The organism is Enterobacter ludwigii, from assembly GCA_023023105.1.
GTDB lineage: Bacteria > Pseudomonadota > Gammaproteobacteria > Enterobacterales > Enterobacteriaceae > Enterobacter > Enterobacter adelaidei.
Genome location: CP083824.1, coordinates 1 through 115,343, shown reverse-complemented (window position 1 = coordinate 115,343; position 115,343 = coordinate 1). Strand labels below are relative to the sequence as shown.

Annotated in this window: 99 protein-coding genes, 1 tRNA gene, 4 pseudogenes and 1 other annotated feature (1 of these 105 running past the window's edge); of the genes and pseudogenes, 42 read left to right on the top strand and 62 right to left on the bottom strand. The window is 55.4% G+C overall.

From position 1 onward, the window contains the following. From LCD46_00520 to kbl, 4 genes are all read right to left on the bottom strand, one after another. Window positions 1-610: the beginning of an O-antigen ligase family protein gene (locus LCD46_00520; protein UOY70871.1), read on the bottom strand. 647 nt of this gene lie to the left of the window's left edge; 610 of the gene's 1,257 nt are visible here — the first part of the coding sequence; the start codon lies at window positions 608-610; its stop codon lies off the left edge, out of view. Between the two features lie 67 nt (window positions 611-677). Continuing rightward, window positions 678-2,258, bottom strand: coding sequence for a lipid A phosphoethanolamine transferase (locus LCD46_00515; protein ID UOY70870.1), 1,581 nt, complete (start codon window positions 2,256-2,258; stop codon window positions 678-680). Between the two features lie 176 nt (window positions 2,259-2,434). Then, window positions 2,435-3,460, bottom strand: a complete 1,026-nt coding sequence (gene tdh, locus LCD46_00510; GenBank protein ID UOY70869.1) for an L-threonine 3-dehydrogenase — start codon at window positions 3,458-3,460, stop codon at window positions 2,435-2,437. A 9-nt stretch (window positions 3,461-3,469) separates the two neighbouring features. Further along, window positions 3,470-4,666: a glycine C-acetyltransferase gene (kbl, locus tag LCD46_00505; GenBank protein ID UOY70868.1), complete on the bottom strand. Its 1,197-nt coding sequence runs from the start codon at window positions 4,664-4,666 to the stop codon at window positions 3,470-3,472. A gap of 214 nt (window positions 4,667-4,880) precedes the next feature. On the opposite strand from kbl, the gene rfaD reads away from it, so the two are divergent. The 5 genes from rfaD to LCD46_00480 are packed head-to-tail and all read left to right on the top strand — an operon-like array spanning window position 4,881 to window position 10,061. Further along, entirely contained in the window at window positions 4,881-5,813 is a 933-nt protein-coding gene (gene rfaD / locus LCD46_00500; protein UOY70867.1) for an ADP-glyceromanno-heptose 6-epimerase, read from the top strand. Between the two features lie 9 nt (window positions 5,814-5,822). Beyond that, window positions 5,823-6,869 carry an ADP-heptose--LPS heptosyltransferase RfaF gene (gene rfaF / locus LCD46_00495; protein UOY70866.1) on the top strand — a complete coding sequence of 349 codons (1,047 nt, stop codon included), beginning with the start codon at window positions 5,823-5,825 and terminating at the stop codon, window positions 6,867-6,869. Between the two features lie 3 nt (window positions 6,870-6,872). Continuing rightward, window positions 6,873-7,859, top strand: coding sequence for a lipopolysaccharide heptosyltransferase RfaC (gene rfaC, locus LCD46_00490; GenBank protein ID UOY70865.1), 987 nt, complete (start codon window positions 6,873-6,875; stop codon window positions 7,857-7,859). After that, window positions 7,852-8,955 carry a putative lipopolysaccharide heptosyltransferase III gene (gene rfaQ, locus LCD46_00485; protein UOY70864.1) on the top strand — a complete coding sequence of 368 codons (1,104 nt, stop codon included), beginning with the start codon at window positions 7,852-7,854 and terminating at the stop codon, window positions 8,953-8,955. Before rfaC ends, rfaQ begins: the two co-directional genes overlap by 8 nt. Continuing rightward, complete coding sequence (locus tag LCD46_00480; protein UOY70863.1) at window positions 8,952-10,061, top strand: glycosyltransferase family 4 protein; 1,110 nt, start codon at window positions 8,952-8,954, stop codon at window positions 10,059-10,061. The genes rfaQ and LCD46_00480 overlap by 4 nt, the downstream gene beginning before the upstream one ends. On the opposite strand, the gene LCD46_00475 is transcribed toward LCD46_00480, so the two are convergent. Further along, window positions 10,040-11,143, bottom strand: a complete 1,104-nt coding sequence (locus LCD46_00475) for a glycosyltransferase family 4 protein (GenBank protein ID UOY70862.1) — start codon at window positions 11,141-11,143, stop codon at window positions 10,040-10,042. The two genes, LCD46_00480 and LCD46_00475, sit on opposite strands and share 22 nt — an antisense overlap. A gap of 157 nt (window positions 11,144-11,300) precedes the next feature. Here LCD46_00475 and LCD46_00470 point away from each other — a divergent pair, with 157 nt between their 5' ends. The 4 genes from LCD46_00470 (at window position 11,301) to coaD (ending at window position 14,878) form a co-directional block, all read left to right on the top strand. Then, on the top strand, window positions 11,301-12,284 hold the full coding sequence (locus LCD46_00470; protein UOY70861.1) for a glycosyltransferase: 984 nt from the start codon (window positions 11,301-11,303) through the stop codon (window positions 12,282-12,284). A 66-nt stretch (window positions 12,285-12,350) separates the two neighbouring features. Continuing rightward, a complete protein-coding gene (gene waaA / locus LCD46_00465; protein UOY70860.1) occupies window positions 12,351-13,625 on the top strand; it encodes a lipid IV(A) 3-deoxy-D-manno-octulosonic acid transferase in 1,275 nt (424 codons plus the stop codon). Then, window positions 13,625-14,395, top strand: coding sequence for a glycosyltransferase family 2 protein (locus LCD46_00460; GenBank protein ID UOY70859.1), 771 nt, complete (start codon window positions 13,625-13,627; stop codon window positions 14,393-14,395). The genes waaA and LCD46_00460 overlap by 1 nt, the downstream gene beginning before the upstream one ends. A 3-nt stretch (window positions 14,396-14,398) precedes the next feature. Next, window positions 14,399-14,878 carry a pantetheine-phosphate adenylyltransferase gene (gene coaD, locus LCD46_00455; protein ID UOY70858.1) on the top strand — a complete coding sequence of 160 codons (480 nt, stop codon included), beginning with the start codon at window positions 14,399-14,401 and terminating at the stop codon, window positions 14,876-14,878. A gap of 2 nt (window positions 14,879-14,880) precedes the next feature. Here the strand turns inward: coaD and mutM are convergent, their stop codons facing one another. The 4 genes from mutM to radC all read right to left on the bottom strand — a co-directional run bounded on the left by mutM (window position 14,881) and on the right by radC (window position 17,076). Continuing rightward, window positions 14,881-15,690: a bifunctional DNA-formamidopyrimidine glycosylase/DNA-(apurinic or apyrimidinic site) lyase gene (mutM, locus tag LCD46_00450; GenBank protein UOY70857.1), complete on the bottom strand. Its 810-nt coding sequence runs from the start codon at window positions 15,688-15,690 to the stop codon at window positions 14,881-14,883. Between the two features lie 72 nt (window positions 15,691-15,762). Beyond that, window positions 15,763-15,930: a 50S ribosomal protein L33 gene (rpmG, locus tag LCD46_00445; GenBank protein ID UOY70856.1), complete on the bottom strand. Its 168-nt coding sequence runs from the start codon at window positions 15,928-15,930 to the stop codon at window positions 15,763-15,765. A gap of 22 nt (window positions 15,931-15,952) precedes the next feature. Next, window positions 15,953-16,189, bottom strand: coding sequence for a 50S ribosomal protein L28 (gene rpmB, locus LCD46_00440; protein ID UOY70855.1), 237 nt, complete (start codon window positions 16,187-16,189; stop codon window positions 15,953-15,955). Window positions 16,190-16,407: 218 nt separating this feature from the next. Next, window positions 16,408-17,076, bottom strand: coding sequence for a DNA repair protein RadC (gene radC, locus LCD46_00435; GenBank protein UOY70854.1), 669 nt, complete (start codon window positions 17,074-17,076; stop codon window positions 16,408-16,410). A 170-nt stretch (window positions 17,077-17,246) separates the two neighbouring features. Between radC and coaBC the strand changes: the two genes are divergently transcribed. The 3 genes from coaBC to slmA all read left to right on the top strand — a co-directional run bounded on the left by coaBC (window position 17,247) and on the right by slmA (window position 19,611). Continuing rightward, a complete protein-coding gene (gene coaBC, locus LCD46_00430; protein ID UOY73040.1) occupies window positions 17,247-18,458 on the top strand; it encodes a bifunctional phosphopantothenoylcysteine decarboxylase/phosphopantothenate--cysteine ligase CoaBC in 1,212 nt (403 codons plus the stop codon). Further along, complete coding sequence (dut, locus tag LCD46_00425; GenBank protein ID UOY70853.1) at window positions 18,436-18,894, top strand: dUTP diphosphatase; 459 nt, start codon at window positions 18,436-18,438, stop codon at window positions 18,892-18,894. Before coaBC ends, dut begins: the two co-directional genes overlap by 23 nt. Before the next feature lie 120 nt (window positions 18,895-19,014). After that, complete coding sequence (gene slmA, locus LCD46_00420) at window positions 19,015-19,611, top strand: nucleoid occlusion factor SlmA (protein UOY70852.1); 597 nt, start codon at window positions 19,015-19,017, stop codon at window positions 19,609-19,611. 41 nt (window positions 19,612-19,652) lie between these two features. Here slmA and pyrE read toward each other — a convergent pair whose 3' ends face one another. Together pyrE and rph are read right to left on the bottom strand one after the other, a co-directional pair. Continuing rightward, the gene (gene pyrE / locus LCD46_00415) at window positions 19,653-20,294 is read right to left on the bottom strand and encodes an orotate phosphoribosyltransferase (protein ID UOY70851.1); all 642 of its coding nucleotides are present in this window, start codon (window positions 20,292-20,294) and stop codon (window positions 19,653-19,655) included. 67 nt (window positions 20,295-20,361) lie between these two features. Next, complete coding sequence (gene rph, locus LCD46_00410; GenBank protein ID UOY70850.1) at window positions 20,362-21,078, bottom strand: ribonuclease PH; 717 nt, start codon at window positions 21,076-21,078, stop codon at window positions 20,362-20,364. 125 nt (window positions 21,079-21,203) lie between these two features. Here rph and LCD46_00405 point away from each other — a divergent pair, with 125 nt between their 5' ends. Both LCD46_00405 and LCD46_00400 read left to right on the top strand, forming a co-directional pair. Continuing rightward, entirely contained in the window at window positions 21,204-22,067 is an 864-nt protein-coding gene (locus LCD46_00405) for a YicC family protein (protein ID UOY70849.1), read from the top strand. A 205-nt stretch (window positions 22,068-22,272) separates the two neighbouring features. Next, window positions 22,273-22,890, top strand: a complete 618-nt coding sequence (locus tag LCD46_00400) for a trimeric intracellular cation channel family protein (GenBank protein UOY70848.1) — start codon at window positions 22,273-22,275, stop codon at window positions 22,888-22,890. A 2-nt stretch (window positions 22,891-22,892) separates the two neighbouring features. Here the strand turns inward: LCD46_00400 and ligB are convergent, their stop codons facing one another. Further along, window positions 22,893-24,563 carry an NAD-dependent DNA ligase LigB gene (ligB, locus tag LCD46_00395; GenBank protein ID UOY70847.1) on the bottom strand — a complete coding sequence of 557 codons (1,671 nt, stop codon included), beginning with the start codon at window positions 24,561-24,563 and terminating at the stop codon, window positions 22,893-22,895. Between the two features lie 250 nt (window positions 24,564-24,813). Between ligB and gmk the strand changes: the two genes are divergently transcribed. From gmk to recG, 5 genes are read left to right on the top strand one after another with little or no spacing between them, the layout of a single operon-like run. Continuing rightward, window positions 24,814-25,437 (top strand): guanylate kinase, encoded by a 624-nt coding sequence (gene gmk, locus LCD46_00390; GenBank protein UOY70846.1) that lies wholly within the window; start codon window positions 24,814-24,816, stop codon window positions 25,435-25,437. Window positions 25,438-25,491: 54 nt separating this feature from the next. Next, window positions 25,492-25,767, top strand: a complete 276-nt coding sequence (gene rpoZ / locus LCD46_00385; GenBank protein ID UOY70845.1) for a DNA-directed RNA polymerase subunit omega — start codon at window positions 25,492-25,494, stop codon at window positions 25,765-25,767. Between the two features lie 19 nt (window positions 25,768-25,786). After that, window positions 25,787-27,901 (top strand): bifunctional GTP diphosphokinase/guanosine-3',5'-bis pyrophosphate 3'-pyrophosphohydrolase, encoded by a 2,115-nt coding sequence (gene spoT / locus LCD46_00380; protein ID UOY70844.1) that lies wholly within the window; start codon window positions 25,787-25,789, stop codon window positions 27,899-27,901. 4 nt (window positions 27,902-27,905) lie between these two features. Continuing rightward, the gene (trmH, locus tag LCD46_00375; GenBank protein UOY70843.1) at window positions 27,906-28,595 is read left to right on the top strand and encodes a tRNA (guanosine(18)-2'-O)-methyltransferase TrmH; all 690 of its coding nucleotides are present in this window, start codon (window positions 27,906-27,908) and stop codon (window positions 28,593-28,595) included. Between the two features lie 3 nt (window positions 28,596-28,598). Continuing rightward, window positions 28,599-30,680 carry an ATP-dependent DNA helicase RecG gene (recG, locus tag LCD46_00370; protein UOY70842.1) on the top strand — a complete coding sequence of 694 codons (2,082 nt, stop codon included), beginning with the start codon at window positions 28,599-28,601 and terminating at the stop codon, window positions 30,678-30,680. A gap of 2 nt (window positions 30,681-30,682) precedes the next feature. Here the strand turns inward: recG and gltS are convergent, their stop codons facing one another. After that, window positions 30,683-31,885, bottom strand: a complete 1,203-nt coding sequence (gltS, locus tag LCD46_00365) for a sodium/glutamate symporter (GenBank protein UOY70841.1) — start codon at window positions 31,883-31,885, stop codon at window positions 30,683-30,685. Window positions 31,886-32,109: 224 nt separating this feature from the next. Here gltS and xanP point away from each other — a divergent pair, with 224 nt between their 5' ends. Next, the gene (gene xanP / locus LCD46_00360) at window positions 32,110-33,501 is read left to right on the top strand and encodes a xanthine/proton symporter XanP (GenBank protein UOY70840.1); all 1,392 of its coding nucleotides are present in this window, start codon (window positions 32,110-32,112) and stop codon (window positions 33,499-33,501) included. 119 nt (window positions 33,502-33,620) lie between these two features. Continuing rightward, complete coding sequence (locus tag LCD46_00355; GenBank protein ID UOY70839.1) at window positions 33,621-35,309, top strand: AsmA family protein; 1,689 nt, start codon at window positions 33,621-33,623, stop codon at window positions 35,307-35,309. Between the two features lie 90 nt (window positions 35,310-35,399). Here the strand turns inward: LCD46_00355 and yicI are convergent, their stop codons facing one another. Beyond that, window positions 35,400-37,718 carry an alpha-xylosidase gene (gene yicI / locus LCD46_00350; protein ID UOY70838.1) on the bottom strand — a complete coding sequence of 773 codons (2,319 nt, stop codon included), beginning with the start codon at window positions 37,716-37,718 and terminating at the stop codon, window positions 35,400-35,402. Window positions 37,719-37,730: 12 nt separating this feature from the next. After that, window positions 37,731-39,122, bottom strand: a complete 1,392-nt coding sequence (locus LCD46_00345) for a glycoside-pentoside-hexuronide family transporter (protein ID UOY70837.1) — start codon at window positions 39,120-39,122, stop codon at window positions 37,731-37,733. Between the two features lie 290 nt (window positions 39,123-39,412). Here LCD46_00345 and LCD46_00340 point away from each other — a divergent pair. Next, window positions 39,413-39,507 (top strand) — tRNA-Sec (locus LCD46_00340). A gap of 12 nt (window positions 39,508-39,519) precedes the next feature. On the opposite strand, the gene LCD46_00335 is transcribed toward LCD46_00340, so the two are convergent. From LCD46_00335 to LCD46_00315, 5 genes are all read right to left on the bottom strand, one after another. Next, the gene (locus LCD46_00335; GenBank protein UOY70836.1) at window positions 39,520-40,341 is read right to left on the bottom strand and encodes a hypothetical protein; all 822 of its coding nucleotides are present in this window, start codon (window positions 40,339-40,341) and stop codon (window positions 39,520-39,522) included. A gap of 9 nt (window positions 40,342-40,350) precedes the next feature. Beyond that, window positions 40,351-41,253, bottom strand: coding sequence for an AAA family ATPase (locus LCD46_00330; GenBank protein ID UOY70835.1), 903 nt, complete (start codon window positions 41,251-41,253; stop codon window positions 40,351-40,353). 113 nt (window positions 41,254-41,366) lie between these two features. After that, window positions 41,367-42,347 (bottom strand): IS5 family transposase, encoded by a 981-nt coding sequence (locus tag LCD46_00325; protein ID UOY70834.1) that lies wholly within the window; start codon window positions 42,345-42,347, stop codon window positions 41,367-41,369. A 209-nt stretch (window positions 42,348-42,556) separates the two neighbouring features. Beyond that, window positions 42,557-43,555, bottom strand: a complete 999-nt coding sequence (locus tag LCD46_00320; GenBank protein ID UOY70833.1) for a class I SAM-dependent methyltransferase — start codon at window positions 43,553-43,555, stop codon at window positions 42,557-42,559. A gap of 77 nt (window positions 43,556-43,632) precedes the next feature. Continuing rightward, window positions 43,633-44,157, bottom strand: coding sequence for a lipocalin family protein (locus LCD46_00315; GenBank protein UOY70832.1), 525 nt, complete (start codon window positions 44,155-44,157; stop codon window positions 43,633-43,635). A 117-nt stretch (window positions 44,158-44,274) separates the two neighbouring features. Between LCD46_00315 and LCD46_00310 the strand changes: the two genes are divergently transcribed. The 4 genes from LCD46_00310 to LCD46_00295 all read left to right on the top strand — a co-directional run bounded on the left by LCD46_00310 (window position 44,275) and on the right by LCD46_00295 (window position 47,805). Next, window positions 44,275-45,000 (top strand): MerR family transcriptional regulator, encoded by a 726-nt coding sequence (locus LCD46_00310; protein UOY70831.1) that lies wholly within the window; start codon window positions 44,275-44,277, stop codon window positions 44,998-45,000. 99 nt (window positions 45,001-45,099) lie between these two features. Further along, window positions 45,100-45,510 carry a hydroxyisourate hydrolase gene (gene uraH, locus LCD46_00305; protein UOY70830.1) on the top strand — a complete coding sequence of 137 codons (411 nt, stop codon included), beginning with the start codon at window positions 45,100-45,102 and terminating at the stop codon, window positions 45,508-45,510. A gap of 101 nt (window positions 45,511-45,611) precedes the next feature. Next, complete coding sequence (locus LCD46_00300) at window positions 45,612-46,571, top strand: DUF523 and DUF1722 domain-containing protein (protein ID UOY70829.1); 960 nt, start codon at window positions 45,612-45,614, stop codon at window positions 46,569-46,571. 145 nt (window positions 46,572-46,716) lie between these two features. Next, window positions 46,717-47,805, top strand: coding sequence for an AAA family ATPase (locus tag LCD46_00295; protein ID UOY70828.1), 1,089 nt, complete (start codon window positions 46,717-46,719; stop codon window positions 47,803-47,805). Between the two features lie 40 nt (window positions 47,806-47,845). Here the strand turns inward: LCD46_00295 and LCD46_00290 are convergent, their stop codons facing one another. From LCD46_00290 to LCD46_00280, 3 genes are all read right to left on the bottom strand, one after another. Beyond that, window positions 47,846-48,076 carry a hypothetical protein gene (locus LCD46_00290; GenBank protein UOY70827.1) on the bottom strand — a complete coding sequence of 77 codons (231 nt, stop codon included), beginning with the start codon at window positions 48,074-48,076 and terminating at the stop codon, window positions 47,846-47,848. A 499-nt stretch (window positions 48,077-48,575) separates the two neighbouring features. Next, the gene (locus LCD46_00285; GenBank protein UOY70826.1) at window positions 48,576-49,202 is read right to left on the bottom strand and encodes an SMI1/KNR4 family protein; all 627 of its coding nucleotides are present in this window, start codon (window positions 49,200-49,202) and stop codon (window positions 48,576-48,578) included. An 8-nt stretch (window positions 49,203-49,210) separates the two neighbouring features. Beyond that, the gene (locus LCD46_00280) at window positions 49,211-50,179 is read right to left on the bottom strand and encodes a VENN motif pre-toxin domain-containing protein (GenBank protein UOY70825.1); all 969 of its coding nucleotides are present in this window, start codon (window positions 50,177-50,179) and stop codon (window positions 49,211-49,213) included. A gap of 6 nt (window positions 50,180-50,185) precedes the next feature. On the opposite strand from LCD46_00280, the gene LCD46_00275 reads away from it, so the two are divergent. The 3 genes and pseudogenes from LCD46_00275 to LCD46_00265 all read left to right on the top strand — a co-directional run bounded on the left by LCD46_00275 (window position 50,186) and on the right by LCD46_00265 (window position 52,133). Then, the gene (locus tag LCD46_00275) at window positions 50,186-50,509 is read left to right on the top strand and encodes a hypothetical protein (GenBank protein ID UOY70824.1); all 324 of its coding nucleotides are present in this window, start codon (window positions 50,186-50,188) and stop codon (window positions 50,507-50,509) included. Window positions 50,510-50,540: 31 nt separating this feature from the next. Further along, window positions 50,541-50,760 (top strand): annotated as a pseudogene (locus LCD46_00270) (AAA family ATPase). A gap of 392 nt (window positions 50,761-51,152) precedes the next feature. Next, window positions 51,153-52,133, top strand: coding sequence for an IS5 family transposase (locus tag LCD46_00265; GenBank protein UOY70823.1), 981 nt, complete (start codon window positions 51,153-51,155; stop codon window positions 52,131-52,133). Between the two features lie 38 nt (window positions 52,134-52,171). Here the strand turns inward: LCD46_00265 and cdiA are convergent, their stop codons facing one another. The 6 genes from cdiA to LCD46_00235 all read right to left on the bottom strand — a co-directional run bounded on the left by cdiA (window position 52,172) and on the right by LCD46_00235 (window position 69,515). Next, window positions 52,172-64,378: a contact-dependent inhibition toxin CdiA gene (cdiA, locus tag LCD46_00260; protein ID UOY70822.1), complete on the bottom strand. Its 12,207-nt coding sequence runs from the start codon at window positions 64,376-64,378 to the stop codon at window positions 52,172-52,174. Window positions 64,379-64,392: 14 nt separating this feature from the next. Continuing rightward, window positions 64,393-66,090: a ShlB/FhaC/HecB family hemolysin secretion/activation protein gene (locus tag LCD46_00255; protein UOY70821.1), complete on the bottom strand. Its 1,698-nt coding sequence runs from the start codon at window positions 66,088-66,090 to the stop codon at window positions 64,393-64,395. 182 nt (window positions 66,091-66,272) lie between these two features. Next, entirely contained in the window at window positions 66,273-67,226 is a 954-nt protein-coding gene (locus LCD46_00250; protein UOY70820.1) for a helix-turn-helix domain-containing protein, read from the bottom strand. 26 nt (window positions 67,227-67,252) lie between these two features. Beyond that, window positions 67,253-68,032: an MBL fold metallo-hydrolase gene (locus LCD46_00245; GenBank protein UOY70819.1), complete on the bottom strand. Its 780-nt coding sequence runs from the start codon at window positions 68,030-68,032 to the stop codon at window positions 67,253-67,255. Window positions 68,033-68,156: 124 nt separating this feature from the next. Further along, complete coding sequence (gene nlpA / locus LCD46_00240; GenBank protein UOY70818.1) at window positions 68,157-68,957, bottom strand: lipoprotein NlpA; 801 nt, start codon at window positions 68,955-68,957, stop codon at window positions 68,157-68,159. A gap of 138 nt (window positions 68,958-69,095) precedes the next feature. Beyond that, entirely contained in the window at window positions 69,096-69,515 is a 420-nt protein-coding gene (locus tag LCD46_00235; GenBank protein UOY70817.1) for a GNAT family N-acetyltransferase, read from the bottom strand. 140 nt (window positions 69,516-69,655) lie between these two features. Between LCD46_00235 and LCD46_00230 the strand changes: the two genes are divergently transcribed. Together LCD46_00230 and LCD46_00225 are read left to right on the top strand one after the other, a co-directional pair. After that, the gene (locus LCD46_00230) at window positions 69,656-69,952 is read left to right on the top strand and encodes a hypothetical protein (protein UOY70816.1); all 297 of its coding nucleotides are present in this window, start codon (window positions 69,656-69,658) and stop codon (window positions 69,950-69,952) included. Window positions 69,953-70,061: 109 nt separating this feature from the next. Then, a complete protein-coding gene (locus LCD46_00225) occupies window positions 70,062-70,967 on the top strand; it encodes a DMT family transporter (protein ID UOY70815.1) in 906 nt (301 codons plus the stop codon). 36 nt (window positions 70,968-71,003) lie between these two features. On the opposite strand, the gene nepI is transcribed toward LCD46_00225, so the two are convergent. Together nepI and LCD46_00215 are read right to left on the bottom strand one after the other, a co-directional pair. Next, a complete protein-coding gene (gene nepI / locus LCD46_00220) occupies window positions 71,004-72,194 on the bottom strand; it encodes a purine ribonucleoside efflux pump NepI (GenBank protein ID UOY70814.1) in 1,191 nt (396 codons plus the stop codon). Window positions 72,195-72,296: 102 nt separating this feature from the next. After that, window positions 72,297-72,749, bottom strand: a complete 453-nt coding sequence (locus tag LCD46_00215; protein UOY70813.1) for a DUF1198 domain-containing protein — start codon at window positions 72,747-72,749, stop codon at window positions 72,297-72,299. 197 nt (window positions 72,750-72,946) lie between these two features. Between LCD46_00215 and LCD46_00210 the strand changes: the two genes are divergently transcribed. Beyond that, window positions 72,947-73,747 (top strand): MBL fold metallo-hydrolase, encoded by an 801-nt coding sequence (locus LCD46_00210; GenBank protein ID UOY70812.1) that lies wholly within the window; start codon window positions 72,947-72,949, stop codon window positions 73,745-73,747. A gap of 61 nt (window positions 73,748-73,808) precedes the next feature. Here the strand turns inward: LCD46_00210 and uhpT are convergent, their stop codons facing one another. The 8 genes and pseudogenes from uhpT to LCD46_00170 form a co-directional block, all read right to left on the bottom strand. Continuing rightward, window positions 73,809-75,206 (bottom strand): hexose-6-phosphate:phosphate antiporter, encoded by a 1,398-nt coding sequence (gene uhpT / locus LCD46_00205; GenBank protein UOY70811.1) that lies wholly within the window; start codon window positions 75,204-75,206, stop codon window positions 73,809-73,811. A gap of 142 nt (window positions 75,207-75,348) precedes the next feature. Next, window positions 75,349-76,659, bottom strand: coding sequence for an MFS transporter (locus LCD46_00200; protein UOY70810.1), 1,311 nt, complete (start codon window positions 76,657-76,659; stop codon window positions 75,349-75,351). After that, on the bottom strand, window positions 76,652-78,157 hold the full coding sequence (gene uhpB, locus LCD46_00195) for a signal transduction histidine-protein kinase/phosphatase UhpB (protein ID UOY70809.1): 1,506 nt from the start codon (window positions 78,155-78,157) through the stop codon (window positions 76,652-76,654). Before uhpB ends, LCD46_00200 begins: the two co-directional genes overlap by 8 nt. Next, window positions 78,154-78,747, bottom strand: coding sequence for a transcriptional regulator UhpA (gene uhpA / locus LCD46_00190; protein ID UOY70808.1), 594 nt, complete (start codon window positions 78,745-78,747; stop codon window positions 78,154-78,156). Before uhpA ends, uhpB begins: the two co-directional genes overlap by 4 nt. Window positions 78,748-78,824: 77 nt before the next feature. Further along, window positions 78,825-79,112 carry an acetolactate synthase small subunit gene (gene ilvN, locus LCD46_00185; GenBank protein ID UOY70807.1) on the bottom strand — a complete coding sequence of 96 codons (288 nt, stop codon included), beginning with the start codon at window positions 79,110-79,112 and terminating at the stop codon, window positions 78,825-78,827. 3 nt (window positions 79,113-79,115) lie between these two features. Then, window positions 79,116-80,804, bottom strand: coding sequence for an acetolactate synthase large subunit (gene ilvB, locus LCD46_00180; GenBank protein UOY70806.1), 1,689 nt, complete (start codon window positions 80,802-80,804; stop codon window positions 79,116-79,118). A gap of 106 nt (window positions 80,805-80,910) precedes the next feature. After that, window positions 80,911-81,009 (bottom strand): ilvB operon leader peptide IvbL, encoded by a 99-nt coding sequence (gene ivbL, locus LCD46_00175; protein ID UOY70805.1) that lies wholly within the window; start codon window positions 81,007-81,009, stop codon window positions 80,911-80,913. A gap of 107 nt (window positions 81,010-81,116) precedes the next feature. After that, window positions 81,117-81,287, bottom strand: a pseudogene (locus LCD46_00170) (type VI secretion system tube protein Hcp). 33 nt (window positions 81,288-81,320) lie between these two features. On the opposite strand from LCD46_00170, the gene LCD46_00165 reads away from it, so the two are divergent. Beyond that, entirely contained in the window at window positions 81,321-82,289 is a 969-nt protein-coding gene (locus LCD46_00165) for an IS5 family transposase (protein UOY70804.1), read from the top strand. Window positions 82,290-82,348: 59 nt separating this feature from the next. Here LCD46_00165 and hcp read toward each other — a convergent pair. Together hcp and LCD46_00155 are read right to left on the bottom strand one after the other, a co-directional pair. Beyond that, a pseudogene (gene hcp / locus LCD46_00160) lies at window positions 82,349-82,660 on the bottom strand (type VI secretion system tube protein Hcp). 196 nt (window positions 82,661-82,856) lie between these two features. After that, window positions 82,857-83,570, bottom strand: coding sequence for a hypothetical protein (locus LCD46_00155; protein UOY70803.1), 714 nt, complete (start codon window positions 83,568-83,570; stop codon window positions 82,857-82,859). 711 nt (window positions 83,571-84,281) lie between these two features. On the opposite strand from LCD46_00155, the gene tisB reads away from it, so the two are divergent. From tisB to emrD, 4 genes are all read left to right on the top strand, one after another. Then, a complete protein-coding gene (gene tisB / locus LCD46_00150; GenBank protein UOY70802.1) occupies window positions 84,282-84,371 on the top strand; it encodes a type I toxin-antitoxin system toxin TisB in 90 nt (29 codons plus the stop codon). Window positions 84,372-84,435: 64 nt separating this feature from the next. Next, window positions 84,436-84,882: a GNAT family N-acetyltransferase gene (locus tag LCD46_00145; protein UOY70801.1), complete on the top strand. Its 447-nt coding sequence runs from the start codon at window positions 84,436-84,438 to the stop codon at window positions 84,880-84,882. Between the two features lie 62 nt (window positions 84,883-84,944). Beyond that, complete coding sequence (locus LCD46_00140; protein ID UOY70800.1) at window positions 84,945-85,778, top strand: DMT family transporter; 834 nt, start codon at window positions 84,945-84,947, stop codon at window positions 85,776-85,778. Window positions 85,779-85,953: 175 nt separating this feature from the next. Beyond that, window positions 85,954-87,138, top strand: a complete 1,185-nt coding sequence (gene emrD / locus LCD46_00135; GenBank protein UOY70799.1) for a multidrug efflux MFS transporter EmrD — start codon at window positions 85,954-85,956, stop codon at window positions 87,136-87,138. Here the strand turns inward: emrD and LCD46_00130 are convergent. Continuing rightward, window positions 87,041-88,117, bottom strand: coding sequence for a glycoside hydrolase family 5 protein (locus LCD46_00130; protein ID UOY70798.1), 1,077 nt, complete (start codon window positions 88,115-88,117; stop codon window positions 87,041-87,043). The two genes, emrD and LCD46_00130, sit on opposite strands and share 98 nt — an antisense overlap. An 84-nt stretch (window positions 88,118-88,201) precedes the next feature. Then, window positions 88,202-89,128, bottom strand: a pseudogene (gene dsdC / locus LCD46_00125) (DNA-binding transcriptional regulator DsdC). 204 nt (window positions 89,129-89,332) lie between these two features. On the opposite strand from dsdC, the gene dsdX reads away from it, so the two are divergent. Then, window positions 89,333-90,670 carry a D-serine transporter DsdX gene (gene dsdX, locus LCD46_00120; GenBank protein ID UOY70797.1) on the top strand — a complete coding sequence of 446 codons (1,338 nt, stop codon included), beginning with the start codon at window positions 89,333-89,335 and terminating at the stop codon, window positions 90,668-90,670. 17 nt (window positions 90,671-90,687) lie between these two features. Next, complete coding sequence (dsdA, locus tag LCD46_00115) at window positions 90,688-91,977, top strand: D-serine ammonia-lyase (protein UOY70796.1); 1,290 nt, start codon at window positions 90,688-90,690, stop codon at window positions 91,975-91,977. On the opposite strand, the gene LCD46_00110 is transcribed toward dsdA, so the two are convergent. The 4 genes from LCD46_00110 to LCD46_00095 all read right to left on the bottom strand — a co-directional run bounded on the left by LCD46_00110 (window position 91,961) and on the right by LCD46_00095 (window position 95,679). Beyond that, window positions 91,961-92,308, bottom strand: a complete 348-nt coding sequence (locus tag LCD46_00110) for a DUF202 domain-containing protein (protein UOY70795.1) — start codon at window positions 92,306-92,308, stop codon at window positions 91,961-91,963. The genes dsdA and LCD46_00110 overlap by 17 nt on opposite strands. Then, window positions 92,298-92,645 (bottom strand): YidH family protein, encoded by a 348-nt coding sequence (locus LCD46_00105; protein ID UOY70794.1) that lies wholly within the window; start codon window positions 92,643-92,645, stop codon window positions 92,298-92,300. Before LCD46_00105 ends, LCD46_00110 begins: the two co-directional genes overlap by 11 nt. Window positions 92,646-92,737: 92 nt before the next feature. Then, on the bottom strand, window positions 92,738-94,060 hold the full coding sequence (locus LCD46_00100; protein UOY70793.1) for a 6-phospho-alpha-glucosidase: 1,323 nt from the start codon (window positions 94,058-94,060) through the stop codon (window positions 92,738-92,740). After that, window positions 94,057-95,679, bottom strand: coding sequence for an alpha-glucoside-specific PTS transporter subunit IIBC (locus LCD46_00095; protein ID UOY70792.1), 1,623 nt, complete (start codon window positions 95,677-95,679; stop codon window positions 94,057-94,059). Before LCD46_00095 ends, LCD46_00100 begins: the two co-directional genes overlap by 4 nt. A 222-nt stretch (window positions 95,680-95,901) precedes the next feature. Between LCD46_00095 and LCD46_00090 the strand changes: the two genes are divergently transcribed. Beyond that, window positions 95,902-96,648, top strand: a complete 747-nt coding sequence (locus LCD46_00090) for a GntR family transcriptional regulator (protein UOY70791.1) — start codon at window positions 95,902-95,904, stop codon at window positions 96,646-96,648. Here the strand turns inward: LCD46_00090 and LCD46_00085 are convergent. The 3 genes from LCD46_00085 to ibpA form a co-directional block, all read right to left on the bottom strand. Beyond that, complete coding sequence (locus tag LCD46_00085; GenBank protein UOY70790.1) at window positions 96,616-98,277, bottom strand: putative transporter; 1,662 nt, start codon at window positions 98,275-98,277, stop codon at window positions 96,616-96,618. The two genes, LCD46_00090 and LCD46_00085, sit on opposite strands and share 33 nt — an antisense overlap. Window positions 98,278-98,449: 172 nt before the next feature. After that, the gene (gene ibpB, locus LCD46_00080) at window positions 98,450-98,878 is read right to left on the bottom strand and encodes a heat shock chaperone IbpB (protein ID UOY70789.1); all 429 of its coding nucleotides are present in this window, start codon (window positions 98,876-98,878) and stop codon (window positions 98,450-98,452) included. 136 nt (window positions 98,879-99,014) lie between these two features. Continuing rightward, on the bottom strand, window positions 99,015-99,425 hold the full coding sequence (gene ibpA / locus LCD46_00075; protein ID UOY70788.1) for a heat shock chaperone IbpA: 411 nt from the start codon (window positions 99,423-99,425) through the stop codon (window positions 99,015-99,017). After that, window positions 99,419-99,491, bottom strand: a sequence feature (ROSE (Repression Of Heat Shock gene Expression) occurs in the 5'-region of heat shock genes and acts as an RNA thermometer to modulate expression.). Its footprint overlaps the gene before it by 7 nt. Window positions 99,492-99,738: 247 nt before the next feature. Between ibpA and LCD46_00070 the strand changes: the two genes are divergently transcribed. Then, window positions 99,739-100,071 carry a YceK/YidQ family lipoprotein gene (locus tag LCD46_00070; GenBank protein ID UOY70787.1) on the top strand — a complete coding sequence of 111 codons (333 nt, stop codon included), beginning with the start codon at window positions 99,739-99,741 and terminating at the stop codon, window positions 100,069-100,071. On the opposite strand, the gene LCD46_00065 is transcribed toward LCD46_00070, so the two are convergent. From LCD46_00065 to LCD46_00030, 8 genes are all read right to left on the bottom strand, one after another. After that, on the bottom strand, window positions 100,068-101,297 hold the full coding sequence (locus LCD46_00065) for a DUF3748 domain-containing protein (protein ID UOY70786.1): 1,230 nt from the start codon (window positions 101,295-101,297) through the stop codon (window positions 100,068-100,070). The genes LCD46_00070 and LCD46_00065 overlap by 4 nt on opposite strands. A gap of 51 nt (window positions 101,298-101,348) precedes the next feature. Further along, window positions 101,349-102,686 carry an MFS transporter gene (locus tag LCD46_00060; GenBank protein ID UOY70785.1) on the bottom strand — a complete coding sequence of 446 codons (1,338 nt, stop codon included), beginning with the start codon at window positions 102,684-102,686 and terminating at the stop codon, window positions 101,349-101,351. A 74-nt stretch (window positions 102,687-102,760) separates the two neighbouring features. Continuing rightward, window positions 102,761-103,909 (bottom strand): galactonate dehydratase, encoded by a 1,149-nt coding sequence (gene dgoD, locus LCD46_00055; protein ID UOY70784.1) that lies wholly within the window; start codon window positions 103,907-103,909, stop codon window positions 102,761-102,763. Continuing rightward, window positions 103,906-104,523 carry a 2-dehydro-3-deoxy-6-phosphogalactonate aldolase gene (locus tag LCD46_00050; protein ID UOY70783.1) on the bottom strand — a complete coding sequence of 206 codons (618 nt, stop codon included), beginning with the start codon at window positions 104,521-104,523 and terminating at the stop codon, window positions 103,906-103,908. Before LCD46_00050 ends, dgoD begins: the two co-directional genes overlap by 4 nt. Then, window positions 104,507-105,385, bottom strand: a complete 879-nt coding sequence (locus tag LCD46_00045; GenBank protein ID UOY70782.1) for a 2-dehydro-3-deoxygalactonokinase — start codon at window positions 105,383-105,385, stop codon at window positions 104,507-104,509. The genes LCD46_00050 and LCD46_00045 overlap by 17 nt, the downstream gene beginning before the upstream one ends. After that, window positions 105,382-106,071: a D-galactonate utilization transcriptional regulator DgoR gene (gene dgoR / locus LCD46_00040; GenBank protein UOY70781.1), complete on the bottom strand. Its 690-nt coding sequence runs from the start codon at window positions 106,069-106,071 to the stop codon at window positions 105,382-105,384. Before dgoR ends, LCD46_00045 begins: the two co-directional genes overlap by 4 nt. Before the next feature lie 225 nt (window positions 106,072-106,296). Continuing rightward, a complete protein-coding gene (gene yidA / locus LCD46_00035) occupies window positions 106,297-107,109 on the bottom strand; it encodes a sugar-phosphatase (protein ID UOY70780.1) in 813 nt (270 codons plus the stop codon). A 115-nt stretch (window positions 107,110-107,224) separates the two neighbouring features. Then, window positions 107,225-108,250 (bottom strand): NAD(P)-dependent alcohol dehydrogenase, encoded by a 1,026-nt coding sequence (locus LCD46_00030; GenBank protein UOY70779.1) that lies wholly within the window; start codon window positions 108,248-108,250, stop codon window positions 107,225-107,227. 110 nt (window positions 108,251-108,360) lie between these two features. Here LCD46_00030 and LCD46_00025 point away from each other — a divergent pair, with 110 nt between their 5' ends. Beyond that, on the top strand, window positions 108,361-109,296 hold the full coding sequence (locus LCD46_00025; GenBank protein ID UOY70778.1) for a LysR family transcriptional regulator: 936 nt from the start codon (window positions 108,361-108,363) through the stop codon (window positions 109,294-109,296). Window positions 109,297-109,330: 34 nt separating this feature from the next. On the opposite strand, the gene gyrB is transcribed toward LCD46_00025, so the two are convergent. Genes gyrB through dnaA form a run of 4 tightly spaced genes read right to left on the bottom strand, consistent with a single transcriptional unit; the run spans window position 109,331 to window position 115,343 of the window. Then, complete coding sequence (gene gyrB, locus LCD46_00020; GenBank protein ID UOY70777.1) at window positions 109,331-111,742, bottom strand: DNA topoisomerase (ATP-hydrolyzing) subunit B; 2,412 nt, start codon at window positions 111,740-111,742, stop codon at window positions 109,331-109,333. A gap of 28 nt (window positions 111,743-111,770) precedes the next feature. Then, window positions 111,771-112,844, bottom strand: a complete 1,074-nt coding sequence (recF, locus tag LCD46_00015) for a DNA replication/repair protein RecF (GenBank protein ID UOY70776.1) — start codon at window positions 112,842-112,844, stop codon at window positions 111,771-111,773. After that, a complete protein-coding gene (gene dnaN, locus LCD46_00010) occupies window positions 112,844-113,944 on the bottom strand; it encodes a DNA polymerase III subunit beta (protein UOY70775.1) in 1,101 nt (366 codons plus the stop codon). Before dnaN ends, recF begins: the two co-directional genes overlap by 1 nt. 4 nt (window positions 113,945-113,948) lie before the next feature. Further along, window positions 113,949-115,343, bottom strand: coding sequence for a chromosomal replication initiator protein DnaA (gene dnaA / locus LCD46_00005; GenBank protein UOY70774.1), 1,395 nt, complete (start codon window positions 115,341-115,343; stop codon window positions 113,949-113,951).

Genomic DNA, 115,343 nt, shown 5'->3' with positions numbered 1-115,343 from the left:
CCAGGAAGGTAATAAAAAAGTGCCCAAGGATAAACAGCTCTTTCCATCTGCTTGAACTGTGTTGTAGCACCAGAATCGTGTAGAACGAGATAAATGCAATGGTATAAGCAGCCCCTGTCGCATCCGCACCACCAGCAAGGGAGAGCGTTACCCTTTGGTTTTCAAGAAACAGATGTTGGTACCCGGCGTAGGCAACGATCATCAATTGCAATGCGATGACCAGTAACATATGGATCTTATTGCAGCCTACTTTGAGCTGATTACGGTTTACAAACACAAAAATGGAGAAAGCCCCAAACAGGCAGATTTTCCCGACTTCCAGGTAAGCGCGATACGAGTTGATCGCTTCGCTATCAACCTTATACATCCGGTACCAGATCAGATCGCAAACCCCGATGATCAGCAGAACCAGACAAAGCCAGAATGCATCATTCTTTCTGAAGTTTTTAATATCCAACAAGAAAATCACTAATGCGGTTATACCCGCCAGCCCCAAAATTTTCGCGGATAAATTAGGTGAAACCACGACGCAACCAAAAGCAAGCGCGCACAGTCCGAAGAGTAATTGCAACAATGCAAACTGGACCTTATCTCGTTCTACATTAATCATCATCATTCCATTTACTAAAAGTAAAGCAGGCTAGCACACCGCTAAAAACAAGTTTATCGCACCAGTGTTAACGAATATTACGCCAGTCATAGGACTTCCCGGTTGTGTCCAGCACGGTAACATCCTTATTGTAACCCGCAAGCCAGGACTGTACCGTCTGAACAGGCTCTCCCTGACGGTGGATCCCAAGCCACAGTTCAGCAAGCGTATTAACGTCATCAGCAGACCAAACGGTATTGTAATCTCCGGTATACTTTTTATCCGAATCAACCTGTTGTCCATACCAGATAAACGCCGGGATATGCAGAGCTTCTCGCGGAGGATTAACGTTGCCGTGAGAGTAAGCCACAGCGCGCTTCGGATCGCGAATCAGGCCATGATCGGAGAAATACATGACCGAAGAGCGCGAGTTTTCCAGCAAGCTAAACACCTTGCCCATCAACTTATCCGTATAGCGCACCGAGTTGTCATAACAATCATCGGCTTCATTATCACCGTGTAACACCGCCTCACTGGCCGGGAAACGTCGACAGGAAGGCTCATGGCTCCCATATAAATGCAGGACGACCAGTTTTTTGCCCGGTGTTTTAAGCGCATTCTGCAACAGAGGCAGGAGGTCTTCATCGTAGCCGCCGTCAATCCATTCATGCTGTCTGGTGTTCATGGCAATTCCGGTGATGACGTTGTTATGCGCCCCACCCTTGCCCTGACGACTAAACCAGTAAGTATCATATCCCGCCTTATTCGCGATATTGATGACATTATCGCCATATTTTTTCGGATCGCGCGCATTCACGGCATCAGCGGTCAACGCCAGTGGCACGGCCATAATTGTAACCGGTGCTGGCGTCACAGCATTACGGAACAGTAAAAGCTGCGATTTTTGCTTCTCCAGCTCCGGTGTAGTATCTCGTTGATAACCATAGATACCCATATTTGCCGTACGCTCGGACTCGCCAATGATCAGCACATAATTTTCGATGCCGGTTTCGGTTAGCGCGATCTTATAATCAGGGATGTTGTTACCGATGTTGGCGACTACTGCATTATCTTCAATCGCCTGCATGAAAACTTTTGCCGTGCTAACAGGCGTCGCCTGAACCACACGCTGCGCCAGACTTTCAACACTGCTTTTCCGGAGCTGGTGCTGTAACGCCTGACCATAAAAAGACAGCAGCGTGACGACAAGTACGATGGCTGGCCAGCGACGAAAACGCGGTGCGACAGGCCACATGCCGGTATTGGCGGTATAAATAAATAATGCAGACAGGGCAATAAAGGTCAGACAATCGCGCCAGTACAAGCCGAGCATCGAACTTGCTTCACCTGGTGTCGTGTTGAGTACGCTCAGGGCAAACCCATAGCTAAACGCTGAATTGAAATTATTCCATGCGTATAACTGTAAAGTAATATCTGCCGCAACCGGAATTAATAAAATAATCGCCAGTACATTTCTGATTAATTTATTGTTTAAACATTTCAGTGTCAGCAATATCAGTGTAAAAACCAGCGTACGGTTAATCACCGCATTATATTTGGCATGGATAATATTAACGCCAATGACTATTAGCAGAGAAATCACTACCGTTAAAAAAGCGGCAAGCCGTGGAGGGGTGTTAACCAACTTCTGCGAAAACAATGTGGACATAATAGCCTGATTAGCCTGGCAAAATCTTTCCTGACGTAATCATTATGACTGCAAGAATGAACGCGCGGAGAAGACCCTGTGGAGAAAAATTCGCCAGAAGTTAACAAGTAACCCCTGGAAAGTCAAACCGCTAAAAAGTGTAAGGGCACCCGTAAAAACGGGTGCCTGAGAGCAGGTTAATCCCAGCTCAGGATAACTTTCCCGGACTGGCCTGAACGCATTGCGTCAAAGCCCTGCTGGAATTCATCAATGGAGAAACGATGAGTGATAATTGGCGACAGATCCAGGCCAGACTGGATCAGTGCAGCCATCTTGTACCAGGTCTCAAACATCTCACGGCCATAGATGCCTTTGATGAACAGTCCTTTGAAGATAACCTTGTTCCAGTCGATAGACATGTCTGACGGTGGAATACCCAGCATGGCAATACGACCACCGTGGTTCATGGTATCCAGCATGGTGCGAAACGCCGGTGGCGCGCCGGACATCTCCAGGCCTACGTCGAAGCCTTCGGTCATGCCCAGCTCTTCCATTACGTCGCTCAGGCTCTCTTTAGAGACATCTACCGCGCGGGTCACGCCCATTTTGCGTGCCAGTGACAGACGGTATTCATTCACGTCGGTAATCACGACATTTCGCGCACCAACGTGCTTCGCCACCGCTGCCGCCATAATCCCGATTGGGCCTGCGCCGGAAACCAGCACATCTTCACCGACCAGGTCGAAGGAGAGCGCCGTGTGCACCGCGTTGCCGAACGGGTCGAAGATGGAGGCCAGATCGTCAGAGATATTATCCGGGATTTTGAACGCGTTAAACGCCGGGATCACCAGGTATTCCGCGAAGCAGCCCGGACGGTTTACGCCCACGCCAATGGTATTACGACACAGGTGCGTACGCCCACCGCGGCAGTTACGGCAGTGACCGCAGGTAATATGGCCTTCACCGGAGACGCGGTCGCCAATTTTGAAGCCTTTTACTTCCTGGCCGATACCCACCACTTCGCCGACATATTCGTGACCCACCACCATCGGTACCGGAATGGTTTTCTGCGACCACTGGTCCCAGTTGTAGATGTGAACGTCAGTACCGCAGATAGCCGTTTTACGAATTTTGATCAGCAGATCGTTATGACCGACTTCCGGCTCCGGCACGTCGGTCATCCAAATCCCTTCTTCCGCTTTCAGTTTGGATAACGCTTTCATCACACGTCCTCAGGCAATTACGCCCAGCTGTTTTCCGATGCGGGTAAAGGCTTCCACCGCACGTTCAATTTGTTCAGGCGTATGCGCCGCAGACATCTGGGTGCGGATACGCGCCTGACCTTTTGGCACCACCGGGAAGAAGAACCCGGTGACGTAAATCCCTTCTTTTTGCAGTTCGCGGGCAAAGTTTTGTGCGACTACCGCATCACCCAGCATGACCGGGATGATGGCGTGGTCAGCACCGGCCAGGGTAAAGCCTGCGGCACTCATTTTTTCACGGAACAGACGGGCGTTGGACCACAGACGGTCACGCAGCGCCGCCCCAGACTCCACCATCTCCAGCACTTTGATAGAGGCAGAAACAATGGCTGGTGCCAGGGAGTTAGAGAACAGGTACGGACGGGAGCGTTGACGCAGCCACTCAACCACCTCTTTACGCGCAGCGGTATAGCCACCAGACGCACCGCCCAGTGCTTTACCGAGCGTACCGGTGATGATGTCCACACGCCCCATCACGTCACAGTATTCGTGGGAACCACGACCATTCTCGCCGACAAAACCGACCGCGTGAGAGTCATCAACCATCACCAGCGCATCGTATTTATCCGCCAGATCGCACACGCCTTTCAGGTTGGCAATCACGCCGTCCATGGAGAACACGCCGTCGGTGGCGATCAGCACGTGGCGAGCGCCCGCTTCACGCGCTTCTTTCAGGCGCGCTTCCAGCTCAACCATGTCGTTGTTGGCGTAACGGAAACGCTTCGCTTTGCACAGACGAACGCCGTCAATAATGGAAGCATGGTTCAGTGCGTCGGAGATAATCGCATCTTCTGCGCCGAGCAGGGTCTCGAACAGACCGCCGTTGGCGTCGAAGCAGGAGGAGTACAGAATGGCGTCTTCCATTCCGAGGAAACTCGCCAGCTTTTTCTCAAGCTGCTTATGGCTGTCCTGGGTACCGCAGATAAAGCGGACGGAAGCCATGCCGAAACCGTGGGTGTCCATGCCGTTTTTCGCAGCGGCAATCAGCTCAGGGTGATTCGCAAGACCTAAGTAGTTGTTCGCACAAAAGTTGATCACATGGCTGCCATCGGCAACGGTGATGTCCGCCTGCTGAGCAGACGTGATAATACGCTCTTCCTTGAACAACCCTTCTGCACGTGCAGTTTCGAGGTCGCTATTTAACTGTTTGTAAAAATCACCACGCATTGCAATTCTCCAGACTCGGCAAATTTCGGGACATATTACCCAAACCTATAGTTCATGACGAGATGACACATTATCTCTTCTCGTTTTTGCAGCATAAATCACGTGTACCCTTGCGCTATGTCGGTGAATGGCTGAAGGGCAGCCATACTAATGATATGATAAGCACATTAGCGTCCGGGATTGTCCCCGGCCCCCACACTTCAAAGGTACAGTTATGATCATCGTTACCGGCGGCGCAGGCTTTATCGGCAGCAATATTGTTAAGGCTCTCAACGACAAAGGCATCACCGACATCCTGGTGGTTGACAACCTGAAAGATGGCACCAAGTTCGTCAACCTGGTGGATCTGAACATCGCTGACTATATGGATAAAGAAGACTTCCTTATCCAGATTATGGCAGGTGAAGAGTTCGGCGAAATCGAAGCTATCTTCCACGAGGGTGCGTGCTCTTCCACCACCGAGTGGGACGGCAAGTACATGATGGACAACAACTATCAGTACTCTAAAGAGATCCTTCACTACTGCCTGGAGCGTGAAATTCCGTTCCTGTATGCCTCTTCTGCAGCAACCTACGGCGGTCGCACGTCAGACTTCATCGAATCCCGCGAATATGAACAGCCGCTGAACGTCTACGGTTACTCTAAGTTCCTGTTCGACGAATACGTGCGTCAGGTTCTGCCTGAAGCGAACTCCCAGATTGTGGGCTTCCGCTACTTCAACGTCTACGGGCCGCGCGAAGGGCACAAAGGCAGCATGGCGAGCGTGGCTTTCCACCTGAACACCCAGTTGAATAACGGCGAAAGTCCGAAACTGTTTGAAGGCAGCGACGGCTTCAAGCGTGACTTCGTCTACGTAGGCGACGTTGCCGCAGTGAATCTGTGGTTCTGGGAAAACGGCGTGTCTGGCATCTTTAACCTGGGTACGGGCCGTGCGGAATCCTTCCAGGCTGTTGCAGACGCGACCCTGGCGTACCACAAAAAAGGCAGCATTGAGTACATTCCGTTCCCGGATAAACTGAAAGGCCGCTATCAGGCGTTCACTCAGGCTGATCTGACCAACCTGCGCGCAGCAGGTTATGACAAGCCGTTCAAGACCGTTGCGGAAGGCGTAACGGAATATATGGCCTGGCTGAACCGCGACGCGTAAGAAACAAGCATGAAGATACTGGTGATCGGCCCGTCATGGGTGGGCGACATGATGATGTCGCAAAGTCTCTATCGCACGCTCAAGGCGCGCTATCCCCAGGCGATAATCGACGTGATGGCACCTGCATGGTGCCGTCCGTTGTTATCGCGTATGCCGGAAGTTAACGAGGCGATCCCAATGCCGCTCGGCCACGGGGCGCTGGAAATCGGCGAACGCCGCAAGCTCGGCCACAGCCTGCGCGAGAAGCGTTACGATCGCGCTTACGTGCTGCCCAACTCCTTCAAATCTGCCCTGGTACCTTTCTTTGCAGGCGTGCCTCATCGTACAGGCTGGCGCGGTGAAATGCGTTACGGTCTGCTGAACGACGCCCGCGTGCTGGATAAAGAGGCCTGGCCGCTGATGGTAGAGCGCTATGTCGCGCTGGCCTACGACAAAGGCGTGATGCGCAGCGCGAAAGATCTGCCGCAGCCGCTGCTGTGGCCGCAGTTGCAGGTTAACGATGGCGAAAAATCTCAGACCTGTAACGCATTTGGCATTTCGGCCGAACGTACGATGATCGGCTTCTGCCCTGGCGCAGAGTTCGGCCCGGCAAAACGCTGGCCGCACTATCACTATGCGGAGCTGGCAAAACAGCTGATTGACGAAGGCTACCAGATTGTCCTGTTCGGTTCGGCAAAAGATCACGACGCCGGTAACGAAATCCTTGCCACGCTGAGCACAGAACAGCAGGCCTGGTGCCGCAACCTGGCCGGGGAAACCCAGCTGGAGCAAGCGGTTATTCTGATTGCCGCCTGTAAAGCCGTGGTCACTAATGATTCCGGTCTGATGCACGTCGCCGCGGCGCTAAATCGCCCATTGGTTGCGCTGTATGGCCCAAGCAGCCCGGACTTTACCCCGCCGCTGTCCCACAAAGCGCGTGTCATTCGCCTGATCACCGGCTACCACAAAGTGCGTAAAGGCGATGCGGCGGAAGGCTATCACCAGAGCCTGATCGACATTACGCCAGAGCGCGTGCTGGAAGAGCTTAACGAACTGCTGTTGAGCGAAGAAGGATAACGGATGCGGGTATTGATCGTTAAAACCTCTTCGATGGGCGATGTTCTGCATACGCTGCCGTCGCTGACGGATGCCATGCAGGCCATTCCCGGCATTCGTTTTGACTGGGTGGTGGAAGAAGGCTTCGCGCAGATCCCCACCTGGCATGAAGCGGTCGACCGTGTGATCCCGGTGGCTATCCGCCGCTGGCGTAAGGCGTGGTTCTCGGCACCGATTAAAGCCGAACGCAAAGCGTTTCGTGATGCGGTGCAGGCCCAGCAGTACGATGCCATTATCGACGCGCAAGGGCTGGTCAAAAGCGCTGCGCTGGTAACACGACTGGCACACGGCGTAAAGCACGGCATGGACTGGCACAGCGCCCGTGAACCGCTGGCGAGCCTGTTCTATAACCGTCGCCACGCTATCGCAAAGCAGCAGCACGCGGTGGAACGCACCCGTGAACTGTTTGCCAAAAGCCTGGGCTATACAAAACCTGAAGTGCAGGGTGATTACGCCATTTCACAGCATTTTCTTCACAATTCACGGCAAAATAGTTCCCCTTATCTCATTTTCCTCCATGCCACTACCCGGGATGACAAACACTGGCCGGAAACCCACTGGCGTGAGCTGATTGGTTTACTGGGCACAGCAGGTTTGCGCATCAAACTGCCGTGGGGGGCACCGCATGAAGAAGCGCGCGCCAGACGCCTGGCGGAAGGATTTGATTATGTGGACGTCTTGCCACGCATGAAGCTCGACGGCGTGGCACAAGAGCTGGCGGGTGCTACGGCAGTGGTATCGGTTGATACTGGCCTGAGCCACCTGACGGCCGCGCTGGATAGACCTAATATTACGCTTTACGGCCCAACGGACCCGGGTCTTATCGGCGGCTACGGAAAAAATCAACATATCTGCCGCCCGGAACATTCATCGCAGCTGAGCGACCTTAGTGCCGCTGCGGTATTTGCACAATTAGAGCCTTTGCTGGCAGCAGAGAGAGCCTATGTCTGATTTTTTCTCAGCGGAGCGCCCACCGAAGCGCGTGCTGATCATTAAGCTGCGTCACCACGGTGACGTGCTGCTTACCTCACCGGTCTTTACCGTACTGAAAAAGAACTGGCCAAACGTTGAAGTCGACGCGCTGGTCTACGACGACACGCAGGCGATGTTGACCAGCCATCCGCATATCGATCAGGTACATACCATTGGTCGCAACTGGCGCAAAAAGGGCTGGTTCGAGCAATTCCGTCTGTATCGCGCCCTGGTCAATACGCTGAAAGGGCGTCAGTACGATGTGCTGATTAACCTGACCGAACACTGGCACGGCGCGCGTCTGGCGCGTCGACTGAAGCCACGCGTCTCCGTCGGCTTTAAGCCGGATAAACGCGGTGGGCTGGCACGTCGTCGCTGGGTGAAATCCTTCACCACGCTCTACCCGGCGATTCAGGACAACAGCCGTCATATGGTGGAAGTGAACCTGGACGCCCTGCGCCGGATTGGGATCCACCCGCAGTCTGCTGAAGACAAACATACCCTGTTTGTACCGGGCGATGCGGCGGAAACCTCCGTCGCTGAGAAACTGGCCGGGTTTGGCCTGGAGAGCAAATCCTACATTCTGGTGCACCCAACGTCGCGCTGGATGTTTAAAGCCTGGGATATCAAAAAGCTGGCGGCAACCATCGATAACCTGGCGGCTCGCGGCCTGCCGATTATCCTCTCAGCCGCGCCGTCGAAAGAAGAAACCGCGTATATGGATGAGCTGCGCGCTGCGCTTACCCAGCCGGTGTTTGATTTGAGCGGACAGCTGAACCTGAAAGAGCTCGGCGCCCTGATGAAACACGCGCGTATCTACTTCGGCGTTGACTCTATGCCGATGCACCTCGCGAGTGCCGTGGGGACCCCAACCGTGGCTATCTTTGGCCCAACCGGGGCAATCAAGTGGGCACCGTGGGGGGTGAATTATCGTGTGATCACCGCCGGATTTACCTGCCAGCCTTGCGGCAAAGCGGGTTGCGGTGACGGTGGCGTTTCCGACTGCATCACCGCCATTACCCCGCAACAGGTGCTGAGCGCCATTGATACCCTGCTGCTGGAATATCCGGCATGAAACTGGCGATCGTCCGACAGACCTACAACCCCAACGGCGGTGCGGAGCGTTTCGTTTCCCGCGCCTTAAACGTGCTGGCCCAGGATACCACCCTGGATGTCACGTTGATTGCCCGCCAGTGGGAAGATGCGTCAGGCTGGAAAACGCTGACGGTAAATCCGCCGTTTCGTAACCGTATCGCCCGTGAATCTGGGTTTGCGGTGGAAGCGGCCTCGCATTTTGCTCAGTTCGATATTGTGCAAAGTCATGAGCGTATTCCCGGGGCAACTATTTTCCGCGCAGGCGACGGCGTACACGCCACCTGGCTTGAACAGTATGGCCGCATTCTGTCGCCGCTGGCGCGCTGGGCGCAGTCATTCAGCCGTTACCACCGCTATATTTTGCAGGCTGAAGCGCAGATGTTTACCCATCCGCAACTGCGCAAGGTGATCTGTAACTCAAAGATGGTACGCGATGACATCGCCCGCCGCTTCGCGCTGACGGATGACAGACTGACCGTTATCTACAATGGCGTGGATACGGCGCATTTCAGCCCGAATGTCCGCTCGTTATCGCAGCGTACTGCGCTCGGCATCCCGGAGGATGCGCCAGTGCTGGCGTATGTCGGGTCTGGCTTTAGCCGTAAAGGCGTGGCCACCGCGCTACGGGCCATCGTGCCTCATCCTGACGTTTGGCTACTGATTGCCGGACGAGATAAACACGCGCGCAAATTCGAAAAGCTGGCACAGACGCTGGGGGTTTCTTCGCGGGTGAAGTTCCTGGGGCCGGTTGCGGATGTGCGGGAAGTTTACGGCACGGCGGACGCGCTGATCCTGCCGACGCTCTACGATCCGTTCCCGAATGTCTGCGTGGAAGCGCTGGCCTGCGGTCTGCCGCTGCTCACCAGCCACGGCTGCGGCGCGGCAGAGTGGATAACTGAAGGACAGAACGGCTGGGTGCGTGATGCGCTGGACAGTGAAGGCTACCAGCAGGCTATCGCCCAGTGGCTGAAAGGCCGTGACCAGGGCGTTGATTATTCAGCGACGGCGCGCGCAACAGCTGAACCCTACACCCTGGACAGAATGGCAAAAGAGCTACAGGCGCTTTATCGCGATCTGCTGCGCTGAGCCGCTTCAGAGAAGACTTTCTCCATCGCGTCCAGCATACATTCGCGAGTAAAGTGGGTGCTCAGGTAATCATAACCCTGCTGCGCCAGCTTCTCGCGAAGGGATGCGTCGTCATACAGCTTAACGATGGCATCGTGCAGCGCATTTTCATCACGCTGTGCGACCAGAATCCCCGTCTGGCCATCAATCACCGCATCACCCGTCCCGCCGGCATCGGTCGCGATGGTGGCAATGCGAGAGGCCAGCGATTGCAGGACGCCCTGGGGTACACCTTCCATATCGTGCGAAGGGCTCAGCGCAATATCAAACGCCGGGAACCAGCTCTCCGGATCGCTTTGATGCCCCGCCATCACTACACGCTGCTGTAATCCCAACGCGACAATTTCCTGTTCCAGCGTCGCTTTATGCGGACCTTCACCGACGATCGCCAGCTTAATCTGCGGATTGTCGATTTTCGCCAGGGCGCGCAGCAGTACGCTATGGCCTTTGTTCGGACGCAGATGCGACACCACACCCAGCCAGAAATCCTCCTGCGACAAACCACAATGCGCACGGGCTTCGTGCTTATCTCCCGGGCGGAAACGCTGCGTATCCACACCGCTCGGCACCGACGTACTCTGGGACATCGGGACACCAATATTCGCCACCTGATGACGCAGCGCTTCGCCAGTCGTGACGATATGCGCACAGGCTTTACGGAACAGCCAGCGCGTCGTCCAGTTGTTACGCGGTACACCTGAAGCATGGCGGGTACGGACCAGTGGCACAGGATTAGAGAGCGTCAGATTCGCCAGTGCCACCAGCCAGGTATCCGCCGAGTTATGGCTATTGATGACATCAATAGACTGGCGGTTATCCTTCAGCCAGCGGCGCAGCAACTGCAGGTTTTTAAGGTTCTTACGTTTCAACGGCATCGTGACAACCGTCAACCCAGCATCACGCGCCAGCGTATGCAGCGGTGCAGTTTCCGGGCAAAGAAGGGTCACCTGATGGCCACGCTGAATCATCCCGAGCGATTCGTTAATAATGCGCAGAGGCTGTCCGCCTTTGCCGCCGTCTGCTTCAGTGTGAACAATATGCATACATTTCCTGTTAAGAATCTCGCCAGCATGACGCTAATTTGCCGCCTGAGGGGATCTTTGTCCCTCCAGGCATATGTTTTTAGTATCCACCGGATATAATACAGCACGAATGGTACCACCAACATGGGTGGCCTGCCCTGAACACAACGGAGAAAGCATGTCCGACACACCTTTATTGAGCCTTGTAGTCGCCGTCTATAACGGTGAAAAATTCCTGAGTGCATTTTTCGACAGCATCAAAGCTCAACATCTGGACAGTCTGGAACTGGTCGTTGTGGACGATGGGTCAAGTGATAACTCTGCGGCCATCATTGCGCAATATGCCAGTGAATTTCCGTATTACAAGGTTATCGAACAGGCCAATCAGGGCGTCTCTGCCGCCCGTAACACCGGTCTGGCAGAGGCAACTGGCGAATATGTCGCGTTTCCGGACATCGACGATGTGATCTACCCGGGCATGTACCCACGCCTGCTTGAGATGGCGAAGAAAAACGATCTCGACGTTGCCACCTGTAACGGCACCTATATTTATGATGACGGTAGACCGTCGAAAAAAATCTTCCCGTCCGACAAGCTGCAGTCCACCGACGTGCTGGACGGCCCAACCTGGCTTCAGCGCGCGCTGGCTTCACGTAAATTCCTGCATGTGACCTGGCTGAATATTTACCGCCACGCCTTTATTAAAGCTCAGGGGTTCACGTTTGAGCATGGACTGCGTCATCAGGATATCCCGTGGACGACCGAAGTGCTGCTTACCGCAAAACGCGTTCAGTACACCGACGAAACGTTCTACGACTATCTCATCCATTCCGCCTCGGTATCACACACGCCAGGCACGGATGACACGCGGATGCGTAACGCGCGTCACTATATGAAAATCCTTGAGATGCTGGACGTTATCAACCAGCGCTACCCGGATGCTGTACGCCGCGTGCCCGCCTGCCAGTGGCAAATCGCGAAAGAGGGTCTGGGTATTCTGCACGCGATTAACAACATTGGTGATGCCACCAAAAAGCGTGAAATTATTCAGGAACTGTTCGATCGCGGGATCTGGACGCTTATCTGGAAAAACGCCCGTGGGCTTCGCCAGCACTGGCGACTGGGTCGCCGTTATTTCCGTTTAAAGCGGTATCTGGCATAAGAGATAGCTTTACCTGGCTTAAATGCTTAGAATTTGCCCGCCGAAACTAAAAAAACGGATAATCGCTTGGAATTGTTGTATACCGCCCTGCTCTACATCATTCAGCCACTGGTGTGGCTGAGACTGTTGCTTCGTAGCCGTAAAGCACCTGCGTATCGTAAACGCTGGGCTGAGCGCTATGGCTTCTGCCGCAATAAAGTCGCGCCGGACGGTATTTTGCTGCATTCCGTTTCCGTTGGCGAAACGCTGGCGGCTATTCCGCTGGTCCGCGCCCTGCGCCATCGTTATCCCTCTTTGCCGATCACCGTCACCACCATGACCCCAACCGGCTCTGAGCGCGTGATGTCCGCATTTGGTAAAGACGTGCATCACGTCTATCTGCCCTACGACCTGCCCTGCGCCATGAACCGTTTCCTCGAAACTGTTCGCCCAAAGCTTGTGATCGTGATGGAAACCGAGCTGTGGCCAAACATGATTTCCGCCTTGCATGCCCGTAAAATTCCGCTGGTGATTGCCAACGCGCGCCTGTCAGAACGCTCGGCTAAAGGGTACGGCAAGCTGGGCAAATTTATGCGCCGCCTGCTGAGCCAGATCACGCTGATTGCCGCGCAAAACGAAGAAGATGCCGCACGCTTTGTCTCTCTTGGTCTTAAGCGCAATCAGCTCGCGGTAACCGGCAGTCTGAAATTCGATATTTCGGTCACACCTGAACTCGCTGCCCGAGCGGTGACACTGCGCCGCCAGTGGGCGCCGCGTCGTCAGGTCTGGATTGCGACCAGTACCCACGACGGCGAAGAAGCGATCATCCTGCAAGCACACCGTAAGCTGCTGGAAAAATTCCCGGATTTATTGCTCATTCTGGTGCCTCGTCACCCGGAACGTTTCAAAGACGCCCGCGAGATGGTGCAAAAAGGCGGTTTCAGTTTCACCCTGCGTAGCAGCGGCGAGATCCCGTCCAGCAGCACCCAGGTGGTGATTGGCGATACGATGGGCGAACTGATGCTGCTGTACGGCATTGCCGACCTCGCCTTTGTCGGCGGCAGCCTGGTCGAGCGCGGTGGTCATAACCCGCTGGAGCCAGCGGCGCATGCGATTCCGGTGCTGATGGGGCCGCATACATTTAATTTCAAAGATATCTGCGCTAAATTGCAGCAAGCCGATGGTTTAATTACCGTGACCGATGCGGACTCAGTGGTCAAAGAGGTTTCGACCTTACTGACCGACGAAGATTACCGTCTGTGGTACGGTCGCCATGCCGTCGAAGTGCTGCATCAGAACCAGGGCGCTCTGACCCGTCTGCTGCAGCTTCTGCAACCTTATCTGCCTCAGCGGAGCCACTAATGTCTCAGCGTCTGTCGGTCGTGATGATCGCCAAAAACGCCGCCGACCTGCTTCCCGATTGCCTGGCCTCTGTCGCCTGGGCCGACGAAATTGTCGTGCTTGATTCCGGCAGCACGGACAACACGGTGGATGTTGTCCGTGCTGCGGGCGCAAAGGTCTTTATCGACACAGACTGGCAAGGCTATGGCATCCAGCGCCAGCGCGCGCAGGGACACGCCACTGGTGATTATGTCCTGATGCTCGATACCGACGAGCGCATCACGCCAGAACTCCAGCAGGCGATTCAGAGTGTGCTCTCTGCGCCGCAGCCAGGTGCGGTGTACAGCATCGCGCGTCGTAACTACTTTCTCGGCCGGTTTATGCGCCACAGCGGCTGGTATCCTGACCGCGTGATGCGCCTGTATGAGCGCGAGCGTTATCAGTACAACGATAACCTGGTGCATGAGTCCCTGGCCTGCGATACCGCCCCGGTAGTCGCCTTAAACGGTGATTTACTGCACCTGACCTGCCGCGATTTCGCCAGCTTCCAGCGTAAACAGCTCAACTATGCCACCGCATGGGCGCAGGAACGTCATCAGCGCGGCAAGAAGGCCACGTTGACCGGTATCTTCACCCACACGCTGGGCGCGTTTCTGAAAACGCTGCTGCTACGTGGCGGCGTTCTGGATGGTAAACAGGGCTGGTTACTGGCGGTGGTGAATGCCCAGTATACTTTCAACAAATACACCGAGCTGTGGGCGCTTAGCCGCGGCTACTCAGAGAAAACGTGAGCCATGAGCACAAAAGCGATTTATCCGGGTACCTTCGATCCCATCACTAACGGTCATCTTGATATTATCACCCGTGCGGCGAGTATGTTTGACAAGGTGATTCTGGCGATAGCCGCCAGCCCCAGTAAGAAACCGATGTTCGATCTGCCCGAGCGCGTACAGCTCGCCAGCGATGCGATCTCACATCTGTCGAACGTTGAGGTGGTGGGCTTCAGTGACCTGATGGCTAATTTCGCCCGCACCCAGCAGGCTAATATCCTGATCCGCGGCTTACGCGCAGTGGCAGATTTTGAGTACGAGATGCAATTGGCGCACATGAACCGCCACCTGATGCCAGAGCTGGAGAGCGTGTTTCTGATGCCTTCCAAAGAGTGGTCATTTATCTCTTCCACGCTGGTGAAAGAAGTTGCACGGCATCACGGCGATGTGACCCATTTCCTGCCGGTTAACGTCCATCAGGCGTTGATGGAAAAGTTAAAGTAGCCCTATTTCTGGCACTGACGGCAATAAAACGTGGCGCGCTGGGCATGCTTCGTTGCGATAATCGGCGTTCCGCACACGCGGCATGGTTCACCTTTACGGCCATATACCTGTAGCTCCTGAGCAAAATAACCGGGCTTACCGTCACTCTGCAGGAAATCCTTCAGCGTTGTTCCGCCCTGCTCAATGGAACGCAGCAGCACCGCTTTAATCACCCTCACCAGCAGCTCGCACTCTTGCGCAGACAGCGAAGAGGCCAGCCGATCGGGATGGATCCCGGCAGCAAACAGTGATTCACTGGCATAGATATTCCCCACGCCGACCACCAGCTTGTTATCCATCAGCCATGGCTTAATCGGGCTTTTTTTCTTTGCACACTTCTCTTTCAGGTATTCCGCATTAAACGCGTCTGAGAGCGGCTCTGGCCCCAAATGCGCCAGCACGCTGTGACCTTCAAGTTCTTTAGTCCACAACCATGCGCCAAAGCGTCTTGGGTCGGTGTAACGCAGCACTTTGCCGTTACTCATGACCAGATCGACGTGGTCGTGCTTTTCCGCTGGCAGTTCTTCAGTGAGGATACGCAGGCTCCCGGACATCCCCAGATGGATAATAATCCAGCCGTCGGGCAGCTCCAGCAGCAGATACTTGGCGCGACGCTGAACGCTGAGGATCGGTTTGTCGCTTAACGCATGGATCTCATCGGAAACCGGCCAGCGAAGACGCCCATTACGGACAACCGCATGAAGAATAGTCGCACCGACCAGATGCGGCTCAATACCGCGGCGGCTAGTCTCTACCTCTGGTAATTCTGGCATGGTTCCTCCGTTGAGATACAGAATGCAAAAAACCCCGCAGTTGCGGGGTTTTTCAATACAAGGAGACTAAAATTATTTGATTTTAGCTTCTTTGTACAGTACGTGCTGGCGTACAACTGGATCGAATTTTTTCAGTTCCAGTTTTTCCGGCTTAGTACGTTTGTTCTTCGTGGTGGTGTAGAAGTGACCTGTACCAGCAGAAGAAACCAGCTTGATTTTCTCGCGAATACCTTTAGCCATGATTTATTTCCTCTTTAAGTACTTAGTACTTTTCGCCACGGGCACGCAGTTCAGACAGAACTGTATCGATGCCTTTCTTATCAATTACACGCATACCTTTAGCAGATACACGCAGGGTGACAAAACGCTTCTCGCTCTCAACCCAGAAACGGTGAGAGTGCAGGTTCGGCAGGAAACGGCGTTTAGTCGCGTTCAGTGCGTGGGAACGGTTGTTACCGGTCACCGGACGCTTGCCAGTAACTTGGCAGACTCGGGACATGTCTATTCTCCAAAAATCAAATTAGCTCGAGCTTCGTATGGGGTATCGGCGCCTCGTCAGGCTTTACAGCCCGGTCATCGCATAGTTCTAAGTGAACTCTCGATTGCCAGGCCCAAATGCCAAACCCGAGATTCTCAAAGGTGGCGTAGTATACGCTGACTCGGCGGTGTGCTCAAGTCCCGAACAGACAAAGATCCCGATGGATCGCGAGAAATAGCCTAAATCCAGCCATGTTCTGCAAAAGAAATGTACTCTCCGCGGCCAATTATCAGATGGTCCAGCACACGAATGTCCATGAATTGACAGCATTTGATAATGCGTTCGGTAATTTCTTTGTCAGCTCTGCTCGGTTGTGCACAGCCAGAGGGGTGATTATGCGCGAGGATCACGCCGGCTGCATTCACTTTTATCGCTTCGCGCACAATTTCACGCGGATGTACCTCAACGTGGCTCAATGTGCCCGAAAAGAGGTGGCTATGTTTCAGTATCCGGTTTCTGTTGTCGAGAAAGATCACCATAAAGATCTCGCGCTCCGCATCCGCCAGCTGGCTTTGCAGGAATTCACGCGCGCCTTCTGGGGTCAGAACTGGATCCTCTTCTTCCAGACGGACATTGTAAAAACGCCGTGCAAGCTCGGCAATGCCCCTCAATTGAGCATATTTCGCCACGCCGATCCCCTCGACGTGCTTAAACTGAGCCAGGTCGGCAGTCAACAAGCCATACAGTGAACCAAAATGCCCTATCAGCTCTTTTGCCAGCGTAAATACCGTTTTTCCGGGCGTGCCGGTACGTAAAAAGAGCGCCAGGAGCTCATCGTCTTTTAACAGGGTTACTCCATAACGCAGCAGTTTTTCGCGCGGCAGCAACTGCTCATCCTCTTCTTCCATGCTCTTTCTCCCTTTTCCTCTCATGCTGCCACAAGCCAGACAGGCGCTCGACGGCGACGTTGCAGTCTTGCGTAACGCCTCGCAAAGTGTCCGAAGGACAAAATCACCCCATATTAGGGATTGTGATAAAATGCCCGCTCTCTGGTGAACCCCAACAGGAAAGAATCATGATGAGCCTGGCCGGTAAAAAAATCGTTCTTGGCGTGAGCGGCGGTATTGCTGCTTATAAAGCGCCGGAACTGGTGCGTCGTCTGCGTGAGCGTGGAGCCGATGTGCGGGTCGCGATCACCGAAGGCGGTAAAGCCTTTATCACTCCATTGAGCCTGCAGGCCGTTTCAGGATACCCGGTATCTGACAGCCTGCTTGATCCGGCAGCCGAAGCTGCGATGGGCCATATTGAGCTTGGGAAATGGGCTGACCTGGTTATTCTTGCCCCTGCCACGGCAGATTTAATCGCTCGTGTGGCGGCCGGCATGGCAAATGACCTGGTCTCAACCATTTGCCTGGCCACGCCTGCCCCCGTCGCCGTCGTACCCGCGATGAACCAGCAGATGTATCGCAATGCCGCCACCCAGCATAATCTGGAGACGCTGGCCGCTCGTGGCCTGTTAATTTGGGGACCGGATAGCGGCAGTCAGGCCTGTGGTGATATCGGCCCAGGACGTATGCTCGACCCGCTGACTATCGTTGATATGGCTGCAGCCCATTTTTCCCCTGTCAACGATCTGCAACATCTCAATATCATGATTACCGCGGGCCCAACGCGTGAACCGCTGGATCCGGTGCGTTACATCACTAACCACAGCTCCGGTAAAATGGGCTTTGCGATTGCGGCAGCGGCAGCAAAGCGCGGTGCAAACGTTACGCTTGTGAGCGGCCCGGTCTCATTACCTACACCGCCGTTTGTTCAGCGCATTGATGTGACTACCGCGCTGGAAATGGAAGCCGCAGTACAAGCACATGCGCAAAACCAACAGATTTTTATCGGCTGTGCGGCCGTCGCAGATTATCGCGCCGAGACCATCGCCGAGGCTAAAATCAAAAAGCAAGGTGATGAATTAACAATAAAAATGGTGAAAAACCCGGATATCGTTGCCGGTGTCGCCGCACTAAAAAGCCATCGACCTTACGTTGTTGGGTTTGCCGCAGAAACAAATAATGTGGAAGAATATGCCCGGCAAAAACGTACCCGCAAAAACCTCGATTTGATTTGCGCGAACGACGTATCGCTGGCCACGCAAGGATTTAACAGCGACAGCAACGCACTGCACCTTTTCTGGCAGGATGGAGATAAAGTCTTACCGCTTGAGCGCAAGGAACTCCTGGGCCAACAATTACTGGACGAGATCGTTACCCGTTATGATGAAAAAAATCGACGTTAAGATTCTGGACCCGCGTGTTGGCGAGCAATTTCCGCTGCCAACCTATGCCACCTCCGGCTCTGCCGGACTTGACCTGCGAGCCTGTCTCGATGACGCCGTAGAACTGGCTCCGGGTGCCACTACTCTGATCCCGACGGGTCTGGCGATCCACATTGCTGACCCATCACTCGCCGCAGTGATCCTGCCACGTTCTGGCCTGGGCCATAAGCATGGCGTTGTGCTGGGTAACCTGGTTGGCCTGATCGACTCCGACTACCTGGGTCAGCTGATGGTCTCCGTCTGGAACCGTGGTCAGGACAGCTTCACCATTGAACCTGGCGAGCGTATTGCGCAGATGGTCTTCGTACCGGTGGTACAGGCAGAATTTAACCTGGTGGAAGACTTTGACGCCACCGACCGTGGCGAAGGCGGCTTCGGCCATTCCGGGCGTAAATAATCGCCCAATAAATACGCGTCCCACAGCGCCATAATGCAATAACAAACCGCAAGCCTCAGTTTGCGGTCGCTGTGTGGATGCCAGCCTGGCAAGTGCTTATTTTCAGGGGTATTTTGTAACATGGCAGAAAAACAAACCGCGAAAAGGAATCGTCGCGAAGAAATACTTCAATCTCTGGCTCTGATGCTTGAATCCAGCGATGGCAGTCAACGCATCACCACCGCGAAACTGGCCGCTTCTGTAGGCGTGTCTGAGGCGGCGCTGTATCGTCATTTTCCCAGCAAAACCCGGATGTTCGACAGCCTGATCGAGTTTATCGAAGACAGCCTGATCACGCGCATCAACCTGATTCTGAAAGACGAAAAAGACACCACCGCGCGTCTGCGTCTGATTGTGCTGTTAGTCCTTGGCTTTGGTGAACGCAATCCGGGCTTAACCCGTATCCTGACCGGTCATGCCCTGATGTTTGAGCAGGACAGACTGCAGGGCCGCATTAACCAGCTTTTCGAGCGCATTGAAGCGCAACTGCGCCAGGTTCTGCGTGAGAAGAAAATGCGTGAAGGGGAAGGTTACAACACTGATGAGACGCTGCTGGCAAGCCAGATTCTGGCGTTTTGCGAAGGGATGCTCTCCCGCTTTGTGCGTAGCGAATTCAAATACCGTCCAACGGACGATTTTGACGCCCGCTGGCCGTTAGTGGCTACCCAATTGCAGTAACGCCGTAGGCCCGGTAAGCGTAGCGCTTCCGGGCAATAACATTACACGCCAAACTCTTCTCGATATGCGCGTACCGCTGCAAGATGGTCCGCCATCTCAGGCTTCTCTTCCAGATACGCAATCAGATCTTTCAGGGTGATAATCGACGTCACTTTACAGTTGTAATCGCGCTCCACCTCCTGAATGGCAGAGATCTCTCCGCGACCACGTTCCTGACGATCCAGAGAAATCAGCACGCCTGCAAGCGTCGCGCCATTGGCCTGGATAATTTCCATAGATTCACGAATTGCTGTGCCTGCAGTGATTACATCGTCGACCAGCATGACGCGGCCCTGCAACGCGCTGCCGACCAGATTTCCACCTTCACCGTGGGTTTTGGCCTCTTTGCGGTTAAAGCAGTATGGCACGTCGCGGTCGTGATGTTCTGCCAGCGCCACCGCTGTGGTGGTCGCAATCGGAATGCCTTTATAGGCCGGGCCAAACAGCAGGTCAAAATCAATCCCGGAATCCACCAGCGCTTCGGCATAGAAACGGCCTAACAATGCCAGATCGCGCCCGGTATTAAACAGCCCGGCGTTGAAGAAATAGGGGCTCTTACGCCCGGATTTCAGCGTAAATTCGCCAAACTTAAGTACCTGCTTGTTAAGCGCAAACTCAATAAACTGGCGCTGATACGATTTCATGGATTTGCTCCTTTGGTTTTTCTGTCTTACAGGCAAAAAAAAGGCGACTCATTGGTCGCCTTTAAAATCAATTTTCTAACGCCGCTTTCTGCGTCGTTACAATAGATTCGATTCCCCCTCGGGCCAGAGCCAGCAAGGTAAGAAGTTCTTCATGGGTGAATGGCTCACCTTCTGCAGTGCCCTGCACCTCAATGATGCGACCGTCTTCGGTCATCACCACGTTCATGTCCGTCTCGGCAGCGGAATCTTCCACGTATTCCAGATCGCAAAGCGCTTCGCCGTTAACGATACCCACGGAAACGGCTGCAACCATCCCTTTCATTGGATTGGTTTTCAGCTTACCGGCTGCAACCAGTTTATTCAGGGCATCGGCCAGCGCTACGCAGGCACCAGTAATCGACGCCGTACGCGTACCGCCGTCTGCCTGAATCACATCACAGTCAAGGGTAATGGTGTATTCACCGAGCGTTTTCAGATCAACGGCGGCGCGCAGCGCACGCGCGATCAGACGCTGAATCTCCATGGTACGGCCACCCTGTTTACCCTTTGCCGCTTCGCGGGCATTACGGGTATGGGTCGCACGCGGCAGCATGCCGTATTCAGCCGTGATCCAGCCCTGGCCCTGACCTTTCAGAAAGCGCGGAACACCTTCTTCAATAGATGCAGTACACAGTACTTTGGTGTCACCAAACTCAACCAGCACGGAGCCTTCAGCGTGTTTTGTATAGTTACGGGTCAGGGTGACGGGACGCACCTGATTGGCGCTACGACCTGCTGGACGCATGATGAATTCTCCGGCTTGAAACGAATGTGGCTGCGCATTATACGGATAAAGGACGCTTATTCCTATCCTGAGAAGCCCCCGAAAGCTATAATCCCCCCATCTCTCCTTTAAAAACGGGAATATCTATGATCCGCAGTATGACCGCCTACGCCCGGCGTGAAATCAAGGGTAGCTGGGGTAGCGCTACCTGGGAAATGCGCTCGGTAAACCAGCGCTATCTGGAAACCTATTTCCGTATGCCGGAGCAGTTCCGCAGCCTTGAGCCCGTCGTACGTGAGCGAATCCGTACGCGTCTGACGCGCGGTAAAGTGGAATGTAACCTGCGTTTTGAGCCTGATGCCAGCGCGCAGGGCGAACTGATCCTCAACGAAAAACTGGCAAAACAGCTCGTTAATGCAGCGAACTGGGTCAAAATGCAGAGCGATGAAGGCGAAATCAACCCGGTTGATATTCTGCGCTGGCCAGGCGTCATGGCCGCCGGTGAGCAGGACCTGGATGCCATTGCCGCTGAAATTCTCAGTGCCCTTGACAGCACCCTGGATGACTTTATCGTTGCCCGCGAAACCGAAGGTCAGGCACTGAAGGCGATGATTGAGCAGCGTCTTGAAGGCGTTAGCACTGAAGTAGCGAAAGTGCGCACCCATATGCCTGAAGTGCTGCAATGGCAGCGCGAGCGCCTGGTCGCCAAACTGGAAGAAGCCGAAGTTCAGCTGGAAAATAACCGTCTGGAACAAGAGCTGGTGCTGATGGCGCAGCGCGTTGACGTAGCTGAAGAGCTGGATCGTCTGGAAGCGCACGTTAAAGAGACCTACAACATCCTGAAGAAGAAGGAAGCTGTGGGCCGCCGTCTGGACTTTATGATGCAGGAGTTCAACCGCGAGTCGAACACCCTGGCGTCTAAGTCGATCAATGCCGAAGTAACCAACTCAGCGATTGAACTTAAGGTTCTGATTGAGCAAATGCGCGAGCAGATCCAGAATATCGAGTAACACCTTCCGGATGGCGTCGGATGGCGTCATCCATTATTATTTCTAATCCGTTACATGCCGGGATTTCTCATCTCACCACCATTCATAAGCCATTTACGGTAAGGCTTGATAATATTTTATATGGCAAACTGAATCGCCTTAGAAAATCTCAATCGTGATCTTGCGCACAAATCGCTAACCTCCCCACGTTCACTCCGGAGGTTATATGTTGCTTCACATTCTCTATATTATTGGTATCACCGCAGAGGCCATGACTGGCGCACTCGCCGCCGGACGTCGCCGGATGGACACCTTCGGTGTGATCATTATCGCCACTGCTACCGCATTGGGCGGCGGTTCTGTACGCGATATCCTGCTTGGTCATTACCCACTCGGTTGGGTTAAACACCCCGAGTATGTGATTATCGTGGCGACAGCCGCAGTATTAACCACCATTGTTGCCCCCGTTATGCCTCATCTGCGCCGCTTGTTCCTGGTGCTTGATGCACTGGGGCTGATCGTCTTTTCGATCATCGGAGCACAAATCGCGCTCGATATGGGTGAAGGACCTGTTATTGCCACCATTGCCGCGGTGATCACGGGCGTATTCGGAGGTGTACTGCGCGATATGTTCTGCAAACGCATTCCTCTGGTCTTTCAAAAAGAGCTGTATGCCGGCATATCCTTCGCAGCAGCAGTGCTGTATATCGCCCTGCAACATTACGTGTCGAACCATGATGTGGTGGTCATCTCCACGCTGCTGTTCGGCTTTACAGCGCGCATGCTGGCGCTGCGGCTGAAGCTTGGACTGCCTGTTTTTCACTACAAACACAGCGCTCATTGATGTCAAAATCCCTTGATGTGCTGCTCCGCTAGCCACTTTGCCAGCACATCTACCTGAGGCGCGTGCATCCAGTTAACGATTTGCCGCGCTTTCTCCTCTCCCGTCCCCGGCAAGGACTGCCAGTCCTTTTCATTACGCGCGCTCATCTTCTGCCAGGACATGTCCCCCATCGCCTTCAGCGAGGCCTGTGTCAGCGGCACACCCAACGCCATAAGCCAGCGAATAAAAGGTTGCTCACGCACCAGATTAAAGCGATGCCAGAGCGCTAACCCACGCGCAGCGGAAAACCCCGGCGTAGACTGCAGCTGCGACTGAGTTAATAACAGCCATGAAAAGAGATGTTCAAAATGATGTGCTTGCCAGAGTGCCCGCCATCCTGATTCTCCTAAACCTTCAATGTTGAATACCTGCTTTGAGCTGAGCCACGTCAACCGCGCAAAGAATTGTTCCATACACTCCGGTGAAGCATAAAAACAGCTCATTGAATGATAACGCGAGGGCGGAGGGAGTGGTTTTTGTCGGTCCGTTCCTCGCCAGACCACCTTATCAAACCGGGGGATACCCTGACCGGCCAGGCTAACCTGTATCTGATCGCCCGGGGCAATATCCAGACTCTGCCAACGACCGACCGATCCCAGGCTCACTCGCTGCACCTGTTTATCATCCAGTAGCACCGGTTCCAGCGCTGCTACAACGGAAATTTTGCCCGTTCGCCCCACGGTAAAACGAATATCACTGACCTCTGTTACCTGTGTTGCAGGGGAATATTTCCACGCGACAACCCAGTTACCTTCCCCGGGCAACCAGTTTTCACCCTGGGGAGAATCTGCGGATCGCACTACAATGCCATCCGTAGCAAAGGGTAATGCCGTGTTTTGCCACGTTGAACGCTGTTTATCGACGCCTTCTACAGTCTCAACTGGCAAGGTATAGCGCGCCGTCAGAGGAAACCCTGCACTGGTAAGTTCAGACAACATGCTTTGCATATCTTTGGGTCCATCCGGCCAGGCCCAGATAAATATCCCTGTCTGTTTCAGAAGCGCGTTGTCCTTTTGCCGCATCATCGCACCCGCCACTTTTGCGCGTGCATTCAATCCCCCCATCTGTCGTTGAATGTGGTTTTCGCGCAACCAAAAAAGCTCCCCTTGCAGGACACTGTTTGCCAGCGCACCCGACACGTCTTGAGGGACTGACGGGATCAAACGCACTTGTGCAGTCCAGTCCTCACCTTTAAGGCCATTACCACGACTGATGGCCTGAATTAACTTTCCGTCACGATAGACCAGCGTCACCGCCACGCCATCGACTTTTGGCTGCATCCAGAGATTGTGCCGGGCATGCATCCACGTGCGAAGCGCCTCTTTACTGGCCACTTTATGGACCCCGGTATGGGCGACAGGATGTTTGATATTTCCCGTCAGGGCAGGAATGGCGGCATCCAGTGATTCACTGCCAAAACAGTGCTGCCACTGTTTTAACCGGCCGCTAAGCTGGTCGTATACCTCGTCATTGACCTCGCTAACGCCCTGTTTCCAGTAGGCATCATCCCAGCGTTTGATTTGCGCACTTAAGGACGCAATTTCTTTCTCTGCTTTTGCCTGTGACCACACCGGACACACAGCAACCCCATAACCACACCACAACAGCATTAACCCGCTTATCCATTGCCACATCTCAACCCTCCTTTGTGTTGCAGGAGGTATACCCGGATGCCTGACACAACGCTAACGTCAACGTTTCACAATGCGAGACGCTGTCCGGTATTTCTTTTGGTTGCAGAAAACCACAGATAAAACCTGAAAACGGCACGCAAAATTCAATATTCGAGGGGAAAAAGTGTGACAAAGACTACGTCACAGAGCGGTGACGTGTATAATAAGCCCGTATGTAGGACTTCTTCGCTAACACATACAAAAGACTCTCATGGCTCAAGGCACGCTTTATATTGTTTCTGCCCCAAGTGGCGCGGGTAAATCCAGCCTTATTCAGGCACTGTTAAAAACCCAACCGTTGTACGACACACAGGTTTCTGTTTCTCACACCACGCGAGCGCCGCGTCCGGGTGAAGTACACGGTGAACACTATTTCTTTGTGAATCACGACGAATTCAGAGCGATGATTGGCAGAGACGCGTTTCTTGAACACGCAGAAGTGTTCGGTAACTATTACGGCACCTCGCGTGAAACCATTGAGCAAGTTCTGGCAACTGGCGTAAATGTGTTCCTGGATATCGACTGGCAGGGCGCACAGCAGATTCGCAAGAAGATGCCTGACTCACGCAGCATCTTTATTTTACCGCCATCGAAAGATGAGTTGGATCGCCGCCTGCGCGGTCGTGGCCAGGACAGCGAAGAAGTGATCGCAAAGCGTATGGAACAGGCAGTTGCAGAAATGAGCCATTACGCGGAATATGATTACCTTATTGTGAATGATGATTTTGATGCCGCGCTGAGCGATCTCAAAACCATTCTTCGCGCAGAACGTCTGCGTATGAGCCGCCAGAAGCAGCGACATGACGCATTAATCACCAAACTGTTGGCAGACTGAACCCACTTTCAGTATCATGCCCAGTCATTTCTTCACCTGTGGAGCATTTTAAGTATGGCACGCGTAACTGTTCAGGACGCTGTAGAGAAAATTGGTAACCGTTTTGACCTGGTGCTGGTCGCCGCGCGTCGCGCTCGTCAGATGCAGGTAGGCGGTAAAGATCCGCTGGTACCGGAAGAAAACGATAAAACTACCGTTATTGCACTTCGCGAAATCGAAGAAGGTCTGATTAACAACCAGATCCTCGACGTGCGCGAGCGCCAGGAGCAGCAAGAGCAGGAAGCCGCAGAACTGCAGGCCGTAACCGCTATTGCTGAAGGTCGTCGTTAATTAAACCTGCGGGTCGCCCTTGTATCTGTTTGAAAGCCTGAATCAACTGATTCAAACCTACCTGCCTGAAGACCAGATTAAGCGTCTTCAGCAGGCGTATCTCGTTGCACGTGACGCTCACGAGGGCCAGACACGTTCAAGCGGTGAACCCTATATCACGCACCCGGTAGCGGTAGCCTGTATTCTGGCCGAGATGAAACTCGACTACGAAACACTGATGGCCGCTCTGCTGCACGACGTGATTGAAGATACCCCTGCCACTTACCAGGACATGGAACAGCTGTTTGGCAAAAGCGTTGCCGAACTGGTGGAAGGGGTCTCTAAGCTTGATAAGCTGAATTTCCGCGACAAGAAAGAGGCGCAAGCCGAAAACTTCCGCAAGATGATTATGGCGATGGTGCAGGACATCCGCGTCATTCTTATCAAACTCGCTGACCGTACCCACAACATGCGCACGCTGGGCTCACTTCGCCCGGATAAACGTCGCCGCATTGCCCGTGAAACCCTCGAAATCTACAGTCCACTGGCGCATCGTTTAGGTATCCATCACATTAAAACCGAGCTGGAAGAGCTGGGTTTTGAAGCGTTGTACCCGAACCGCTATCGTGTGATTAAAGAGGTGGTGAAAGCCGCACGCGGTAACCGTAAAGAGATGATTCAAAAGATCCTCTCGGAAATCGAAGGGCGTTTACAGGAAGCGGGAATTCCGTGCCGCGTCAGCGGTCGTGAAAAACATCTGTACTCCATTTACTGCAAAATGGTGCTCAAAGAGCAGCGTTTTCACTCGATCATGGATATCTACGCGTTCCGCGTGATCGTCCACGACGCCGACACGTGCTATCGCGTGCTGGGGCAGATGCACAGCCTGTATAAACCGCGTCCGGGTCGCATGAAAGATTACATCGCCATTCCAAAAGCGAACGGCTATCAATCTTTGCACACCTCGATGATCGGGCCACACGGCGTGCCGGTTGAAGTGCAAATTCGCACCGAAGATATGGACCAGATGGCAGAGATGGGTGTTGCCGCACACTGGGCGTATAAAGAGCACGGTGGCGAAAGCAGTACCACCGCACAAATCCGCGCACAACGCTGGATGCAGAGCCTGCTGGAACTTCAGCAGAGTGCGGGCAGCTCGTTTGAATTTATCGAGAGCGTTAAATCCGATCTCTTCCCGGATGAGATTTACGTTTTCACCCCAGAAGGCCGTATTGTCGAACTGCCTGCGGGCGCAACGCCGGTCGACTTCGCTTACGCCGTGCATACCGATATTGGTCATGCCTGCGTGGGTGCACGCGTCGACAGACAGCCTTACCCGCTGTCTCAGCCGCTCTCCAGTGGCCAGACGGTGGAAATTATTACCGCACCGGGCGCACGTCCGAACGCGGCCTGGCTGAACTTTGTCGTGAGTTCTAAAGCACGCGCCAAAATCCGTCAGTTACTGAAAAACCTCAAGCGCGATGATTCGGTCAGTCTGGGACGTCGTCTGCTCAACCACGCGTTGGGCGGCAGCCGTAAGCTGGCTGAAATCCCGCAAGAGAACATTCAGCGTGAGCTGGAGCGCATGAAACTCGCCTCGCTTGATGACCTGCTGGCAGAGATCGGCCTCGGTAACGCCATGAGTGTAGTGGTAGCGAAAAATCTGCAACAGGGGGATGCCTCCGTTGCGCAGCCCGCTACGCAAAGCCACGGTCATTTGCCTATCAAAGGCGCAGACGGCGTGCTTATCACTTTCGCAAAATGCTGCCGTCCAATCCCTGGCGACCCGATTATTGCGCACGTCAGCCCGGGCAAAGGGCTGGTTATCCACCACGAATCCTGTCGTAACATTCGCGGCTACCAGAAAGAAGCCGAGAAGTTTATGGCGGTCGAGTGGGATAAAGAGACCGCACAGGAATTTATCACCGAAATTAAGGTGGATATGTTCAACCACCAGGGTGCCCTGGCGAACCTGACGGCAGCGATCAACACGGCCTCTTCCAACATTCAGAGTCTGAATACGGAAGAAAAAGATGGCCGCGTATACAGCGCCTTTATTCGTCTGACCGCCCGCGACCGCGTGCACCTGGCGAACATTATGCGCAAGATCCGCGTCATGCCGGACGTGATTAAAGTCACCCGAAACAGAAACTAGTTTTATGAATGCACAACGTTATGCACGTATCTGCGAGATGCTCGCCAGGCGTCAGCCAGACCTGACGGTCTGCATGGAGCAGGTCCATAAGCCCCATAACGTTTCTGCCATTGTCCGTACTGCAGACGCCGTCGGCGTGCATGAAGTGCACGCTGTCTGGCCGGGCTCCCGCATGCGTACCATGGTATCTGCCGCTGCAGGCAGTAACAGCTGGGTTTCTGTCAAACACCACCAGACCATAGGCGAAGCCGTAACCCACCTGAAAGGGCGCGGTATGCAGGTACTTGCCACTAACCTGTCCGCTAAAGCCGTAGATTTCCGCGAGATCGACTACACCCGTCCGACCTGTATTTTGATGGGTCAGGAGAAAACCGGTATCACTCAGGAAGCACTGGATCTGGCGGATCGGGACATTATCATTCCGATGATCGGTATGGTTCAGTCCCTCAATGTTTCTGTGGCCTCCGCGCTTATTCTTTATGAAGCGCAGCGCCAGCGTCAGAATGCCGGAATGTACAAACGCAGCAACAGTATGCTGCCGGAAGATGAACAGCAGCGCCTGCTGTTTGAAGGGGGTTATCCGGTGCTGGCTCGCGTTGCGAAACAGAAAAAATTGCCTTACCCCCACGTCAACGCGCAGGGCGAAATTGAAGCCGATGGCGAGTGGTGGGCCACCATGCAGTACGCCGGGTAACCGATGAAAGGCCGCCTGCTGGATGCCATCCCGCTCAATAGCCTGACGGGCGTGGGCGCGGCGCAAAGCAATAAGCTGGCTAAAATCGGCCTGCACACCGTGCAGGATCTCCTGCTCCACCTCCCCCTGCGTTACGAAGACCGCACCCAGCTGTACAAAATTGGCGATTTGCTGCCTGCCATTTATGCCACCGTTGAAGGCGAAGTCCTGAACTGCAATATCACCTTCGGCGGACGTCGGATGATGACCTGTCAGATCAGCGACGGCACCGGCATTCTCACCATGCGCTTTTTCAACTTCAACGCGGCAATGAAAAACAGCCTGGCGACAGGTCGCAGAGTGCTGGCCTATGGCGAAGCCAAACGCGGAAAATACGGCGCAGAGATGATCCACCCGGAGTACCGCGTACAGGGCGATCTCAGCACACCGGAGCTGCAGGAAACACTTACCCCGGTTTATCCGACAACCGAAGGCATCAAGCAGGCGACGTTGCGAAAGCTCACCGATCAGGCGCTGGAGCTGCTAGATACCTGCGCCATTACCGAGCTGCTGCCGCCAGAGCTGGCGCAGGGCATGATGAGCCTGCCCGAAGCGCTGCGTACTCTTCACCGCCCGCCGCCAACGCTGCAGCTCAGCGATTTAGAAAGCGGCAAACACCCCGCCCAACGGCGTCTTATCCTTGAGGAATTACTGGCGCATAACCTGAGCATGCTGGCGCTCCGCGCCGGCGCGCAGCGTTTCCACGCCCAGCCCTTAAGCCCGCGTGATGAGCTCAAAGATAAACTGCTGGCCTCGCTGCCGTTTAAACCCACCGGTGCACAGGCGCGCGTCACCGCCGAGATCGAACGCGATATGGCGCTTGATGTGCCGATGATGCGCCTGGTGCAGGGTGATGTAGGCTCCGGTAAAACGCTGGTCGCCGCCCTGGCCGCCCTGCGCGCCATTGCTCACGGCAAACAGGTGGCACTGATGGCACCGACGGAACTGCTGGCCGAACAGCACGCCAACAATTTCCGCGCCTGGTTTGCGCCGCTGGGCATTGAAGTGGGCTGGCTTGCCGGGAAGCAAAAAGGCAAAGCCCGCCTTGCCCAACAGGACGCAATTGCCAGCGGCCAGGTACAAATGATTGTTGGCACACATGCCATCTTCCAGGAACAGGTTCAGTTTAACGGCCTGGCGCTGGTGATTATCGACGAGCAGCACCGCTTTGGTGTGCATCAGCGTCTGGCACTGTGGGAGAAAGGTTTGCAGCAGGGTTTCCACCCGCATCAGCTGATCATGACCGCGACGCCGATCCCCCGCACCCTGGCAATGACCGCCTACGCCGATCTGGATACCTCCACCATCGACGAGTTGCCGCCGGGTCGTACACCGGTTACAACGGTCGCCATTCCTGACACGCGTCGCAGCGATATCATCGACCGCGTGCGCAACGCCTGCACGCATGAAGGGCGTCAGGCCTACTGGGTGTGTACGCTAATTGAAGAGTCCGAGCTGCTGGAAGCGCAGGCTGCAGAAGCGACGTGGGAAGAACTGAAACTGGCACTGCCAGAGTTGAAGGTGGGTCTGGTTCACGGACGTATGAAGCCCGCCGAAAAGCAGGCGGTGATGCAGTCGTTTAAACAGGGCGATTTACACCTGCTGATCGCCACCACGGTGATCGAGGTCGGCGTGGACGTCCCGAATTCCAGCCTGATGATCATCGAAAACCCGGAGCGCCTGGGGCTTGCCCAACTCCACCAGCTGCGCGGACGTGTTGGCCGTGGTGCGGTAGCGTCCCACTGCGTACTGCTCTATAAAGCCCCGCTCTCGAAAACCGCCCAGATGCGTTTGCAGGTGCTGCGCGACAGCAACGACGGCTTTGTTATTGCGCAAAAAGACCTTGAGATACGTGGCCCGGGAGAACTTTTGGGCACGCGGCAGACGGGGAATGCTGAATTCAAAGTGGCGGATTTGTTGCGCGATCAGGCGATGATCCCCGAAGTTCAACGCCTGGCCCGCCATATTCATGAACGCTACCCCGAACAGGCGGCAGCGTTAATAGAGCGCTGGATGCCGGAAACCGAACGTTATTCCAACGCCTGATCTCAGGCAAACATCGGCAGCATCAGATACAGCTTAATCACCAACGCGTTGACGATATCTATAAAGAACGCACCGACCATCGGTACCACCAGAAACGCCATATGCGATGGGCCAAAGCGTTCAGTGATCGCCTGCATGTTGGCAATCGCCGTTGGGGTTGCCCCCAGACCAAACCCGCAATGACCCGCTGCCAGCACCGCCGCATCGTAGTTCTTGCCCATCATGCGCCAGGTAACAAACATCGCGTACAACGCCATAAACAGTGCCTGCACCGCCAGAATGGCCACCATCGGCAGCGCCAGCGAGGCCAGCTCCCACAGTTTGAGGCTCATCAGCGCCATTGCGAGGAACAGCGACAGACAGACGTTGCCCAGCACTGAAACCGCACGTTCGAACACACGATAAAAACCCATCAGCGCCAGACCGTTGCTCAGGATCACCCCGATAAACAGCACGCAGACAAACGTCGGCAGTTCGAACGGGGAACCTGCCAGCCATTGCGCAACCACTTTCCCCACCGTCAGGCAGATAGCAATCATCGCGATGGTCTCAATCAGCACCAGTGAAGTAATGCTGCGCCCAACATCCGGTTTTTCGAATGCAGTCGGCACCAGCTCATCGTCCGGCCTGCCGTCCGGCGTGGTGGAGTGCTTCACCAGATAACGCGCCACCGGGCCACCAATCAATCCACCCAGCACCAGGCCAAAGGTCGCACAGGCCATCGCCACTTCAGTTGCGTTTTCAAAGCCATAGCGCTCGATAAACAGCTTGCTCCACGCCGCGCCGGTACCGTGTCCACCAGACAATGTAATTGACCCGGCCAGCAACCCCATCAGCGGATCCAGCCCCAGCAACGTCGCCATTCCGATGCCGATAGCGTTTTGCATCAGCAGCAACCCAACCACCACAATCAGAAATACGCCGAGTACTTTACCCCCTGCCCGCAGGCTCGCGAGGTTGGCATTCAGGCCGATGGTGGCAAAAAAGGCCAGCATCAGCGGGTCTTTCAGGGACATATCAAAATCAATTTCCCAGCCCATGCTCTTTTTCAGCACCAGCAGGGCCAGCGCTACCAGCAGGCCACCGGCGACAGGTTCGGGAATGGTGTATTTCTTCAGAAGGGAAACGCTATGCACCAGCTTACGGCCAAGCAGTAAGACCAGCGTTGCGGCAACAAGGGTCGACAACGTATCGAGATGAATCATAGAAGGCTCCTGTATTGCGCGTGTTCCATACACACGCGGCGTTATCCTGGGCCGGTTTGCGCTCTTCATGAGCCACCGGCGCAAAAAGTGTAATTTTTTTCCCGATACGTTGTAGAAAACCTGCTCAAAGCGGCAGATTTTCTTCCTTTTTTTTGCTGGCAATCGTTTGCTTTTACCAGATGGTCAGATAAAATGCCCGCTTTTCCACCGTGGGATTGCCGCCGATGTCCGTTAACACCATAGAGTCGCCTGATGCGCAACCGATTGCGCAGAAGCAAAATAGCGAACTGATTTACCGCCTTGAAGACCGCCCGCCGCTGCCGCAAACGCTTTTCGCCGCCTGCCAGCATCTTCTGGCGATGTTTGTTGCGGTGATCACCCCGGCGCTGCTGATCTGCCAGGCGCTCGGTTTACCGGCTCAGGACACTCAGCACATCATCAGCATGTCTCTCTTTGCCTCTGGCGTGGCCTCGATTATTCAAATTAAAGCGTGGGGTCCGGTGGGGTCGGGTTTATTGTCGATTCAGGGCACCAGTTTTAACTTCGTGGCGCCACTGATCATGGGTGGTACAGCGCTGAAAACCGGCGGTGCGGATGTGCCGACGATGATGGCAGCGCTGTTCGGCACGCTGATGCTGGCAAGCTGCACTGAAATGGTCATCTCCCGCGTTCTGCATCTGGCTCGCCGCGTCATCACCCCGCTGGTGTCTGGCGTCGTCGTGATGATTATCGGCCTGTCGCTGATCCAGGTGGGCCTCACCTCCATCGGCGGCGGCTATGCCGCAATGAGCGACCACACCTTCGGCGCGCCGAAAAACCTGCTGCTGGCGGGTGTCGTGCTGGCGATCATTATTCTGCTTAACCGTCAGCGCAACCCGTATCTGCGCGTCGCCTCGCTGGTGATTGCCATGGCGGCGGGTTATCTGCTGGCGTGGGCGCTGGGCATGCTGCCAGAGAACACCGCGCCGACCAACAGCGCGCTGATCACCGTTCCAACACCACTCTACTACGGCCTGGGCATTGACTGGGGCCTGCTCCTGCCGCTGATGCTGGTCTTTATGATCACCTCTCTGGAGACCATCGGCGATATCACTGCCACGTCAGACGTCTCCGAGCAGCCGGTTTCCGGCCCGCTGTACATGAAGCGCCTGAAAGGCGGCGTGCTGGCGAACGGCCTGAACTCGTTTGTCTCTGCGGTATTCAATACCTTCCCGAACTCCTGCTTCGGCCAGAACAACGGCGTGATCCAGTTGACTGGCGTTGCCAGCCGCTACGTCGGTTTTGTGGTGGCGCTGATGCTGATTGTCCTCGGTCTGTTCCCGGCGGTAAGCGGCTTTGTGCAGCACATTCCTGAGCCGGTACTGGGCGGCGCAACGCTGGTGATGTTTGGCACAATTGCCGCTTCCGGCGTACGTATCGTTTCCCGCGAACCGCTGAACCGCCGTGCGATTATGATTATCGCGCTGTCGCTGGCCGTGGGTCTGGGTGTGTCTCAGCAGCCGCTGATCCTGCAGTTTGCCCCGGACTGGGTGAAAAACCTGCTCTCTTCCGGCATTGCCGCGGGCGGTATCACCGCTATCGTTCTGAACCTCGTATTCCCGCCTGAGAAAAATTGATCTCTCTCACGGCAGGCAGTCAATGCCTGCCGTGACATCTTATTACACCATTCCCGCCTTGAGGATTGCGCATAAATCGTGCATAACTCCTTTATGTGCGTTTTGCGGGATGGAAGACCATGAAATTTATTGGAAAGCTACTCGTCTATCTTCTGGTAGCCGTGCTGATTGTGGTTCTGGCGCTCTATATCCTGCTCCAGACCCGCTGGGGTGCGAGTCAGGTCAGCAACTGGGTGACGGTAAATACCGACTACGAGCTCAGTTTCGACAAGATGAATCACCGCTTTTCGTCGCCTTCCCACATCATTCTGGAAAACGTCACCTTTGGCCGGGATGGCAAACCCGCCACGCTGGTTGCCAAAAAAGTCGATATTGGCCTCAGTAGCCGACAGGTTACCGATCCGCTGCATATGGACACCATCTCCCTGTTCGATGGCACGCTGAACCTTTCTCCTCAGACTGCGCCGCTGCCCTTCCAGGCAGACCGTCTGCAACTGAACAACATGGCCTTTAACAGCCCCAATACGGAGTGGGATTTAAGTGCCCAGAAAGTCACGGGGGGCGTCAGCCCATGGCAACCAGAAGCAGGCAACGTGCTGGGTAAAAATGCGCAGATCCAGATGAGCGCAGGATCGCTCACCCTGAACGGCGTGCCGGCCACCAACGTGTTGATCGAGGGTCAGTTGAACGGCAAGGAAGTGGTGTTGAACACCATCGGTGCCGATATGGCCCGCGGTTCACTCACCGGCTCCGCCCTGCGTAACGCCGACGGAAGCTGGATCATCGACACCCTGCGTCTGAACGAGATCCGTCTGCAGAGCGATAAAACGCTGATGGATTTCTTCGCACCGCTGACCACCATCCCCTCTCTGCAGATTGGCCGCCTGGAAGTGACCGACGCCCGCCTGCAGGGCCCGGACTGGGCAGTTACTGATCTTGATTTAAGCCTGCGCAACCTGACGCTGAGTAAAGGCGACTGGCAGAGCCAGGAAGGGCGTTTATCCATGAACGCCAGCGAATTCATCTACGGTTCGCTGCATCTGTTTGACCCAATCCTGAATGCGGAATTCTCTCCGCAGGGCGTGGCGTTGCGCCAGCTAACCTCCCGCTGGGAAGGCGGCATGGTGCGCACCTCTGGCAACTGGCAGCGCGACGGCAAAGCGCTGATGCTGGACGATGTCGCCATCGCCGGGCTGGAGTATACCCTGCCGCAGAACTGGAAAACGCTGTGGATGGAGCCTCTGCCGGAATGGCTGAACAGCGTGACGCTGCAAAAATTCGGTCTGAGCCGCAACCTGGTGATCGACATCGATCCTGCCTTCCCGTGGCAGATCACCTCTCTGGATGGCTATGGCGCAAACCTGCAGCTGGTGAAAGATCGCCAGTGGGGCGTCTGGGGCGGCAGCGCAACCCTGAATGGCGCGGCGGCAACCTTTAACCGCGTGGATGTGCGTCGTCCGTCACTGGCACTGAATGCTAACGCTGCCACGGTGAATATTACTGACCTGAGCGCGTTTACTGAGAAAGGCATTCTGGAAGCCACGGCGACTGTTTCACAACTGCCCCAACGGCAAACCACTGTTAGCCTGAACGGGCGCGGTGTGCCGCTGAACGTGATCGAGCACTGGGGTTGGCCAGCGCTGCCGATTGCGGGTGACGGCAATATTCAGCTCACCGCCAGCGGCAGCGTGCAGGACAAAGCCCCGCTGAAGCCAACCGTTAACGGGAAACTGAATGCAGTGAATATGGATAAGCAGCAGGTCGAGCAGACAATGACGGGCGGTGTGGTTTCAACACCGGTGCAATAACCAAGCCGGGTGGCGGCTGCGAGGTTTTGTTCCCTCTCCCTGTGGGAGAGGGCCAGGGTGAGGGCATCAGACCGCACAATTCCTGATATATCAAAGATGAACCACCACCTCATCCCCCTCTGCTTTCACCACCACACCCCACTCGCTGCCCGCGTGTGAACCGCCCTTCACACCGCTCACCTTCTGCACGTTGCGCAAGCACACCGACCAGTTTTGCGCGTCTCCCGCGCCGGTAAGGGTCACGATTTCGCCCCGACGTGACGCCTTCAGCGTAAACGTCACGGAGCCGTCCGTCGCAGGCACTTCGCTCATCGCCGTTGCGCCGTCATCCAGGTTAAACAGCTGGAAGGCTGTGCCCTCATGCCACGCGTAATCCGGCTTCTGGTTATTATTGCCCAGCGCCAGCAGTGTGTTATCGCGCACATAAACTGGCAGGCTCATAAAATCGTGCTGCTGTTTATGCCAGCGGCTGCCCTGGATTTCATCGTTATGCCACAGATGCGTCCAGCGTCCTTCCGGCAGATAAAACTGCACGTCACCCACTTCGGAGAACACCGGCGCAACCATCATGGAATCCCCCAGCATGTACTGACGGTCAAGATAATCGCACGCCGGATCGTCCGGGAACTCGAGCATCATCGCCCGCAGCATCGGGGTACCGAACTCGCGCGCCAGCGCAGCCTGACGATACAAATACGGCATCATCTGGCATTTCAACTGAGTGAAATGGCGCACCCCGTCGCAGGACTCGTCATCGTACGCCCACGGCACGCGGTAGGATTTGCTGCCGTGCAGGCGACTGTGGCTGGAGAACAGCCCAAACGCGCACCAGCGCTTGTAGACGTGCGCCGGAGCCGTATTTTCGAACCCGCCGATATCGTGGCTCCAGAAGCCAAAGCCAGACAGGCCGATCGACAGCCCACCGCGCAGGCTTTCTGCCATTGATTCATAGTTGGCGTAACAGTCACCACCCCAGTGCACCGGGAACTTCTGCGCACCCACGGACGCTGAACGGGCGAACAGTACAGCCTCGTCTTCGCCGACGGTTTCTTTCAGTACGTTCCACACCAGTTCGTTATAGATGTAGGCGTAGTGGTTGTGCATCTTCTGCGGATCGGAACCGTCGAACCACTGCACGTCGGTCGGGATACGCTCGCCGAAGTCAGTCTTGAAACAATCCACGCCAATATCCCCCAGGCCTTTCAGCTTGTCGGCGTACCATTTGCAGGCTTCCGGGTTGGTGAAGTCATAGATCGCCAGACCCGGCTGCCATTTGTCCCACTGCCACAGGGAGCCATCCGGGCGCTTGAGCAGGTAACCCTTCTCTTTCAGTTCCTGGAAGATTGGGGATTTCTGGCCGATGTACGGGTTGATCCACACGCAAACCTTCAACCCTTTCTCTTTCAGGCGACGGATCATCCCTTCAGGATCCGGGAAGGTCACCGGGTCCCACTCGAAATCGCACCACTGGAAGGCCTTCATCCAGAAGCAGTCGAAGTGGAAGACGTGTAGCGGCAGGTCGCGCTCGACCATACCGTCGATAAAGCTGTTGACCGTGGCTTCGTCGTAGTTAGTAGTGAACGAAGTGGTCAGCCACAGGCCGAACGACCAGGCTGGCGGCAGCGCCGGACGCCCGGTGAACTGCGTATAGCGGTTCAGCACCTCTTTCGGCGTCGGGCCGTCGATCACGAAGTACTCGAGATATTCTCCTTCCACGCTGAACTGCACTTTGGAGACCTTCTCGGAGCCGACTTCAAACGAGACGTTTTCCGGGTGATTCACCAGCACGCCGTAGCCGCGGTTGGTCAGGTAGAACGGGATATTTTTGTAGGACTGCTCGGTGCTGGTGCCGCCGTCGCGGTTCCAGGTTTCGACCGTTTGCCCGTTGCGCACCAGCGCGGTAAAGCGCTCGCCCAGGCCGTAGACCGTTTCCCCCACGCCCAGATCCAGACGCTCAAAAACGTAGCTGCGGTCGGTATTGCTGTCCTGCACGTAGCCGTTGTTTTTCAGCTGGCTGCCGGTAATACGCTGGCCGTTGCGCAGGAAATCCAGCGTCCAGAACTCACCTTTGGTGACGCGTATGCTAACGCTGCCGCTTTTCAGCTCGGCAAATTCCGCATTGTTTTCAATCTCTACCTTCACGTCTTTCAGCATGTTCAGCGGATAGTGCGGGCCGTTATCCAGCGCGCCCTGGAAGTGCTCAATGCGCACCCCGACAATCCCTTCCTGCGGCGCGAACAGGCGAACCGTAAACATCAGGGTATCGAGTTGCCAGGTACGTTCGCGCACGTCGCGCGGCGCCACGTAGACCACCAGGTCGTTGCCCTGCTGCTCCACGTCGAATACCTGAACCGGATACGTCACGTTCAGCCCCGGTTGAATAAGCCAGTTTCCATCACTGATTTTCATCTTATCGTCCTCTTAGTTCTGCAATTCTTTGCTGACCGGCAGGTTCTCAAACGCCTGCTGGTTGCGGCGCGCGCCCTGCGCCAGTTCGCCCAGGATTTTGGTCAGGAAAGGGGTTTTCAGCGTGTAATAGCGTTTGGCGATAATGGCGCTCAGCACGTAGCAGATCGCCGGTGCCAGGGTAAACAGGCCGATAATGATGCTGATGGTCGCGCTGTTCTGGGTTTTGGCTGCCGCGTCGTAGCCGCCGCCTGCCAGCATCCAGCCAATCATCGCCCCGCCCAGCGCAAGGCCTAGCTTCAGCACGAACAGCGTGCCGGCAAAGCTGATGCCGGTGAGGCGTTTGCCGTTGGTCCATTCACCGTAGTCGACGGTATCGGACATCATCACCCACTGAATCGGCGTCACCAGCTGGTGCAGCACGCCGATGACAAAGATAAAGGCGAACATCAGCACGGTGGCATGCATCGGCACGAAGAACATCGCCACGCTGACCACCGCCAGCGCGGCGTTGGTCCACCAGAAGATGCTTACCTTGCACTTCCAGTCGGTGAGCGGTTTGGCAAGCGCGGAGCCAATCAGGTTGCCGACGCAGTAGGTGGTGAGGAACGCGACGAACACCTCAGGCGAACCCATGATCCAGGTGCAGTAGTACATCATCGCCCCGCCGCGCACGCAGACGGCGAGGATGTTGAGGATAGTGAGCACGCCGACGATTCGCCACTGGTCGTTTTGCCAGATGTCGCGCAGGTCTTCCCGCATGGAGGTGGTGCTCGGCGGCACCTGAATGCGCTCTTTGGTGGTGAAGAAGCAAAACGCCAGCATCAGGAACGCGACCACCGACAGCACGGCGATACCGCCCTGGAATCCAAAGGCTTTATCGTCGCCGCCAATCAGGTTTACCAGCGGCATCATCAGCACCGTGGAGAGCATGCCGCCCGCCGTCGCCAGCACAAAGCGCCAGGACTGGAGGGAGATACGCTGCGTCGGGTCGTTGGTGATCACGCCGCCCAGCGCGCAGTAGGGGATGTTGACGACGGTATAGAGCAGGGTCAGCAGGGTGTAAGTAACGGCGGCGTAAACCATTTTACCGTTGAGGCTGAGGTCCGGCGTGGTGTAGGCCAGCACGCAGACGATGCCGAACGGGATGGCACCAAACAAAATCCACGGACGGAACTTGCCCCAGCGGCTGCGGGTGCGGTCGGCAATCAGGCCCATGCACGGGTCGGAGATCGCATCCAGCGCGCGCGCCAGCAGGAACATGGTGCCGACAAACCCGGCGGGAATGCCGAAAATATCGGTGTAGAAAAACATCATGTACAACATGACGTTATCAAAAATGATGTGGCTGGCGGCGTCTCCCATGCCGTAGCCAATCTTCTCTTTTACTGACAATACTTCGCTCATCTTTTTTTATCCTTCACGCTGTAGGGGGCGCTGAGACCGGTTGCATTGGTTTTAAACCATTGTTTCAAAGGCGGGTATTGCGATTTCTGGTTAGCAGATTACGTTTCTTGTTTTTTGTGATCGCGGTAAATGTCCGGGAGAGCGGAGGGCTAACATGAGGATTTTCTTAGGAATTACCTGAAACAGGGGTGTACAGGTCAAAAGAGAGGTGAAAAAAGTGGTGTGGGGTATGTGGTAAATGCCTGAAAGTAGCTATAATGCGCCCCGCCTCCATGTAGCAATCGAGGCGCGGAAGATCGTCATCTCCGGTGAGGTGGCTGGACTTCAAATCCAGTTGGGGACGCCAGCGTTCCCGGGCAGGTTCGACTCCTGTGATCTTCCGCCAAAATTAAATTTGTTATAAGCCTAACTCAAATCGCATTTTGTTAATTATCTGAACAAGCTCAGCATAAGTAATATTAAGGGTGGGATATAAATTAGTCTTTGTGCTACTAGAAAATATTGATTTATCCGATAAGTAAATTTCCTCTGCATTTATCAATTTGTCACAAATATGTTGGTCACTTTCCAATTTTTCTGGTTCTAATGGAGCTGTATAATTACTTAAATTGAGCTTTATCTCTCTAATTCGATTTTTGTGATCAGATAATTCTTCCATACAAAATCTCAAAAAATTATTCTGCCTTGTACTTCTTCTAAATGGGAGGCGCTTACAATATTCTGAAGACACCTCACCATTGAGATATTCTATTGTTTTTCTAGCCTTTCCTATTACAACTAGATTATTACCAATATTAACTATTTCAGCGAGACCTATAACATTATAACGGATATATTCATTTATGTCATATTCATTGCTAGAGGGATCTAAAAGATTGATATCAACAACAGCTCCATTATTATAAATAAAAAACTCTTTTTTTTCCTTAGCCAAATTACATTTATCACAGACTTTGTGTAAATTACTCCATTCGTAAGCTAAATGTGGAAATAGTTTTTTAGGCTTATAATGTTCAACATCATATTTCTCATCACTAACATCACATTCACATATATAGCATTTATCAAAATATAAATCACCCAAACTTTGCTTAACATCATTATGTGCATAAATTGAATTTGATATCTGTTCGTAATTATTTAGATGAGCGAGATTCTCAGCAGTTAAATTCTGTAACCTTGCAGGAAAAATGACAGAATCTCTATTGACCTTTCTCATGCTAGCCTCTTATTTTATTTCTCTTATAACATCTATATTAGAATAAGATGCTAATAATAAGTCCATTTCTTCTTTTGCAGATTCTGAAGTTACCAAGGCATTATATATATTCTTCAACTCTTCGATATTTTTATTTTCATCAATCAAAAGAATTTTAAATGTATTTAGTTTTGATCTTACATCCTCAGAGAAACTGCCGGCATAACCAAAAATGATGTTAGTTATACTATCAATATCCATTGCCTTGAAATTTTCTTTATAAACTTCACCAGATGGAAGACTAACAACAACAGAGTTATCTGGAAGTCCCCTTATAACAAATGGACTATGTGTAGTTAGAATAAAAGTGATATTTGGAAATATCTCTATTAACACTTTAATATATTTTTCCTGAGCTCTTGGATGTAAATGAAGATCAACTTCATCAATCAACACAAAACCAGGGACCTTAAAGAAATCATCAAGTCCCAATAGTTTTTTGTCATCTTCAGTATATTTTCCATAAATAAATATCTGTCTTTTAACAATAGAGGAAATTGTTACTAGGATATCCATTTCACCTTGTGATAAAGATTCTAATCTACCAACACTCTCAAACACCATTACCCTATAAGGAGAGCTTGATACTGTTATTTTACCGAAATCCTTACCTGTGATTTTAGTTAATATACTCTGAATTCTTGCAAGGCCTAACTGGGCATCTTTGTATCCAATAACTGAATCAAAGGCCATGTCAAGAAATAAGCTTTGAATATTTTCACCAACATGAGAAATTTCGAATGCAAATGGGAAATGCCCCCAAAGACTGTCTTTGCTTTCTAAAGTAGAAATATCACAACCAAGATTATTGCAGTCTAATTCGTACGGTTCATGTCTAGGGAAGGTGCGAATAAGCAGGTCATTTCTTCCCAAGCTGACTCGCTGATTAAAATTTCGCGGATCTGGGCCGATTTTTTTCCCGCAAACACATCGAATCAGCCTATTTAGGCTATTTTTTCCACCATTTCTGGCGTTATTTCAGGTTTTTACTGAGATCTCTCCCTCTGACGTATCATTTGGTCCACTCGAAACAGGTTGGCCAGGGTGAATAACATCGCCAGTTGGTTATCGTTTTTCAGCAGCCCCTTGTATCTGGCTTTCACGAAGCCGAACTGCCGCTTGATGATGCGAAACGGGTGCTCCACCCTGGCACGGATGCTGGCTTTCATGTATTCGATGTTGATGGCCGTTTTGTTCTTGCGCGGATGCTGCTTCAAGGTTTTTACCCTGCCGGGACGCTCGGCGATCAGCCAGTCCACATCCACCTCGGCCAGCTCCTCGCGCTGTGGCGCTCCTTGGTAGCCGGCATCGGCTGAGACAAATTGCTCCTCTCCATGAAGCAGATTACCCAGCTGATTGAGGTCATGCTCGTTGGCCGCGGTGGTGACTAGGCTGTGGGTCAGGCCACTCTTGGCATCGACACCAATGTGGGCCTTCATGCCAAAGTGCCACTGATTGCCTTTCTTGGTCTGATGCATCTCCGGATCGCGTTGCTGCTCTTTGTTCTTGGTAGAGCTGGGTGCCTCAATGATGGTGGCATCCACCAAAGTGCCTTGGGTCATCATGACGCCTGCTTCGGCCAGCCAGCGATTGATGGTCTTGAACAATTGACGGGCCAGTTGATGCTGCTCGAGCAGGTGGCGGAAATTCATGATGGTGGTGCGATCCGGCAGGGCGCTATCCAGGGATAATCGGGCAAACAGGCGCATGGAGGCGATTTCGTACAGAGCATCTTCCATCGCGCCATCGCTCAGGTTGTACCAATGCTGCATGCAGTGAATGCGTAGCATGGTTTCCAGCGGATAAGGTCGCCGGCCATTACCAGCCTTGGGGTAAAACGGCTCGATGACTTCCACCATGTTTTGCCATGGCAGAATCTGCTCCATGCGGGACAAGAAAATCTCTTTTCTGGTCTGACGGCGCTTACTGCTGAATTCACTGTCGGCGAAGGTAAGTTGATGACTCATGATGAACCCTGTTCCATGGCTCCAGATGACAAACATGATCTCATATCAGGGACTTGTTCGCACCTTCCCTAATCCTTCATGGCAGTTGTTCGGGTAAACCGAACAACTGAGGAACAGTGAATATTGTAGCGGACTGTCCACCCTCACCCTAGCCCTCTCCCAAAGGGAGAGGGAACCGATTGTGCGGTTTGTCCACTCCACCGACCGTGTTAACTCCTAATCTCCATCACCGCATACACCCCGTCCTTCGGTACCACCACGGTGACGTTTTCCACCGGCACGCCCGCCGCGAGGTGAATATCCTGCAGCTGCTGTAACGACCTCGGGTGAATATCCTCCCAGCCGATACCCCGCAGCACAAAGTCAATTTGCGGGCTGCTGATCAACATGTTCGACACAATCACCGCTCCGCCAGGCTTTACCAGCCGCAGCGCGCGCTGGAGGAAAATCACCGCATCGGTATCGTTGAAGTATTCGAAAATCCCCAGTGCATCGACAAGCTCGGCCTGCTGCTCGCCCAGCTCCAGCAGCAGGTCCTCGTTACGTATCAGCGTATGGAGCAGATTGCGCCTGAGCAGCGTAAGCTGTTCGCCCACCACAATGCCTTCCTGCGCCGCCATGGTTTCGGCCCAGCTGAGCGCCACGGGGTCTTTGTCCACCAGCGTGAGAAAAACCTGCTGACCGTCGAGCTTTGCCTCGCGCAGCGCCTCAAGCACCGGAATAGCGGCCCCACTCGCCAGGCTGACCCAGTTGTTCTCACTTTCGTTATGAATGTACTTTTCCACCAGCGCGGCCAGTACTTTGGCACGGGAGCGCACGCCAACCGCATCGTTAGCGTGGATAAACCACTGGCGGCTGTCGCTGTCCATTTTTGTACCGTCAGGCAGACGGTCTTCCAGCGGGTTTTGCACCACAAACAACGCCAGCGCGGAGGGCACCAGTCGCGTTCGCCACGCGGTAAGCGCCGGCCGGTTACGAAAAGCCTGTTCGGAATAACGGTTCTGAGGGACAAGCACGGCCTGCCCGCCTTCTTCGTATTCAATCAGCGGGGGCCGGAGCGCTGGCTCGGCTTTCAGCGCCCGGTCAAGCGCAGCGATCTCACGGGCAGCATCGTCTTTCATCGGCCACTGGTCGCTGACATCGGGAAATGACGCACTGAAAATCGTCATATTTTCCGGCGCGTCGCCGCGAAAAGGCTGCCAGTTCATCTCGTTGTCTCCCGTTACGCTAATAACGAAAGTCTATCCAGGCAGACCAGTAATACCCTACGAAGAAAGCACGATCTTCACTGCTTCACCCACACCAGTTGATCAACACGAAAACCCAAACCGCGCGCGGTATTCAGGTAATCCTGTTTCACGGCATCCGGGATTGTCGGGGTACGCGACAAAATCCACAGGTAATCGCGGTTCGGGCCGCTCACCAGCGCGTACTGGTACTTATCGTCCAGCTTGATCACGTTATAGCCGCCGTAGAACGGGCCGAAGAACGACACCTTCAGCGCCGCCGTGGTCGGTTCACCGGTAAAATACGCTTTGCCTTCGCTCTCATTCCACGTCTTCTTCACCGGGTCATAACCCCGGTTTAGCACGCTAATGCCGTCGTCACTGCGTTTGCCGTAGGTGGCAGTCACCTGCTCCAGCCCGCGTTCAAAGCGGTTTTCCAGGCGAGCGATTTCGTACCATTTGCCGAGATAGCGGCTGGCATCAAAGCCTGAAATGGGCTGTACGCCTTTCGGCGGCGTAGGAGATTTACAGGCGACCAGTGTCAGAGCGATGGCGACACCGGTCACAACAGGCCATACCTTCATGAGAACTCCTTTCATTTGCATGGTTGGACGTTAATTGTAGTGCACCGTTTCGACGCTTCATCCCGTCCGGGAAAATTCGTAGTATATTGAGAATATTCCTCCACTCTGGACACGGGCATGGCTTACTCCATCGGCGAATTCGCCAGACTCAGCGGCATCACCGCCACCACGCTGCGGGCGTGGCAGCGTCGCTATGGTTTACTCAAGCCGCAGCGCACGGATGGCGGTCACCGCCAGTACAGCGATGAAGACGTCCAGCAGGCGCTAAAAATCCTCGACTGGGTAAAAAAAGGGGTCCCGATTGGCCAGGTCAAACCCCTGCTGGAACGCCCGACACCGGGTCGGACCAATAACTGGCAAACCCTGCAACAGAACATGCTGCAACGCCTGCAGGACGGTAAAGTCGAGTCCCTGCGCCAGATGATTTACGATGCCGGACGCGAATACCCTCGGCCAGAGCTGGTCGCGAACGTACTGCGCCCCTTGCGTAGTCAGGTCTCCGCTAACGTCGCTGCTGCCATGACCCTGCGTGAAATCCTCGATGGCATCATCATCGCCTACACCTCGTTTTGTCTCGAGGGAGATAAAAAAGCGCCTGGCGATAATATTCTGCTCAGTGGCTGGCATCTGAATGACCCGTGCGAGATCTGGCTCGAAGCCTTAACGCGCACCGGGCAAGGTCACCGGATCGACATTCTGCCCTCGCCTCCTGCCGCGCTGGCACCGGAAATATTCCCGGATCGTAAATGGCTTCTGGTCACCAGCGGTAAACTCACCGCTGCACGGAAAAAGCAGGTGGAGCAGTGGCAGCAGCAGGTATCGCTTGAAGTGATTATCCTCTGACGATTTTCTCCTGTGGGAATCTTCACGAAAAGTTGAATATTTTTTCGCACCGCAGATGCTAACGTTTTCCTGTGACGAATAACCCAACAGGAAAACACCATGAAAAAAACCGCCCCTTTGCTGATGCTGACCACCCTGGCCTTTGCTCCGGCTGTATTTAGTGCCCCTGTCGGCACGCTGAGTGTACACGTTCTTGACCAGCAAACCGGGATGCCGCCATCCGACGTTACCGTCACGCTGGAAAAACAGCAGCAGGACAAATGGACCCAGGTTGCCAGCGGTAAAACCGACCACGACGGACGTATCAAATCGCTTTATCCGCAGGATCAGGATATGCAGCCTGGCGTGTATAAAGTGACCTTCAAAACCGCAGATTACTTCCACGGCAAAAAGCTGGACTCCTTCTTCCCGGAGATCCCGGTGCTGTTTACCGTGACCCGCACCAACGAAAAACTGCACATCCCACTCCTGCTGAGCCAGTACGGTTACTCGACCTACAAGGGAAGTTAATATTCATTGATTTTAAAGGAATATAAAAAATACTTACGCTAATACTTGGACAAATTACGCATGTTGTGTAAGTTTTAAAGGGAGAATGGGAGGACCACACCATGACAAAAAAACCTGTGCTGGGTATTAGCGGATGTTTGACCGGTTCCGCCGTTCGCTTTGACGGCGGGCATAAACGTATGGGTTTTGTCATGGACGAACTGGCCCAGTGGGTAAGCTTCAAGCCGGTCTGCCCTGAAATGGCGATTGGGCTGCCTACGCCACGCCCTGCCATTCGTTTAACGCTGACAGAAAGCTGTGAAACGCAGCTGCGCTTCAGCAAGCCACCTCATGACAATCTCACGCAGAAAATGGCTGACTTTACGACAGATTATCTGTCGAAAATCGGCGATCTGGCGGGGTTCATTGTCTGTGCAAAATCCCCAAGCTGCGGCATGGAACGCGTGCGGCTGTATGACGAAAACGGCAACCGGGGCCGCAAGGAGGGCGTCGGGCTGTTCACCGCCGCGCTCCTTGAAACCTGGCCGTGGCTGCCCGTGGAAGAGGATGGACGGCTGCACGACCCGGTTCTGCGGGAAAACTTTGTCGAACGTGTTTTTGCCCTGCACGAACTGAACACGCTGCGTAGAAATGGCCTCACGCGCCGCGCGCTGCTGGACTTCCACAGCCGTTACAAACTCCAGCTGCTGGCGCACCATCAGGCGGGTTACCGTGAAATCGGCCCGTTCGTTGCCTCGCTGCACGAGTGGGAAGACCTGGACGCCTTCTTCGTGGCGTACCGGGAAAAGCTGATGACCATCCTGAAAAAACCCGCTTCGCGTAAGAATCACACCAACGTGCTGATGCATATTCAGGGGTATTTTCGTAACCAGCTGAACACCCGCCAGCGAGGCGAGCTGCGCGACGTAATCCTGCACTATCGCAACGGACAGTTGCCTATTCTCGCCCCGATAACGCTGCTGAAGCATTACCTGGCCGAATACCCCGACCGGTATCTGATGACGCAAAACTACTTTGATCCCTATCCTGATGATTTGGGTCTGCGTCTGGCAGTCAAGTGATCATAAAAATGCGAAGGCCCCATTGACCCTTAGAGGCCCAAAGCAGTACCCCGTTTAGACGACATCCTCACTGTCGTCTCTTTTTTGCATTTCATCTCAAAGGCTGTGATTATATACAGGCTTATTCTGCGAAAGGGGCCTGCCTGTGATCAACACCCTGCACATTCAAAACTACCGATCCATCCGCGACATGTCGCTGGAGCTGGAGCAGCTCAATATCGTCTTCGGGCCGAACGGCACCGGAAAATCGAATATCTACAAGGCGATACACCTGATGCACAGCGCCGCGCAGGGGCAGTTTTCCCAGGCGCTGGCGAATGAAGGTGGAATTTTGAAAGTATTCTGGGCAGGCAAAACCCGCAGCGACCAGCTGCGGCGGATGAATCTGGCGGTGGAAACAGAGACCTACGAATACGAGCTGCAGGTCGGGTTTGTGGAGAAGCTGCCCTATCCCTCGCAGTTTCAGCTCGATCCGGTGATCAAAGAAGAGTCCATCTGGCTGAGCGGCCAGCACCGTCGTCCTTCGTCACAGCTGATGAAGCGTAAGAACCAGGCAGTGTTTCTGAACAACGTGCATCACGAGAAAGTGACCCACAGCGGCACGCTGTACGAGAACGAATCGGTATTCGGACAGCTCGGCGAACCGCATCTTTACCCGGAGGTTTCGCAGATGCGCGAGTCCCTGCGTAACTGGCGCTTTTATCATGAGTTTTCCGTCTCATCCGGCTCGGCGATGCGGGCTCCGCAGGTCGGTTTCCGCTCCCCGGTGCTCGCCAGCGATGGCTCAAATCTGGCCGCAGCGTTTCAGACCATTGTCGAGATTGGCGACGAATTGCTGCTGATGCGCATTCTCGACCAGGCATTTCCTGGCTGCGTATTTTACAGCGACAACACCGGCGGACGTTTCCGCATGATGATGCAGCGGGAAGGTCTGAGCAGGCCGCTGGAACCGGCGGAGTTTTCCGACGGCACCCTGCGTTTCCTGTGCCTGGCGGTGGCGCTATTAAGCCCGCGACCGCCAGCGTTTATCGCGTTGAACGAACCGGAAAACAGCCTGCACCCGCAGATGCTGCCAGCCCTGGCGAGCTTAATCGCCGAAGCCAGCCGCTACTCGCAGATCTGGCTCACCAGCCACTCGCCGGAGCTGGCGACGTTAATTGAGAAGCAGCGATCGTTTTCGCTGTATCAGCTGTCGATGGTGGAGGGGGAGACTAGGGTGGAGAGGCTGGGGTAAGCCGCATTCTCTTCCTTTGAAGTCCAGTAAAATGAAATTTTCATTTTTTCTCTTTCACCTGCAGGGACTGCCCCCCTCCAATGATGAACCCTGCGCCTACAGAGATTTTGAGCGCAGTAATCAAGTCGCTCCACTTGAAATCAAAATCATTAAGGAAGAGATACGAGGCATCTGCAATTAGCAGACGGCCTGCAGCCATAGTGATAAAGAGACCTGACATCCAGAGTAATACCAGTAATAAGAAAAGTTTTAGTCGCGGATTAATCATCATTTTGAATAATCGTCCACCATTCCTTTCGTAATATTTAGTACTCACCATTTGCCGTACGTCGAGATACGTATAGACCTCTTCTCAGCGCTTACATTGAATATTGTCTATCTCGACTACCTGACGATTGCCACGATTGCCACGATTGAAGCAATAACATTTGTACTGGCATCCGTTTAATCTCCAACCATAAAAACCACATGACTGATAATTAATTTAACTACAATCAAAACTCGAGAGGAAAAATCAAACATCAATAAAATAAGTAGACCACACTTTACAACAACCTAACGGTTTTTGCAAAAGCACCTTTTATATTAATATTATTAATTATAGCTCATTAAAAATTGCACTTAGCAAATAATTTCGTACAGTTGGACTTGATATCCATCTAACAAGCTTAGCGAAATTTCCGGAAAAATTTGATTGAGTGGCTTCTGCTGCCTACACAACTTTATCTTTTCACTCGCTGGGTTACAAAATTCCTTTGTGTAACAGATATTTATTCATCGCTAATAATTATCTGGATATTGCTACCATCAGGAATATCTCGAACCTGCAATGCAATATTTGCTCTTATTTTCAATGATTCATGTGAGGTACACATGTATAGATTGCTAAGTTCATATAATCCGCCTGCTATAAATGGGATTTTTGGTACTAAACGACATCCTGGAGGAATGGGACCATTAATCAATTGCCATGAATGTGCCAAAGGATAACCAGTTATAACCCTATAATCTGATAGAATTAACTTAATCCACTCATTTATGGTATTAGCTAATTTATCTACATTTGCCGTTTCTGGATCGAAATAATAAACACCATCATCTTTTAAACAAAATTGTCCACCAAAGATATCCTCTGCAAAATACAATGCATCTAAAGCCATATCTTCATAAGCGGAAATCCATAACTCCTTTTCATTCCAGTCCAGCAACCCTATCTCTTTATCTGTCGTTTCATAAGGGAAAACGTGTAATGCTGACTCAAAACCATAAAACCCATTTTTTTCCCTCAACAACTCATCTAATTGAGCTGCGATTGGTGAGTTGAACAATACAGAGCAATCCTTAACCGATTGATTTGATGATAATTCATCACCACTAATAGATAGTAATTTTTTCATAAAAGTACTCATTTCTTAATATCCCCATCTGTCTTTATAGTTACAGATGTACCATCTGGTAAATTTCGGCATTGTGCACCAATACAAGCACCAGCACCACGATTATCAGAAGGTGTGATGGGCCTAACCGAAGCGCCGGTGCCACCTTCTTTAAACATTGCCGGCGGATATTCATCTCTATCCATACCTTTCACTGGGGGTGTATCCTTTAATGACTCCCGCCGTCTCTGAGCTGCACCGCCACGATCAATAGTTAAAATAGCTGGCTGCCCTGCAGCCTGAGCATCTTCAATATGCTTAGCAGATTCGGGGTACTTCGATTCATTAATAATTATTACCTTACCTCCGGCCCCCTGGACGATACCATCATCATCTACCACCCCCATTTTCAGAGGATTAATTGGATAAACTTTTAATGGGAAATTGCCGTGTTCTTTCTCAATTTTCTCTTCATCATGGCCAGGACTCAGCGTGTTATTCTCAACCGTCGTCTTGCCCGCCTGAGCCGCTGCTACCGCGTTCGCGCTGCTGTCTCCGACAAGCCCGCCAGCCAGACCAGAGGCCAGTGTCGCCAGCGCTGATACCGTCTGTTTATCTTCCTCGCTCAGTTCGCTGACCGGTTTGCCAAAACCATCAACCGCAATCTTACCGGCCAGCTTGTCTACCGCAATTTTACCGACAAGCTCACCCACCGCCGCACCCGCTGCAGCGGACGCCGCATCTCTGCCGGAAGCCGCTGCAAGCGCGGCGTTGACGACCGCATGGGCCAGCACACGTCCCTTAAGGTCCGTATCCGGAATGGCATTCGCGATGGCATTGGCAATATACGGCGCGGAAGCGCCCGCAATCGCGGCTTTAATGTCTCCACCTGCCAGCGCCTGAACCGCTGCCGTTGCTGCCGTGATGGCCCGCTGGGTGCTCTGCCCCGAACCCATACCAGACTGGTTAAACGCTTCGTTATAGAAGGTCTGGTACATCTGGTCATGAATCGCCTGCTCGGTAATCTCTTTACCGTCTTTTTTCAGCTGACTGATGGCGGCGTTACGCGCATCGCCGCCAGCGGTTTTCATCTTCTCGTTGGCCGCTTCCGTGGCCGCAATCTTGCCGTTGGTGCGCGCAATATCCGCAACCTGATTGCCGATATCGCCAATCATCTGCGCGGTTTGCAGGCGTTTCTGCTCTTTCTCTTTGTTAAAGATCGGGCCGATGCTGCCGTTGGCATGGTCAGTGTCACGGCTGAGCGTGCTGACGTCCTGCTTCTGGTTAGCCTGGTCGCGAACAATGATAGCACCATCGGCTACCGCTGACTGCGTCGTCCCTTCAGCATGGCCGCTGCCGCTAAAGCTGATACGTATCCTTGACCACGCCTTCCCCGGCTGCGCGTTTTACAGAGACAACACCGGCGGAGTTCTTCGACGGCACCCTGCGCTTTCTGTACCTGGCGGTGGCGCTCTTAAGCCCACGTCCACCGGCATTTATCGCGTTGAACGAACCGAAAAACAGCCTGCACCCGCAGATGCTGCCCGCGCTGACGAGCTTAATCGCTGAGGCAAGCCGCTAACCTGGGTGCCATCGAGCACGGTGAGTTCGCCGAGTAATGAACACCACCCTCGGCCCGCACCGGGGGTTTTTATTTTAACGCGGGGGGCGGGGCATCGCTCTGACCGGGTGGTTTTGTCATACCGTTGGCATGACGGTAATGACAAAACATTTCCTGTCCGGTTGATAACTGCTTTACAGAGCACGCTGAAAAGCAACTGGCTGGAAGCGATCTGCTTTAACACCAGCCAGATGACTATCGTCACCCAATGTCGCTATAAGGATTTCTAGCTAAAATTTCGTTTATTTCTTCCTGTGCTCTTAAAGCCCATGATGGATTTAGGGAAGGTGCGAACAAGTCCCTGATATGAGATCATGTTTGTCATCTGGAGCCATGGAACAGGGTTCATCATGAGTCATCAACTTACCTTCGCCGACAGTGAATTCAGCAGTAAGCGCCGTCAGACCAGAAAAGAGATTTTCTTGTCCCGCATGGAGCAGATTCTGCCATGGCAAAACATGGTGGAAGTCATCGAGCCGTTTTACCCCAAGGCTGGTAATGGCCGGCGACCTTATCCGCTGGAAACCATGCTACGCATTCACTGCATGCAGCATTGGTACAACCTGAGCGATGGCGCGATGGAAGATGCTCTGTACGAAATCGCCTCCATGCGCCTGTTTGCCCGATTATCCCTGGATAGCGCCCTGCCGGATCGCACCACCATCATGAATTTCCGCCACCTGCTCGAGCAGCATCAACTGGCCCGTCAATTGTTCAAGACCATCAATCGCTGGCTGGCCGAAGCAGGCGTCATGATGACCCAAGGCACTTTGGTGGATGCCACCATCATTGAGGCACCCAGCTCTACCAAGAACAAAGAGCAGCAACGCGATCCGGAGATGCATCAGACCAAGAAAGGCAATCAGTGGCACTTTGGCATGAAGGCCCACATTGGTGTCGATGCCAAGAGTGGCCTGACCCACAGCCTAGTCACCACCGCGGCCAACGAGCATGACCTCAATCAGCTGGGTAATCTGCTTCATGGAGAGGAGCAATTTGTCTCAGCCGATGCCGGCTACCAAGGAGCGCCACAGCGCGAGGAGCTGGCCGAGGTGGATGTGGACTGGCTGATCGCCGAGCGTCCCGGCAGGGTAAAAACCTTGAAGCAGCATCCGCGCAAGAACAAAACGGCCATCAACATCGAATACATGAAAGCCAGCATCCGTGCCAGGGTGGAGCACCCGTTTCGCATCATCAAGCGGCAGTTCGGCTTCGTGAAAGCCAGATACAAGGGGCTGCTGAAAAACGATAACCAACTGGCGATGTTATTCACCCTGGCCAACCTGTTTCGAGTGGACCAAATGATACGTCAGAGGGAGAGATCTCAGTAAAAACCTGAAATAACGCCAGAAATGGTGGAAAAAATAGCCTAAATAGGCTGATTCGATGTGTTTGCGGGAAAAAAATCGGCCCAGATCCGCGAAATTTTAATCAGCGAGTCAGCTTGGGAAGAAATGACCTGCTTATTCGCACCTTCCTTAGGTACAGGGTTACCATCCATATCCTTGAGCGTTCCTGTGATATCATGATCTTTTAAGGCATTTTTTATAGTGTTATCGATCTTCTTGATAGCACTTTCTTGCTTTTGATTGAGTTTATCAACAGGCTTATTTTCTTGTTTTTCATGATCATTTTCTGGTGGAGTCGGAGAGCCTGCCCCAGCACCACCATATTCAGCCTTCTCGTTATCCGTCATGTTACCGGCAACGTTGGGTTTCGATTCCTGATTTGAATCATCCGAAGAACATGCACGCCCAAAGCTACACTGAGTGGCTTTATCAATCGCATCAAACAGATCATCCACAGCTGACGCTATTTTGTCATTGGCGTTTTTGGTGGCCTGATCTCCGGGGCTTACCGGAACCCCGGGAACAGGCACCGGAACCGGAGGCGCAACACTCAGCGTGTTATTCTCAACGGTCGTCTTGCCCGCCTGAGCCGCTGCTACCGCGTTCGCGCTGCTGTCTCCGACAAGCCCCCCAGCCAGACCAGAAGCCAGTGTCGCCAGCGCTGATACCGTCTGTTTATCTTCCTCGCTCAGTTCGCTGACCGGTTTGCCAAAGCCATCAACTGCAATCTTACCGGCCAGCTTGTCTACCGCAATTTTACCGACAAGCTCGCCCACCGCCGCACCCGCTGCGGCGGACGCCGCATCTCTGCCGGAAGCCGCTGCAAGCGCGGCGTTGACAACCGCATGGGCCAGCACACGTCCCTTAAGATCCGTATCCGGAATGGCATTTGCGATGGCATTGGCAATATACGGCGCGGAAGCGCCCGCAATCGCGGCTTTAATGTCTCCGCCTGCCAGCGCCTGAACCGCTGCCGTTGCTGCTGTGATGGCCCGCTGGGTGCTCTGCCCCGTACCCATACCAGACTTGTTAAACGCTTCGTTATAGAAGGTCTGGTACATCTGGTCATGAATCGCCTGATCGGTAACCTCTTTACCGTCTTTTTTCAGCTGGCTGATGGCGGCGTTACGCGCATCGCCGCCAGCGGTTTTCATCTTCTCGTTGGCCGCTTCCGTGGCCGCAATCTTGCCGTTGGTGCGCGCAATATCCGCAACCTGATTGCCGATATCGCCAATCATCTGCGCGGTTTGCAGGCGTTTCTGCTCTTTCTCTTTGTTAAAGATCGGGTCGATGCTGCCGTTGGCATGGTCAGTGTCACGGCTGAGCGTGCTGACGTCCTGCTTCTGGTTAGCCTGGTCGCGAACAATGATAGCACCGTCGGCTACCGCTGACTGCGTCGTCCCTTCAGCATGGCCGCTGCCGCCCATTCCTGCCAGCATTGTGCTGGCCATATTGCTAACCAGATTACCCGCAACCCCGCCGCCAGTACTGAAGCCCACACCCTGATGCTCAACCTTATACTCCGCCTTATTGTTGATGTCCGTAAAGCCCAGCGTGCCGGTCTCAAGGCGGTTTTTGTCTGCATCAGCACGGCTGGCAATCACCGCACCGTCCAGCTGCGTATGGTTGCCAACGTTAATATCAAAGCCGCCTTTGCCTGCGAAGATCCCGGTCTGCTCCTGCACCGAGTCGTAGTTGCTCTTCATCTTATCGCGGCTGATGCTAAAGCTGCCGCTACCGCTGCCCGCCCCCCAGGTGTAGCTTGCACCCGCATTCATACTCTGCTGTTTGCTGTTGTATTTGTCGCTATCCTGCAGGCTGCTGAGGATCAGGTCGCGCCCGACATCCGCCGTGACCTTATCGCCGTTGACCTGCGCGCCTTTAAGCACCGTATCGCGGCCGCTGGTCAGGCTGACGTTCTGTCCGGCATCCAGCGTCGTTTCGTTCCAGGAGGTCCCATTGCCTTTTTCGCTGCCTCTGGCGGCGTTTACGCTGGCAGAGACGGTGATGCCCGCGCCATTCGGACCGGCGGTAATACCGATCCCGATTGAGCCACCCTTGCTGGAGTTACTGCCCGTCAGTTTATTGGTGTCGGCTGCACTCGTCAGGTTGATATCCTGAGCCGCATTGAGCGTCAGATCCTTGCCAGCCTTCAGCTGACTGCCCGCCACGGTAATATCACCGCTGTTGGCCGTTTTTCCCTGACCTGTCGCCGTGATGGCGAGGTTACCCCCGGCATTCAGCGTGCTGCCTGTCGTTTTATCCTGCTCCGAGTGTGAGGTGGATTTAGAGGACTGTCCGCCAATGGAGGCCATCACGCCAAACGCACCATTGCTAGTGGGGTCGCTGCCGTTAGTCGCTTCAGCGAGACGGTTGGCCTGCACGGCCTGAACACCCGACAGCGCCGCTTTGGTCGCCTGCAGTGCGGCGAGACGTCCATCGCTCTGGTCTTTCACCGCCATTGCCGTACTGGCCGCAGTGTTCACCGCGTCACCCACTGCGCCGGAGAGGGCAATCGTCAGGCCACTGCTTTTCTGCCTGAAGGTTTGATCGCTGGTGAGCCTGTCATGACCCGGCTCGATCGTCACGCTGTCGCCGCTGAGCGCCATATTTTTGCCAGCCACCAGATCCGCGCCGCCGACATGCAGCTGATTACCGGCGGCAATATCAACGCTCCCCCCCGTCGAGCCCACCGTACTGAAGCTCTGGCTCTGGGTAGTCCCTTTCTCACGAAGATCCTGGGTGCTTTTACTGCTGCCGATGGTAAAACCAATCCCGCCCGAGCCCATCAGGCCGGATTTTTTCTCTTCCTTAAAGCGCCAGGAGGTATCGCTGTTAGTGGCCGCTACGATATCGACGTTGTTGCCCGCCTTAAGCTTCACGTCGCCATCGCCCGCCACGGCGGAACCGAACACCTGCAGGTTATTGCCCGCCACCACCTGCACGTTGTCGCCGCTCAGCAATGAGCCGGATTCACGCGTCGCGCTGTTCTCCTCGATGGTGTGGGTGGTTTTCTTGCTCAGGAAACCTTTTTTGGTTTTGGTCTGCTCTTTGTAGTGATAATCGCTTTCGGTTGCGGTATTGAGACTGACGTCGCGGCCCGCCGCCACGCCGATATCGCCCTTCGCCGTTACCTGCGCGGCTTCGGTGGTGACATCGCGCCCGGCGAGGATCTGGGTATTCGCCCCGCTGGCGATCTCGGTTCCCTGCTGGCGTACCGATTCGTTGATGACGGTTTTCTTGCCTGACTTATAGCTGTCGCCCTGCGTGGTCTCTTCCGCAGCCAGATTCACATCGCGACCCGCCTGCAGCCCGACGCTTTTCTCCGCCGCCAGCGCAGCGGCCTGAGCGTTGATATCCTGCCCGGCCTTCAGGACCAGGTTATCGCCTGCGGAAATCGTGGTGCGGTCGAGCCCTGTGCTGTGGGACTCGCTTTTCCCTTTACGGCTGCTTTCGCTGGTCTGTGCCGCGTTCAGATTGAGATCGTTGCCCGCGCTCAGCCCCGCGCTGCCGCCCGCCTTCAGGTCGCTGGCGGTCACGTCAAGATTGTGCCCGGCATTCACCAGCAGGTTGCCGCCCGCGGTGACGTTACTTCCCTGATACGTGACGGACGAACGGCTGGTTTTCGCCCGGCTGGAGCTGAATGCGTCGTTGATCTGATTCGCGTTGACGGCAATATCGCCCCACGCGTTCAGCAGCATATCGCCGCCGGAGGCCAGGTTCGCCCCGGTAACGGTGATGTTTTTCCCCGCCTCAAGCGACAGGCCATCCTGCGCGGTAATAGACGCCGTGTTGCCCAGCAGGGTGTCTTTCAGGCCGATCTTGCCGTACTTCCCTCCGGCGTTGATATCAATCTGCTCAACCTGGGTCAGGTTGTTGATGCTGCCGTCCAGGCTCTCCAGCGCGACCGTTTTGCCGCTGATGGTGGAGCTGATGTTATTGATATCGCCGATGGCGCTCAGGTTCAGGTCGCCGCCCGCTTTCATCAGGCCATTGTTGAGGTTGCTGATGCTGTTCTGGCTATCGAGCGTCAGGCTGTTTTTCGCCAGCAGCGAGCTGCCGCTGTTGGTGATGTCGCCGCCCTTCAGGGTGACGTTGTTGCCCGCGATCACGCTGCCGTTATTGACGGTGACGTCCTTCGGCGACAGGTAGAGTTTCGGCACCATCACGGTTTCGCCGTTGACGGTGGCTTTCTCCCACCACAGCAGGCTGTGGTCGAGTGCGGCAATCTGATCGGCGGTCAGCGAGACGCCAAACTGCAGGCCCAGCGACTGCTGCGCCGCCGCGGCGTTGTCCATCAGATAGCGCATCTGATCCAGATCGGAGCCGATGCCGTTCAGGTAGCGGTTACCGGTCTGGTTGAGCACCACGTTGGAGACATAGCGGGTATCGAACGCCGCATCACCGAGGAAGCGGTAATCGTAATCCGGGTTCAGGTTGAGGCGGCCGAGCATGTAAGACGAGCCGAGGAACTGCTTCTCGTCGGTAAACGCCAGCCGCGTCTCCTGCGGCGCCGTGGACGATGGTTTGACCCCGAGCATCGCGTTCAGGTCGGCAAACAGGGCGGGATCAAGCTGTCCGAGACCGTTCAGTTTCGGGTTGATGCCGATCAGGTACGGGCTTTTCGGGTTGTCGGAGAAGACGAAATAGCCGTTGTTGCCCGACGGCAGCGGGTAAGCGCTGGTATCGACGCGCTGGCCCTGATAATGCCCGACGGTACCGCCCTGAGCGGTTCTGAGATCGGCAGTGGTGACCCCGGCGTTCGCCAGCGCGCCCAGCTGGCCGAGGTTCGCGTTGCCTTTCTGGGTGGTGGCAATGTTGCTGAGAGGCGTGCCGGACGCGCCGCCGTTTTCCAGCGCGCCGCCGCCGTTAAGCTGCTGCAGCGCCCCCTGAAGCTGATCGTTCCACTGCGGCGAGTTCACCGCCACGGTGCCGGTAGCGTTCAGCCCCTGCTTTTGAACGCCGCTGCCGATGGTCTGGTTGCTGAGGGTGTTCAGCGACGGCGTGGAGATGACGTTGCTAACGCCGCCCGCGTTAGCGGTGGTATTGGTGTTGCTGATGTTACTGGTGAAGTTTGCGGTGACGTTACCGCCCGCCTGGATGACGGCGCGGTATGCAGCTCCATCAGTAGTAAATTCCGTCTTATGTTCACCTAACCGATAAGGAACATAACTGCGGTATTTTAATTCATCTTCATCCCACCAATACCATTTATTATTACTAAGCTTTTCCAATGGTTGCCAATAATCACTACCACAATCCTGGTAGAACCATTCACAACGATAACTTGCCTCAACATATTCAACTTTACGCCCACCTTCTGCGGAAAGGTTATTTAAAGTTGAACCGGAGAGTGCTATATCCCGTCCTGCAAGGATATTGCTAGCTTTGTTTTCCATTGAGCCAGCATTAATATTAATATCGCGCCCAGCGGCAATGCGAGCCGCACCCCCGTTAGCTGAAACCTGAACGACGGAATCACTAAGAATAAACCGTCGGGTATCTTCGCCAGACAGACGATATTCGATTACATCACGACAGTGTTCATTCATTGCTCCCGTGCAATTTTGCCATGAATGATAAACAACCTGCTCTCCATTGTTCTTCCATTCCTCCAGGCTAATTTCAAAATCCGGCTTATCTTTCACATAATAAACACGGCTCAGATACTTAGACGTGTCGGGTAAAGCATTCGAGTATTTATTTTCATAGCTACTGATATTCAGTCCATCACGTTCATTCAGCAAATGCCCCGTTCTGATCGCAATATCACCATTCTGCGTCTCAATATTCCCCGACGTGTTCACCACCTGGCTGTTCGCATTTCCCGCCGCATCTCGCTGCATCCACAGGTTATTCCCCGCCATGATGTCGCCGCGCTGGTTGGTGATGCTGTCGGCAAACAGCGCCAGATTATTCGCCGCGTACAGCAGCGCGGTGTTGACGATGGCGCCCGGCGCGCTCAGGGTCAGCGAGCCGCGCGTGCCGGTGAAGCCGTCGACGGTAATATTGCTCCGGCTGGCCACGGTGATGTCACCTCCGCCCTGCACCGAACCCGCGGCATTCAGCGCCACGCTGCTGCCGGAGAGCGTACTCGAGCTGCCGCCGGTGGTGATTTGTCCGTTGTTGCTGAGCTGCCCGCCCGCGTTCAGGTTGACCGCCTGCCCCTGCAGCACGCTGCGGTTATCGATGTCGCCGCCGCTGTTGATGGTCAGGGTTCTGCCTGCCGCCACGGCGGTTCGGCTGGTAAACGCGTTCGTCAGCTGCAGCGTTAAGTCCCCCAGGGACACCAGCTGGCCGGTAAGGTCCAGTCCCCGACTCTGCAGCCACAGGTTGCCGCCGCTCAGCAGCTTGCCGCCCGCGCTCTGAGTTACCTGGTCCGCGCCAATATTCAGCTGCGTGTTGCCGAGCAGCGTGCCGCTGTTGTTCAGCTGGCTGTAGTTAACCGTCAGCTGTCCCGCCTGGGTGGTGCCCTGGATGGCGAAGGTGGTGCCGGTCAGGGTGGCGCGATCGGCCACCCACGTGCCGCCGTTGGTGGCGTTTGCCGCATTCAGGATCAGGTCGGTGGCCTGCAGCCAGCCGGTGCCGGTGAACTGCGGCGTGCCGAGCGTCAGGCGCGCACCGGAGAGGAGCCTGCCGTCGTTACGCGCCTGGGAGGAGGCGGTCACGCGCGTCTCGCCGCCGCCCTGGATCAGGCCGTAGTTAAACAGCGCGGGTGTGGTCAGCGTCAGCGCATCGCGGCTGACGATTTCGCCCCCGCTGTTGTTGGTCAGCGTCCCGCTGAGGGCCAGGGTCGCGCCGTTATCGCCCTGCAGACGTCCGTTGTTGGTGAGCGCCCCGGTGGTGATGCCGAGCGTGCCCCCCTGCATTTTGCCGTCGCTGGTGACGGAGGCCGCAGTAACGTTCAGCGCCCCGCCGGACAGCAGGGTGCCGCCAGACTGCTGGCTGACCGCGCCGGTCTGGCTGAGGGTCAGGCCATTCACGCCGCTGATGGCGCCGCTGTTGCTGAGCGTGCCGCCTGTCAGCGTCAGGTTTTTCGCCGCCCACTGCCCCAGGTTCGCCAGCGTTGCGGCCTGCAGCGTTGCCGCACCCAGCGCGGTGATCCTGCTGCCTGCGGTCCCGGTGAGCGTGTCTGCCAGCGTCATCTGCAGCGCGTCGGTGCTCTGCACCGCGCCGCTGTTGGTGAGCGACCGGGCGTTAAGCAGGATGTTCTGTGCCTGCCAGCTGCCGGCGTTGGTCACCGTGCCGGATGTCATTGTCAAGGTGCCCTGGGTAAGCAGCTTACCGCCTGCGCCGTTAATCAGTTCCTGCTGCGGCGCGGCCATTGCCATGCGCGCCATCAGCCGCTGCTGCCCCTGCAGGGTCAGGCTCTGCAGGCCGGTTAAGGTACCCTGGTTGTTAATGCTGCTCTGACGCAGCGCGAGGGTGTTCCCCTGCACGGTGCCGCTGTTTTTAAGCGTGCTGCCGCCGAGCGTCACATCGCCCTCGCTGAGGAGCTGCCCGCGGTTATCCAGCGTCTGTGCGGTGATATCCGCCCTGCCCTGGCTCATCAGCGAGCCGGTTGAGGTCAGCGTGCCGCCGGTAGTGGCCGTCAGCGTTCCCTGGCTGAGCAGAGACCCGCCGTGCGTCCAGTCGCTGGCGCGGATGTCCGCGCCGTTCCCCTGCAGCGTGCCCTGCGTGGTCAACTGGCCAGCATCCAGCGTCAGCATGCCGCCGGAGAGGGTGCGCGAGGTCGCGCCCGTGGTCAGCGTGGTCCCGGTGAGCGCCAGGCCGTTCGTTCCCTGCATCAGCCCGCCGTTGTTCATATCACGAGCAGTGAGGGACAGCGTACCGCCCGTGATGCGCCCCGGGTTCGCCAGGGTGTCCGCAGTGAAGGCAGTCGTGCCGCCGCTCTGCAGCAGCCCGGTATTGGTTAATGCCCCGCTGAGCGTGCCGCTGAGTTCCGTCTGCCCGTTCACCGTGCCGCTGTTGGTGAGGGTGGTGCCGGTCATGCCCAGCGTGGCGCCCTGCAGCGTACCGGCGTTGGTCAGCTGTCCGCCCGTCAGCGTGAAGCCGCCGCCGGAGAGCCATTTACCGTTCAGCTCGTTGATAAAGCGGTCGGCGGTGGCGTTAACCGCGTTGCTGCCCTGCATCAGGCCGCTGTTGCGCAGCTCAGTACCGCCTGCTGTCAGCGTTTTGCCCGCCACCGTGCCTCTGCTGGTCAGCGTCGTTGCGTTAAGTGCAGCATCTTCGGTGGCAACGATGTTCCCCGTATTGGTCAGGGCCTTGCTCAGGCCCAAATCCAGGCTCTGCGCCTGAATATCGCCCCGGTTCGTCAGGTCGCTGCCCCGCAGGGTGAACCCGCCGTTCACCAGCAGCAGACCAGCGTTATCGAGCGTGTCGAGGGATAAATCCAGAGGGCTGCCGCTCACCAGTTGCCCGGTGGCGCCGTTGCTCAGCGCGCGGGTGGTCAGCGCCAGCGTGTCGTTGCCCTGAAGAATCCCGGTGTTGTTCAGCTGCGCAGCCTTCACCGTGAGGGCTTTCCCGGCCAGCTGGCCGTCGTTGAACAGCTGCGCCGCCGTCAGCGTAAACAGGTTCTGGCTGAGCAGAGCGCCTGTATTATCCAGCCTGCCGATCGTGGAAAGGGTCAGGCCATCCAGCGTCTGAACGCTGCCCTGGTTATTCAGGCTCACGGCCTCAAGCGTCGCGCTGCGCGCCTGAAGGCTGCCCGCGTTGCTGAGGGTATGTCCGCTCAGCGTCAGGGTTTCGCCACCCGTCACCTGCCCCTGAGCCTGGTTCGCGAAGGTGTTCCCGGACCAGGCCAGCGTGCTGCTGCCCTGAAGCAGGCCGCTGTTCTGCAGGTCACCCCGCAGGGTCAGCACTTTCGCCAGCAGCTGGCCCCGGTTATCGGTTCTGTCGGCCTGAACGTCGAGCGCCTGCTGGCTGAGCACCTTACCGCTGTTGGTCAGCGTGCCGGTCACCGCCGCCGTCACGCCCGCTTCCCCCAGCGCGTTGCCAGTGTTAATCCACTCGCCGGTAGCGAGGTTCAGGGTATTGCCCTGCAGCAGCCCGGCGTTGTTCAGGGTGGTGTGATGCAGGTCGAGCGCGCCGCCGGAGAGTAGCATGCCCGCCTGCTGGTTGCTGAGCTGTGCCCCTGTCGCCGTCAGGGAATGTGTCCCCTGCAGCGTGCCGCCGTTGGTCACCGACGCGCTGTTAAACTGCGCGTCGGTACCGGCCATCAGCCCGCTGTTCGTCAGGCTGGCGGTGGTCAGCGTCAGGCCGTCCCGGGCAATCACCCGCCCGTCGGCATCGTTGCTGGCCTGGCGGGTCAGGTTCAGCAGCAGCGCGGTGGCGCTGAGCTCGCCGCTGTTGGTAAGCGTTTCACCGCCAAGCGTCAGCGTTCCGCTGCTGCGCAGCGCGCCACGGTTAGTGAGGTCTGCCACGCCGAGCGTCAGCGCCAAGTCCCCCTCGACGGTGCCCTGGTTCTGCAGGATGTCCGCCGTGATGTGCAGGTCGCTGGCCGCAATATTTCCCGCGTTAGCAAACGCAGTGCCGTTCAGGGTGAGCCGGTCGTCCGCCAGCAGGCGTCCGGTATCGGTGTTGGTCAGGCTGAGGTACTCACTGCTCAGGCTGACGCCGTTGATTTCCCCCTGGTTTGTCAGCGTATCGCCTTTAATGCGCAGCGCGCCGTCGGTGGTGATAAGCCCGCTGTTAGCCAGCGTTGGGACGTTCAGCGTTAAATCCTGAGCACTGTAGACCGAGCCACCGGCGAGGTTCGTGAGTGACCCGGTATTCAGGCCGAGCAGGGTGGTCCCCTGCAGCAGCCCGCTGTTCTCCACCGAGGCAGCATCCAGCGCCAGCGAACCGGCAACCAGAGAGCCGCTGCTGGTGATGCGCCCGGGGGCCGTCAGGGTCATGCGATCCGCTTTTGCGACGCCGGACTGGAGGATGTTCTGTCCGCTGAGCGTGATGGCGCTGGCGGTAAGCTCTCCGCCGCTGGTCAGGTCGCCGGTCGCGTTAAAACTCAGCGTGTCACCGGTGGATTTACCGGTATGCGCAATCGCTCCCGCCCTCACCGACAGGGCGCCCTTCGCCGCCTGCGTGCCGTTCAGCGCGGCATTCTGCGCCTGCAGAGTCAGCCCCTGCCCGCTCTGCAGGTGCGCATCCTGGCCGGTGGTCAGGTCGCCGGTGCTGACGGTTAATGCCCCCGCCGCGTCCGTCTGCCCGTTCAGGCTGGCGCTGCGGGTCGCGGTAAGCTGTACACTGCCCTGGCTGGTGGTGCGGGACGCCTGACCGCTGGTCAGGGTGCCGGCCTGCGCCGTCAGCGCCGTCGCGCCGGACAGGGTGCCATTCTGTTCAAGCGTGTCTGCCGTTACGTTCAGCGCGCCGTCAGCCAGCAGGCTGCCGCTGTTACGCAGGGTCTGCTGCGCCGTGACGTTCGCATCGCCCTTCGCGCTCAGCGTGCCCCGCTGCTCGAGGTTTCCGGCGCTTAATGCCAGGTTGCCGGCACTCTGCAGGGTGCCGCTATTGGTGACCGTCTGCCCCTTCAGGGTGACGTCGTTCCCCTGCACCGTGCCGCCGTTCGTCAGGTCTCCCGCGTTCACGTCTAGGCGGCCTTTCGCCGCCAGTTGGCCGCTGTTGGACACCGTGTCGCCGGAGAGCGCAATGTCGCGCCCGGCATTCACCTGCCCCTGGCTACTGACGGTGCTGCCCGTCAGGCTGACATCGCCCGTGGCATCGGCCCGGCTCTGGCCGTCCATCACCAGCTGTCCGCCGCTCAGGGCCAGATTATCTCCTGCCGAGACCGCACTGGCCGTGGATGACAGCGTGCCGCCGCTGGTCAGCGTCGCGCGGGTATCGCTTCCGCTGCGGGTATTCGTCAGCGTGATATCTTTCCCGGCCGCCACGCTGAGCGAGCCTTTGCCGGTGACGCTGCCGCCGCGCTGCGTCAGGCTACCGTTGGTGGACAGCGTAGTGTCGGCCTGACCCGTCAGCGTTGCATCCGCAAGCGCCATTCCCTGTTTGCTCGTGACGGTTAGCGCCCCACCCTGTGCCGACACGCCGCCGCCGTTTACGGTCAGGGTATCTTTACTGTCCAGCGTCGCCGCGCTGCGGGAGACCAGGGAGGTATTGCTGAGCGTCATCCCCTGCCCGCTGCTCACCGACAGCGCGCCCGCGCTGTTTGTCCCGCCGCCCGTCGTCTGCACTTTCCCCGCAGCGGAAAGGCGCATATCGCCCTGGCTGGCGAGCGTGCTGTTACTGAGTTCCACATCCTGCGAGCTGGTTACATTCAGCGCGCCCCCGGCCTGATGGCTGCCGTTGAGGACCACTCCCGCGCCATTCGCAGTAATCGAGCCGCTGGCCAGGCTGTTGGTGACCGTCAGTTTCCCGCCCGCGTCCAGCTGAATATCGCCCTGGCGCGCATTCAGGCTACCGAGATTCACCCCCACGCCCGTCTCGCTGGAGACCAGGCGGATACGGTTGGCATACATCCCACCGAGCGCGCCGGTATCCACCGCCACCACGGGCGCGGCGCCCTCACCGGTAATCGGCTTAACGCTGCCGTCTGCGCCCACGCGGTTTGCCCCTGCCGTTACCGTCAGGTCGTTCGCGTGTATCGCGGCGTTCACTTCCGTCGCGCGCGCAATCAGCGTCAGCGCGTCACTCTTGCTGGCATCCAGCCCCTGGCCTTCAACCGTGATGGCGCCTTTCGTCACCTCCAGCGCCTGCAGGTTACCGCTGGCGTCGAACTGCGGTTTCCCCGTGGTCAGGGTGACGTTCGGAGTGTTGATAAATCCGCACCCGTTACAGGTGATGCCGTACGGGTTGGCCACCATGACGTTTGCCGCCTTGCCGGCGACTTCCGTATAGCCCTGCAGTTGGGAGCGGTTTGCCCCCGTGACTTCGTTGATGATGCCTTTCGCTTCCCGCCCGGCCTGCAGGTTGGGGTTGTTCTGAATAAGCCCGCCGAGTTGGGTCTGGGTTAAACGGTCCGTGCCGTTGTTGAGGATAAGCCCCTCTTTGCCGACGTTATACTCACCGAACTGGTTATGCGAAATACCCGCCCCGTTCGGCGTAGCAATGTTGACGACCGGCACCCCGTTCCCCGCCCGATCGACCGTGGTCTGCCCGGTCGGCGTAAGCGCCGCCGCGACGGCAGGTGCCATCGGCTGCCAGACCATCAGGCCGCAGACAATCCAGCTGATCAGACGCTGCGAGAAACGAACGGGTGGGTGACGGGTATCCATAGTCGTAGAGTCTCTTAAAGCATGAAGGCAATGCGCCAGTTAACGCTCACATGATCCGGGCCAAGCCAGTCGGGGTAGTGCAAAGGCGTACCGACCGAAATCTGGCTGCTGTACCAGCGCCCTGCGCTGCTCAGCCCCACCGAACCTCCCCACAACGTGCCGGAGGCAAAGCGGTCCTGACGGTCTTTTTCCAGCCAGCCGCCGTCAACGGCGAGCGTTGCGCTCACCGCACCAAGCACCGGGAGGGTGAAGAGGGAATACCCCAGCTCGTTACGCCAGTAGCCGCCGTTGTCCCCGGACAGGTACTGCTCTTTAAAACCGCGCACGGAGCTTTCACCGCCGAGCGTCAGGCGCTCGGAGCCGTAAAGGCGGTCGGGCGACCACTGGCCGTAGGCGCTGGTCAGCCACCAGGCGTTACGGGTAATCGGCCGCTGGAAGCTGGCGTTCAGGCTCCATTTGCGGAATTCAGCGCGCGGCATATCCCCGGACTTATCTTCGTCGGTTTCGGCATTGAACCACGGCATACCGTGGCTCCAGGTCGGGTTGAAGGTCGCCACGCCGCCCAGCATTTTTTGCGTGTGGGTAATTCCCAGGACCAGGCTGGAGAGGTTACGCGTGCTGCTCTTAAGCGGCGCGTCGTTAAGCCAGTTGTGGCTGGAGCGCTGAACCACGCCTGCCGCAATGCCGGTTTTGACATCCCCGTTGCGGAAGACCACCCATGACGCGTTAACGCGGTGGGTTTTGGTATCGCCCGTGGAGAGCCAGTTGAACCCCTGGTTGCTGATGGTGGTCCGGTAGTTACTCCAGGCGTAGCTGTAGTCCAGTAATCCGTAACCAAACGGCACGCTGACGCTCGCCTGGAAATTCTGTGCATCATACGCGCTGGCAAAATCACTGCTGCGCCCGCCGCTGACAAACCATTTATCCGCCAGCCCCAGCATATTATTGGCGGTGAGCACGCCACTCAGCTGATCTTCCCCGGTACTCTTCTGCCCGCTATTATCCAGGCTTACGGATGCACTTAAGGGAAATTCCGGTTTTGCCGTGAGATTAACGATGGAATATCCGGCCTGCGTCCCCGGAAGAATTTCGATCTGAACCGGTTCGGTGCGCAAACGGTTAATTTGCTCCATGCCCTGTTCGATGTCGCGTAAATTAAGAATGCCCCCCACCCGTCCCGGAAAAGCCATTTTCAGCATGCGCGGCGTTTCGCCTTCCAGGTGGATCGCTTCCAGTCTGCCTTCCAGCACAACAATATTCAGCTGGCCGCCGGAGAGATCCTGCTCGGTAAGAAAAGCGCGGCTGGTGATATATCCCCGGCTGATATACCAGTCAGAAATATGGGCGAGAAGTTCCGTTATTTTCGCCATATCCAGACACCGCCCCTGCCACGGTGCGACAAGGGTCTGACGGGTTTTCTGGGAGATTAAGGTCGCACCGGAAAGGGTAATGGTATGAATGGTGAAACAGGGCCCGGATCCGGTAACAGGTAGCGGTCTGGCAGGCGCGGTGCGAGGAATACTGCGCTCCAGCTCTTCACGCTGTTGCTGGTTTTGTAATAAAAGCTGCTGCTGTTGCTGTTGAATGGAGTCGCGATCGGCTGGCGACAGCGGCGCAGCATTTGCGCTCGCTAAAAAAAACACAGCTAATAAGATAGCAGCAGCATAATTTACTAATGAAACTATTCTATTTTTTATTCCGGAGCTATTCATCCATGCCACAAAAATGTTCGAAATTATTATTTTAGCAATATAAGAGTATTCCTAAAGTGAGTATATGTAATTTACGTTAGGGAACCTAAAATAAATCTTTCTTTCAGAAAAGTGAGAAGGGTATTAAGAATAAATACGAAATGATTTAACTAAACCTTAAATCTTGAGTTAGCCCTAATACACTAGCAGTGAAGACGGAAGGTTTTTCGCCATTCCGCCGGGCTGACCCCAAAACGCGCTTTAAACTGCTGGCGATACGTCACCGCCGACACAAATCCCACCTGTTCTGCCACGCGTTCAATCGGTATATTTCCGGCTTCCAGTAATATCTGACTGCGTCGCAACCGTTCCGCAGTTAGCCAGTCGGCGACGCTCATCCCCGTAGCGTTAATAAAATGGCGAGTCAGGGTGCGGCGGCTCATGGAAACCACCTCCGCCAGCGAGTCCAGATTATGCGGCTCGGTAATGTGCTGCTGGAGATAATCGATCAGGCAGTTAATCCGCGCATCGCGGGTGTCTTTTGGCACCGGCTGGGCAATAAACTGCGCCTGTCCGCCTTCACGGTGCGGCGGCACAATCATCCGCCGGGCAATCTGGTTCGCGACCACGCTGCCAAAGCGCTGGCGGATAATGTACAAACAACAATCCAGCGCAGCGGCGGTGCCCGCTGAAGTGATGATGTTGTCGTCATCCACGTAGAGGGCGTTGATATCCAACTGAACGTTCGGGAAAAGCAACTGGAACTGGTGCTCAAACTCCCAGTGCGTGGCCGCACGTTTGCCGTCGAGGATACCCGCCCAGGCCAGCACAAATGATCCCAGACAAAGCCCGACGATTTCCGCGCCGTTGTCTCTTGCCTGCGCCAGGCTGTCGAGCAGCACCTGAGGCGGGCGTTCAAGGACATGCTGCCAGTAGGGAACGACAACAATATCGGCCTGACCAATAGCGGTGTAGTCCTGCGTGGCGTTGAGGGCAAATCCGTCTTTTGAGGTGAGAAAACCCGGCGTTTCGGCGCAGATCGTCACGTTAAAGCGCTTTTCACCGGATACCGTATCACCAAACAGAATGCAGGGAACGGAGTAGTGGAACGGGCTAAACCCGTCCACCGCAACAATCGCGACGTTTACTGGCGGCATCTGTCTCTCCCTTCCCCTTTAAACACTCAGAATATAACGCTTTCGCCATCCTGTGGAATGCTCAGCGCATCACTGAACTGGTTGGCTTCGGCGTACTCACGCAGTGCGTGGCGGGTTAACAGGCAGTGGTTGATCGCCTCCATATGGACCGCCACAATCTGTGCCTGCGGCAGCAGGAAATGGACGTTCAGCACGTCCTGCTCGCCCATGATAATCGGCCCGAAACCCAGCACATGCGCGTAACCGGCATTCAGTACTACCACATCCGGCTGGTGTTTTTGCAGATCGGTCGCCACCTCTTCGCGCCAGATGGTATCGCCTGCGATGTACAGCGTCTTCTCATCAGGATGGCGCAACACCACACCGCAGGCTTCGCCCAGACGTTCTGCCAGCTCTGGCACCGCATAAGCACGATCGGTACCGTGCTGGCCACCGTGGGTCTTCGTGATGCGGATATCGCCAAAGCGAGTCTCTTCGGTCATCACCGTCAGGTGGGTAAACCCCTGGGTGCGCAGCAACGCGGCGTCGCTGTCGTTTTGCACATAGACCGGTTTGTCTTTGGCGATCAGCTCAATGGCCGTTTGATCCCAGTGATCGTCATGGGTGTGGGTGACAATCACGGCATCGGCATCCAGCAGCGTTTTTACGTCAACGGGCAGGTCGACCATCGGGTTGCGAATGTCTGCACGCGCCGTGCCCGGAAAACCGGGATACGCGCCTTTTGGTGCCAGCATTGGGTCAATTAATAAACGTTTTCCGGCGTAGGTAATCAGCTGAGTGGCATTGCGAATTTGGGTGATGTTCATAGGGTATCCTCCGGTTGGTGTGATAAGGAGAATAGCCAGAGGGGCAGTTTTGCGATGTGGGCTAAAGGGCGATGATCGATGGAATCGGGCCAATAGGAAAAGGCGGGTTTCCCCGCCAGCGTGCTTACCAGCCTGGTACCGCCCCACCGTTAAAGATCGTCTCCGCCGCTTTCGCCACCTCAGGTGACTGATACGACTGAATAAACTCCTTCACGTTTTCTGCGTCTTTGTTGTCTTCACGCGTCACCACAATGTTCACGTACGGTGAATCTTTGTCTTCGATAAATACGCCGTCATGCACCGGCGACAGCCCGGTTTGCTGGAGATAGGTGGTGCTGATGATGGCAACATCAACTTTCGGGTCATCCAGCACGCGCGGCAGCTGCGCCCCTTCCAGCTCCATAATTTTCAGGTTTTTGGGATTTGCCGTGATATCCAGCGCCGTCGGCAGCAGGCCAACGTCTGGCTTGAGGGTAATCAGCTTCTCTTTTTGCAGCAGCAACAGCGCGCGGCCGAGGTTAGTCGGGTCGTTCGGAATAGCAATGGTCGCGCCATCTTTCAGATCGGACACGGATTTGATCTTGCGGGAATACCCGGCCATCGGGAAAACAAAGGTGTTCGCCACGGCGACCAGTTTGTAGCCGTGCGCCTTGTTATCTTCTTCAAGGAATGGGCGATGCTGGAAGACGTTGGCATCCAGTTCACCGTGGTTGGTGGCATCGTTGGGCAGCAGCGATCCGCTGAAGCCCACCAGCTCCACATCCAGGCCATATTTCTCTTTCGCCACCTTTTTGGCAACTTCCGCCACGTCTTGTTCGGCGCCATTGATGACGCCCACTTTAATGTGCTTAACATCATTGCCACTTTGGTCACAGCCCGCCAGCAGCAGGCCAGTCAGAAGAAGCACACCCAATCGGAGTTTCACGATACAGTTCCTTTTGATAAACGTTTTGATGACTATATCGACAACGCGGCGATGAGCTAAAAACCGAAAAAGAATCAATAAGAAGGATAAGTTATATGCGGTCGATTGCCGGACTTACCCAGCCTACAGATTCAGGATTTAAAGCGCTTTCGCCAGATAATGTCGCTGCATGCCAGGATAAGGATAATCCTGCAAAGACATCTGTAGCTGGTACCCCTGTTTTTCATAGAACGGGCGCGCCTGGAAGCTGGCGGTGTCGACGAGCGCATGTTTACAGCCGTTGCGTCTGGCTTCCTCTTCGGCCGATTTAATGATCTGGCTACCCACACCGGAACCCCGCACGGTATCGCTGACCCAGAGAAAGTCGATATTCAGCCAGTCGCCTTTACGTACGCCAATTAATCCGCCCAGCATCACGCCATTTTCATCTCGCATGTAAACGCCAATGTCACCGCTAAAATTCGATAGATCGAGAAACTGCCCGTTATAGGCTCTCAGCCCCGTCAGTAACTCCTCTTTCTCTTGCGTGGTGACTGTATCAGTAATGCTCAGGTACATATTTTTCTCCTTATTTTTCTGTGCCGTTTCACTATCTCACACACTCATCCTGGAGAAAATTCATACTTTCGACTGGAGTCGCTACACTGAATGTAACGATATATTTCATAGGAAGCATGTGACTTCTAAAGGGGGTTTTGATGAAAGCTGCGCACCTGGTCTGCCTGCTGGTTTGTCTGCTCTTCGCCGCGTTTGTCCATGCACAGGAAAAGGACGACCCGGCGAAAGAGGCACAAATAAAGCAGCAGGTCCTTAAAGATATTAAGAAAACCTGTACGCCACAGAAAAAGCAGAGCGATAAAGCCTGGCAGGAGATGATTTTGTCATCCGAGGCCAATCAACTCCTGATCAAAAACGCCATTACCGCCGTGAAGCGCGACAATCTGGACGCCTACTGGGCAGCGATTGGTCAGGTGGATTGTATGGAAGATTATTAAGTACGCCGCTACGTTTCCCATGACGAGTCTGGTTTAGGGCTCCAGGCTGCACGCCACAGGCAATCGACCCATGTTATGCTGGGAAAAAACCAACATAACAGGGGAGAACATGGGTTCCACACGTAAAGGGATGCTAAACGTCCTGATCGCCGCCGTTTTATGGGGAAGCTCAGGAGTTTGCGCGCAGTACATCATGGAGAAAAGCCATATTTCTTCGCCTTATCTGACCATGGTTCGCCTGCTGTTTACCGGCGTGATCCTGCTTACGCTTTCCTTTGTTCACGGCGACAAGATTTTCTCGGTCATCAAAAATCGAAAAGATGCCCTCAGCCTGCTGATTTTCTCGCTGGTTGGCGCGCTCACCGTGCAGCTTACTTTCCTGCTGACGATTGAAAAATCCAACGCAGCAACCGCCACCGTGCTGCAATTCCTGTCGCCGACCATCATCGTGGCGTGGTTTGCGCTGGCGCGGAAAAAGCGCCCTGGTGTTTTTGTCTTATCCGCGATAATGACGTCGCTTGTCGGCACGTTCCTGCTGGTGACGCATGGCGACCCGACCTCACTCTCTATTTCGCCTGCGGCGCTGTTCTTCGGGATCGCTTCCGCCTTTGCCGCCGCGTTTTATACCACTTACCCGTCAACGCTGATCGCCCGCTACGGCACGCTGCCGATTGTTGGCTGGAGTATGTTGATTGCCGGGGTAATGCTGACTCCGTTCTACGCCGGGCGCGGGACAACGTTTGTCATTGATGGCAGCCTGCTGCTGGCGTTCTTCTACCTGGTGGTGATCGGTACGGCGCTGACGTTCAGCCTGTACCTGAAAGGTGCGCAGATGATTGGCGGGCCAAAGGCGAGCATTCTGAGCTGCGCCGAGCCGCTGAGCAGCGCGCTATTGTCGGTTATCCTGCTGGGCGTGGCGTTCACCCTGCCGGACTGGCTGGGTACGCTGCTGATTGTGTCGTCGGTAGTGCTGATTTCGATGGATTCGAGAAGACGGGTTCAGACATCGGCGTAGCCAGATTCCCTCTCCCACGGGAGAGGGAGAAAACCACTACTTCGCTTTAACCTTACCCGCCACCAGCAGCGCCGTCAGCAGCATCAGCGTACCGGAAATCACCAGCGGTGACGTCAACCCCAGATGGTCGAGCGCAACACCGCCGATGGCAGCACCGCAGGTGTTCGCCAGCTGGATCACCGCCACCTGAATGGAACCGGCTTTTTCCGCCTGATCGGCCAGTGAGCGGGTGATCCACGTTGACCAGCCCACCGGCACCAGCGCAAAGGCAAAGCCCCAGATAATGGCAATCGCCGACGCCACCCATTTATCGCTACCCCACAGCACCAGTACCGTGGCACTGATAGCCAGCACCAGCGGTGCGCCCGCCAGCGCCACTTTCAGGGAGCGTTTCAGGAACTGGGACGAGAGTGAGGTGCCCACAAAACTGGCGATACCGAAACTCAACAGCACCAGCGTCAGGCCATCCACGTCAAATCCCGCCATGGTCATAAACACCGGGCGGATGTAGGTGAAGAAGGCAAACTGCCCGGCGAAAGACATAAAGATAGCAGTCATCCCCGCCAGCACACCCGGGCGCTTCAGCAGGCTGAACATGTTCTGTTTGTGATGCGCGGCTTCACCGGGCAGAGACGGCAGTGCTTTCCACACCCAGATAATGCACAGAAAACCCATTACCGCCGCCGCATTAAACACGTTTCGCCAGCCGATAATCCCACCAAGGAAACTGCCCAGCGGCGCGGCGATCACCAGCGCGATAGAGACCGCACCGAAGATAACGGACAACGCTTTTGGCACCGTGCGCGCGGGCACCAGGCGCATAGTGAGGGATGCTGACATCGCCCAGAAACCGCCCAGCCCTAATCCCAGGCAGGCGCGTCCAAGCAACAGCAGGGTAAAGTTATTGGCAAAAGAAACCAGCAGGCAGGAGAGCGTTAGCAGCACGCTAAACAGAATAACCACTTTGCGGCGGTCAATGGTACCAATCACCTGGGTGATAAACAGGCTGGCGAACATCGCCACAAAGGCAGTTACGGTAACAGACTGTCCCGCCACACCTTCGGAAATGCCCAGATCCTGCGCCATGGGCGTCAGCAGGCTGACCGGTAAAAACTCAACGGTAATCAGGCAGGCGACGCAGAATGCCACGGAGAAAACCGCCGACCAGTTCGGGCGTGAAACCTCTTTGGTCTGCGGTCTGGTCGTGGGCTGGATATGTTCTGTCATGGCGTCACCTGAAGATAAAAACGTGCGGAAAAGTCGCGCAGTTTATCATCAAAAGTGTGACGAATTTAACGATTTGACAACTTTTGTCGTTATTACAGGGGATCAGTGTAGGTAAAACACGCCCTCTTCCGGCAAGAAAAGTTGGTTGTAGCGTAGCTGGAAGGCATTAAGTTCCTGCAGATCGGGCTCGATCTCGCGCATAAAGCCGAGCGCGAGTCGGACTTGCGCATCGGTGATTGGCGCAGCCAGGCGGGCTTTACGCAGCATGCGGTGCCAGGTGTGCAGGTTCTCTTCGCTACCATCGACGATGCAGACCTGCCAGATCAGCAACACTTGTGCCGCGTTTTGCAGGTGCGCCTCGTCCGGGCGCTCAAGATAACGAATAAACTCATTCCCCGGCGTTTTGCCAAACTGGTCGATCATCGACTCAACGGGCATCGGGGTGATCCCCAGACGTTCGCTTAAGCGTTTGATGGCGCGTCGGGAATCCGAGGTCAGGATCCGAAATCCGACCACAAACACCACAGCAAGCGTTGCCAGCATTATCCAGACCATGCGTTCTCCTTAGAATAGCCGCTCATCATAGCGGGAAACACACGGCGTCAAAAGCGGGCAGAACCATAATAGTGAACTGAAAAGCGCTGGAAAAAGGGCAGGAAAGCCACTTTGGTTTTTATTGGGACGATTGTATATCCACAGTGTATGGTCAATGCCTGGCGGTAACAAATAATCACTTCAGGGAAAGAGCGAACATGTCCATAACAATCAGTGTCCTGCTGGAGAATCGGGCTAACCCCGGCGGTAAAAACTTACTGCGGGCCAAAGCAGGACTTAGCCTGTTTATACAGGATGAAAATGATTCCATTCTGTTTGATACCGGTCCTGATGATAGCTTCCTGTATAACGCTGCTCTAATGGGCATCGATTTGACCCGCCTGACCGCAGCGGTACTTTCTCACGGGCACTATGACCATTGCGGCGGCGTTCCGTGGTTACCGGATAATTGCCGGATCGTATGCCATCCCCACGTGGCCTGCGAGCGCTACTCGGCAATACCTTTTTTAGGGTATACCGCCAGACTAAAAAAATTGTCGCTGAATAATGATTATTCACGCTATCGCATGGAATACAGCAGTACCCCGCTTCAGATTGGAAAGCGTTTTATGTGGTCAGGGGAGATTCCTGTCGCCAAACCGCACGCATACGGTGTTATCGGCAGAAAAAAAGCGAATGCGGACTATGTAAAAGATGAAGGGGCTCTGATTTATAAATCTGACCTTGGACTGATCATTTTTATCGGCTGCGGTCACCGGGGTCTGATGGATATTGTGCGTCACTGCCAGAGCATAACTGGCATCAATCACATCCATGCAATTTTCGGTGGTTTCCATCTTCGCAGTGCATCACCTCGTAAGCTCTGGGCAGTCAGGCAGTTTCTACACGGCCTAAAACCGGACAAAATAATGGGCTGCCACTGTACGGGTAAATGGGGCAATTTGTGGTTGCCCGGCACAGTCACCCCGTCAACAGGGGATATTTTTGTTTTGGGGTAGGTCTTAACTCAGTTAATAAAAAAGCCCGGCGGTCAGCCGGGCAAAGAAGTCACCTGCACACTCAGGCTGCTTTCAATTTCTGCTTCTGCGCGTGGTTTTCGCGGCGAATTTTACGTTCTTCCAGCACCGCGACCATCGCCATCAGGACGATACAGCCGATCGCTGCCGCATCCAGCGCGGCGAAGGTGCCAGCCCAGCCGGTGAGGCCGAAAATTGGCGTGCCGTCGGCGATCATCCCCAGACCGAGCTTGGCGAAGCTATCACCAATCAGATAGGCGAAGGTGCCCTTAATCCCATCGGCAGCGCCGATCGCTTTTTTAGGTACGAAACCAACGGCGGCCACGCCGATCAGCAGCTGTGGACCAAACACCAGGAAGCCGAGCGCAAACAGTGACGCCAGGTACACATACTGGTTGCTGGCATGCTGGTAAACGCCCAAGGTGGCGATAATCAGCGCCAGCGCGATGCAGGCCACCAGCGCGCGACGGCCATTGGCGAGATCCGAGAGCCAGCCCCACAGCAGCGTGCCGACCAGCGCGCCCACTTCGAACAGGGTAAAGCCCTGAATCGCGACCTCTTTAGAGAGCTTCAGCTCCTGGAAGGCATACACGGTTGACCACTGGTCGATACCGATACGCACCACGTACAGGAAGATGTTCGAGAAGCAGAGCAGCCAGATCACTTTGTTTTTCAGCACGTACTCAACAAAGATCTGCCATTTGGTCATCTCGTTTTCTTCGGTCTCTTTATCCTCTTCGCTGATCTCCTCGCCAAACAGCTCTTCAGCTTTGCCGAGGCCATAAGATTCCGGGGAATCGCTGCCGAAGCGCAGACCGATAAAACCGACGATCAGGGCGATAATAGACGGGAAGATAAACATGCCGATCACATGGCCGTCGAACAGATAGTTGGCACCGAACAGCGCCACGCCTGCCGCCCCCGCACCACCGAGGTTGTGGGAGATGTTCCACATGCCAAGATACGAACCACGCTTGCGACGTGGCGTCCATTTGGTGATGGTGGAATAGCTGCAGGACCCGCCGGTACTCTGGAAGAAACCGCTCAGGGCGTAGAAGGCGATCATCAGGAACAGGCTAACCGAGCCCGCGCCCATGCTGGCGCTAAAGCCGAGCATACAGATGGCGGAGAGGATCAGCATAAACGGCAGGAACTGCTTGGTGTTTTTGCCGTCAGCGTAATAGGAAACCAGCGTTTTACCCACGCCGTAGGTGATGGAGAAGCCCAGGCCAATCATCCCCAGCTGCGTCATGCTCAGCCCGTAGGTGGAGATCATGTCGTTCTGCGCGATGTTAAAGTTTTTGCGGATCAGGTACATGGTCAGGTAGCCAATAAAGACCACCAGGTAGGACTGCATGAACGGTTTGAACCACATTTTACGCCGCACGTCGAGCGGCAGATCCAGGGTCGGCTTGCGCACCTGGTTTAAGAAGGCCAGCATGGTTTGCTCCTGAGCTGATTTTTATACCTGCGAATGGCAGGCATTGTAAAAATCAGCCGGGAGAGACGCCTGAGACAGCGTCCAGGTGAAACCGGGAATATTTCCTAGTTTTGCCCCATTCGGGGCGAAAAGGTGAGACGTATCACGCTTCGCGCGGTACCTGGGCGTGCAAAAATGGTAACAGCAGCAGAGCAGAAATCCCCGCCGCGATGGCGATCACCGCAAAGAAGCCGCTCCAGTGCCAGATGTCGATGACCCGCGCCAGCGGCCAGCCGGAGAGCGATGCGCCGAGGTAGGCAAACAGCCCGACAAAGCCCGTCGCCGCACCGGCCGCCTCTTTGTGCGAGCACTCCGCCGCCGCCATGCCGATCAGCATCTGCGGACCAAACACAAAGAAACCGGTGGTGAAGAAGCACGCCGCCTGCATCACGTAGCTGGCAAACGGCATCAGCCACAGCGAGCCAACCGAGAGCAAAATCCCGGCAGCAAAAATGAGATTCATCGGGCCACGGTTGCCGTTGAACAGCTTGTCCGATCCCCAGCCCGCCACCAGCGCGCCGATAAACCCACCCAGTTCAAACATGGTCACCGCCGAGTTGGCCGTCACCAGATCCACGCCAAGCGTCTCGGACATGTACAAATTACCCCAGTCGTTGATCGCCGCGCGCACCACGTAGACCAGCACGTAACAGAGCGACAGCAGCCAGATATAGGGGTTCTTCAGCACGTATTTGGTGAGGATTTCTTTGCGGGTTAACCCCGCCCCTTCCTGCTGCTGGGCAATTTCCATCTCATCATGACGCCAGTCACCCACCGCGGGAAGTCCTACGGTCTGCGGCCTGTCGCGCAAACGCCAGCAGAGGAACAACCCGGCGATAATCGCTAACCCGCCCGCAATCATCATGCCTGCACGCCAGCCGTAATGCAGCGCCGCTGCGCCGACGACGATGGGGATCAGCGCACCACCCACGTTATGCGCGGTGTTCCAGACTGCCCACCAGCCGCCACGCTCGTTGCGCGAGTACCAGGTGGTAAGTAATCGGGCACAAACCGGCGCGCCCCAGCCCTGGAAAAAGGCGTTCAGCGCCCACAGCAGCGCAAAAGCCCACAGCGAGGTGGAAAAACCAAACAGGATATTCACCACTCCCGTGGCAATCAGCCCGAAGCCCATAAAATAGCGGGCGTTGGAGCGGTCGCTGACGATGCCGGAGAAGAACTTCGACAGGCCATAAGTAATGTAAAACAGCGTCGCCAGCAGGCCGATATCGGTGCGGGCCATCACGCCGCTGGCGAGGATCTCCGGTGCGGCGGCGTTGAAGCTTTTGCGGGTGAAGTAGAACAGAGCATAGCCGAGCCAGATGGTGATCAGAATATGGCGACGCCAGTAACGATAGCGGGCGTCAATTTCATTTTTATCGCCGATCGGGGTGGCATTAGCCGGGGCTTTAAACATGGTAACTCCTCAGCGGCAAACTGACGCAGACGCGCGTTCCATGGGTGCAGGAGATATTCAGCGTGCCGCCCAGCGCCTTCACACGCTCGCGCATCCCCGCCAGACCAAATCCCTGCTGGCCGGAGCCCGGCGGCAGGCCGCAGCCGTCATCTTCAATTACCAGCATCAGACGCTCGTCCTGCTGCCAGGCCTGCAACGTTACCGCGCTGGCATTGGCGTGCTTCACAATATTATTCAGCCCTTCCTGACACACCCGAAACAGCGTCACACGCTGGCCTTCACTCAGCAGCGATTCTTCAATCCGCCAGTCGAGATGGCTGACAATCCCGCGACTTTCCAGCTCCATCTCGCGCATGAGCGATCGCACCGCCTGCTCCAGAGACAAATCATCCAGCTGGCGTGGACGTAACCTTCCGAGCAAACGCCTTACCGAGTCATACACACCCAGCGAGAGCTGTTCGATATGCGCCCCACCCTGCTTCACGCCGGCGTTTTCCGCCGCCAGACGCTGAACGATGCCCGCCTGCGTGCGGATGGCGGTAATGGTCTGGCCGATGTCATCGTGCAGTTCGCGCGCGACCTCCTGCCGTACGCTCTCTTCGGTTTCCAGCAGGCGTTCGGCCAGACGACGGTTGCGCGCCAGCTCGGTTTGCAAAGACTGGTTCAGTTCACGCAACCGTTGAATGCCCGCCCCGAGCAGCAGCCCGGTCAGGCTTTGCGCCAGCAGGGAGAGGAGTAAATCTACCGGATGATCGTGCCAGGTCTGGCTGGCTATCAGTGCAATGGCGTTCATCAGGGTGGCGATAAGCGCCCCTTGCCAGCCGTAGTGCCACGCAAGCGCAATAATCGGCAGGGCAAGACAAAACGGAGTAAAACGCGAGAGCTCAGCGGGCAGACCAAGCTGCAGCCACAGGCTTACCACAAACAGCAGCAGATACCAGATGAGGTGCCGTGCGCGCCAGTTCACGGGCTGCGAGACCAGTGCCGGACCGAGCGGCTGCCAGACGGTACTGGTGAGGTAATGCCAGATCACCAGACAGGTTGGCGCGAGCGTCAGGCCGCCGGTAAGGGTCAGTAGCAGAGCGTTGAGCATCTCTTTCTCGCCGACCCACGGGAGAGATTGCAGCAGCGCGGCGGCAATCAGCGCCGCCCCCTGACGCAACAGCGTGCGCCAGTCGCGCTGGTGGCGGTAGCGGGAAATAAGGGCAACAGGGAGAAGCGTGAGCAGGCTTCCGGTAATCAATAAGGGCAGATGCGCCAGCGCCACTTCCTGCGCCAGCCAGACCAGCATCAGCCATTCTGCGCCCAGCAAAACGGGCCAGTAGCCACGCGGGCACTGCAGCATTAACCCCAGACGCAGGCCGAACGGGAACAGCAGTACTGCCAGTTCCGGGCGCTCCACCAGATGCAGGCTGATGCTCCACAGGCAAAACCAGGCTGCAGAGAAGATAAAAAAGCTGGCGACGACGGCGATCAGCCGCGAAAGCACGGGGCTCATTGCCAGCTATCAAACATGCGGCGCGCCAGCTCGACGTCGTTGCTGACGTTGAGTTTTTCCATCAGGTTGGCGCGGTGAACGTGAACCGTTTTCGGCGACAGATCCAGCTCAGCGGCAATCTCTTTCACCGACATCCCCTGAGCGAGCTTCTCCGCCACCTGACGCTCGCGTTTGGTTAGCGGATCTTGTCGCCCGGCGGCCAGCTTGATGGCGATATCCGGCGTCAGGTAGCAGCCGCCGGTAGAGACGGTGCGCACGGCGGCGATCAGTTCGTCCGGGCTACAGCGTTTTGAAAGGAACCCGCGCGCCCCCGCATTGAGCGCCTGCTCCACCAGCGCCGGGCTGTCATGGACCGAAAGCATAATGATCGCCATTCCCTTCGGTAACTGACTCAGCAGTTCCAGTCCGGAGAGATCCGGCATTGAGATGTCACAAATACAGACCTGCACCCCACGTCCGGGTAAACCCGCCAGCGCCTCGCGCCCGGAGCCGAACTCTGCGACGACCTGAAAATCAGGTTCAAGGTTCAAAAGCTGAGCAAATCCGGAGCGGACGATAAGGTGGTCGTCGATAAGAGCGATGGTCGTCATGGCGCGTTCCTGGCGAGCAGATAAAAAAACGCGCTTACCTTAACGATAAGCGCGTGGGTGTTCAAGCAATGAGCGATTTATTCGAAGAACACCGCAATTTTATTAAACATGGTGGGATCGGACTGGTTGCGCGCCACTTTGGTGACATCTTCCAGCTTATCGATCTGCGCCATCATCTGTTCCAGGCGCTGATCGTCGTTGACCAGCAGCCAGATGCGGCTGTGCTCGCTGCCCTGAATCGGCAGACAGAGAATGCCTTCAACGTTAAACGCGCGACGGGCGAATAGCCCACAGACGTGCGTCATGACGCCAGGGTGGTTGCGGACGGTGAGTTCCAGAATGACGTTATCATGTTGTTTCTGCATGGCTTATTCCCCCACCATCTCAGTATTTGCCGCACCCGGCGGCACCATCGGATACACTTTTTGTTCAGGGTCAATACGCACGTGGATCAGCGCCGGGCCCGGGCGTGAAATCGCTTCCTGCAATGCCGCGTGGGCATCCTCTTCAGCGTTCAAATCGCAGGTATGCAGGCCAAAGCCGGCGGCAATCTGCATAAAGTTGATCATACCGGGATAGGTCGCGGCAAACACGCCCTGCTTATAGAACAGGCTCTGCTGCTGATGCACCAGCCCCAGCGCTTCGTTGTTCATCAGGATGATTTTGACGTCTAACTGGTTTTCGGCCGCGGTCGCCATTTCCTGAATGTTCATCATCAGGCTGCCGTCGCCGGAGAAACAGATAACCTTACGGTCCGGGTTAGCCAGCGCCGCGCCCACTGCCGCAGGCAGGCCAAAGCCCATGGTCCCGAGGCCGCCGGAGGTCAGCCACTGGCGCGGACGGTTCAGCGGGTAGGCCTGCGCGGTCCACATCTGATGCTGGCCTACGTCGGTGGTGATGATCGCGCTGTCGTCCACACAGGCAGCCACGGCGTTAATCAGCCCGTAGTGGCTGAGCGGGTCGCCTTCCGTTGGGATTGCACCAGGGAATTCCTGTTGCAGGTCGGCTACCAGCTGACGCCACTCTTCACGCCCGGTCGCCTCAGTTTGCGGGATCAGCTGTGCCAGTACCTCGGCAACGTCACCCTGAATCGCGACGTGCGGCTGTTTAATTTTACCCAGCTCGGCGCGATCGATATCCACGTGAATGATTTTGGCATTCGGACAGAACTGCTCGGTTTTGCCGATCGCCCGGTCATCAAAACGTGCGCCGAGAACAATCAGCAAATCAGCCTCTTGCAGAATGTAGTTGGTGCTGCGCGCACCGTGCATCCCCAGCATCCCCAGTGACAGCGGGTGCGCTTTCGGGAGCATACCAAGCGCCATCAGCGTCATAGTGGTGGGCAGGTTGGCTTTCTCTGCCAGCTCACGCACCGCGTCAGAGGCATTAATCGCCCCGCCGCCCAGATAGAGCACCGGGCGTTTGGCGGCGTTAATCATGGCTGCGGCGTCACGTACGCTTTCAGCGCTGAATTCCGGGGCAGGGGCACGGCCGCCCGGCTCAGGCAGTACGTCGATCTCGATCTCTGCGGTCTGGACATCCTTAGGAATGTCTATCCACACCGGGCCTGGACGGCCGGACTGCGCAATGCGGAACGCATCGCTGATAACCTGAGGAAGCTCGGCGATATCGCGAACTAAATAGTTATGTTTGGTGATGGGGATAGAGATGCCGTAGGTATCCACTTCCTGGAACGCATCAGTACCAATCATTGAGGATGGTACCTGACCGGTAATGCAGATCAGCGGGATGGAGTCGAGACGCGCATCGGCAATGGCGGTCACCAGGTTGGTCGCCCCGGGGCCGCTACAGGCCATACAGACCGCCGGTTTGCCCTGCGTACGCGCCATGCCCTGGGCGATAAATCCCGCCCCCTGCTCGTGACGCGCCAGTACGTGGCGGATCTGCGTGTTTTGGCTTAACGCATCATACAACGGCAGTACCGTCCCGCCAGGGATACCCGCAACCGTGGTGATGCCCTGTCGTTCCAGTAAATGAACGATTAACTGCGCGCCAGTAAAACGCTTCTTGGTGGATGTTGTGCCCGAACTTGCCATGCTCCAGTCCTTTTCTTCTGGGCCGACTTTCCGGGGAGGCTCTTAAACGAAAAACCCCGCCCGGTTTGCGCCGGCGGGGTTTTGGATTCGTGTGTTGATCCAGTCCCTACGGCGCATTGCCGACGACCACCACCACACGCACGACGACCACTGCGGCTGGTTGCGCAGTTTTTAGTAGGGTCGAAGTGAAGATGGATGAAGTCATTGGGGACCTGTGTTTGGAATCATTGATGGAATTTATACAAACACAGGTTTTCTGGCGTGACAATGGAAATATTTTCATCTGCGCAAAAATGCGTCATGGATCACGTTTCAGTACGTTGCTCGCTCATTCCAGGAGTCACTATAGATGACATTGCCGTCGCAATGCTTCCAGGTGATTTTCTCATAACGCATGAGAACCGTTTCAAGGTGTGTCCCGGTGTTTGCACCCGGATACAGGTCTGGTGTGATTGAGGTTATTTTCACACTCTCCAGGATGATAGGCTTTGTTGAATAAATCGAACTTTTGCTGAGTTGAAGGATCAGATCACGCATCCTCCCGACAACACAGACCATTCCGTGGCAAAGCAAAAGTTCAGAATCACCAACTGGTCCACCTACAACAAAGCTCTCATCAACCGTGGCTCCCTCACTTTCTGGCTGGATGATGAGGCGATTCAGGCCTGGTATGAGTCGGCAACGCCTTCATCACGAGGAAGGCCCCAGCGCTATTCTGATCTCGCCATCACCACCGTTCTGGTGATTAAACGCGTATTCCGGCTGACCCTGCGGGCTGCGCAGGGTTTTATTGATTCCATTTTTGCCCTGATGAACGTTCCGTTGCGCTGCCCGGATTACACCAGTGTCAGTAAGCGGGCAAAGTCGGTTAATGTCAGTTTCAAAACGTCCACCCGGGGTGAAATCGCACACCTGGTGATTGATTCCACCGGGCTGAAGGTCTTTGGTGAAGGCGAATGGAAAGTCAGAAAGCACGGCAAAGAGCGCCGTCGTATCTGGCGAAAGTTGCATCTTGCTGTTGACAGCAACACACATGAAGTTGTCTGTGCAGACCTGTCGCTGAATAACGTCACGGACTCAGAAGCCTTCCCGGGCCTTATCCGGCAGACTCACAGAAAAATCAGGGCAGCCGCGGCAGACGGGGCTTACGATACCCGGCTCTGTCACGATGAACTGCGCCGCAAAAAAATCAGCGCGCTTATTCCTCCCCGAAAAGGAGCAGGTTACTGGCCCGGTGAGTACGCAGACCGCAACCGTGCCGTTGCTAATCAGCGGCTGAGCGGAAGCAATGCACGGTGGAAATGGACAACGGAATATAACCGTCGCTCGATAGCGGAAACGGCAATGTACAGAATGAAGCAGTTGTTGGGAGATTCACTGACGCTGCGTGACTACGATGGTCAGGTAGCGGAAGCTATGGCCATGGTGCGTGCGTTGAACAGGATGACAAAGGCTGGGATGCCAGAAAGCGTGCGTATTGCCTGAAAATCCAGCCAGCTACAGGGTCGTTCGCACGAAATCTTATTTATTCAACAAAGCCGGATGATATTAAAATACTCCTGTTCTACACCAGCCTCATTAATTAGATACATCTTAATGATCGCTGACTGGAGCGTTCTCCCCGTACTCAGAGCCCGAAATAAAAACGGGGTTATACGATCAAATTCCTTCTGAAACATGACGGGCATGTGTATGCGCGTGCCCGTCAATTTCCCGGTATTCCCGTCGACTGGAATGTTGACATTATGAGTGAACGATTTGAGTTCAATTGCGCCTTCTCGCCCTGACACAAGGCAAGAACCAACCATCGGAGAACCATTTTCATCTGTTAGAAATAAATAAGCTGGATTTGACATAAAAACTCCTTTTTATAAAACTCAATCGTACTTATCAAAGCGGCCGAAGATTATCGGATGAACAATAATAAATGCAACGATAGAAATGAATGTTAGTAATACCCAGTGGTCAGGCACCAGCCACAGGAACAAAGAGGCGCACGCAAAAATATAAACGGGGAATAAAATATCTGAAAATAGAATTGATAGCAGACTCTTAAACATGCGCCTTGTCCTTTAGGTCGTTATAAATTGCATCGAAATCCTTATAGAATCCCATTTGCATCTTCTTAATGAGTTCCGACAGGAAAGGCTCAAAAAAGTAGTAAAGCATCTCCAGCTGTGCGGTATACAGGGTCGCATAATACTTAGGATCCAACGTTTTCAGGCGACGGGCAGCAAGAGCGCACTTCTGTTCTGTTCCAATTAGCTGAAGCGCCATGACAACGTTTGGTACACGGCGTGCAAGCCGTTCGACGACGATTTCAGAGAGCAGGCCAGATTCAGAAAGGGATTTGGCCAGCCCCCATGCTATCGCTAAACGCGTGGTCTTGCTTATCGGTATGTTGTTAACAAGCCCGGTTACTTTTGAATCCATCTTACGAACGCGATTTTGTTCATTTCCATTTTCAGAATCGGTAATAACACTTTCAAAATAAAGATAGAGCATGTGTGCTATTACATCGCGGTAACGATAAAGAGACACAATTGAGAGGTACATCCTCTTTTCTTCTGAGAGAAGTTCATCGCATACATCATGATAGCTGGGGATTAAGCATGATGAATACCAACTTACACGCTCCATTCCTGAATAAATATCAGAACCGATCCCCTTTAACGCCCTCCATGTCCCTGCTACGCCTTGTTGTCCATAAATAGCCAACTGCCTGTCACTCTGGAACTTCATCTTCAAGTAATCAGATGCCTGCATAATGTATCCATACAATTTACATGGTTGTTGGAATATACGTTGGAAAAGCGTGCAATTCAAATAAATTGGATTAATTTAAATACACATTCACGTTAAAAATAAAAAATCCACAGTTATTAATTGCGGCTATGAGTGACAAAAGTTGAATAGCCTAATGGGGAGAGGTTTTTTGTATCTTATAATTATATTAAATACATAGATGATATATATTTAAGACTTATTAGATGAAACATTAATGTATAACGTGTTCCTGCCACGTACGTCATCATTCATTGCCAATAAGTTAACAGACATCCAATCTTGCGGGCAGCCCAAAAAACAAAAAACCCCGCCTAAGCGAGGTTTTTATCAGGGTTTGCGGTTGGTCGCCGCAGAACACACTGTGTTACGTCAACGCAAAAAGTATACGCGATCGCAGGAGAACGCGCAATTCCGGCACGGATTTTGACGTTTTTGAGTATGGATCGTCTTCCTAATTTTGTCCATAAAATACTGTTCATACATACAGTATTTATCTATACTGAGGGTGTTCGCAGTGAGCGAGGGGGCCGCTGTTCTACCGGCGCAACAAAGTCCTGGCTGAAACGGGTGGTGCCGTCAGTGCCTTAACCCCTGAAGTGAGCACACTGTGTTACGTCAATCCAGGTGCTGGCAACAGGCGGCGGAAAGGTACGCCAGCATCGTGCTCCTTTTTACCAAAAGGAGACGCGTATGAGCGTAGTGGATATGGTGATACTTATCCTCAAACTCATTGTTGCTGTACTGCAACTGCTTGATGCTGTCCTGAAATACCTTCGGTGATTCAGGTTCAAGTCGCACCTGAGAGGGGCGGGCAACCGCCCCTCTTTAATAACGAGGGAATGCTATGTCGCGTCTGTTAATTGAGCCCGTCACCCCGGATGAGCCGGGCTACATCGCCCTGAAGGCGGAAAGTATCGCACTGAATTTCAACATGCTGCGCAGGCTGGAAGAGAACTGGCAGCGGGGTGAAAACCGCTTTAACGCGCCGGGTGAAAAGCTACTGGGGGCGTTTCTCAACGGCAAACTGGTAGGCGTGTGCGGCCTCAACCGCGATCCCTTCAGCCAGCAGCCGCGTGCCGGGCGCATTCGCCACCTCTATGTCAGCGAGAAATGCCGTGGGCTGGGCATTGGCAAACAGCTTTTGACCGTGGTGATGGCCGATGCCAGCATCTGGTTTGATTTTCTCAATACCCACGCGCCTGACACCGCTTACGGGTTCTATCGCCGGGCGGGTTTTACGCTGGTCTCGGACGAACCACGGGTGACGCACCGCCTTTTTTGTGCGGTGTAACCGGCTGGCAGCATCAGGGTGTGAATGTTACAGTTGAGTGACAATTCATCAGCCGATACCCCATGACCATCACCGTTTTCTGCATTTTGCTCTTCGCCGCACTGCTGCATGCCAGCTGGAACGCCATCGTCAAAGCCGGAACGGACAAGCTCTATTCCGCGATTAGCGTCAGCGGCTCCGCCACGGTTATCGCTCTGGTCTTACTGCCGTTTTCCCCACAGCCTTCTGCAGAAAGCTGGCCGTTTTTGATTGTCTCCTGTGCCTTACAGGTGGTGTATACCGTACTGGTGGCGAAGACGTATCAGGTCTCAGACATGAGCCAGACCTATCCATTGATGCGCGGGACAGCCCCGTTGCTGGTGGCGCTGATCAGCGTGCTGGTGCTCGGGGATAGCCTCTCATGGCTCGCATGGTCCGGTATCGGCGTGATCTGCCTGTCAATTCTGGCCATGGCGATGAATGGCCGTATGCGGTCGCGCAAAGGGATATGGCTGGCGCTACTCAACGCATGTTTTATCGCCGGGTATACGCTGGTGGACGGCACGGGCGTACGTTTATCCGACTCTGCACTGGGTTATACGCTCTGGACCTTCTTTATGAATGGCTTCTGTCTGCTGTGCTGGGCGATGGTCGCGAGACGACGCGAAGCCTCTCGTTACCTGGGTCTGCACTGGAAAAAAGGGCTGCTCGGCGGTGTCGGGACGATGGGATCGTATGGCCTGGCATTATGGGCGATGACTCAGGCTCCGCTTGCGGTTGTCGCCGCGCTACGTGAAACCTCAATTCTCTTCGGTGCGTTAATTGCTTTTGTGCTTTTGAAAGAGAAGGTTGCCGGCCTGCGCATCGCTGCTGCGCTGGGTATTGCCGGCGGGGCTATCTTGCTACGCCTGGCGTAATCCACTGGCAACATTAGTTGCCGATCTTGTTTACAAATCCTGCCTTTACCGGTTTTTTCATTCACCACGACAATGCTTAAATTGTCATCTCACTGTGGTAGATTCCTCGCGCATTTATGGGAATGCGCAGTCACTTATTCTTCATTTCTCTCTTTTGGCAAAAGTATTCAGCGACATGAAAAAACAAAGGAACGTTAACTTATTGTTGATGCTGGTGTTACTGGTGGCCGTCGGTCAGATGGCACAAACCATCTACATTCCGGCGATTGCCGACATGGCAAAGGAACTTAACGTCCGTGAGGGTGCAGTACAAAGCGTGATGGCAGCCTACCTGCTGACCTATGGCGTTTCGCAGTTGTTCTATGGGCCGCTCTCTGACCGTATCGGCCGCCGCCCGGTGATTTTAGTCGGTATGTCTATTTTCATGGTCGCCACGACGATCGCGATGACCACCCACAACCTGACCGTGTTGATTGCCGCCAGCGCCCTGCAGGGTGTCGGCACCGGCGTCGGCGGGGTGATGGCGCGTACCTTACCGAGGGATATGTATCAGGGCACTCAGCTTCGCCATGCTAACAGTTTGTTGAACATGGGAATTCTGGTCAGCCCGCTGCTGGCCCCGCTGATTGGCGGCCTGCTGGACACGATGTGGTCCTGGCGGGCCTGTTACGCTTTCCTGCTGGTGCTGTGCATGATCGTCACTTTTAGCATGGCGCGCTGGATGCCGGAAACGCGCCCGCAAGACGCACCGCGTACGAAGCTTATCGCCAGCTATAAAACGCTATTCGGTAACGGAGCGTTTACCTGTTACCTGCTGATGCTGATCGGTGGCCTCGCGGGTATTGCGGTGTTCGAAGCCTGCTCAGGTGTACTCCTGGGCGCAGGGCTTGGCCTGAGCAGCATGGTGGTCAGTATTCTGTTTATTCTGCCTATTCCTGCGGCGTTCTTCGGTGCCTGGTTTGCCGGACGTCCCAACAAACGTTTCTCGACGTTGATGTGGCAATCGGTCATTAGCTGCCTGCTGGCAGGCGTAATGATGTGGGTTCCGGGGCTGTTCGGCGTGATGACCGTCTGGACGTTGCTGATCCCGGCGGCACTGTTCTTCTTCGGTGCGGGGATGCTGTTCCCGCTCGCCACCAGCGGCGCGATGGAGCCGTTCCCGTTCCTTGCAGGCACTGCGGGGGCGCTGGTGGGCGGTTTGCAGAATATCGGTTCCGGCGCGCTGGCCTGGCTCTCCGCTATGATGCCGCAGACCGGTCAGGCTAGTTTGGGTTTGCTGATGACGCTGATGGGACTGCTGATTTTACTGTGCTGGCTGCCGCTGGCGTCGCGTGTCCCGCATCACGAGCAACCGGTTTAACCGCATGATGGCCCGGCTTTTCACAGACAGGGGCGATCATCGCCTGCAGCAACGGTTCTGGTGCGGGTCGCCAGGCCCCCTCCTCCCCGTCGTAAAACTGGAAATCCGCGTTAAGCGCATACGGGATTTTCGCCTTTTGCAGCTCGCAGGCCATAAAGGTGGCAAAGGCCATTTGCGAAGCGGTTGGGGTGAAACGGCTTGATTCCCCAACGCCCCAACCCCCGACCCAGCTAACGTGCCCGGTTTTTTGCTGCCAGTGCTGCGCGGTAGTGATGCGGTTATGGATTGCCGCTTTCTCTGCCGCCGTCCCGGAAGTCCATGGATATTTACCGCTATTTTTCAGCGGCCCCCACGGGAAAATGTGCCACTCCGCCAGCAGGTAGTTTTGGCTGTGCGCGGGCAGCTTCAGGCTGGATAAATCCTCCGGCGCGGCACGCAGACGCGGCGCAATGAAGATCATTCGCTGCGGGTCAATGTCGTGGATCGCTTTAATGGTCTTTTCATAGACGCGGTTTAACGATGCAAGGTTGTGGTTGAGCTTGTCGGCCGGCTCATAGATGAGGTCAAAACCCAGCAGAGGGTAGCTCTGACCGAAATAGTGCGCCACGGCAATCCACCAGTTGACCGTCTCTTTCTCGTTATCGGCTTTCGGGTCGTTTTTATATTCATCCGCCTGATACGCGACTATCGGGATCACGCCATACTGCTCGCAGGCTTCCACCAGCTTGCGCAGGTGGATCAGCCGCGCTTCCGTAGGCTCATCGGCGACGCGGATGCGCACGTGGGTAATGCCTTTTGCTCGAAAATCGCGTACCACCAGCGGGTCGAATTCACGTATGCCGCGCTCGGTGCGCGCCCAGTCCACATCCATCCCGACGCCCAGCTGCTGCGCATAAAGGGCGGCCGTCAGCGGCGGCTCAGCGGCAATCGCCCAGCCGGAAGAGATCAGTAATGCAGAGGCAATAAAAGGCTTTAACACGGTTTACCCTGGATAAATCGAAAGCATTACCTGTATTTAGCACGCTTTTTCACATTTGGTGTAGAGCGAAAGCGTAATAATTCTTCAACCTGCCAGCTCTCTCAGCCAGCCGATAAAGGCGTCAATTTTCGGCCACTGACGGCCAGAAAGCGTCGAAATATAGTAGTGCTGATGACATTTCAGGGTCTTGTCACCAAACGGGGCAATCAGCTCGCCTCGTTCCAGCCGTTTCTGCACCAGCCGCTTTCTGCCCATCGCGACGCCGACGTGGTTGATGGCCGCGATAATCGCTAAATCGGAACGATCGAAACCAATGCCCTAGGATGGCGGCATATTCATCGCAAAGTGCTGCGCCCAGCTAAGCCACTCATCCGTACCGGAATCATTGCTCCAGGCCTGACGGTCGTGCAGCAGCGTGCAGTGGCTGAGGTTATCGGGGTTTTTCAGCAGTTCATGCTCGCGGGCATACTGCGGTGAGCAGACGGGCAAGATCTCTTCATCCATCAGGAAGTGATGAGAAAGGTGGTTTGGCGGCGTATCGTCAAAATACAGCGCCAGATCGACGCCCGTTCGCTGCATATTGACGTAATCGTTGCCGGTCAGGATGGTGAGAGAAATAGACGGGTAGCGACGGGTAAAATCCCCCAGCATGGGGACCAGCCAGCACTGGGCAATCGACGGTCGGGAGTAGACCGTCAGCGTACCGGACAGCGCCTGGTTTTTGATGTCCAGGATCTCCTGGTTCAGGGTGTCGAGTGAAGATTTTAGCGTCCAGTAAACGCGTTTTCCCTCCTGCGTCAGCTCGACTTTACGGTGCGAGCGGACAAACAGCTGAATGCCCAACTCCTCTTCCAGCAGGTTGATGCGGTGACTCACCGCGCTGGGGCTGAGCGACAACTCTTCCGCAGCCAGCGCGAAGGACTCGTGCCGGGCAGCCACCTCAAAGGTGTACATTTTCGACAGCTGCCAGCCGTTTAACAGCCGGTTTCGGGCTTCATTCACATCGTTCATCACAATTCTCACGCCTTATTTTCATGTTCAGCATACCGTTCAAAGATGAATTTATGTGAACCTAATACGAATTTAGTGCGCTTTTTAGAGTTTAGTCACTCAGTTGATCCAATCTGGCTCATCTGAAAGCCAATTTATATCGTTTGTCAGCCCAAGCCGTTTTTTCGTCCAATACCCGTAGATGACATAAGGGTGAGGTGAGATATGGGATCTCAGGTCTGGGTTGTGGCAACGCTGCTTGTCAGCATCGTGTTGATTGTTTTAACCATCGTAAAACTGAAGTTTCACCCGTTCCTCGCGCTGCTGCTGGCGAGCTTTTTCGTCGGCGCGATGATGGGGATGAGCCCGCTGGATATGGTGAACGCCATTGAGAGCGGGATTGGCGGTACGCTGGGCTTCCTGGCGGCAGTAATCGGCCTTGGCACTATTCTTGGCAAGATGATGGAAGTCTCCGGGGCGGCAGAGCGCATCGGGATCGCGTTGCAGCGCTGCCGCTGGCTGTCAGCAGACGTGATTATGGTGCTCGTGGGGATGATTTGCGGGATCACGCTGTTTGTGGAAGTGGGCGTGGTGCTGCTGATACCGCTGGCATTTTCCATTGCCAAAAAGACCCACACCTCACTGCTCAAACTTGCCATTCCGCTCTGTACCGCATTGATGGCGGTGCACTGCGTGGTGCCTCCCCATCCTGCGGCGCTGTTTGTCACCAATAAATTAGGTGCGGACGTCGGAACGGTTATCGTCTACGGTCTGCTGGTGGGCCTGATGGCCTCGCTGATCGGCGGCCCGCTGTTCCTGAAACTGCTTGGCAACCGTCTGCCGTTTAAACCGGTTCCGGCGGAATTTTCAGACCTGAAAGTGCGGGAAGAGCATACGCTGCCATCGCTGGGTGCGACGCTGTTCACGGTGCTGCTGCCGATTGCCCTGATGCTGGTGAAAACCATCGCTGAGTTAAATATGGCGAAAGACGGCACGCTGTATACGCTGCTGGAGTTTATCGGCAACCCGATCACCGCGATGTTTATCGCCGTGTTTGTCGCCTACTACCTGCTGGGGATCCGCCAGCATATGAGCATGGGCGCAATGCTGACCCATACCGAGCACGGTTTTGGCTCTATCGCCAACATTTTGCTGATTATCGGCGCAGGCGGGGCGTTTAACGCCATCCTGAAAACCAGCGGGCTGGCGGATACGCTGGCGCATATTCTCTCGAACCTGCACATGCACCCTATCCTGCTCGCCTGGCTGGTGGCGCTGGTTCTGCATGCCGCCGTGGGTTCGGCTACGGTGGCGATGATGGGCGCCACCGCGATTGTTGCACCGATGCTGCCACTCTATCCGAACGTCAGCCCGGAGATCATTACTATTGCCATCGGTTCCGGCGCCATTGGCTGCACGATCGTCACGGATTCTCTCTTCTGGCTGGTGAAGCAGTACTGCGGCGCGACCCTGAATGAGACCTTCAAATACTATACGACGGCGACGTTTATCGCCTCGGTGCTTGCACTTGGCGGCACATTCCTGCTTTCTTTCATTATCTGAGCGCGAAGAGACGTATTATGGAAAACGCAACTATCACTACTTTAACCGCACAGTTTCCTCTGGTTGAGGATCTGATTGCCCTGAAAGAAACCACCTGGCTTAACCCGCGCACTACCACGCTGGCAGAAGGATTGCCTTACGTCGGGCTGACCAAAGCCGACGTGGACGACGCGCATGCTCGTCTCAACCGCTTCGCGCCGTATCTGGCGAAAGCATTCCCGGAAACGGCGGCGACCAATGGCATCATCGAATCTGAACTGGTTGCCATTCCGGCAATGCAAAAACGGCTGGAGAAGGAATTTGCTACAAACATTCCTGGCACCCTGCTGCTGAAAAAAGACAGCCATCTGCCGATCTCTGGCTCCATCAAAGCGCGCGGCGGCATCTATGAAGTACTGACCCACGCCGAAAAACTGGCGCTGGAAGCCGGATTGCTGAGCATTGAAGACGACTACAGCATCCTGCTGGAGCCGCGCTTTAAGGACTTCTTCAGCCAGTACAGCATTGCGGTAGGCTCAACCGGCAACCTGGGGATGTCTATCGGCATTATGAGCGCACGCATCGGCTTTAAGGTGACGGTGCATATGTCCGCCGACGCCCGCGAGTGGAAGAAAGCCAAACTGCGCAGCCACGGCGTGATCGTCGTGGAGTATGAGCAGGATTACGGCGTGGCGGTGGAACAGGGGCGCAAAGCGGCAGAAAGCGATCCGAACTGCTTCTTCATTGACGATGAAAACTCCCGCACCCTGTTCCTGGGCTATGCGGTGGCAGGCGAGCGCCTTAAGGCACAGTTTGCTGCCCAGGGACGCGTAGTGGATGCAGAACATCCGCTGTATGTATACCTGCCATGCGGCGTCGGCGGCGGTCCTGGCGGTGTGGCGTTTGGCCTGAAGCTGGCTTTTGGCGATAACGTTCATTGCTTCTTCGCGGAGCCAACGCATTCGCCGTGCATGCTGCTGGGCGTCTACACCGGCCTGCACGATGAAATCGCGGTGCAGGATCTGGGCATTGATAACGTGACGGCGGCGGACGGTCTGGCCGTAGGACGGGCGTCCGGCTTCGTGGGCCGCGCGATGGAACGCCTGCTTGACGGGTTCTATACGCTTTCCGATCAGAGCATGTACGACATGCTCGGCTGGCTGGCGCAGGAGGAAGGGATCCGCCTGGAACCGTCGGCGCTGGCAGGCATGGCCGGGCCGGTGCGCGTGGATGCCGGTGCGAACGTCACCCACCTGGTCTGGGCGACCGGCGGCGGAATGGTACCGGAAGACGAGATGGCGAAATATCTGGCTAAAGGGAAAAAATAGCCTGTAGGTGGGTTACCGCAAACAGCAGTGACAGGGACAGTACAGCCAGGGCGATCAGGAATTTATCCCGCACCGCCTTCGGCTGTACAAAATCGTCCTGCGACACATCCATCAGGTTACGGCTGCGGGTATAGCGCCATAAAATGAGTGCCACCAACGCCAGCACAACCAGTGAGATCCAAAATGGCACCCCTGTACGGTGCCAGTTGTGCTTAATCGCCAGGGCAATCAGCGCGCCATACCCCAGCAGCGTGCGCAGCCAGGCGAGTGACGTCCGCTCCGGCTGCAGGCCGGGGTCCGCTTCGCGTCGCGCTTTGCGGCTATCCGCCATAGAACACCAGCACCATAATCACCCCCGCCACCGTCAGCAGGATCGTACTGATGATGAGTAACCCGCGCGTATAGGGCAGATCCTGCTTCAGACGCATCGCCTTCTCATTGCGCAGCCAGCGCAGGTAGCCGTAAATCGCCAGTACCCCCGCGAACAGGCACAGCAGCAACGCCAGCACCTCGCGAATCAACGGTGTGGCAAAATCAGGCGCGAGTTGATCGAGACCCACCCCTGCGGCAAGAAAGCCCAGCGCGGTGCGGATCCACGCCAGAAATGTGCGTTCATTAGCCAGAGAGAAGCGATAGTCCGGCGCTTCACCGAGGCGGGAAATTTTCATGAAGGTTCCTTGTCGTGCCAGAGACAGGCTTCAGCATAGCGTAAATCGACAAGGACAAGGAGACCGGCATCGGGCGATGCCGGTCGGAAAGGTTAATGCAGCTCTGGCCAGTAACCCTTATTGGCCTCGATCAGGTCATCCAGAATGGCTTTCGCAACGGAGGCGCTCGGCACGGTTTTCGACAGGGTAATCGCCTGCCAGAGTTTCTGGTATGAGCGTTGTTCCCAGGCATCCACCACCAGTTTTTCCACCGCCACCTGCTGGCTCATCAATCCTTTCTGGAAGTGCGGAATATCGCCCACGGTCAGTGGTTCCGGCCCGTTGTGGCCCACCAGGCACGGAATTTCCACCATCGCGTCGGCATCAAAGTTATGGATAGCCCCGTTGTTTGGCACAATCAGCAACATGCGCTCCTGGGTGTTGAAGGCAATTGCCGTCGCCAGATCGACGATGTACGACGCATGTTCGTCGATTTCCAGCTCACCGGCGGCGGAGTTACCGGCTTCGATAATCGCCCGGCAAGAGCTGAACACGTGCTTCTCGCGGTGATCCATCACCTCATTGGCGCGGGTGCGTTCCGGGTTGGAGTGCGCGACCACGTAGTCCGGGAACAGATAATATTTTAGGTAGGTGTTCGGCATGGTGTCCGGATCCAGCGCCTGCACGTCTTTTGCTTTGGCAAAGGTATCGTTCCAGCTCGCTTCGGTATGCGCATCTTCCGAAGGCGGGACATAGCCGTTTTTCGCAACGTATTCGCGCAGTTTCGGCATCAGATCGTTGCCGTTCAGATCTTCAATCGACGTCCACCAGCCGAAGTGGTTCAACCCGTAGTAGCGAACCCGCATCTCTTTGCGGTCCTTCAGGCCAACAATCTGCGCCATGCGCCCTTCAATGCCGATCGGCATATCGCAGATATTGAGGATTTTGGCATTCGGACGAAGACGGCGGGTAGCTTCCGCCACAATCGCCGCCGGGTTGGAGTAGTTCAGCATCCAGGCGTTCGGGGAGTACTGCTCCATATAATCCACCAGTTCCAGCACGCCGCCGATAGAGCGCATGCCGTAAGAGATCCCACCCGGGCCGCAGGTTTCCTGACCCAGCACGCCGTGACGCAATGGGATTTTCTCGTCTTTTTCACGCATCGGGTATTTGCCCACGCGGATATGCGCCATCACGAAATCGACATCGGTAAAGGCGGCTTTTGGATCGGTGGTGTAGCTAAATTCAATTTCCGGAGCCTGTTCTTTAAGGATGATTTTGCACGCTTCGGCGATAGTCTCCTGACGTGCGCCGTCGTTGTCATAGAACTTCAGCGCGCGCAGCGGGAAACGGTCGCGGTTGGCTAACAGCATCAGGACGATACCAGGCGTAAAGGTGCTGCCGCCGCCTGCAATGACAACTGAGAATTTTTTCATGATATAGCCTCTGTCAGGGTGGTTTGTTCATTCGTTAAAGGGGTTTTCATCAGCGATTCCAGCTGGTCGCGCACCTGAGGAACGTGCAGGCCGACAATCACCTGAATGCCGTTGCCGCGCCGGACGACACCGTGTGCGCCCAGGGCTTTGAAGACGTCATCACTTTGGGTTTTCGCCATATCCACCAGCGCGATACGTAAGCGGGTGGCGCAGTTGTTAATGCTTTCGATATTGGCCGCACCGCCGAGTGCCTGTAAGAATCCGGCAGCTTGTCCAACCTGCTGGCTGGCCGCCGCCGGGGCGGTGGTTTGCTCGCGCGCGGCCTTATAGTCAGCCTTGCTGTAGAGTTTGATTTCACTCTCTTCCCGGCCAGGTGTTTTGAGGTTCAGACGCTCAATCAGCGTTTTGAAGACCACGAAGTAGATCCCGGTAAAGCAGACGCCGATACCGATTTGGGTGAACATCATTGAGGCGTGGTTATGGAACATTGGGATCCAGTTTTGCGGCAGGAACTGGTCCAGCATGCCGCCGCCCATATTCCCTACCACGCCAAAGATGTACATCACCGTTGCCATCGTCGCGGCCAGTACGGCGTGGACGGCAAACAGCAGCGGCGAAATAAACAGGAAGGTGAATTCGAGTGGCTCGGTAATCCCCACCAGTACGGCGGTGAGCGTGGCCGGGATCAGCAACCCCGCTACCTTGACGCGGTTTTCCGGCGACGCGGTGTACCACAGCGCCAGCGCAATCCCGACAGAGCCAAACACTTTGGAGTTACCGTGCAGTGCGAAACCGCCTTCCGGGAACAGGGTTTTCAGCGGCAGCGTGCTCTGGCTGAACTCCTGCAGATGCTGCGCCCAGTAGACCTGAATCCCGCCTTCCACTGCCGCAGGGCCGAAAATAAACGGACCGTAGACAAAGTGATGCAATCCGGTTGGGATCAGAATGCGTTCCAGGAAGGTATAAACCCAGACACCCAATGCACCAGCAGAATGTAAGAAGGCCTGCAGAGACTCAATGCCCATTTGCACTTTCGGCCAACCCAGCAGCGTCAGCCAGGCGCAGGGGATCATAACGAAGAATGCGAGGATAACGACGAACGACGTACCCTGGAAAATCCCCAGAAAAACCGGCAGCGGCTTGTCGAAATAGCGGTTATGGATCGCGGTGACGATGCCCGAAATCACAATCGCCCCAATAATGCTGGTATCCAGCGTTTTGATACCCGCAATCATCGCCAGCCCGCTTCCCGCCATGGGCTCTGCGGAGAAATCGACGCCAAAGAAATGACCCCAGGTCATCCCCATCGCATTGATAAAGTAGTTCCAGGTCAGGAAGCTAATCAGCACCGCCAGACAGGCGCGGCCCTGCGCCTGCTTCGCCAGACCAATCGGCAGGCCGACGGCAAAAATCAGCGGCATATTACGAAACACCGCCCAGCCGCCCTCTTCAATGATGTGAACGATCTGCGCGAAAAGATTATCCGGAGCGGTTAAAGCCTCGCCCACAAACAGCGGGTTGCGAAGCATGATGGCAATTCCCACCACGATCCCGGCGAACGGAAACAGCAACACCGGGGTAAACATGGCACCGCCAAAACGTTGTATTTGACTGAGCATTTTTAAATCCTCACGTAACAACCTGTAGGGGGTAGAGGCCTTTATGGTTTTTTGCTGGCCTGAGGTGAGCATAAGAACTTACTGATGCGCGAACATGGCGTGCCGCTGCGATTCGTGATCGCATTCATGGTTTTATTTTGACCAGTCAGGTCTACTTTTCGTTATAAATATGGACATGTCAGGACGCAATCCACCGCCAGAAAAGGGCAGAGAGGTCTACTGGTGATCTACAAATCTATTGCCGACAGATTACGGCTGCGGCTGAATTCGTCGGACTACAACATCGGCAGCCCGCTTCCTGGTGAAAAGACGTTGGCACAGGAATTCGGCGTGGCGCGGATGACCATTCGAAAGGCACTGGACCTGCTGGTCAGTTGGGGGCTGGTGGAGCGGCGCCACGGCAGCGGGACGTTTGTATCGCGTAAAGATGTCCACCATGAAACCACTAACCTGACCGGGCTGGTGGAGGTGCTGCGTCAGCAGGGGAAAGAGGTGCAGAGCAAGGTGTTGCAGTTCGAAGTCATGCCCGCACCGCCCGCCATCGCCAGCCAGCTGCGGATACAGGTGGATGAACGGATCTACTTTTCGCGTCGCGTGCGTTTCGTGGAGGGGAAACCCCTGATGCTGGAGGACAGCTTTATGCCCGTGAAGCTGTTTCGCAATCTGTCGCTGGCGCATCTTGAAGGGTCGAAGTTTGATTACATCGAGAAGGAGTGCGGGATCACCATCAGCGGCAACTACGAGAGCCTGACGCCAGTGCTGGCAGATAAACAGCTGGCCGGTTACCTGAACCTGCCGGAACAAACGCCGCTGCTGCGAATTACGTCTCTCTCATACAGCGACAGCGGCGAGTTCCTCAATTATTCCGTGATGTTCCGTAATACCAGCGATTACCAGGTGGACTACCATCTGCGGCGCATCCACCCGGACGAATTACTAGCTCATCCCCCAGAACAGCACCGCCAGTAGCTGCGGGGTGATGATGCGCAGGAACATGACCAGCGGGTATACCGTGGCATAGGACAATGCCGCCGCACCGCTGGTGGCGTGCAGGTTATTGGCAAAGGCTAGCGCGGGAGGGTCCGTCATGGAGCCCGCCAGCATACCGCACAGCGTCAGATAGTTCATTTTGGCGAACATCCGCGCCAGAATGCCCACCGTCAGCAGCGGGATCGCCGTGATAAATATCCCGTAGCCGACCCAACTCATCCCTTCGCCCTTGACCAGGGTATCGACAAAATCACCGCCGGATTTCAGGCCGACAACGGCCAGGAACAGCACGATGCCGAGCTCGCGCAGCGCCAGGTTGGCGCTCGGTGGCATAAACCAGTAGAGCTTACCGATGCAGCCGATACGACCAAGGATGAGCGCCATAATCAGCGGCCCGCCCGCCAGGCCCAGCTTCAGCGCAACCGGGAAACCCGGCACGTACAGCGGAATGGAGCCCAGCAGCACGCCAAGCCCGATACCGATAAACACGGGCAGCATCTGCACCTGCTGCAGTTTTTGCTGGGCGTTGCCGACCATATCCGCCACAGCATCAATAGACGACGGACGCCCGACCAGATTAAGGATATCGCCGAACTGCAGGCTAGCCTCTGGGCTGGCGACTAACTCGACACCCGCACGGTTAAGACGGGAGATCACCACGTCGTAGCGCTCTTTTACCTGCAGATCGCGTATTTTCTTGCCCAGAACGTGCTCGTTAGTCACCACCACACGTTCCACGCGCATATCGGTGCCACGGGTTGAGAGCGACGTATCCACTTCCTGACCAATCACCAGCCGCGCGTTGTTTAAATCCCCTGGCTGGCCGACCAGATGCAGCAAATCGCCTTGCTGAATGACGGTGCCGGGCGCGGGCACCATCAGCATATCGTCACGCTTAAGGCGGGAGCAGATGATATTGGCGCTGTTCAGGATCGGCACATCCTGAATCGCCATGTTGTTCAGATTGGGGTTATCAACCCGAATATTGATGGTTTTGATCGGCATATGGCCGTTAGTGAGGGTGGTTTCGTGGTCCTTCGCCTCTTTGTCGACGTTAATCCGGAACAGGACGCGTACCAGCCACATGGAGAGCAGAATGCCGCAAATCCCAAACGGATAGGCCATGGCGTAGCTCATCCCCATCTGGTCGACAATACCGGGTTCGATACCCAAATCGCGCAGAATTTGCTGCCCTGCACCGAGTGCCGGTGTGTTGGTCACCGCCCCGGAGAAGATACCCAACACCACAGGCAGCGGGATATCAAAGACTTTATGCAGAATAGCGGTAACCAGCCCGCCCATCACCACAATGCCGAGAGCAAACAGGTTAAGCCGTAATCCGGAAACCCGAAGTGAGGCAAAAAAGCCCGGCCCCACCTGAATACCGATGGTATAAACGAAGAGGATCAGACCGAATTCCTGAATAAAGTGGAGCATTTCGGCGCTGAGGACCAGCCCGAGTTTGTCGGCAAAGTGCCCGACAAAAATTCCGCCAAACAGAACCCCGCCAATCCCAAACCCGACGCCACGGATTTTGATATTACCTATCCACAGTCCAACTACAGCGACCAGGGCCAACACGCTAACCGTTAACGCGATATCACTCATGATCCACTTCCTGTGCATAACCTTAGTTATGACGAGGATTCTCTCAGAGCCAGACGTAGTTGTATGGGCGATGGCGCACAAAAAAGCCCTGCTGGGGCAGGGCTTTGTGCAGTTGGTGAGTATTGTCGGGTGGCGGCTACGCCTTACCCGACCTACAGGATCGGCGGGCTTGTTAACTGTTTAACGCAGGCCGCTCGCTAATGGCGATACGCTGTGGCGCGATAGCTTCCGGCACATTACGGGTCAGGTCGATATGCAACAGCCCGTTGGTGAAAGTCGCACCGGAGACTTCCATATGATCGGCCAGGGTAAAGCTCAGGCTAAACGGCTGAGTGACCAATCCCTGATGTAACCATTTGGTCTCGGTTTCTGGTTTTTCCGGCGTACCCTTCACGGTCAGACGCGTACCTTCAAGCTGGATATCCAAATCGTCCTGACGGAAACCGGCCAGCGCCAGGGTAATGCGATAGTGGTTATCATCGCTCTTTTCGATGTTGTACGGCGGAAATGTCTGTTGCTCGGTGGTGCTTTGCAGGGCGTTAGCCAGTTTGTCAAAACCAATCCACTGACGCAGCAGGGGGGATAAATCGTAGTTACGCATACTAAATCTCCTTCTGAGAAGCGAGTTCGGCACAGTTTAATTTTGTGCGCAGTTATTCCTGCAAATCCCGATGGATTCGCATATGCTCCCATTACGGCAAGCAATTCTGGTTGGGCCGCTTAGGCGACCCGCATAATTAGTTAATTTCGATACGACGCGGTTTTTTCTCTTCCGGGATCACACGTTCCAGTTCGATAAACAGCAGGCCGTTGACCAGGTTCGCGCCTTTAACGTGAATGTTCTCAGCTAACTGGAACTTACGTTCAAAGTTGCGCTCGGCAATGCCCTGGTAAAGGTAGGTACGTTCTTTCTGCTCGGCCGTATGGGAACCTTTCACCACCAGCAGGTTGTCCTGGGCGGTGATCTCCAGTTCGTTTTCTGCAAAACCGGCGACAGCAATCGCGATGCGGTAGTGGTTTTCGTCAACCAACTCTACATTGTATGGAGGGTAGCCGTTGCTCTGGCTTTGGTTATTTTCTAAATGGTTAAACAGGCGGTCAAAACCAATTGCAGAACGGTATAGCGGAGAAAGATCGAAGTTACGCATAAATAAAACTCCTGAAATCAGCGAGAAAATGTAGCCTTCCACCATGGACAGGCCTTAGTACCCCGAACACCCATCAGGCGTGTTCGTTTTCGTGGTTACATTCTTAAAATGGGTCTTGAACCGGGCTTTTCAAGCACGACAGCTGCACTTTTTTTTGCACTTTCGTGCATCTCGCTTAGACTGGGACAACAGCACAAAGGGTTAAATTGCGATGGCTGCCACAGTGCGGGGTTATCGGGCTATCCATTTTGGTTAAGGCTCGCTATAAACCTGAGTTGCAGGTCTTTGCAGTGCCATTAATGATGACTGAGTGATGATGAAAAATGTTCTGATAAAGCTGACGACGTTCAGCGGGGTAGTTTTACTTTGCGGGTGTTCGAGCGTGATGTCTCACACCGGCGGTAAAGAAGGAACATATCCGGGGACACGTGCCAGCGCGGCGATGATCTCCGATGACGATACAAACTGGGGCACCAAATCCCTGGTTATCCTGGATATGCCGTTTACGGCTGTGGCGGATACGCTTCTGCTGCCGTGGGATATGTTTCGTAAGGACAATTCTGTGCGCTCACGGGTAGAAAAAAGCGAGCAGGAGAATCTGGCGACAAACGCCGTTATTCCGCCCGCTGAATTGCCTCCACGCTAGTGTTGCGCGGTTTCTGTTAACCAAAGCTGACGGAAACCGCCTGTCTCTTCCATCCACGCAATAAAACGTCCGTCTGGGGAGAACACTACCGCATCTGCTGAAGGTGGGTTGCCGTGATCGGTCGTCAAAAACGTCACCGCACCAGTCTGCGCATCGCAACAGGCGATCCGATTTTCAAGTACGAATCCCAGCATGTTCCCGGAAGGGTGCCAGTTAAACGCTGACTGAATACCGCTCTCCGTATGGGTTAACTGGCGCGTCTCGCCACCCTCAGGAGAGATCAGCCACAGCTGCACAATACCGTTATCATCTCGCATCAGAAACGCGATCTGCGTCCCTTGCGGATTACAGCGCACCCAGTGACGCGGCACGTTCACAAGCCCCGGATACGCCCTTTGATGCGTAAAGGTCAGACGACGCTGCTTAACCCCTGCTGGCGGGGCAGGCAGGGTCTCTGTCGTACCCTGCAAAGGCTCATCGCCAGCCTGCTTCCAGCCCTGTTCGTTCTCAGGCAACTCAACAATAAACAGTTCTGGCACTTTCTCGCCCTGCACTGACAGGGTATCGCCAATAAACGCCAGCCGGTCATTACTCACCCAGCCCTCTTCATAGGCGCGGTTGATGTCATCGCTGCCGGGCTGAGGTGTTGGCGTCGTGCGGCTCACCAGCACGCTCCAGTATGCACCGACATATTCTCGCGGATGGTTCCCCTGTGGGTTCACTGGGCCAAACGGTGCGGCAACACCCACGTTACGTAAATCAAGTTTCGGATCGCGCTCGTGCAGGACGTGGTCGTTATAGGTAAAGCTAACGAGCTGCCCGTTCGGGCTGAAGACGTGTACGTGGCTGCCGCCGCGCAACGCGCCTGCGGTGTAAGGCGCGGTGATATCCATCGCATCCAGGTTGCTCACCTGGCCATGATGCGCAATCACCCCCTGACGATGGTGAAAATCATAGTGCCAGTCTGCATCCGGGTGTTTCGGGCCGTGGATAAACACATACTTATCTTCAGCGGGATGAACGGTCACCACGCCGACATGCGCGCCGTCAGTGGCACGATAAATCACCTCAACCTCACCCGTACTGACATTGACTCGCTCAATGGTTTCACCGGTGAACGATGCGCCCGACGGGCGCACATCAAAGACGAGCCACTGGCTGTCCGGCGTCCAGGTATTGATATTGGTCAGCTGGTGATGGCGGGAAGCGAAGGTGATTTGTTTCATGGAGATACCCTGATGCGCAGTTGTCGCATCAGGGTAAAACATCAGCGGGATTTAGCCTACTCGTTTCACATCGCCCACCAGCAGAATGTAGGAGAGCGCACCGATCAGTGCTACCGCTGAGATATAGACCAGCGCCGGGCCAAAGCCGTAATCCTGGGCCAGGTAGCCGATGACCAGCGGTACAGTGATGCCGCCGAGCCCACCGACAAAGTTGAACACGCCACCGGTCAGGCCAATCAGACGCATTGGCGCCAGGGATGAGACCAGTGACCAGGTGATGGAGGCAAAACCGTTGCCGAAGAATGCTACCGCCATCAGGGTCATAATCCATACCGGATCGTTGGTGTAGTTGGCGCCCATGATGCAGGTGGAAATCAGCAGGCCGCAGATAATCGGCGTTTTGCGCGCGACACCCAGCGAGACGCCTTTCTTCACCAGTTTATCCGCCAGCCAGCCCGAGAGCAGTACACCGAAGAATGCCGCAAGGAACGGTACTGTAGTCATAAAGCCAGCTTTCAGCGCAGTGATCCCCTTTTCCTGCGTCAGATAGTTAGGGAACCAGGTCAGGAAGAACCACAGCGTAGAGGTGACCGCGAACTGGCCCAGGTAAACGCCCACCAGCTTACGATGGAAAACCAGCTTCCAGTCCGCTTTGGTCAGCGGCTGGCGCGCCTCTTTTTTTACCGGCGCATCACCGTCCACCAGGCCACCGCCGTCGCGGATGTAGTCCAGCTCGGCTTTGGTGATGCTTTTAGTCAGACGCGGTGGCTGGTAAACCTTGAACCAGATAAACGACCAGATAATGCCGATCCCGCCGGTGACGATAAATACCCAATGCCAGCTCAGCAGCTCCTGGATCCAGATCAGCAGCGGCGTCAGGAACGCCAGGCCGACAAACTGCCCGGAAGTGTAAAAACCAACGGCAGAAGCACGCTCATGTTCCGGGAACCAGCTGGTCACCATGCGGTTGTTGGTCGGAAACGCCGGGGCTTCGAAAATCCCGGTGATGGCGCGCAGACCAATTAGCGACATCAGCCCGGTCGCGAAGCCCTGGAACAGCGTCGCCACGGACCAGCCAAAAATGGCGATGAAATAAGTCAGGCGCGAGCCCACGCGGTCAAGGAACCAGCCACCGGGGATCTGACAAAGCGTATAAAGCCAGGCGAACGCCGAAAAGACGTAGCCCATTTCCGCTTTGGTGATGCCAAACTCTTCCTGAATATGGGCCGATGCCACGGCAAGGTTGGCGCGGTCGACATAGCAAATGACCACGGTGATAAAGATCATAATCAGCGTCAGGTAGCGGCGACGCCCGGTTTTTGTAGCAGTAACTGGAATATCCATCGCAATCTGTCTCCAGATTTTGGGCATAGCGAAGCCGCTCACCATGCCCTGTAATTTACAGAGGGTTATATTTTTTGTAGGTAAGGTTTTTGTCCGGTGGCGAAGCGCCATCCGGCGAACTACCACTCGGCTACGGAACCGTCTTCATGACGCCAGAGTGGATTACGCCAGTCCGGCGCATTTTTGCTGAGCTCAATGACTTTGGCTTCGTCAATATCCACGCCAAGGCCCGGCTTCGTTAACGGTTTAAAGAAACCACCTTCCATGCTGAAGTCTTCTTTGTTTTTCACAAAGTCGAGCAGTTCCGCGCCCTTGTTATAGTGAATGCCCATGCTCTGTTCCTGGAACACAGCATTGCGGGAGACAAAATCCACGTGCAGACAGGCAGCCAGCGCGATCGGCCCAAGCGGACAGTGCGGTGCCAGCGCCACATCGTAGGCTTCCGCCATTCCGGCAATTTTGTAGCATTCGGTGATGCCGCCTGCGTGGGAGAGATCGGGTTGCAGTATGGCAATGCCGCCCGCTTCCAGCACGCGTTTGAACTCGAAACGCGAGAACATACGTTCACCCGCCGCGATAGGAATATGGGTCTGCTCAGCCAGTTTCGGATAGTACTCCGCCTGCTCGGCCAGCACCGGCTCTTCGATAAACAGCGGACGATACGGCTCAAGCTCTTTAATCAGCACTTTAGCCATTGGCGCACTGACGCGGCCGTGGAAATCCAGACCAAACTCAATCTCGTTGCCGAAGGCTTCACGGATTTGCGCGACGGTATTTACCGCACGGTCTACCGCACGCGAGTTATCAATAACGCCCATCTCTTCACAGCCGTTGAGCTTGAAGGTGTCAAAACCGATATTGCTCAGCTGCTTAATGCCGTCGATCACTTCCGCAGGGCGGTCGCCGCCCACCCAGCTGTAGGCTTTGATTTTGTCGCGCACCAGGCCGCCCATTAATTGCCAGACCGGCGCATTCAGGACTTTACCTTTGATATCCCACAGCGCCTGGTCGATACCGGCGATAGCGCTCATCAGGATCGGGCCGCCACGGTAGAAGCCCGCGCGATACATCACCTGCCACAGGTCGTTAATGCGCGCCGGATCCTGGCCAATCAGGTATTCGCCCAGCTCATGCACTGCCGCTTCAACGGTGCGCGCACGCCCTTCAATCACCGGCTCGCCCCAGCCGACAACGCCTTCGTCGGTTTCGATTTTCAGGAACATCCAGCGCGGGGGTAAACGGTACGTGGTGAGTTTGGTAATTTTCATTTCACTGCCTCTCGATACGCTTTCACAAATGCTGTCGCCTGCTGCGCGGTTTGTTCAACTGACTGCCCGGCGCGATAGAGATCGCTGCCCAGACCCGCCCCCACACAACCGGCTTTCATCCACTGCGCCAGGTTTTCTGGCGTGACACCGCCCACGGCAAAGACCGGCACGCTGGTGGGTAATACCGCTTTAAGCGCTTTGATGTAGTCCGGGCCAAAGGCCGATGACGGGAAAATTTTGAGCGCCTGCGCGCCCGCATCGAGGGCAGTAAAGGCTTCCGTAGCTGTCGCACATCCCGGACAAACGGTCATGCCGTAGCTCACCGCGCGGCGGATCACTTCAGGATTAATGTTGGGCGTGACGATAAGCTTGCAGCCCATTTTCGCCAGCTCATCCACCTGCTCCGGGTGTAACACGGTTCCCGCGCCAATCAGTGCCTTATCACCAAAGGCATCCACCACGGCCGGAATACTTTTTTTCCACTCGGGAGAGTTGAGCGGGATTTCCACCGCATCGAACCCGGCGTCAATCACTGCGCCTACGTGCGCGATCGCCTCATCGGGCGTAATGCCGCGCAAAATCGCGATAAGGGGAAGATCAGTTTGCCACTGCATGAGCGATGCTCCTTATTCCTGCCTGAAATGCCGTATCGCCAGAGATCGCCGCCACATCACGCCCAATAGCGTGAAATGCCTGCTGATAGCGCGACGTTAACGCGCTTCCGGCAACAATCGTGATTGCCTGCCCGGTCGGGACAAAATCGCGCATGGTCGCGACTTCTGCGCCAATCAGCAGGCCTGAGAGAAATTCGCTAACCTGCTCGCGCGGGAGATTTCCCAGCACGTGCGAGGCGCGAACTTCGAAGAGTTTCGGCAGAACATCAGGTGATGCGAGACCACGCTCAAGCCCGGCGGTAAACGCTGCGGGCGACGTCTCTTGCGCTGGCAACCCCGCCCCCACCAGCGAATGCGTCAGCAGCAAATGGTGCAGTTCGCCGGTCATTACGGTGCGAAAATCATGGATTTGCTCAGCATCGGCCTGCACCCACTTGCAGTGCGTACCGGGCATAACGTAAACAGAAGAAGGAGAAAGTGTGCGCGCGCCAAGCAACTGTGTCTCTTCGCCGCGCATCACGTTGTGGTTATCGTCGCGAGAGACGCACAGGCCGGGAATAATCCAGGCATTGTCATCAACGGACGTTAACTGCTCGCCAATGGCAGAGAAATGCGCAGGAACCGGCAGGTAAGGGGCGATTTTCCAGCCCACGTTGCTGCCGACCATGCCCGCCATTACCACCGGCGTGGCGCCATCGCGCCAGTTTTGCGTCACCTCTGCTAACACCGCCTCGGGGGATTTACCGTTCAGGCGCGTCACGCCTGCTTCTGATTGCCTGCTCTCCAGGCACTGCTCGCCCTGATAAAGCCAGGCGCGCAGGTTGGTCGATCCCCAGTCAATTGCGATGTAGCGAGATGTCATGTGATTTCCTTCAGCCTTCGTGTCGAGCTGGCGATCATCGTGAGGGCCGCCTGCTCTGCCGCATCGCCGTCCTGATGCCTTATCGCATCGAACAGCGCTTTATGTTCCTGGAGCGTTTTTGGCATGTTGGCCTCATCGCCCATCCAGGTTCGTTCAAATACCGCTCGCTGTAGCGAGCTGATCGCCACGCTAAGCTGCTGTAACACCGGGTTGTGCACCGACTGCAGCACCGCCTCGTGATAGCGAATGTCCGCCTCGTTGAACGCCTCCCGGTTCTGGTTATTAGCGATCATGTCGTTTAAAGCCGACTCAATCTGGGCCAAATCGCCGGAGGTTGCGCGCTCCGCCGCCCAGCGGGCGATGGCCGGTTCCACCAGGTTTCGGACTTCACTCATCGCGCCAATCAGCCGTGGGTCGTAGTCGTTTTCCAGAACCCACTGCAATACGTCGGTATCGAGGTAGTTCCACTGGTTGCGAGGAGCGACAAACGCGCCGCGATAGCGTTTCATTTCAATCAGCCGCTTCGCCATCAGCGAGCGGAACACTTCCCGGATGATGTTGCGCGAGGTTTCAAACTCCTCACACAGTTCGGCCTCAGCAGGGAGCGGCGAACCCGGGACGTATTTGCCCCCCACAATTTGAGTGCCCAGCGTGATGACAATGCGATCGGTTTTGTTAAGCGTCATGGAGAGTCCTTGTGCTCTGTATGTCCATCACTACTTTACCGTGCCCGCCGAATTTCGCCTCACTTTTGCAGTACAAACGTGAGGCCTTTCATCTTTATCGTGATGACAATGTAGTACAATCAATCCATGTTGTACCACAATCAAGATCACAAAAAGAACAATCCAATAAATTCAGCGCAAAAAAAAGCCCCGGTTGATAACCGAGGCTGATGATTTTGGTTGCTGTTACCGCAGGACAAATTTCTCAATGGCGTACGCCACACCGTCTTCCAGGTTGGATTTGGTGACAAAATTGGCCACTTCTTTTACCGACGGGATCGCGTTGTCCATTGCCACGCCCATACCCGCGTATTCAATCATCGCGATGTCGTTTTCCTGATCGCCCAGGGCCATAATCTCCTCAGGTTTGATGCCCAGAGCATCGGCCAGTGATTTAACACCGGTACCTTTATTCACGCGTTTATCGAGAATTTCGAGGAAGTACGGCGCGCTTTTCAGCACGGTGTATTTCTCTTTGACCTCGGCAGGGATGCGTGCAATCGCTTTATCGAGGATCTCGGGCTCGTCAATCATCATCACTTTAAGGAACTGCGTCGCCGGGTCCATTTTCTCGGCTTCACAGAACACCAGCGGAATGGTGGCAACGTAGGATTCATGTACCGTGTAGTAGCTGATATCACGGTTGGCGGTATAGAGCGTGTTGCGATCGAGCGCGTGAAAGTGAGAACCCACTTCGCGGGACAGCTTTTCGAGGAACAGATAGTCATCATAGCTCAGCGCGGTTTGCGCAACCGTACTGCCATCCGCAGCTTTCTGCACCAGCGCGCCGTTATAAGTAATGCAGTAATCGCCCGGCTGATTCATGTGCAGCTCTTTCAGGTAGCTGTGCACACCGGCATACGGACGGCCAGTGGTCAGTACCACATTCACGCCCTTTGCGCGTGCCGCGGCAATTGCGTTTTTAACGGCTGGAGAGATGGTGTGGTCTGGCAGCAGCAGTGTGCCGTCCATATCGATTGCAATGAGTTTGATAGCCATGAGGTCCCCGGAATAAATGAATGCAACCCATGCTAACGCGATTAAGCACACAAAAATAGAGCTAGATTGCGCAACCAGATCACCCCTTTTCAGGCTTATCCCGGGGAACGACAATTCACTCGCGGGTGAGGACTATTTTGCCAAACGCACCGCGATCGAGGTGCTCAAGCGCCTGTTCAAGCTCGTCAAAACGGTAGCGATGCTCAATCACAGGTTTTAATCCGGTTACATCGACAGCCTGAACGAAATCCTCCAGCGCCCGACGATGCCCAACGCCAATCCCCTGAATAACCGGAGATTTCAGCAACAGCTCGCCAGCTGGGAGTGAAATTTCGGTCCCGGCCAGAACGCCGATAACCGAGATACGTCCATGAACGGCAACGGCGCGCAGGGAATACTTCAGATTTTCACCCCCTACGGTTTCGATAATATGGTCGATACCGCGATCCTGAGTCAGCGCCAGAATGGCTTCAGCCCAGTCACCTTTCAGCCTGTTGATCCCTTTGTCAGCCCCGAGTTTTTTGGCCAGTGCCAGTTTTTCATCACTCCCGGACGTGACAAAAACCTCTGCTCCGTGTGCTTTTGCAATTTGCAGGGCGAATATCGCTACGCCGCCCGTCCCCTGTACCAGCACCGATTGCCCGGCGCGTAACTGGCCGCGTTCCACCAGCGCAAACCATGCGGTAAGCCCTGCGCAGGGTAGGGTGCTGGCCTCTGCGTCATCCAGTGTTTCCGGGGCGGCCACCAGCCAGTCTGCATTCACAATCACATATTCAGCCAGCATCCCCTGGAAGTATCCACCGGACGTTCTATAGGGCAAATTGCGCGCGTCCGCCTGCGGCTTGCCGTCGATCCACTCAGGGAAGAAGGTTGAGATGACGCGAGCGCCGGGTTTGAAACGTGTCACACCTTCGCCAATGCTGTCCACCACGCCCGCCATGTCAGACGCCGGCGTAAACGGGAAGGAACGTGAAATCGGCATGTTGCCTTCAATCACCATTTTATCGCGGTAGTTGAGCGCAACGGCATTCACCCGCACACGCACTTCACCCGGACCAGGCTGTGGAACAGGTTCCTGAATGAGTCTGAGGTTCTCGCGCCCGAGGGTGTTCATCGACCAGCGTTGCATTGTCTCTGCCATTGTATTTCTCCAGCCATCAAATGAGTTTCAGTACTCACAGTCTACCGTTGACTCACCATCACCAGTGGCGATAAGTTTTCTCTTTATTGTCGCCACAATGGATACAATTCATGACCGATACACTGAAGGATATTCCTGTTTTTGTGGCCGCCGTTGAGGCGGGGAGTTTTGCTCAGGCCGCAACTCGCCTGCATTTATCGCGCTCGGCGGTAGGGAAAAGTATCGCTCGCCTCGAAGAGCGACTGGGCGTTCGTCTATTCCAGCGCACCACCCGCAGCCAGAGCCTGACCGATAACGGCGCGCTTTTTTATGAGCGCTGTCTGCGCGCGCTGGAGGAAATTCGCGGTGCAGAATCACTGCTTGAAACAGGGAAACAGCAGGTCAGTGGCCGCCTGCGTGTTGCCATGCCGGTGCTGTTTGGTCGCCAGTGCGTCGCCCCGCTGTTGATTGAACTGGCGCAGGAACACCCCGGACTTGAACTGGAAATGTCATTCAGTGACCGCGTGGTGGATCTTGTCGAGGAAGGGTTTGATATGGCGGTACGTAACGGCGTGCTTCAGGACAGCAGCGTGCTGGTTGCCAGAAGGCTGGGGGAGCACCGCATGGTGCTGTGCGCCGCGCCGGATTATCTGCTGAAGAAAGGGCAGCCACAAAGCGTTGATGATTTACCCCTGCATACCGCCATTAACTATCTGCGCGCAGGCAGAGTGCTCCCCTGGCAACTGATGGATAACGAAGGAACATCGCATACGTTTACTCCCCGTTCGTCACTCAATATGGATGATTTGCAGGCGATCTGCGACGCTGCATTGGCCGGACACGGCATTGCATGGCTACCCTGCTGGATGGTCAGCAAAGAAATTCATCAGGGAAAACTCATCCCGCTCTTAAAGCAGGCACCGGATGTGCGTTTCGACGTTCACGCGGTCTGGCAGCAGACGCCGCATCTGCCGCTGAGGGTAAGAATTGCGATAGATACGCTGGCGAGCCGTTTGCCGTCCGTGATGTCGCTGGATATGCCTGCGCCCACAAAAAAGCCGCGCTAAAAGCGCGGCCATATTTCGTGCGGGATAACGACGATTAGATATCGATATTAGCCGCTTTCAGGGCGTTCTCTTCGATGAAGGCACGACGTGGTTCAACCGCATCGCCCATCAGGGTAGTGAACAGCTGGTCAGCAGCAATCGCGTCTTTAACGGTCACGCGCAGCATGCGGCGGCTTTCCGGATCCATAGTGGTTTCCCACAGCTGATCCGGGTTCATTTCACCCAGACCTTTATAACGCTGGATAGACAGACCGCGACGGGACTCTTTCACCAGCCAATCCAGCGCCTGTTCGAAGCTGGCTACCGGCTGACGACGGTCGCCACGTTCGATAAACGCATCGTCCTCGATCAGACCGCGCAGCTTCTCACCGAGCGTGCAGATACGGCGGTATTCCGGGCCGGTCACAAATTCGTGCTCCAGCGGATAGTCAGTGTCGACACCATGGGTACGCACGCGAACAATCGGCTCGAACTGTTGAGCGGCGTTCTGCTGAACATCGAATTTCCACTGGCTACCGTGCTGTTCTTTCTCGTTCAGCTCGCTTACCAGGGTATTCACCCAGCGGGTCACGGTTTGTTCATCGCTCAGGTCAGCTTCGGTCAGCGTTGGCTGATAAACCAGCTCCTTCAGCAGCGCTTTCGGATAACGACGCTCCATACGACCAATCATTTTCTGCGTGGCGTTGAACTCAGACACCAGGCGTTCCAGCGGCTCACCTGCCAGTGCTGGTGCGCTGGAGTTCGCGTGCAGAGTCGCACCATCAAGGGCGATGGCGATTTGATACTGATCCATCGCGTCATCATCTTTGATGTACTGTTCCTGTTTGCCTTTCTTCACTTTGTACAGCGGTGGCTGTGCAATGTAGACGTGGCCACGTTCAACGATTTCCGGCATCTGACGATAGAAGAAGGTCAACAGCAGCGTACGGATGTGCGAGCCGTCGACGTCCGCATCGGTCATGATGATGATGCTGTGATAGCGCAGTTTGTCCGGGTTGTACTCATCACGGCCAATGCCGCAGCCCAGGGCGGTGATGAGCGTCGCCACTTCCTGAGAAGAGAGCATTTTGTCGAAGCGCGCTTTCTCAACGTTGAGGATTTTACCCTTCAGCGGCAGGATAGCCTGGTTCTTACGGTTACGGCCCTGCTTCGCAGAACCGCCCGCGGAGTCCCCTTCCACAAGGTACAGTTCAGACAGCGCCGGGTCACGTTCCTGACAGTCAGCCAGTTTGCCTGGCAGGCCTGCTAAGTCCAGTGCGCCTTTACGACGGGTCATTTCACGGGCTTTACGCGCCGCTTCACGGGCACGTGCCGCATCAATAATTTTGCCGACAACGATTTTCGCGTCAGACGGGTTTTCCTGCAGGTAGTCGCTCAGCAGTTCGTTCATCTGCTGTTCAACCGCCGATTTCACCTCAGAAGAGACCAGTTTGTCTTTGGTCTGTGAGGAGAACTTCGGATCCGGCACCTTCACGGAAACCACAGCAATCAGGCCTTCACGGGCATCGTCACCGGTGGCGCTGACTTTCGCTTTTTTGCTGTAGCCTTCTTTGTCCATGTAGGCGTTCAAAGTACGGGTCATCGCCGCACGGAAGCCCGCCAGGTGAGTACCGCCGTCACGCTGTGGAATGTTGTTGGTGAAGCAGTAGATGTTTTCCTGGAAACCATCGTTCCACTGCAGCGCCACTTCTACGCCGATACCGTCTTTTTCGGTGGAGAAGTAGAAGATATTCGGGTGAATTGGCGTTTTGTTCTTGTTCAGATACTCAACGAACGCCTTGATACCGCCTTCGTAATGGAAGTGGTCTTCTTTGTTGTCGCGTTTATCACGCAGACGAATAGAGACGCCAGAGTTCAGGAACGACAGTTCACGCAGGCGTTTCGCCAGGATGTCGTACTCGAATTCGGTGACGTTAGTGAAGGTTTCCAGGCTTGGCCAGAAGCGCACCATGGTACCGGTTTTGTCGGTATCGCCAGTGACGGCCAGCGGTGCCTGCGGCACGCCGTGGGTATACAGCTGGCGGTGAATTTTGCCTTCGCGCTGAATAACCAGCTCCAGCTTCTGCGAAAGGGCGTTAACCACGGAGACACCTACGCCGTGCAGACCGCCGGAAACTTTATAGGAGTTATCATCGAACTTACCGCCTGCGTGCAGCACGGTCATGATAACTTCCGCAGCGGACACGCCTTCCTCCGGGTGGATACCGGTTGGGATGCCACGACCATCATCGGTGACGGAGACGGAGTTATCCGCATGGATCGTGACCACGATGTCTTTACAGTGACCCGCGAGCGCTTCGTCGATAGCGTTATCTACCACCTCGAATACCATGTGGTGCAGACCGGTGCCGTCATCCGTGTCGCCGATATACATACCCGGGCGCTTACGCACCGCATCCAGCCCTTTCAGGACTTTGATACTGGAGGAGTCATAAGAATTCGACATCAACGTTTCTCGCTCATTTCAACTTGGGTTAATCCGTTATTTTACCCTTTTCCACGGTAAACATCTTCGAATTTTCGTCCGACATGTCCATAACGTGTTCAGCGCTAATGGCGCTGACGAAAACCTGCGACTGCGTGGCTTTTAAGCGGCTGGCAAGCAGCCCACGCCGCGCGTCGTCAAGTTCCGAGGCAAAATCATCTATCAGGTACAGGCAGCGTCGCCCGCTTTCGCGGGTGAGAAATTCCCCCTGTGCCAGGCGTAGCGCGCACATCAGGAGCTTAAGCTGCCCGCGCGACAGCGTGTCTTCCACCGGCGCACCGTCGGCACGAATGCGGAAATCCGCCTTGTGCGGGCCATGCGCGGTGTAGGTCAACATGCGGTCACGCTCGAAGTTTCTCTCTAACACCTCGGCATAATCCGTCTCTTTCTCCCAGCCGCGCTGGAAGGAGAAGGTGAGAGAGAACTCAGGTAAAAACTGTTTGCAGGTATCCGCCATGTCTTCGGCAATACCTGCGCTGTATTCGGCACGCCAGCGGCTGATTTGTTCCGCGAGAGGGATTAACTCCATGTCCCACGGACGCAGCTGGGCGTAACGGGTGACCTGGCGCAGTGCAGCGTTACGCTGCTTAAGCAGACGCTTCAGGTTGCTCCAGGCGTTAAAGAAACCGGCTTCGTTGTGAAAGCATCCCCAGTCAAGGAACGCTCTTCTGTATTTGGGGCCGCCGTTGAGTAAAGTAAACCCCTCCGGCGTAATCAGCTGCATTGGCATCAGCAGTGCCAGCTCCGCCACCTTGTGGCCGTCGGTACCGTCGATACGTACCTTGCTGTCGCCCTGCTTGTCTTTGGTCAGGCCGATGGCGGTTTCCCGCTCTTCACCCTGTAAACGCCCGTGCAGAACAAAGGACTCCTGCTCATGGCGAATGACGCGACCAATCTGCAAACTGCGAAACGCCCGGCCATGGCCGAGCGTGTAGATGGCTTCCAGCACGCTGGTTTTACCGCTGCCATTCGCGCCAACCAGGAAGTTAAAGCCCGGGGATAAAGCAAGATCCGCGCTTTCAATATTGCGAAAGTCGCGGATCAACAGACGGGTGAGCGACATTACAGTCTCATTGGCATGACAACATAGGCAGCCGACTGTGATGCGGCATCTTCAATCTGTACGCTTGAAACGGAATCGGTCAGCAGGATGCGCACGTTCTCGCATTTCAGTGCATTCAGCACATCCAGCACGTAGCTGACGTTAAAGCCGATTTCCATCTCAGCCCCGGCGTAGGTGACGTCCAGAATTTCTTCTGCTTCTTCCTGCTCCGGGTTGTTAGCGGTGATTTTGATCTGGTTTTCGCTCACATACAGGCGCACACCGCGGAATTTCTCGTTAGAGAGAATGGCGGCACGGGCAAACGCCTGCTTGAGGCTATCGCAACCCGCTTCCAGCGTTTTGTCCGGATTCTTCGGCAATACGCGGCGATAATCCGGGAAACGACCGTCAACCAGCTTCGAGGTGAAGACAAAATCGCCTACATGAGCGCGAATGTTGTTGCTGCCGATCTGCACGCGCAGCGGGGTATCACCACCGTCGAGCATGCGCATCAGCTCAATCACGCCTTTACGCGGCACGATCACCGAATGGTTTGGCAGTGAGTCGCCAATTGGCATGGAACAGACCGCCAGACGGTGGCCGTCGGTCGCCACGGTACGCAGCTCTTCACCTTCGGTTTCGAACAGCATGCCGTTTAAGTAGTATCGAACGTCCTGATGCGCCATAGAAAACTGCGTGGCTTCAATCAGACGCTTCATCGTCGCCTGTGGCAGGGTGAATTCAACTTCACTCTGCCAGTCGTCCAGGTTCGGGAAGTCCGCAGCAGGCAGCGTGGAAAGCGAGAAACGGCTGCGGCCAGAGCGCACCAGCATGCGGTCGCCCTCCAGCTGCACGGCGATTTCAGCGCCTTCCGGCAACCCACGGCAAATATCAAAGAATTTACGTGCCGGAACCGTGGTCGCACCCGCGTCGTGTGGCTGAGTCAGCGTAACGCGCGCGATCATTTCCATTTCCAGGTCTGTGCCGGTCAGCGACAGCGTACCGTCCGCGACCTGAAGCAGCAGGTTTCCGAGAATAGGCAGCGTTGGGCGGCCACCTAATGGGCCACTCACCTGTTGCAGCGGTTTTAATAAATGTTCACGTTCAACAGTAAATTTCATAGCGTCACGATGATAATGTTCTGATTAAATTGGAAAAATCTTCTTTTATGTCGTGGCTTTCTTCACGTAACTGCTCAATCTTGCGACAAGCGTGCAGCACGGTCGTATGGTCACGGCCACCAAACGCATCCCCGATTTCCGGCAGACTGTGGTTGGTTAACTCCTTTGCCAGCGCCATCGCCATCTGACGCGGACGCGCCACCGAGCGGGAACGACGTTTAGACAGTAAATCTGCCACTTTGATCTTGTAGTACTCAGCCACCGTCTTTTGAATATTGTCGATGGTGACTAATTTTTCCTGCAATGCCAGCAAATCTCGCAGCGCTTCACGCACAAAATCGATCGTGATCGCACGGCCGGTAAAGTTGGCATTGGCAATAACACGGTTCAGTGCCCCTTCCAGCTCACGCACATTGGAGCGCAGACGCTTGGCAATGAAGAACGCCACTTCACCCGGCAGGCGAATGTCGTTTTCATCGGCTTTCTTCATCAGGATCGCAACGCGGGTTTCCAGCTCCGGTGGCTCGATCGCCACGGTCAGACCCCAGCCAAAGCGGGATTTCAGACGATCTTCAACACCGTTGATCTCTTTTGGATAACGATCCGAGGTCAAAATGATCTGTTGATTGCCTTCCAGCAGCGCATTGAAGGTGTGGAAAAACTCTTCCTGCGATCGTTCTTTATTGGCAAAGAACTGAATGTCATCGATTAGCAGGGCGTCAACGGAACGATAATAGCGTTTAAACTCTTCGATCGCGTTGTTTTGCAGGGCTTTTACCATGTCCTGAACGAAGCGCTCGGAGTGCATATACACCACTTTCGCATTCGGCTTGCGCGCCATAATGCCGTTACCCACTGCATGCAGAAGGTGCGTTTTACCTAAACCCGTACCGCCATAAAGGAACAGTGGGTTGTAGGCACCTCCGGGGTTATCCGCAACCTGACGAGCCGCCGCGCGCGCCAGCTGGTTCGACTTACCTTCAACGAAGTTATCGAACGTGTGTTTAACGTTAACGTTAGAACGGTAGGTTGGCTCAGCAGGTGCAGGAACATTATCCCAGCCCTGACGAGCGGGTGCGACGCGAGGGGCCGGAGCAGGAGCAGCCTGAGCCGGCGCTGCTACGTTCACGGTTTCACGAACTGTTTGGATGACCGGCTTTGTGCCCACTTCAAAGCGCAGCTGTGGGGCATCTGACCCGCAGAAATCGTTCAGCAGTCCATTGATGTTATTAAGGTACTTATCCCTTACCCAATCGAGCACAAAACGGTTTGGCGCATACAAAGCCAGCGTGTTATCGCTCAGTTCCGCCTGCAACGGGCGGATCCACATACTGAATTCTGTGGCTGGTAACTCATCCTGCAATCGGGCAAGACACTGCTGCCAAAGCGAAAGTGACAC

Excerpts from the sequence above, each read along its gene's own strand:
- LCD46_00515 (UOY70870.1), bottom strand. The coding sequence starts at position 2,258 with ATGTCCACATTGTTTTCGCAGAAGTTGGTTAACACCCCTCCACGGCTT.
- tdh (UOY70869.1), bottom strand. The coding sequence starts at position 3,460 with ATGAAAGCGTTATCCAAACTGAAAGCGGAAGAAGGGATTTGGATGACC.
- kbl (UOY70868.1), bottom strand. The coding sequence starts at position 4,666 with ATGCGTGGTGATTTTTACAAACAGTTAAATAGCGACCTCGAAACTGCA.
- rfaD (UOY70867.1), top strand. The coding sequence starts at position 4,881 with ATGATCATCGTTACCGGCGGCGCAGGCTTTATCGGCAGCAATATTGTT.
- rfaF (UOY70866.1), top strand. The coding sequence starts at position 5,823 with ATGAAGATACTGGTGATCGGCCCGTCATGGGTGGGCGACATGATGATG.
- rfaC (UOY70865.1), top strand. The coding sequence starts at position 6,873 with ATGCGGGTATTGATCGTTAAAACCTCTTCGATGGGCGATGTTCTGCAT.
- rfaQ (UOY70864.1), top strand. The coding sequence starts at position 7,852 with ATGTCTGATTTTTTCTCAGCGGAGCGCCCACCGAAGCGCGTGCTGATC.
- LCD46_00480 (UOY70863.1), top strand. The coding sequence starts at position 8,952 with ATGAAACTGGCGATCGTCCGACAGACCTACAACCCCAACGGCGGTGCG.
- LCD46_00475 (UOY70862.1), bottom strand. The coding sequence starts at position 11,143 with ATGCATATTGTTCACACTGAAGCAGACGGCGGCAAAGGCGGACAGCCT.
- LCD46_00470 (UOY70861.1), top strand. The coding sequence starts at position 11,301 with ATGTCCGACACACCTTTATTGAGCCTTGTAGTCGCCGTCTATAACGGT.
- LCD46_00460 (UOY70859.1), top strand. The coding sequence starts at position 13,625 with ATGTCTCAGCGTCTGTCGGTCGTGATGATCGCCAAAAACGCCGCCGAC.
- coaD (UOY70858.1), top strand. The coding sequence starts at position 14,399 with ATGAGCACAAAAGCGATTTATCCGGGTACCTTCGATCCCATCACTAAC.
- mutM (UOY70857.1), bottom strand. The coding sequence starts at position 15,690 with ATGCCAGAATTACCAGAGGTAGAGACTAGCCGCCGCGGTATTGAGCCG.
- rpmG (UOY70856.1), bottom strand. The coding sequence starts at position 15,930 with ATGGCTAAAGGTATTCGCGAGAAAATCAAGCTGGTTTCTTCTGCTGGT.
- rpmB (UOY70855.1), bottom strand. The coding sequence starts at position 16,189 with ATGTCCCGAGTCTGCCAAGTTACTGGCAAGCGTCCGGTGACCGGTAAC.
- radC (UOY70854.1), bottom strand. The coding sequence starts at position 17,076 with ATGGAAGAAGAGGATGAGCAGTTGCTGCCGCGCGAAAAACTGCTGCGT.
- coaBC (UOY73040.1), top strand. The coding sequence starts at position 17,247 with ATGAGCCTGGCCGGTAAAAAAATCGTTCTTGGCGTGAGCGGCGGTATT.
- dut (UOY70853.1), top strand. The coding sequence starts at position 18,436 with ATGATGAAAAAAATCGACGTTAAGATTCTGGACCCGCGTGTTGGCGAG.
- slmA (UOY70852.1), top strand. The coding sequence starts at position 19,015 with ATGGCAGAAAAACAAACCGCGAAAAGGAATCGTCGCGAAGAAATACTT.
- pyrE (UOY70851.1), bottom strand. The coding sequence starts at position 20,294 with ATGAAATCGTATCAGCGCCAGTTTATTGAGTTTGCGCTTAACAAGCAG.
- rph (UOY70850.1), bottom strand. The coding sequence starts at position 21,078 with ATGCGTCCAGCAGGTCGTAGCGCCAATCAGGTGCGTCCCGTCACCCTG.
- LCD46_00405 (UOY70849.1), top strand. The coding sequence starts at position 21,204 with ATGATCCGCAGTATGACCGCCTACGCCCGGCGTGAAATCAAGGGTAGC.
- LCD46_00400 (UOY70848.1), top strand. The coding sequence starts at position 22,273 with ATGTTGCTTCACATTCTCTATATTATTGGTATCACCGCAGAGGCCATG.
- ligB (UOY70847.1), bottom strand. The coding sequence starts at position 24,563 with ATGTGGCAATGGATAAGCGGGTTAATGCTGTTGTGGTGTGGTTATGGG.
- gmk (UOY70846.1), top strand. The coding sequence starts at position 24,814 with ATGGCTCAAGGCACGCTTTATATTGTTTCTGCCCCAAGTGGCGCGGGT.
- rpoZ (UOY70845.1), top strand. The coding sequence starts at position 25,492 with ATGGCACGCGTAACTGTTCAGGACGCTGTAGAGAAAATTGGTAACCGT.
- trmH (UOY70843.1), top strand. The coding sequence starts at position 27,906 with ATGAATGCACAACGTTATGCACGTATCTGCGAGATGCTCGCCAGGCGT.
- recG (UOY70842.1), top strand. The coding sequence starts at position 28,599 with ATGAAAGGCCGCCTGCTGGATGCCATCCCGCTCAATAGCCTGACGGGC.
- gltS (UOY70841.1), bottom strand. The coding sequence starts at position 31,885 with ATGATTCATCTCGATACGTTGTCGACCCTTGTTGCCGCAACGCTGGTC.
- xanP (UOY70840.1), top strand. The coding sequence starts at position 32,110 with ATGTCCGTTAACACCATAGAGTCGCCTGATGCGCAACCGATTGCGCAG.
- LCD46_00355 (UOY70839.1), top strand. The coding sequence starts at position 33,621 with ATGAAATTTATTGGAAAGCTACTCGTCTATCTTCTGGTAGCCGTGCTG.
- yicI (UOY70838.1), bottom strand. The coding sequence starts at position 37,718 with ATGAAAATCAGTGATGGAAACTGGCTTATTCAACCGGGGCTGAACGTG.
- LCD46_00345 (UOY70837.1), bottom strand. The coding sequence starts at position 39,122 with ATGAGCGAAGTATTGTCAGTAAAAGAGAAGATTGGCTACGGCATGGGA.
- LCD46_00335 (UOY70836.1), bottom strand. The coding sequence starts at position 40,341 with ATGAGAAAGGTCAATAGAGATTCTGTCATTTTTCCTGCAAGGTTACAG.
- LCD46_00325 (UOY70834.1), bottom strand. The coding sequence starts at position 42,347 with ATGAGTCATCAACTTACCTTCGCCGACAGTGAATTCAGCAGTAAGCGC.
- LCD46_00320 (UOY70833.1), bottom strand. The coding sequence starts at position 43,555 with ATGAACTGGCAGCCTTTTCGCGGCGACGCGCCGGAAAATATGACGATT.
- LCD46_00315 (UOY70832.1), bottom strand. The coding sequence starts at position 44,157 with ATGAAGGTATGGCCTGTTGTGACCGGTGTCGCCATCGCTCTGACACTG.
- LCD46_00310 (UOY70831.1), top strand. The coding sequence starts at position 44,275 with ATGGCTTACTCCATCGGCGAATTCGCCAGACTCAGCGGCATCACCGCC.
- uraH (UOY70830.1), top strand. The coding sequence starts at position 45,100 with ATGAAAAAAACCGCCCCTTTGCTGATGCTGACCACCCTGGCCTTTGCT.
- LCD46_00300 (UOY70829.1), top strand. The coding sequence starts at position 45,612 with ATGACAAAAAAACCTGTGCTGGGTATTAGCGGATGTTTGACCGGTTCC.
- LCD46_00290 (UOY70827.1), bottom strand. The coding sequence starts at position 48,076 with ATGATGATTAATCCGCGACTAAAACTTTTCTTATTACTGGTATTACTC.
- LCD46_00285 (UOY70826.1), bottom strand. The coding sequence starts at position 49,202 with ATGAAAAAATTACTATCTATTAGTGGTGATGAATTATCATCAAATCAA.
- LCD46_00280 (UOY70825.1), bottom strand. The coding sequence starts at position 50,179 with ATGTACCAGACCTTCTATAACGAAGCGTTTAACCAGTCTGGTATGGGT.
- LCD46_00275 (UOY70824.1), top strand. The coding sequence starts at position 50,186 with ATGAATCGCCTGCTCGGTAATCTCTTTACCGTCTTTTTTCAGCTGACT.
- LCD46_00265 (UOY70823.1), top strand. The coding sequence starts at position 51,153 with ATGAGTCATCAACTTACCTTCGCCGACAGTGAATTCAGCAGTAAGCGC.
- cdiA (UOY70822.1), bottom strand. The coding sequence starts at position 64,378 with ATGGATACCCGTCACCCACCCGTTCGTTTCTCGCAGCGTCTGATCAGC.
- LCD46_00255 (UOY70821.1), bottom strand. The coding sequence starts at position 66,090 with ATGAATAGCTCCGGAATAAAAAATAGAATAGTTTCATTAGTAAATTAT.
- LCD46_00250 (UOY70820.1), bottom strand. The coding sequence starts at position 67,226 with ATGCCGCCAGTAAACGTCGCGATTGTTGCGGTGGACGGGTTTAGCCCG.
- LCD46_00245 (UOY70819.1), bottom strand. The coding sequence starts at position 68,032 with ATGAACATCACCCAAATTCGCAATGCCACTCAGCTGATTACCTACGCC.
- LCD46_00235 (UOY70817.1), bottom strand. The coding sequence starts at position 69,515 with ATGTACCTGAGCATTACTGATACAGTCACCACGCAAGAGAAAGAGGAG.
- LCD46_00230 (UOY70816.1), top strand. The coding sequence starts at position 69,656 with ATGAAAGCTGCGCACCTGGTCTGCCTGCTGGTTTGTCTGCTCTTCGCC.
- LCD46_00225 (UOY70815.1), top strand. The coding sequence starts at position 70,062 with ATGGGTTCCACACGTAAAGGGATGCTAAACGTCCTGATCGCCGCCGTT.
- nepI (UOY70814.1), bottom strand. The coding sequence starts at position 72,194 with ATGACAGAACATATCCAGCCCACGACCAGACCGCAGACCAAAGAGGTT.
- LCD46_00215 (UOY70813.1), bottom strand. The coding sequence starts at position 72,749 with ATGGTCTGGATAATGCTGGCAACGCTTGCTGTGGTGTTTGTGGTCGGA.
- LCD46_00210 (UOY70812.1), top strand. The coding sequence starts at position 72,947 with ATGTCCATAACAATCAGTGTCCTGCTGGAGAATCGGGCTAACCCCGGC.
- uhpT (UOY70811.1), bottom strand. The coding sequence starts at position 75,206 with ATGCTGGCCTTCTTAAACCAGGTGCGCAAGCCGACCCTGGATCTGCCG.
- LCD46_00200 (UOY70810.1), bottom strand. The coding sequence starts at position 76,659 with ATGTTTAAAGCCCCGGCTAATGCCACCCCGATCGGCGATAAAAATGAA.
- uhpB (UOY70809.1), bottom strand. The coding sequence starts at position 78,157 with ATGAGCCCCGTGCTTTCGCGGCTGATCGCCGTCGTCGCCAGCTTTTTT.
- uhpA (UOY70808.1), bottom strand. The coding sequence starts at position 78,747 with ATGACGACCATCGCTCTTATCGACGACCACCTTATCGTCCGCTCCGGA.
- ilvN (UOY70807.1), bottom strand. The coding sequence starts at position 79,112 with ATGCAGAAACAACATGATAACGTCATTCTGGAACTCACCGTCCGCAAC.
- ilvB (UOY70806.1), bottom strand. The coding sequence starts at position 80,804 with ATGGCAAGTTCGGGCACAACATCCACCAAGAAGCGTTTTACTGGCGCG.
- ivbL (UOY70805.1), bottom strand. The coding sequence starts at position 81,009 with ATGACTTCATCCATCTTCACTTCGACCCTACTAAAAACTGCGCAACCA.
- LCD46_00155 (UOY70803.1), bottom strand. The coding sequence starts at position 83,570 with ATGCAGGCATCTGATTACTTGAAGATGAAGTTCCAGAGTGACAGGCAG.
- tisB (UOY70802.1), top strand. The coding sequence starts at position 84,282 with ATGAGCGTAGTGGATATGGTGATACTTATCCTCAAACTCATTGTTGCT.
- LCD46_00145 (UOY70801.1), top strand. The coding sequence starts at position 84,436 with ATGTCGCGTCTGTTAATTGAGCCCGTCACCCCGGATGAGCCGGGCTAC.
- LCD46_00140 (UOY70800.1), top strand. The coding sequence starts at position 84,945 with ATGACCATCACCGTTTTCTGCATTTTGCTCTTCGCCGCACTGCTGCAT.
- emrD (UOY70799.1), top strand. The coding sequence starts at position 85,954 with ATGAAAAAACAAAGGAACGTTAACTTATTGTTGATGCTGGTGTTACTG.
- dsdX (UOY70797.1), top strand. The coding sequence starts at position 89,333 with ATGGGATCTCAGGTCTGGGTTGTGGCAACGCTGCTTGTCAGCATCGTG.
- dsdA (UOY70796.1), top strand. The coding sequence starts at position 90,688 with ATGGAAAACGCAACTATCACTACTTTAACCGCACAGTTTCCTCTGGTT.
- LCD46_00110 (UOY70795.1), bottom strand. The coding sequence starts at position 92,308 with ATGGCGGATAGCCGCAAAGCGCGACGCGAAGCGGACCCCGGCCTGCAG.
- LCD46_00105 (UOY70794.1), bottom strand. The coding sequence starts at position 92,645 with ATGAAAATTTCCCGCCTCGGTGAAGCGCCGGACTATCGCTTCTCTCTG.
- LCD46_00100 (UOY70793.1), bottom strand. The coding sequence starts at position 94,060 with ATGAAAAAATTCTCAGTTGTCATTGCAGGCGGCGGCAGCACCTTTACG.
- LCD46_00095 (UOY70792.1), bottom strand. The coding sequence starts at position 95,679 with ATGCTCAGTCAAATACAACGTTTTGGCGGTGCCATGTTTACCCCGGTG.
- LCD46_00085 (UOY70790.1), bottom strand. The coding sequence starts at position 98,277 with ATGAGTGATATCGCGTTAACGGTTAGCGTGTTGGCCCTGGTCGCTGTA.
- ibpB (UOY70789.1), bottom strand. The coding sequence starts at position 98,878 with ATGCGTAACTACGATTTATCCCCCCTGCTGCGTCAGTGGATTGGTTTT.
- ibpA (UOY70788.1), bottom strand. The coding sequence starts at position 99,425 with ATGCGTAACTTCGATCTTTCTCCGCTATACCGTTCTGCAATTGGTTTT.
- LCD46_00070 (UOY70787.1), top strand. The coding sequence starts at position 99,739 with ATGATGAAAAATGTTCTGATAAAGCTGACGACGTTCAGCGGGGTAGTT.
- LCD46_00065 (UOY70786.1), bottom strand. The coding sequence starts at position 101,297 with ATGAAACAAATCACCTTCGCTTCCCGCCATCACCAGCTGACCAATATC.
- LCD46_00060 (UOY70785.1), bottom strand. The coding sequence starts at position 102,686 with ATGGTGAGCGGCTTCGCTATGCCCAAAATCTGGAGACAGATTGCGATG.
- dgoD (UOY70784.1), bottom strand. The coding sequence starts at position 103,909 with ATGAAAATTACCAAACTCACCACGTACCGTTTACCCCCGCGCTGGATG.
- LCD46_00050 (UOY70783.1), bottom strand. The coding sequence starts at position 104,523 with ATGCAGTGGCAAACTGATCTTCCCCTTATCGCGATTTTGCGCGGCATT.
- LCD46_00045 (UOY70782.1), bottom strand. The coding sequence starts at position 105,385 with ATGACATCTCGCTACATCGCAATTGACTGGGGATCGACCAACCTGCGC.
- dgoR (UOY70781.1), bottom strand. The coding sequence starts at position 106,071 with ATGACGCTTAACAAAACCGATCGCATTGTCATCACGCTGGGCACTCAA.
- yidA (UOY70780.1), bottom strand. The coding sequence starts at position 107,109 with ATGGCTATCAAACTCATTGCAATCGATATGGACGGCACACTGCTGCTG.
- LCD46_00030 (UOY70779.1), bottom strand. The coding sequence starts at position 108,250 with ATGGCAGAGACAATGCAACGCTGGTCGATGAACACCCTCGGGCGCGAG.
- LCD46_00025 (UOY70778.1), top strand. The coding sequence starts at position 108,361 with ATGACCGATACACTGAAGGATATTCCTGTTTTTGTGGCCGCCGTTGAG.
- gyrB (UOY70777.1), bottom strand. The coding sequence starts at position 111,742 with ATGTCGAATTCTTATGACTCCTCCAGTATCAAAGTCCTGAAAGGGCTG.
- recF (UOY70776.1), bottom strand. The coding sequence starts at position 112,844 with ATGTCGCTCACCCGTCTGTTGATCCGCGACTTTCGCAATATTGAAAGC.
- dnaN (UOY70775.1), bottom strand. The coding sequence starts at position 113,944 with ATGAAATTTACTGTTGAACGTGAACATTTATTAAAACCGCTGCAACAG.